This window comes from Micromonospora parva, assembly GCF_040649675.1.
GTDB lineage: Bacteria > Actinomycetota > Actinomycetes > Mycobacteriales > Micromonosporaceae > Micromonospora > Micromonospora parva.
This window is the reverse complement of the sequence record NZ_JBEZFX010000005.1, coordinates 115,344-227,706: the sequence shown is the minus strand read 5'-3', so window position 1 is coordinate 227,706 and position 112,363 is coordinate 115,344. Positions and strand designations below refer to the sequence as shown.

The 112,363-nt window shown below is 71.4% G+C and carries 110 protein-coding genes, 1 tRNA gene, 1 pseudogene and 1 riboswitch (2 of these 113 only partly in view); of the genes and pseudogenes, 68 read left to right on the top strand and 44 right to left on the bottom strand.

Annotated elements, in window-relative coordinates; translation table 11 throughout:
- Positions 1-1,095, top strand: the 3' end of a protein-coding gene (locus AB0C03_RS14830) for a glycoside hydrolase family 65 protein (protein WP_357637100.1). The gene continues 1,305 nt to the left of window position 1, outside the view; the window shows 1,095 of its 2,400 coding nt (coding positions 1,306-2,400); its start codon lies off the left edge, out of view; the stop codon is at positions 1,093-1,095.
- A 49-nt stretch (positions 1,096-1,144) separates the two neighbouring features.
- Here AB0C03_RS14830 and AB0C03_RS14825 read toward each other — a convergent pair whose 3' ends face one another.
- Positions 1,145-1,609, bottom strand: a complete 465-nt coding sequence (locus tag AB0C03_RS14825; RefSeq protein WP_357637097.1) for a DUF8243 domain-containing protein — start codon at positions 1,607-1,609, stop codon at positions 1,145-1,147.
- 182 nt (positions 1,610-1,791) lie between these two features.
- Between AB0C03_RS14825 and AB0C03_RS14820 the strand changes: the two genes are divergently transcribed.
- The 3 genes from AB0C03_RS14820 (at position 1,792) to AB0C03_RS14810 (ending at position 4,623) form a co-directional block, all read left to right on the top strand.
- The gene (locus AB0C03_RS14820) at positions 1,792-2,952 is read left to right on the top strand and encodes a low temperature requirement protein A (RefSeq protein ID WP_051708475.1); all 1,161 of its coding nucleotides are present in this window, start codon (positions 1,792-1,794) and stop codon (positions 2,950-2,952) included.
- Between the two features lie 27 nt (positions 2,953-2,979).
- Positions 2,980-3,873, top strand: coding sequence for a helix-turn-helix domain-containing GNAT family N-acetyltransferase (locus AB0C03_RS14815; protein ID WP_030332300.1), 894 nt, complete (start codon positions 2,980-2,982; stop codon positions 3,871-3,873).
- A 138-nt stretch (positions 3,874-4,011) separates the two neighbouring features.
- The gene (locus AB0C03_RS14810; protein WP_030332302.1) at positions 4,012-4,623 is read left to right on the top strand and encodes a dihydrofolate reductase family protein; all 612 of its coding nucleotides are present in this window, start codon (positions 4,012-4,014) and stop codon (positions 4,621-4,623) included.
- Between the two features lie 112 nt (positions 4,624-4,735).
- Here AB0C03_RS14810 and AB0C03_RS14805 read toward each other — a convergent pair whose 3' ends face one another.
- Both AB0C03_RS14805 and AB0C03_RS14800 read right to left on the bottom strand, forming a co-directional pair.
- Positions 4,736-6,643, bottom strand: coding sequence for an ABC transporter permease (locus AB0C03_RS14805; protein ID WP_245233626.1), 1,908 nt, complete (start codon positions 6,641-6,643; stop codon positions 4,736-4,738).
- 128 nt (positions 6,644-6,771) lie between these two features.
- Positions 6,772-8,202, bottom strand: coding sequence for an extracellular solute-binding protein (locus AB0C03_RS14800; protein ID WP_030332306.1), 1,431 nt, complete (start codon positions 8,200-8,202; stop codon positions 6,772-6,774).
- A 68-nt stretch (positions 8,203-8,270) separates the two neighbouring features.
- Here AB0C03_RS14800 and AB0C03_RS14795 point away from each other — a divergent pair, with 68 nt between their 5' ends.
- Positions 8,271-8,393 carry a hypothetical protein gene (locus tag AB0C03_RS14795; RefSeq protein WP_280940604.1) on the top strand — a complete coding sequence of 41 codons (123 nt, stop codon included), beginning with the start codon at positions 8,271-8,273 and terminating at the stop codon, positions 8,391-8,393.
- 263 nt (positions 8,394-8,656) lie between these two features.
- Here AB0C03_RS14795 and AB0C03_RS14790 read toward each other — a convergent pair whose 3' ends face one another.
- The 3 genes from AB0C03_RS14790 to AB0C03_RS14780 form a co-directional block, all read right to left on the bottom strand.
- Positions 8,657-9,427, bottom strand: a complete 771-nt coding sequence (locus tag AB0C03_RS14790; RefSeq protein ID WP_030332309.1) for an IclR family transcriptional regulator — start codon at positions 9,425-9,427, stop codon at positions 8,657-8,659.
- Positions 9,428-9,565: 138 nt separating this feature from the next.
- Positions 9,566-9,868 carry a hypothetical protein gene (locus AB0C03_RS14785; protein WP_030332311.1) on the bottom strand — a complete coding sequence of 101 codons (303 nt, stop codon included), beginning with the start codon at positions 9,866-9,868 and terminating at the stop codon, positions 9,566-9,568.
- A 24-nt stretch (positions 9,869-9,892) separates the two neighbouring features.
- Positions 9,893-10,630, bottom strand: coding sequence for an SDR family oxidoreductase (locus AB0C03_RS14780; RefSeq protein ID WP_030332313.1), 738 nt, complete (start codon positions 10,628-10,630; stop codon positions 9,893-9,895).
- Between the two features lie 237 nt (positions 10,631-10,867).
- Between AB0C03_RS14780 and AB0C03_RS14775 the strand changes: the two genes are divergently transcribed.
- A complete protein-coding gene (locus AB0C03_RS14775; RefSeq protein ID WP_051708477.1) occupies positions 10,868-11,755 on the top strand; it encodes a helix-turn-helix domain-containing protein in 888 nt (295 codons plus the stop codon).
- A gap of 77 nt (positions 11,756-11,832) precedes the next feature.
- A complete protein-coding gene (locus AB0C03_RS14770) occupies positions 11,833-12,735 on the top strand; it encodes a tetratricopeptide repeat protein (RefSeq protein ID WP_357637087.1) in 903 nt (300 codons plus the stop codon).
- Between the two features lie 182 nt (positions 12,736-12,917).
- Here AB0C03_RS14770 and AB0C03_RS14765 read toward each other — a convergent pair.
- Positions 12,918-12,992: transfer RNA gene (locus AB0C03_RS14765), tRNA-Lys, on the bottom strand.
- 233 nt (positions 12,993-13,225) lie between these two features.
- Between AB0C03_RS14765 and AB0C03_RS14760 the strand changes: the two are divergent.
- The 4 genes and pseudogenes from AB0C03_RS14760 to AB0C03_RS14745 all read left to right on the top strand — a co-directional run.
- Positions 13,226-13,579 (top strand): annotated as a pseudogene (locus AB0C03_RS14760) (PadR family transcriptional regulator); the annotation flags it as partial.
- A 64-nt stretch (positions 13,580-13,643) separates the two neighbouring features.
- Positions 13,644-14,693, top strand: coding sequence for a GlsB/YeaQ/YmgE family stress response membrane protein (locus tag AB0C03_RS14755; RefSeq protein ID WP_357637086.1), 1,050 nt, complete (start codon positions 13,644-13,646; stop codon positions 14,691-14,693).
- A 115-nt stretch (positions 14,694-14,808) separates the two neighbouring features.
- Entirely contained in the window at positions 14,809-15,111 is a 303-nt protein-coding gene (locus AB0C03_RS14750; RefSeq protein WP_210865027.1) for a hypothetical protein, read from the top strand.
- Positions 15,112-15,268: 157 nt separating this feature from the next.
- The gene (locus AB0C03_RS14745; protein WP_210858219.1) at positions 15,269-16,351 is read left to right on the top strand and encodes an NAD-dependent epimerase/dehydratase family protein; all 1,083 of its coding nucleotides are present in this window, start codon (positions 15,269-15,271) and stop codon (positions 16,349-16,351) included.
- A 172-nt stretch (positions 16,352-16,523) separates the two neighbouring features.
- On the opposite strand, the gene AB0C03_RS14740 is transcribed toward AB0C03_RS14745, so the two are convergent.
- From AB0C03_RS14740 to AB0C03_RS14705, 8 genes are all read right to left on the bottom strand, one after another.
- Complete coding sequence (locus AB0C03_RS14740; protein ID WP_210865063.1) at positions 16,524-17,708, bottom strand: hypothetical protein; 1,185 nt, start codon at positions 17,706-17,708, stop codon at positions 16,524-16,526.
- Between the two features lie 156 nt (positions 17,709-17,864).
- Positions 17,865-18,614 (bottom strand): ZIP family metal transporter, encoded by a 750-nt coding sequence (locus AB0C03_RS14735; RefSeq protein ID WP_210865025.1) that lies wholly within the window; start codon positions 18,612-18,614, stop codon positions 17,865-17,867.
- A gap of 42 nt (positions 18,615-18,656) precedes the next feature.
- The gene (locus AB0C03_RS14730; RefSeq protein ID WP_357637081.1) at positions 18,657-19,847 is read right to left on the bottom strand and encodes a GNAT family N-acetyltransferase; all 1,191 of its coding nucleotides are present in this window, start codon (positions 19,845-19,847) and stop codon (positions 18,657-18,659) included.
- A 68-nt stretch (positions 19,848-19,915) separates the two neighbouring features.
- Complete coding sequence (locus AB0C03_RS14725; protein ID WP_030332337.1) at positions 19,916-20,608, bottom strand: hypothetical protein; 693 nt, start codon at positions 20,606-20,608, stop codon at positions 19,916-19,918.
- Positions 20,605-21,450 (bottom strand): ABC transporter ATP-binding protein, encoded by an 846-nt coding sequence (locus AB0C03_RS14720; protein WP_051708479.1) that lies wholly within the window; start codon positions 21,448-21,450, stop codon positions 20,605-20,607. Before AB0C03_RS14720 ends, AB0C03_RS14725 begins: the two co-directional genes overlap by 4 nt.
- Positions 21,447-21,785: a PadR family transcriptional regulator gene (locus AB0C03_RS14715; RefSeq protein WP_030332341.1), complete on the bottom strand. Its 339-nt coding sequence runs from the start codon at positions 21,783-21,785 to the stop codon at positions 21,447-21,449. The genes AB0C03_RS14720 and AB0C03_RS14715 overlap by 4 nt, the downstream gene beginning before the upstream one ends.
- A gap of 103 nt (positions 21,786-21,888) precedes the next feature.
- Positions 21,889-22,608, bottom strand: a complete 720-nt coding sequence (locus AB0C03_RS14710; protein ID WP_030332349.1) for a PP2C family protein-serine/threonine phosphatase — start codon at positions 22,606-22,608, stop codon at positions 21,889-21,891.
- Positions 22,609-22,723: 115 nt separating this feature from the next.
- Positions 22,724-23,284 (bottom strand): XRE family transcriptional regulator, encoded by a 561-nt coding sequence (locus AB0C03_RS14705; RefSeq protein WP_245233627.1) that lies wholly within the window; start codon positions 23,282-23,284, stop codon positions 22,724-22,726.
- A gap of 56 nt (positions 23,285-23,340) precedes the next feature.
- Here AB0C03_RS14705 and AB0C03_RS14700 point away from each other — a divergent pair, with 56 nt between their 5' ends.
- Positions 23,341-24,627, top strand: coding sequence for a benzoate/H(+) symporter BenE family transporter (locus AB0C03_RS14700; protein WP_357637076.1), 1,287 nt, complete (start codon positions 23,341-23,343; stop codon positions 24,625-24,627).
- Here the strand turns inward: AB0C03_RS14700 and AB0C03_RS14695 are convergent.
- The 4 genes from AB0C03_RS14695 to AB0C03_RS14680 form a co-directional block, all read right to left on the bottom strand.
- On the bottom strand, positions 24,540-24,911 hold the full coding sequence (locus AB0C03_RS14695; protein ID WP_030332355.1) for a hypothetical protein: 372 nt from the start codon (positions 24,909-24,911) through the stop codon (positions 24,540-24,542). The genes AB0C03_RS14700 and AB0C03_RS14695 overlap by 88 nt on opposite strands.
- Positions 24,912-25,116: 205 nt before the next feature.
- On the bottom strand, positions 25,117-25,368 hold the full coding sequence (locus tag AB0C03_RS14690; RefSeq protein WP_030332357.1) for a hypothetical protein: 252 nt from the start codon (positions 25,366-25,368) through the stop codon (positions 25,117-25,119).
- Positions 25,369-25,450: 82 nt separating this feature from the next.
- Positions 25,451-25,909, bottom strand: coding sequence for a large conductance mechanosensitive channel protein MscL (gene mscL, locus AB0C03_RS14685; RefSeq protein ID WP_030332359.1), 459 nt, complete (start codon positions 25,907-25,909; stop codon positions 25,451-25,453).
- 39 nt (positions 25,910-25,948) lie between these two features.
- Positions 25,949-26,653 carry a FadR/GntR family transcriptional regulator gene (locus AB0C03_RS14680; protein WP_245233628.1) on the bottom strand — a complete coding sequence of 235 codons (705 nt, stop codon included), beginning with the start codon at positions 26,651-26,653 and terminating at the stop codon, positions 25,949-25,951.
- Positions 26,654-26,844: 191 nt separating this feature from the next.
- Here AB0C03_RS14680 and AB0C03_RS14675 point away from each other — a divergent pair, with 191 nt between their 5' ends.
- Positions 26,845-27,996, top strand: a complete 1,152-nt coding sequence (locus AB0C03_RS14675) for an MFS transporter (protein ID WP_245233630.1) — start codon at positions 26,845-26,847, stop codon at positions 27,994-27,996.
- A gap of 13 nt (positions 27,997-28,009) precedes the next feature.
- Here AB0C03_RS14675 and AB0C03_RS14670 read toward each other — a convergent pair whose 3' ends face one another.
- Positions 28,010-28,366, bottom strand: coding sequence for an STAS domain-containing protein (locus tag AB0C03_RS14670; protein ID WP_030332365.1), 357 nt, complete (start codon positions 28,364-28,366; stop codon positions 28,010-28,012).
- A gap of 163 nt (positions 28,367-28,529) precedes the next feature.
- On the opposite strand from AB0C03_RS14670, the gene AB0C03_RS14665 reads away from it, so the two are divergent.
- Genes AB0C03_RS14665 through AB0C03_RS14640 form a run of 6 tightly spaced genes read left to right on the top strand, consistent with a single transcriptional unit; the run spans position 28,530 to position 34,127 of the window.
- Positions 28,530-29,390 carry an STAS domain-containing protein gene (locus AB0C03_RS14665; RefSeq protein ID WP_030332366.1) on the top strand — a complete coding sequence of 287 codons (861 nt, stop codon included), beginning with the start codon at positions 28,530-28,532 and terminating at the stop codon, positions 29,388-29,390.
- Positions 29,390-29,800, top strand: a complete 411-nt coding sequence (locus tag AB0C03_RS14660; protein ID WP_030332368.1) for an STAS domain-containing protein — start codon at positions 29,390-29,392, stop codon at positions 29,798-29,800. Before AB0C03_RS14665 ends, AB0C03_RS14660 begins: the two co-directional genes overlap by 1 nt.
- Complete coding sequence (locus AB0C03_RS14655; RefSeq protein WP_357637069.1) at positions 29,797-30,216, top strand: anti-sigma regulatory factor; 420 nt, start codon at positions 29,797-29,799, stop codon at positions 30,214-30,216. Before AB0C03_RS14660 ends, AB0C03_RS14655 begins: the two co-directional genes overlap by 4 nt.
- A complete protein-coding gene (locus tag AB0C03_RS14650) occupies positions 30,213-31,226 on the top strand; it encodes a SpoIIE family protein phosphatase (protein WP_036411541.1) in 1,014 nt (337 codons plus the stop codon). Before AB0C03_RS14655 ends, AB0C03_RS14650 begins: the two co-directional genes overlap by 4 nt.
- Positions 31,223-32,584, top strand: coding sequence for a sensor histidine kinase (locus AB0C03_RS14645; protein WP_357637066.1), 1,362 nt, complete (start codon positions 31,223-31,225; stop codon positions 32,582-32,584). Before AB0C03_RS14650 ends, AB0C03_RS14645 begins: the two co-directional genes overlap by 4 nt.
- Before the next feature lie 4 nt (positions 32,585-32,588).
- A complete protein-coding gene (locus AB0C03_RS14640) occupies positions 32,589-34,127 on the top strand; it encodes a SpoIIE family protein phosphatase (RefSeq protein WP_210865022.1) in 1,539 nt (512 codons plus the stop codon).
- A 12-nt stretch (positions 34,128-34,139) separates the two neighbouring features.
- On the opposite strand, the gene AB0C03_RS14635 is transcribed toward AB0C03_RS14640, so the two are convergent.
- The gene (locus tag AB0C03_RS14635; RefSeq protein ID WP_357637063.1) at positions 34,140-34,982 is read right to left on the bottom strand and encodes a DUF6597 domain-containing transcriptional factor; all 843 of its coding nucleotides are present in this window, start codon (positions 34,980-34,982) and stop codon (positions 34,140-34,142) included.
- 31 nt (positions 34,983-35,013) lie between these two features.
- Between AB0C03_RS14635 and AB0C03_RS14630 the strand changes: the two genes are divergently transcribed.
- The 6 genes from AB0C03_RS14630 to AB0C03_RS14605 all read left to right on the top strand — a co-directional run bounded on the left by AB0C03_RS14630 (position 35,014) and on the right by AB0C03_RS14605 (position 41,229).
- Complete coding sequence (locus AB0C03_RS14630; RefSeq protein WP_357637060.1) at positions 35,014-35,598, top strand: TIGR03086 family metal-binding protein; 585 nt, start codon at positions 35,014-35,016, stop codon at positions 35,596-35,598.
- A 196-nt stretch (positions 35,599-35,794) separates the two neighbouring features.
- On the top strand, positions 35,795-36,331 hold the full coding sequence (locus AB0C03_RS14625) for a PadR family transcriptional regulator (RefSeq protein ID WP_357637057.1): 537 nt from the start codon (positions 35,795-35,797) through the stop codon (positions 36,329-36,331).
- Positions 36,328-37,029: an ABC transporter ATP-binding protein gene (locus AB0C03_RS14620; RefSeq protein WP_357637054.1), complete on the top strand. Its 702-nt coding sequence runs from the start codon at positions 36,328-36,330 to the stop codon at positions 37,027-37,029. The genes AB0C03_RS14625 and AB0C03_RS14620 overlap by 4 nt, the downstream gene beginning before the upstream one ends.
- Positions 37,026-38,558: an ABC transporter permease gene (locus AB0C03_RS14615; protein WP_030333999.1), complete on the top strand. Its 1,533-nt coding sequence runs from the start codon at positions 37,026-37,028 to the stop codon at positions 38,556-38,558. The genes AB0C03_RS14620 and AB0C03_RS14615 overlap by 4 nt, the downstream gene beginning before the upstream one ends.
- 113 nt (positions 38,559-38,671) lie before the next feature.
- Positions 38,672-39,109, top strand: coding sequence for a superantigen-like protein SSL4 (locus tag AB0C03_RS14610; RefSeq protein WP_210865018.1), 438 nt, complete (start codon positions 38,672-38,674; stop codon positions 39,107-39,109).
- Between the two features lie 2 nt (positions 39,110-39,111).
- Positions 39,112-41,229, top strand: coding sequence for a bifunctional polysaccharide deacetylase/glycosyltransferase family 2 protein (locus tag AB0C03_RS14605; RefSeq protein ID WP_030334003.1), 2,118 nt, complete (start codon positions 39,112-39,114; stop codon positions 41,227-41,229).
- A 14-nt stretch (positions 41,230-41,243) separates the two neighbouring features.
- Here AB0C03_RS14605 and AB0C03_RS14600 read toward each other — a convergent pair whose 3' ends face one another.
- Both AB0C03_RS14600 and AB0C03_RS14595 read right to left on the bottom strand, forming a co-directional pair.
- On the bottom strand, positions 41,244-41,399 hold the full coding sequence (locus AB0C03_RS14600; RefSeq protein WP_210865017.1) for a hypothetical protein: 156 nt from the start codon (positions 41,397-41,399) through the stop codon (positions 41,244-41,246).
- Positions 41,400-41,415: 16 nt separating this feature from the next.
- Complete coding sequence (locus AB0C03_RS14595; protein WP_030334005.1) at positions 41,416-43,512, bottom strand: S9 family peptidase; 2,097 nt, start codon at positions 43,510-43,512, stop codon at positions 41,416-41,418.
- Between the two features lie 96 nt (positions 43,513-43,608).
- Here AB0C03_RS14595 and AB0C03_RS14590 point away from each other — a divergent pair, with 96 nt between their 5' ends.
- The gene (locus AB0C03_RS14590; protein ID WP_357637049.1) at positions 43,609-44,967 is read left to right on the top strand and encodes an FAD-binding oxidoreductase; all 1,359 of its coding nucleotides are present in this window, start codon (positions 43,609-43,611) and stop codon (positions 44,965-44,967) included.
- Positions 44,968-45,020: 53 nt separating this feature from the next.
- On the opposite strand, the gene AB0C03_RS14585 is transcribed toward AB0C03_RS14590, so the two are convergent.
- Positions 45,021-47,093: a SpoIIE family protein phosphatase gene (locus tag AB0C03_RS14585; RefSeq protein WP_210865015.1), complete on the bottom strand. Its 2,073-nt coding sequence runs from the start codon at positions 47,091-47,093 to the stop codon at positions 45,021-45,023.
- 294 nt (positions 47,094-47,387) lie between these two features.
- Here AB0C03_RS14585 and AB0C03_RS14580 point away from each other — a divergent pair, with 294 nt between their 5' ends.
- Both AB0C03_RS14580 and AB0C03_RS14575 read left to right on the top strand, forming a co-directional pair.
- Positions 47,388-51,755, top strand: coding sequence for a HAMP domain-containing protein (locus tag AB0C03_RS14580; protein WP_030334010.1), 4,368 nt, complete (start codon positions 47,388-47,390; stop codon positions 51,753-51,755).
- A complete protein-coding gene (locus AB0C03_RS14575) occupies positions 51,752-52,306 on the top strand; it encodes a response regulator (RefSeq protein ID WP_030334012.1) in 555 nt (184 codons plus the stop codon). Before AB0C03_RS14580 ends, AB0C03_RS14575 begins: the two co-directional genes overlap by 4 nt.
- 13 nt (positions 52,307-52,319) lie before the next feature.
- On the opposite strand, the gene AB0C03_RS14570 is transcribed toward AB0C03_RS14575, so the two are convergent.
- The gene (locus AB0C03_RS14570) at positions 52,320-52,655 is read right to left on the bottom strand and encodes an STAS domain-containing protein (protein ID WP_007454492.1); all 336 of its coding nucleotides are present in this window, start codon (positions 52,653-52,655) and stop codon (positions 52,320-52,322) included.
- A gap of 178 nt (positions 52,656-52,833) precedes the next feature.
- On the opposite strand from AB0C03_RS14570, the gene hemL reads away from it, so the two are divergent.
- From hemL to ccsB, 6 genes are read left to right on the top strand one after another with little or no spacing between them, the layout of a single operon-like run.
- Positions 52,834-54,171, top strand: coding sequence for a glutamate-1-semialdehyde 2,1-aminomutase (gene hemL, locus AB0C03_RS14565; RefSeq protein ID WP_210865013.1), 1,338 nt, complete (start codon positions 52,834-52,836; stop codon positions 54,169-54,171).
- 6 nt (positions 54,172-54,177) lie between these two features.
- On the top strand, positions 54,178-54,825 hold the full coding sequence (locus AB0C03_RS14560; protein ID WP_030334015.1) for a histidine phosphatase family protein: 648 nt from the start codon (positions 54,178-54,180) through the stop codon (positions 54,823-54,825).
- A complete protein-coding gene (locus AB0C03_RS14555; protein WP_357637041.1) occupies positions 54,825-55,394 on the top strand; it encodes a TlpA family protein disulfide reductase in 570 nt (189 codons plus the stop codon). Before AB0C03_RS14560 ends, AB0C03_RS14555 begins: the two co-directional genes overlap by 1 nt.
- Positions 55,394-56,212: a cytochrome c biogenesis CcdA family protein gene (locus AB0C03_RS14550; RefSeq protein WP_357637038.1), complete on the top strand. Its 819-nt coding sequence runs from the start codon at positions 55,394-55,396 to the stop codon at positions 56,210-56,212. The genes AB0C03_RS14555 and AB0C03_RS14550 overlap by 1 nt, the downstream gene beginning before the upstream one ends.
- Complete coding sequence (resB, locus tag AB0C03_RS14545; protein WP_030334018.1) at positions 56,212-57,840, top strand: cytochrome c biogenesis protein ResB; 1,629 nt, start codon at positions 56,212-56,214, stop codon at positions 57,838-57,840. The genes AB0C03_RS14550 and resB overlap by 1 nt, the downstream gene beginning before the upstream one ends.
- Positions 57,840-58,811, top strand: coding sequence for a c-type cytochrome biogenesis protein CcsB (ccsB, locus tag AB0C03_RS14540; protein ID WP_030334019.1), 972 nt, complete (start codon positions 57,840-57,842; stop codon positions 58,809-58,811). Before resB ends, ccsB begins: the two co-directional genes overlap by 1 nt.
- A gap of 196 nt (positions 58,812-59,007) precedes the next feature.
- Here the strand turns inward: ccsB and AB0C03_RS14535 are convergent, their stop codons facing one another.
- Complete coding sequence (locus tag AB0C03_RS14535) at positions 59,008-59,208, bottom strand: hypothetical protein (protein WP_210865011.1); 201 nt, start codon at positions 59,206-59,208, stop codon at positions 59,008-59,010.
- 319 nt (positions 59,209-59,527) lie between these two features.
- Between AB0C03_RS14535 and AB0C03_RS14530 the strand changes: the two genes are divergently transcribed.
- Positions 59,528-60,334, top strand: a complete 807-nt coding sequence (locus AB0C03_RS14530) for a helix-turn-helix domain-containing protein (protein WP_210858403.1) — start codon at positions 59,528-59,530, stop codon at positions 60,332-60,334.
- Positions 60,331-60,513, top strand: a complete 183-nt coding sequence (locus AB0C03_RS14525; protein WP_210858412.1) for a DUF397 domain-containing protein — start codon at positions 60,331-60,333, stop codon at positions 60,511-60,513. The genes AB0C03_RS14530 and AB0C03_RS14525 overlap by 4 nt, the downstream gene beginning before the upstream one ends.
- Positions 60,514-60,639: 126 nt before the next feature.
- Here AB0C03_RS14525 and AB0C03_RS14520 read toward each other — a convergent pair whose 3' ends face one another.
- Positions 60,640-62,001, bottom strand: coding sequence for a COG1361 family protein (locus tag AB0C03_RS14520; protein ID WP_210865010.1), 1,362 nt, complete (start codon positions 61,999-62,001; stop codon positions 60,640-60,642).
- Between the two features lie 262 nt (positions 62,002-62,263).
- Complete coding sequence (locus AB0C03_RS14515) at positions 62,264-62,740, bottom strand: MarR family winged helix-turn-helix transcriptional regulator (RefSeq protein WP_030334029.1); 477 nt, start codon at positions 62,738-62,740, stop codon at positions 62,264-62,266.
- 82 nt (positions 62,741-62,822) lie between these two features.
- Here AB0C03_RS14515 and AB0C03_RS14510 point away from each other — a divergent pair, with 82 nt between their 5' ends.
- From AB0C03_RS14510 to mqnP, 3 genes are all read left to right on the top strand, one after another.
- Positions 62,823-63,395 (top strand): carboxymuconolactone decarboxylase family protein, encoded by a 573-nt coding sequence (locus AB0C03_RS14510; protein ID WP_030334031.1) that lies wholly within the window; start codon positions 62,823-62,825, stop codon positions 63,393-63,395.
- 177 nt (positions 63,396-63,572) lie between these two features.
- Entirely contained in the window at positions 63,573-65,033 is a 1,461-nt protein-coding gene (locus AB0C03_RS14505) for a menaquinone biosynthesis decarboxylase (protein WP_030334033.1), read from the top strand.
- Positions 65,033-65,944, top strand: coding sequence for a menaquinone biosynthesis prenyltransferase MqnP (gene mqnP, locus AB0C03_RS14500; RefSeq protein WP_030334038.1), 912 nt, complete (start codon positions 65,033-65,035; stop codon positions 65,942-65,944). The genes AB0C03_RS14505 and mqnP overlap by 1 nt, the downstream gene beginning before the upstream one ends.
- 54 nt (positions 65,945-65,998) lie before the next feature.
- On the opposite strand, the gene AB0C03_RS14495 is transcribed toward mqnP, so the two are convergent.
- Positions 65,999-66,982, bottom strand: a complete 984-nt coding sequence (locus AB0C03_RS14495) for a terpene synthase family protein (protein WP_030334039.1) — start codon at positions 66,980-66,982, stop codon at positions 65,999-66,001.
- Between the two features lie 152 nt (positions 66,983-67,134).
- On the opposite strand from AB0C03_RS14495, the gene AB0C03_RS14490 reads away from it, so the two are divergent.
- On the top strand, positions 67,135-67,764 hold the full coding sequence (locus AB0C03_RS14490) for a UbiX family flavin prenyltransferase (RefSeq protein WP_030334042.1): 630 nt from the start codon (positions 67,135-67,137) through the stop codon (positions 67,762-67,764).
- A gap of 118 nt (positions 67,765-67,882) precedes the next feature.
- On the opposite strand, the gene AB0C03_RS14485 is transcribed toward AB0C03_RS14490, so the two are convergent.
- On the bottom strand, positions 67,883-68,149 hold the full coding sequence (locus tag AB0C03_RS14485; RefSeq protein WP_007454516.1) for a BldC family transcriptional regulator: 267 nt from the start codon (positions 68,147-68,149) through the stop codon (positions 67,883-67,885).
- Positions 68,150-68,419: 270 nt separating this feature from the next.
- Here AB0C03_RS14485 and AB0C03_RS14480 point away from each other — a divergent pair, with 270 nt between their 5' ends.
- From AB0C03_RS14480 to cds1, 3 genes are read left to right on the top strand one after another with little or no spacing between them, the layout of a single operon-like run.
- On the top strand, positions 68,420-68,878 hold the full coding sequence (locus AB0C03_RS14480) for an Lrp/AsnC family transcriptional regulator (protein ID WP_030334044.1): 459 nt from the start codon (positions 68,420-68,422) through the stop codon (positions 68,876-68,878).
- A 50-nt stretch (positions 68,879-68,928) separates the two neighbouring features.
- On the top strand, positions 68,929-69,759 hold the full coding sequence (locus tag AB0C03_RS14475; protein ID WP_030334046.1) for an SDR family NAD(P)-dependent oxidoreductase: 831 nt from the start codon (positions 68,929-68,931) through the stop codon (positions 69,757-69,759).
- Between the two features lie 32 nt (positions 69,760-69,791).
- Complete coding sequence (gene cds1, locus AB0C03_RS14470) at positions 69,792-70,883, top strand: L-cysteine desulfhydrase Cds1 (RefSeq protein ID WP_030334047.1); 1,092 nt, start codon at positions 69,792-69,794, stop codon at positions 70,881-70,883.
- Positions 70,884-70,918: 35 nt separating this feature from the next.
- Here the strand turns inward: cds1 and AB0C03_RS14465 are convergent, their stop codons facing one another.
- The 4 genes from AB0C03_RS14465 to AB0C03_RS14450 all read right to left on the bottom strand — a co-directional run bounded on the left by AB0C03_RS14465 (position 70,919) and on the right by AB0C03_RS14450 (position 77,298).
- Positions 70,919-71,539, bottom strand: coding sequence for a putative glycolipid-binding domain-containing protein (locus AB0C03_RS14465; protein ID WP_036411914.1), 621 nt, complete (start codon positions 71,537-71,539; stop codon positions 70,919-70,921).
- 102 nt (positions 71,540-71,641) lie between these two features.
- Positions 71,642-73,696, bottom strand: coding sequence for a DEAD/DEAH box helicase (locus AB0C03_RS14460; protein ID WP_374224229.1), 2,055 nt, complete (start codon positions 73,694-73,696; stop codon positions 71,642-71,644).
- Between the two features lie 197 nt (positions 73,697-73,893).
- Entirely contained in the window at positions 73,894-75,618 is a 1,725-nt protein-coding gene (locus AB0C03_RS14455) for a hypothetical protein (protein WP_357637027.1), read from the bottom strand.
- Positions 75,619-75,732: 114 nt separating this feature from the next.
- Positions 75,733-77,298: a C40 family peptidase gene (locus AB0C03_RS14450; protein WP_357637024.1), complete on the bottom strand. Its 1,566-nt coding sequence runs from the start codon at positions 77,296-77,298 to the stop codon at positions 75,733-75,735.
- A gap of 239 nt (positions 77,299-77,537) precedes the next feature.
- Here AB0C03_RS14450 and mqnE point away from each other — a divergent pair, with 239 nt between their 5' ends.
- The 3 genes from mqnE to AB0C03_RS14435 all read left to right on the top strand — a co-directional run bounded on the left by mqnE (position 77,538) and on the right by AB0C03_RS14435 (position 79,532).
- Entirely contained in the window at positions 77,538-78,707 is a 1,170-nt protein-coding gene (gene mqnE / locus AB0C03_RS14445; protein ID WP_030334058.1) for an aminofutalosine synthase MqnE, read from the top strand.
- Positions 78,708-78,730: 23 nt separating this feature from the next.
- Entirely contained in the window at positions 78,731-79,168 is a 438-nt protein-coding gene (locus AB0C03_RS14440) for a hypothetical protein (RefSeq protein WP_357637019.1), read from the top strand.
- Between the two features lie 73 nt (positions 79,169-79,241).
- Positions 79,242-79,532 (top strand): DUF4229 domain-containing protein, encoded by a 291-nt coding sequence (locus tag AB0C03_RS14435; RefSeq protein WP_357637016.1) that lies wholly within the window; start codon positions 79,242-79,244, stop codon positions 79,530-79,532.
- Between the two features lie 87 nt (positions 79,533-79,619).
- Here AB0C03_RS14435 and AB0C03_RS14430 read toward each other — a convergent pair whose 3' ends face one another.
- Entirely contained in the window at positions 79,620-80,957 is a 1,338-nt protein-coding gene (locus AB0C03_RS14430; protein ID WP_357637014.1) for a C39 family peptidase, read from the bottom strand.
- A 210-nt stretch (positions 80,958-81,167) separates the two neighbouring features.
- On the opposite strand from AB0C03_RS14430, the gene AB0C03_RS14425 reads away from it, so the two are divergent.
- From AB0C03_RS14425 to AB0C03_RS14410, 4 genes are all read left to right on the top strand, one after another.
- Entirely contained in the window at positions 81,168-83,045 is a 1,878-nt protein-coding gene (locus AB0C03_RS14425; protein WP_210858375.1) for a M14 family metallopeptidase, read from the top strand.
- Positions 83,046-83,225: 180 nt separating this feature from the next.
- Positions 83,226-83,290: riboswitch (cobalamin riboswitch) on the top strand.
- 111 nt (positions 83,291-83,401) lie between these two features.
- Positions 83,402-84,331, top strand: coding sequence for an ABC transporter substrate-binding protein (locus tag AB0C03_RS14420; protein ID WP_030334066.1), 930 nt, complete (start codon positions 83,402-83,404; stop codon positions 84,329-84,331).
- A gap of 58 nt (positions 84,332-84,389) precedes the next feature.
- Positions 84,390-85,469: a FecCD family ABC transporter permease gene (locus AB0C03_RS14415; RefSeq protein WP_030334068.1), complete on the top strand. Its 1,080-nt coding sequence runs from the start codon at positions 84,390-84,392 to the stop codon at positions 85,467-85,469.
- Positions 85,466-86,269: an ABC transporter ATP-binding protein gene (locus AB0C03_RS14410; protein WP_357637010.1), complete on the top strand. Its 804-nt coding sequence runs from the start codon at positions 85,466-85,468 to the stop codon at positions 86,267-86,269. The genes AB0C03_RS14415 and AB0C03_RS14410 overlap by 4 nt, the downstream gene beginning before the upstream one ends.
- A gap of 161 nt (positions 86,270-86,430) precedes the next feature.
- On the opposite strand, the gene AB0C03_RS14405 is transcribed toward AB0C03_RS14410, so the two are convergent.
- From AB0C03_RS14405 to AB0C03_RS14385, 5 genes are all read right to left on the bottom strand, one after another.
- Complete coding sequence (locus AB0C03_RS14405) at positions 86,431-87,195, bottom strand: VOC family protein (RefSeq protein WP_357637007.1); 765 nt, start codon at positions 87,193-87,195, stop codon at positions 86,431-86,433.
- A gap of 94 nt (positions 87,196-87,289) precedes the next feature.
- The gene (locus AB0C03_RS14400) at positions 87,290-88,027 is read right to left on the bottom strand and encodes an ABC transporter permease (RefSeq protein WP_357637003.1); all 738 of its coding nucleotides are present in this window, start codon (positions 88,025-88,027) and stop codon (positions 87,290-87,292) included.
- 10 nt (positions 88,028-88,037) lie between these two features.
- A complete protein-coding gene (locus tag AB0C03_RS14395) occupies positions 88,038-88,979 on the bottom strand; it encodes an ABC transporter ATP-binding protein (protein WP_030334076.1) in 942 nt (313 codons plus the stop codon).
- Positions 88,976-89,287 (bottom strand): transcriptional regulator, encoded by a 312-nt coding sequence (locus tag AB0C03_RS14390; protein ID WP_030334078.1) that lies wholly within the window; start codon positions 89,285-89,287, stop codon positions 88,976-88,978. The genes AB0C03_RS14395 and AB0C03_RS14390 overlap by 4 nt, the downstream gene beginning before the upstream one ends.
- Entirely contained in the window at positions 89,284-89,928 is a 645-nt protein-coding gene (locus AB0C03_RS14385; RefSeq protein WP_030334081.1) for a hypothetical protein, read from the bottom strand. The genes AB0C03_RS14390 and AB0C03_RS14385 overlap by 4 nt, the downstream gene beginning before the upstream one ends.
- A gap of 202 nt (positions 89,929-90,130) precedes the next feature.
- On the opposite strand from AB0C03_RS14385, the gene AB0C03_RS14380 reads away from it, so the two are divergent.
- A complete protein-coding gene (locus tag AB0C03_RS14380) occupies positions 90,131-90,742 on the top strand; it encodes a hypothetical protein (RefSeq protein WP_210865001.1) in 612 nt (203 codons plus the stop codon).
- On the opposite strand, the gene AB0C03_RS14375 is transcribed toward AB0C03_RS14380, so the two are convergent.
- Positions 90,731-93,016, bottom strand: a complete 2,286-nt coding sequence (locus AB0C03_RS14375) for a HelD family protein (protein ID WP_357636997.1) — start codon at positions 93,014-93,016, stop codon at positions 90,731-90,733. The genes AB0C03_RS14380 and AB0C03_RS14375 overlap by 12 nt on opposite strands.
- 669 nt (positions 93,017-93,685) lie before the next feature.
- The gene (locus AB0C03_RS14370; RefSeq protein WP_357636994.1) at positions 93,686-94,936 is read right to left on the bottom strand and encodes an HNH endonuclease signature motif containing protein; all 1,251 of its coding nucleotides are present in this window, start codon (positions 94,934-94,936) and stop codon (positions 93,686-93,688) included.
- A gap of 184 nt (positions 94,937-95,120) precedes the next feature.
- Between AB0C03_RS14370 and AB0C03_RS14365 the strand changes: the two genes are divergently transcribed.
- The 3 genes from AB0C03_RS14365 to AB0C03_RS14355 are packed head-to-tail and all read left to right on the top strand — an operon-like array spanning position 95,121 to position 98,050.
- Positions 95,121-95,705, top strand: a complete 585-nt coding sequence (locus tag AB0C03_RS14365) for a winged helix-turn-helix domain-containing protein (protein ID WP_030334090.1) — start codon at positions 95,121-95,123, stop codon at positions 95,703-95,705.
- A gap of 42 nt (positions 95,706-95,747) precedes the next feature.
- Positions 95,748-97,247 (top strand): MFS transporter, encoded by a 1,500-nt coding sequence (locus AB0C03_RS14360; RefSeq protein WP_357636990.1) that lies wholly within the window; start codon positions 95,748-95,750, stop codon positions 97,245-97,247.
- Positions 97,199-98,050 carry a menaquinone biosynthetic enzyme MqnA/MqnD family protein gene (locus AB0C03_RS14355; RefSeq protein ID WP_030334095.1) on the top strand — a complete coding sequence of 284 codons (852 nt, stop codon included), beginning with the start codon at positions 97,199-97,201 and terminating at the stop codon, positions 98,048-98,050. Before AB0C03_RS14360 ends, AB0C03_RS14355 begins: the two co-directional genes overlap by 49 nt.
- 66 nt (positions 98,051-98,116) lie before the next feature.
- On the opposite strand, the gene AB0C03_RS14350 is transcribed toward AB0C03_RS14355, so the two are convergent.
- Positions 98,117-99,022, bottom strand: a complete 906-nt coding sequence (locus AB0C03_RS14350) for a serine hydrolase (RefSeq protein WP_374224232.1) — start codon at positions 99,020-99,022, stop codon at positions 98,117-98,119.
- Between the two features lie 50 nt (positions 99,023-99,072).
- Positions 99,073-100,062 (bottom strand): serine hydrolase, encoded by a 990-nt coding sequence (locus AB0C03_RS14345; RefSeq protein ID WP_210864998.1) that lies wholly within the window; start codon positions 100,060-100,062, stop codon positions 99,073-99,075.
- A gap of 372 nt (positions 100,063-100,434) precedes the next feature.
- On the opposite strand from AB0C03_RS14345, the gene paaA reads away from it, so the two are divergent.
- From paaA to AB0C03_RS14275, 14 genes are all read left to right on the top strand, one after another.
- Complete coding sequence (gene paaA, locus AB0C03_RS14340) at positions 100,435-101,508, top strand: 1,2-phenylacetyl-CoA epoxidase subunit PaaA (RefSeq protein WP_030334101.1); 1,074 nt, start codon at positions 100,435-100,437, stop codon at positions 101,506-101,508.
- Positions 101,505-101,816 (top strand): 1,2-phenylacetyl-CoA epoxidase subunit PaaB, encoded by a 312-nt coding sequence (paaB, locus tag AB0C03_RS14335; RefSeq protein WP_030334103.1) that lies wholly within the window; start codon positions 101,505-101,507, stop codon positions 101,814-101,816. Before paaA ends, paaB begins: the two co-directional genes overlap by 4 nt.
- Positions 101,817-101,853: 37 nt before the next feature.
- The gene (gene paaC / locus AB0C03_RS14330) at positions 101,854-102,579 is read left to right on the top strand and encodes a 1,2-phenylacetyl-CoA epoxidase subunit PaaC (RefSeq protein ID WP_030334105.1); all 726 of its coding nucleotides are present in this window, start codon (positions 101,854-101,856) and stop codon (positions 102,577-102,579) included.
- Positions 102,573-103,049 carry a 1,2-phenylacetyl-CoA epoxidase subunit PaaD gene (paaD, locus tag AB0C03_RS14325; RefSeq protein ID WP_357636980.1) on the top strand — a complete coding sequence of 159 codons (477 nt, stop codon included), beginning with the start codon at positions 102,573-102,575 and terminating at the stop codon, positions 103,047-103,049. The genes paaC and paaD overlap by 7 nt, the downstream gene beginning before the upstream one ends.
- A complete protein-coding gene (paaE, locus tag AB0C03_RS14320) occupies positions 103,046-104,155 on the top strand; it encodes a 1,2-phenylacetyl-CoA epoxidase subunit PaaE (protein WP_357636977.1) in 1,110 nt (369 codons plus the stop codon). The genes paaD and paaE overlap by 4 nt, the downstream gene beginning before the upstream one ends.
- A gap of 198 nt (positions 104,156-104,353) precedes the next feature.
- Positions 104,354-105,544 carry a cyclic dehypoxanthinyl futalosine synthase gene (gene mqnC, locus AB0C03_RS14315; protein ID WP_030334111.1) on the top strand — a complete coding sequence of 397 codons (1,191 nt, stop codon included), beginning with the start codon at positions 104,354-104,356 and terminating at the stop codon, positions 105,542-105,544.
- 374 nt (positions 105,545-105,918) lie between these two features.
- Positions 105,919-107,544, top strand: a complete 1,626-nt coding sequence (locus tag AB0C03_RS14310; RefSeq protein WP_435823372.1) for a hypothetical protein — start codon at positions 105,919-105,921, stop codon at positions 107,542-107,544.
- Between the two features lie 189 nt (positions 107,545-107,733).
- Positions 107,734-108,444, top strand: a complete 711-nt coding sequence (locus AB0C03_RS14305) for a demethylmenaquinone methyltransferase (protein ID WP_030334115.1) — start codon at positions 107,734-107,736, stop codon at positions 108,442-108,444.
- Positions 108,445-108,530: 86 nt separating this feature from the next.
- Positions 108,531-108,755 (top strand): hypothetical protein, encoded by a 225-nt coding sequence (locus tag AB0C03_RS14300; protein ID WP_030334118.1) that lies wholly within the window; start codon positions 108,531-108,533, stop codon positions 108,753-108,755.
- Between the two features lie 139 nt (positions 108,756-108,894).
- Positions 108,895-110,172 (top strand): geranylgeranyl reductase family protein, encoded by a 1,278-nt coding sequence (locus AB0C03_RS14295; protein ID WP_030334120.1) that lies wholly within the window; start codon positions 108,895-108,897, stop codon positions 110,170-110,172.
- A 191-nt stretch (positions 110,173-110,363) separates the two neighbouring features.
- Positions 110,364-110,729, top strand: a complete 366-nt coding sequence (locus AB0C03_RS14290) for an NADH-quinone oxidoreductase subunit A (protein WP_007454588.1) — start codon at positions 110,364-110,366, stop codon at positions 110,727-110,729.
- A gap of 14 nt (positions 110,730-110,743) precedes the next feature.
- A complete protein-coding gene (locus AB0C03_RS14285; RefSeq protein ID WP_030334123.1) occupies positions 110,744-111,421 on the top strand; it encodes a NuoB/complex I 20 kDa subunit family protein in 678 nt (225 codons plus the stop codon).
- Positions 111,418-112,155 carry an NADH-quinone oxidoreductase subunit C gene (locus AB0C03_RS14280; RefSeq protein ID WP_030334125.1) on the top strand — a complete coding sequence of 246 codons (738 nt, stop codon included), beginning with the start codon at positions 111,418-111,420 and terminating at the stop codon, positions 112,153-112,155. The genes AB0C03_RS14285 and AB0C03_RS14280 overlap by 4 nt, the downstream gene beginning before the upstream one ends.
- On the top strand, positions 112,152-112,363 hold the 5' portion of the coding sequence (locus tag AB0C03_RS14275; protein ID WP_030334127.1) for an NADH-quinone oxidoreductase subunit D. Its footprint extends 1,114 nt past the window's final position; the window shows 212 of its 1,326 coding nt (coding positions 1-212); the start codon lies at positions 112,152-112,154; its stop codon lies off the right edge, out of view. Before AB0C03_RS14280 ends, AB0C03_RS14275 begins: the two co-directional genes overlap by 4 nt.

The following is a 112,363-nucleotide window of genomic DNA, read 5'->3' as shown; positions in this document are numbered from 1 at the left end:
GGCACCGCCGGGCTGCACGTCAACGCCGACGTCGCCGACGCGGTGCTGCGCTACGTGGCGGCCACCGACGACCAGCGGTTCCTGGCCGAGGCGGGGCTGGAACTGCTGGTGGAGACCGCCCGGCTCTGGCACGGCTTCGGCCACTGGTCGGGCGACGGCGGCTTCCACCTGCACGGCGTGACCGGCCCGGACGAGTACGCCGCGCTCGTCGACGACAACGTCTTCACCAACCTGATGGCCAGGCGCAACCTGCGCGGCGCGGCGGACGCCGCCGAGCGGCATCCGGAGGTGGCCGGCCGGCTCGGCGTGGACCGCGACGAGGTGGCCGGCTGGCGGGCCGCCGCCGATGCGATGGCCATCCCGTACGACAGCGAGCGCGAGGTGCACCAGCAGGCCGCCGGCTTCACCGAGCAACCCGAGTGGGACTTCGCGAACACCGGCGACGACGACTACCCGCTGCTGCTGCACTTCCCGTACCTGGAGCTGTACCGCAAGCAGGTGGTCAAGCAGGCCGACCTGGTGCTGGCCATGCAGCTTCGCCCCGGTGAGTTCACCGCCGACGAGAAGGCGCGCAACCTGGCGTACTACCAGGCCCGCACGGTCCGCGACTCGTCGCTGTCGGCCGCCCCGCAGGCGGTGCTGGCCGCCGAGGTCGGGCACCTGGACCTGGCGTACGACCTGTTCGCCGAGTCGGTGCTGCAGGACCTGGCCGACCTGGGGGACAAGACCGCCGACGGGCTGCACCTGGCCTCGCTGGCCGGCGCGTGGCTGGCACTGGTGCAGGGCTTCGGTGGGTTGCGCGACGACCGCGAGGTGCTCTCCTTCGACCCCCGCCTGCCGCGCCGGATCGACCGGCTGGCGTTCAGCCTGCGCTGGCGCGGCCACCGGCTGCGGGTCACGTTGACTCCGACGGAGGCCCGCTACGAGCTGCCCGACGCCACCGGCGACGCCGAGATCGAGCTGTGGCACCACGGCGAGTCGCTGCGGGTCACCGGTGCCGAGCCGGTCACCCGGCCGATGCCGCCGGTGCCGGACCCGGGCCCGGAGCCGCCCTCCCCGCCCGGCCGCCGCCCCACGCGCCGCTCGGCCGACTGAACCGCCTCGCTGGTGTTGTCGCGCAATGGTCTCGGGTCCGTTGCTCGGCTCAGATCGGTGCGGGACCACCTGCCATCCGCTCGCGGACGGCCTCCAGGTCCTCGAAGGCGTACGCCCAGTTGTGGCACTTGAAGCTGCGCAGACCGTCGATCGCGGTGTGACAGTCGGAGCAGCGCACCCCGGCGATGGCGTCCGGGATCTCGGTGTTGACGTACTTGCGTTCGCCGAGGATGACCGTGGCGATCATGGTCTTGTCGTGCAGGCCGGAGAGGGCCGACGAGACGATGTCGTACCAGGTGATCCGCCGGCGGCACTTCGGGCAGTCGGGTTCGTCGCCGCTGACCCAGAGCGGGGCGCCGATGCTGCGTGCCGGCATGCCGAGCAGCTTCTCCAGCCGCCGGACGTCCGACTCGGGGGTGGTCCAACGGTGTCGGCCGGGCAGTGACGCGGGTGAGTCGTACACGGCGCGGAACAGGTCGTTGTCGACCTGCACGGTTTCGCGCTGAGCGGTCATCGGCTTCCCTCCTCGTTGAGTCGGTGCCCCCACCGTGGTCAGCGGTGACCATGGGCGCAGCCGGATCAACGACACGAGGGGTCAGCGGGTCGTCGCTACGCGGCTGACCGCTTTCGGCTCCGGTGCGCGGCCTCGGGTGGTACGACGGACGCAGGGGCCGTGCGCCAGCGGGAGGAGCGCCGATGGCGAGCAGACCCGAGCGGCTGCTGCGGGGCGGCGACTCGCCGCTGAGCGCCTCGTTCCTGGAGCTGTTCTTCGATCTGGCGTTCGTGCTGGTCCTCAGCCAGTTGGCCGCCCACCTGCTGCACGACCTCACAGTGGTCGGCGCGCTGCACACCGCCCTGCTGTTGACCGGAGTCTGGTGGATCTGGGTGCCCACCACCTGGTTCGCCGACTGGTACGACCCGCAGAGCCCGGCGGTGCGGTGGCTGCTGGTGGGCGCCGCGCTGGGCACCCTGCTGGCCGGGGTGGCGATCCCGCAGGCGTTGGACGGGCGGGGGCTGCTCTTCGCCGCCGCGTACGTCTCGGTGCACATTGCCCGTGGGGTGGTGACCGCTGTCGGGTTGCGCGGTCATCCGCGGCAGATTCGAACGCTGCGGATCCTGTGCTGGTTCAGCGTCTCGGCCGTACCGTGGCTCGCCGGTGGGTTGCTGCCGCAGTGGCGGGTGCCGTTGTGGCTGCTCGCCCTCGCTCTCGACCTCACCGGTCCGAGGCTCGGTTACCCCACACCCGGGATGGGCCGGACCACGCGGGAGGAGTTGCACCTGGCCGGTGAGCACTTCGCCGAGCGGTACCAGCAGATCATGATCATCGCGCTCGGCGAACTCGTCCTGGTCGCCGGCCTGTCGTACGCCGGCACCGATCTGCACTTCTCACAGACCGTCGCGTTTCTGCTGGTCTTCACCCTCGCCGTGCTGATCGGTCTGCTCTACGTCACGCCTGCCGGCCAGCGCCTCGGCCCGGCCATCGAGCGCGCCGATCCGGCCCGGCTCGGCGTGATCACCGGTTACCTGCACCTGGTGATGATCGCCGGGCTGGTGGTCACCGCCGTCGGCGCCGAACTGAGCATCGTCCACCCCCTACGGACCGGTGACACGACCGCTGTCGTGGTCATTCTGAGCGGCCCGACGCTGTTCCTCGTCGGGCGGATCCTCTTCTCGGCGACGATCCACCGGCGGCTCTCCTGGCCCCGGGTCGCCGCCCTGTTCGTGTTGGCCGGCGCGGCGGCCGTGCTGCGGCTGCCGCTGGTGGCGGTCAGCGCGGTCGCCGTCACTGTGGTGCTGGTGGTGGTCGTTCTGGATCACGCCGGCATCCGGTCCTACCGCCACCGATCTGGTGCGTAGGCAATAAGCCTGACTAAGGTCAGGTGTATGGACTCGGCTCTCATCGCCGCCGTACGGCGGTTCAACCGGACGGTCACCCAACGGGTGGGTGCGCTCGACGACGAGTACATGGCCCAGGGCCGTCCCCTGGGGCAGGCTCGACTGCTCTGGGAGATCGGCCCCGCCGGTGCCGAGGTCGCCGCGCTACGCACCCGGCTCGGCCTGGACTCCGGACACCTCAGTCGGCTCCTGCGCACCCTGGAGAACGACGGTCTCATCACCGTCGGTCCGGTCGACCGGACCGGCGGCGACGGCCGGGTACGTGTCGCCACGCTCACCGACGCCGGCCGGACCCAGTGGGCCGACCTCGATCAGCGCTCGGACGATCTCGCCGCCTCGATCCTCGAACCGCTCACCGAACACCGCCGGGAACGACTCGTCACCGCCATGGCCGAGGTGGAACGGCTGCTCGTCGGGTCGATGGTCGTCATCGAGCCGTGCCCGCCGGGCGACCCGCGGGCCCGTGCCTGCCTCCGGGCCTACGTCCGGGACATCGCCCGACGACTCGACGACGGGTTCGACCCCGCATTGAGCAAGCCGCTGCACGACGATGCGCTCGCCCCGCCCAACGGTGTGCTCCTGCTCGCCACCCTCAACGGCGAACCGATCGGCTGCGGCGGGGTGAAACTGCACCGGGGCGAGGCCGCCGAGATCAAACGCGTGTGGGTGGCGGACACCGTACGCGGCCTCGGCGTCGGGCGGCGGCTGCTGGGGGAGCTGGAACGGTACGCCGCCGAGCATGGCGCGACCGCCGTCCGGCTGGACACCAACCGCAACCTCACCGAGGCGATCGCCCTGTACCGGGCGACCGGTTACCGGGAGATCGAGGCGTACAACACCGAGCACTACGCCCACCACTGGTTCGAGAAGCGGTTGGCCTAGACCCGATCGAGTGGTCAGGATCGATCGCCACCTGATGGCACGGCACCGAAAATGACCTTGAAGACCGCCGCCTCGCTGGGCAGGCTGGTGGGTGCCGGAGCGAACAACAGCCCCCGGCACCCACGCGAGGAGTCGTTAGTGCGCAAGCTTGTGTATTACATCGCCACCACCCTGGACGGCTTCATCGCCGGCCCCGACGGCGCCGACCCCACCGGCCCCGGCGGTTTCTGGCCCGTTCCGGAGGACTACCTGCGCCATCTCGTCGCCGAGTACCCGGAGACCCTGCCCGGCCCGGCCCGACAGGCGTTCGGCATCACCGACGAGGGCAGCCGGTTCGACACCGTGCTGGAAGGACGCCACTCCTACGAGGTGGGGCTGAAGGCCGGCGTCACCGACGCGTACCCCCACCTGCGCCACCTGGTGTTCTCCCGCACGCTGGGCAGCAGCCCGGATCCGGCCGTCGAGGTCGTCGACCAGGACCCGATCGCCACGGTACGAGAGCTCAAGCGACACGACGGCAAGGACGTCTGGGTGATCGGCGGTGGTGCCCTGGCCGGTGCCCTGTATCCCGAGATCGATCAGCTGATCGTCAAACTCGCCCCGCTGACCATCGGCGCCGGCATCCCGCTGTTCGGCCGGGACGCCGTCTTCGCCCCACGTACCTGGCGGCTGACCGACCACACCGTCCTGGGCAGTGGCGCTCTCTTCCTGACCTACACCCGCACCGAGGCCGCAGACGAGCCCGCATGAGCGGTGGATGCGGTCCTACCGTCCGGGGCCCCGGCCGTAGCCAGGTTCGCGGGTAGGCAGTCCGGTCTGGCCGCTGCTGCCGGTCGCCGACGGCACCAGCGGCCAGAACGGATCAGCCCTTCACCGCCCCCGCGGTGAGTCCCTCGGTCAGGAAGCGCTGCCCGAGGGCGTACATGATCACCACGGGGATGCTGACGAGCAGTGACGCCGCCGCGAGTTGTCCCTGTGGCACGACGTCTCCAGCGATCATCGACTGCATCCCCACCGGGAGCGTCTTGTACTCGTCCTTCGTGATGAACACGAAGGCGAAGAGGAACTCGTTCCAGGCGTTGGTCAGGGTGAAGAGCGCGACAGCCAGCAGCCCCGGCTTGGCCAGCGGCAGCACCACCCGTCCGAACGCCTGGACGCGGCTGCAACCGTCGACAAGTGCGGCCTCCTCCAGCTCGATGGGGATCGACGAGAAGTACCCCACCAGCAGCCAGGTGGCGAACGGCAGGGTGAAGGTCGGGTACGTCACCACCAGCGACCACAACGAGTCGGTGAGTCGAGCGCCGATGAGCATCTGGTACAGCGGGATGAACAGCAGCGCGCCCGGCATCACGTAGGTGAGCAGCACCGTGACGGTGAAGCTCTGCGCCCCGCGGAACCGCAGCCGGGCCAGCGCGTAACCGGCCAGGGCGGCGCAGACCAGTGCCACAGCGGTGGACGCCGCCGACACCAGCAGAGTGTTGAGGTACCAGCGGCCGAACGGCTGGTTGGCGAAGAGGGCGCTGAACTGTTCCAGCGTCCACGGCGTCGGCCACAGGTCGTCGGTACGCATGACGACCTGGCCCTCGGACTTGAAGGCCGTGACGGCGATCCAGTACAGCGGGCCGAGCACGAAGAAGAGCAGACCGGCCAGCGCGACCCAGGACCCGACGCCCGACACCGCCGCCGACGACCGGCGGCCACCTCGCGACTGGAGGGTCGAGACGACCCGGCCGACCACCGCCGCGACCAGCAGAATCACCCCGAGGACCACCGCCGCCTTCCAGAAGATCTCCGGCGATGCCCAGAGCAGCAGACCGGTGACCAGCGCCGTGATGACCCACGGCAGGGCCCTGCGGGCTGGACCGGTCCACCGATGGGTTCCGATCCATCGTGCGGCCCGGCGTCGGCGGGGCAGTTTGATGTTGCTGTCCTGACGCAACAACCGGACCAGGACGAACACCAGCCCGCCGATGATCGGCAGCATGACGAGCGTGACCGCCGCCCCAGCGCCGTACTGGAGCTGGAGGATCGCCTTGGAGTAGGCGATCAGCACGTACGGCGCTGTCACGTCGCCCGGGCCACCCTGGGTCAGCAACCAGATGAGGTCGAAGTTGTTGAACGTCCAGATCGACGACAGGGTCACCGTCACGGTGATCACGTGGCGCAGTCCGGGCAGCGTCACGTTGGCGAACCGCTGCCAGGCCGAGGCCCCGTCGATGGTCGCCGCCTCGTAGAGGTCCGCCGGGATGGCCTTCAACCCGGCGAGGAAGCACACGGTGAAGAACGGCACGCCCTTCCAGACGTTGACCAGGATCACCGACGGCATGGCCAGCGACGGGTCGGACAGCCAACCCGCTGGCCAGCTGTCGACCAGGTGCGCGCTGGCCAGCAGCGGCCCGATCCCGGTGGCGGTGAGCAGCGTGTTGACGCTGCCGAAGATCGGGTCGAGCAGCGCGCGCCAGCTGAACGCCGTCACCACCGTCGGCACCACCCACGGCACCAGGAGCAGGCCGGCCAGCAGGGCCCGGCCACGGCGGCGATGGTGCAGCAGCAGGGCTGCGGCCAATCCCAGCACGACCTTGAAAACCTCGGCGTACGCGGTGAAGACGAACGAGTTCACCACGCCGGTGTGGAACTGGTCGTCGCCGACGAGCGCGAGGTAGTTGTCCAGGCCGACGAAGACGCTGTCCTGCCCGTGCCGTTCGGTGGTGCTGGTGATGATCGACCGGGCGATCGGCACGAGAACGAGCCCGCCGACCAGCACGGCCATCGGCGCCAGGAACAGGGCCGCGAGTCGCCAGTCGCGACCCAGCCGCCGCTGGACGGCCGTGAGGGAGCCAGGCCCCGACGGCGGTGATTTCCTCGCCGCCGTCGGGACCCGTGCAGGACGGACCGAGCTCACTGCGGCAGCCCCTGCTGGTTGAAGATCTGCACCATCTTCGCGTGGGCGGCCGTCACGGCCTGCGCCGGCGACGTGCCCTGCACGACCTGCTGCATCATGTCGGTCAGGACGTAGGCCGATCCGACCGCCTGCTGGCCCGCGCTGGCCTTCTGCGGGAAGGCCAGGCCGTTCTTCGTGTTCAGCGGCAGCTTCAACTCAGTGATCTTGCGCAGCATGGGGAAGGCCGGGTCGCCGCTGGTGAAGAACGGGTCGGCGTCCCAGACCTTCGCCCAGGCGGGCATCACCAGGCCGGGTGCTTCCTTCGCCACCCCGAGCAGCGCGGGCGCGCTGACCAGGTACTGCGCCAGGAGCTTGGCGAGCGCCGGGTTCTTGGCACCCTTGAAGACGACGAAGCCCTGCGACTGGCCGAGCAGCAGCGGATTGTCGGTCGCCGGGCCGATGCAGTCGGAGAACACGTGGGTGTTCGCGTGCACCGGGTTCTTCTTGGTCCTGGAGTCGGCGTAGACGCTGAACTGGTTGCGGGTGTAACCGAGGATCCCGGCGAGCCAGTTCTCGTTGTTGCTGGTGTCGGTCCAACTGGCGATCCCCGGCGGCAGCATCGGCTTGTACTTGGGGTTGGTGTAGATGTCGCCGAGGAAGGTCACCGCCTGCACCGTCTCGGGGGAGTTGAAGGTGACCTTCCGGCCGTCGTTGGCGGCGATCGACCCGCCGTAGGCGTTGATCAGCGCCTCGATCATGCCGTTGCCGTCGCCGGAGCGGTTGACCGTCATGCCCCAGCCGAACCGGCGTTTGGTCGGATCGGAGATCTCCAGGCACAGATCCCGCAGCTCCTCCCAGCTGTAGATGTCCTTCGGGGTGATGCCCTTGTCCTGCATCCAGTCCTTGCGCAGGAACGACCCGATCCCGATGAAGTGGTACGGGATCGCGAACCACTTGCCGTCGAAGACGCAGAAGTTCTTGGCCTCGGCGCAGGGCTCGCCGTACTTGGCGGTCAACGCCGTGACGACGTCCGTCACGTCCTCCAGGTCGCCCAGCGCCTGGAACTGCGCGACGAACCGCGAGTCGGTCATGAACGCCAGGTCACGGGCCACCCCGCCCTTGACCTCGGCGTCGATCTTGGCGACCACGTCACCGGCGTCAGCCTGGACGAGACTGTTCTCGATCTTCGTCCCGGTGGTGTCGGCGAACTTCTTGATCGAGCTGTCGAGCGCTTCGTTCGCCGCCGTCGAGTACAGCTTCTGCGACAGCATCCCCATCGAGGAACCCTTCATCGACGCCGCAGCGTCGATCAGTTCCTGCGGAACGTCCGGCTGCACCTTGCTGGGGGACTCGGAGGTGCCCCCGCACGCGGCCAGACCGGCCGCGCCGAGCACCCCCACCCCCATCCCCAGAAAGCCACGCCGGGACCACGCCAGGTTGTCGTTCATGGAATTCGCCTCCTCTGTCTCCCCGCACCACCGCACGCCGAAGGCGTGCCTGTGCTCCAGGTGTGCCTATGACGGCGACCACGGACGCGTCGCCCGCATCGATCAGTGCGCTCGCGTACCCGTTGTCGAAGTTGGTGGGGTTGCGGCGGCGGGTGTTGCCCCGCCGCCGCTCACCGTCGGGAGTCCGCTGACGCACGCGTCGTCGTGGCATCCGAGCGAGCCACGCGAGAGACTCCGCGCGCCGCTCGTCGGGTAGCGCGACGAGGTTGAGGCGATCGGCGACCGGGCCGAGAAAGCTGCGCTGACGTTGCAGTTCGGTCGGGCCACGAGACCACCACCGTTCGAGATTTCGAACTGAGTTCGAGATACCGGATCGAGTGGTCGCGACGCTAGAGCAGCGCCAAGACAGCTGTCAATGTTTCGATGTGATTTCGAACCGAAAACGGGAGGCCGACTACCGCGACTGCGCCCGGTAGCCCATGCGCGCCGACAGCGCGGCCGCGCCCTCACGAACCAGCCCCGTCCACTCCACGTGCGCCTGCGGCGTCCAGCGGATGATCGGCGCGGACAGGCTCATCGCGGCGATGGTGGCACCGGAATGGTCCCGGATCGCCGCGGCGACGCAGCGCATGGCGCTGTCAGACTCACCGATGTCGACAGCGACACTCTCCGCCCGGACCCGATCGAGGTGCTCGCGGAGCCGGTCCGGGTCGGTGATGCTCTCCGGCGTCATGCCCGGCAGCTCGCCCTTCGTCAGGACAGCGTCCAGGCTCTCCTCATCGAGGCTCGACAGCAGCACCTTGCCGACCGCCGTGCAGTGCGCCGGCAACCGGCGCCCCACCCCGGAAACCATCCGGACAGGGTGCGTGCTGTCGAACTTCACGAGATAAACGACATCGGGGCCGTCGAGCACCGCCACGTGAACCGCCTCGTGGCAGGCGGCAGCCACGTCCCGCACCACGCACTGCGCCTCCCGAACCAGATCAAGCCGACCCGCGAACGCCGCGCCGAGCTGAAACAGCGGCATGCCGAGCCGATACTGCACCGGCTGACCCGGTACGGAGATCAGGTACGAACGAGCCTCAAGCGTCACGAGCAGCTCGTGGACGGTGGTGCGGGGCAGGTCGAGCCGCTCCATCACCTGACGCGCCGACAGTTGCGGGCAGTCCAGGAACAGCTCGAGGACGTTGAGTGCGCGGTTGACCGCCGGTACCACACGGGGCATGTCGATAGTCCCTTCGCAGTGCCGAGCCCGTGTCAACGATCTCCACACGGGCCGGCACCTGAAGAGGATATCGACGTCAGCCCTCGACGCCAGGTCTCGGACGCGTCGTCCAGGAGGGGTGGTCCCGGCAGATCGGGATCAACTGATGCGCCGCAGCACCGGGACGATCCGGAAGTCGACAGTGGCGTGGTCGATGGTGGCGTGCACCGGGGAATCGGCCATTTCGGTCATGATCCCCGAGGCGCTGCGGCGGCCGTCCGCGGCGGAGTCCCACGCGACGATGTCGGTGATGGTGCCCTCGTCGTCCTGCACGATCCGACGCCACCGGAAGCCGGGCTGGCGCCGCAGGTAGTCGTTGATGTCCTCGTTGGCGTTGACGAAGTCGGCGCCGGTGAGGCCGGGGACGAGCCGGAACGTCGTCATCTCAAGCGCTTCGCTCATTGGTGCACTCCTCGTGATGCGCGGTCAGCCCTGCGCGGTCGACCGCATGATGATCTCGTTGACGTCGACGCTGCCCGGCTGGGCGATCGCGTGGGCGATCGCGTCGGCTACCGCCGAGGCCGGCATTCCCAGCTCTTCGGCCGCCGCCTGGACGGCAGCCCGCACCGCAGGGTCGCCACCCCGCTCGGCGAGTTCCGAGTGGGTGTAGCCGGGGCTCACCAGGGTCACCCGGATGTCCCGGCTCTCCTGGCGCAGTCCTTCGGTGAGTGCCCGGACCGCGTACTTGGTGGCGCAGTAGACCGCAGCCGTCGGGTCGACGCGGTAGGCGGCGGTGGAACCGATGTTGACGATGTGTCCCGTGCCCTGGGCGCGCATCAGCGGCAACGCGGCGGCGATGCCGTACAGGGTGCCGCGCAGGTTCACCTCGATCATCTGGTCCCACTCGTCGACCCGCAGCGCGTCGAGGGTGGACAGCGCCATCACGCCGGCGTTGTTCACCAGTACGTCGATGCGGCCGTGCCGTTCGTGGGCGCCCCCGACGAAGGAGAGCACGCTGTCTCGGCTCGTGACGTCCAGCTCATGGTGCTCGGCGGTGCCACCGGCGGCGCGCAGTTCGTCGACGAGCGCGGCGAGCCGGTCGACGCGTCGGGCACCGAGCACGACGTGATGGCCGTCGGCGGCCAGCCGGCGGGCGGTCGCCGCACCGATACCACTGCTCGAACCGGTAATGAGAACGATCTTCGAGCCGGGACTGTCTTCCACTGATCCTCCTGCTGCACGTCGGGCCCGCTGCCCGAGCGCCGCAGCTCAACAATCCGGCCGGTACGCGGGCCCTGGAAGGGCGAGGCTTCCGGGGTGCGCCACACCCCGGCACGGCGTACCTTTCATCCGCTTTAAGGGCTTTCTGTCCCGTGCGCTCTCCACCTGCGGATGGCGCAACCCGGCGGCGAAGTCACCAGGCGGCCGGAGACTCCGGCCCGAAGTCCTAGGCTGATCGACATGCCCGATGCAAACCGGCTCGGGGAATTCCTCCGGGCCAGCCGCGCGCGAGTCGACCCGAAAGAGGTCGGACTGCCCAGGGGCGGCGACCGCCGGGTACCCGGGCTGCGCCGCGAGGAACTCGCAGTCCTGGCCGGAGTGAGCGCCGACTACTACGCCCGCCTCGAACAAGGCCGGGAGCGCAACCCCTCCGCACAGCTGCTCGACGCCATTGGACGGGCCCTGCACCTCGACCCCGACGCGCGCCGCCATCTCTTCCGGCTCGCCGGGCTCCACCCCCGGCTCGGCCCGGACAACTCCCGGGACTCCGTGCACCCGGCGCTGCTGCGGCTGCTGGACGCCTTCCCCACCGCCGCCGCCTACGTGCTCGATCCCGCATTCGAGGTGCTGGCCACCAACAACGTGGCGGCCGCCCTGCTGTCCCCGTTCACCGGCCCGACCAACATGGTCCGGGTGCTGTTCCAGCATCCGCAGGCCCGCACCGTCTTCCCCGACTGGCCGTCCCTGACCGAGAACGTCGTACACGCCCTGCACCTCAACGCCGGCCGCTTCCCGGAAGACCCCCACATTCGGGCGCTCGTGGCCGACCTGCGACGGGACTCGCCGACGTTCCGCACCCTCTGGGAAGACCAGACCGTGCGGGGTCTGACCCGGATGTTCAAGGTCATAAACCACCCCGAGGCGGGGCGGGTCGAGCTGACCTACCAGACCTTCGACGTCCGCGACGCTCCCGGTCAACAACTGCTGGTCGGCACACCTGAACCGGACAGCGCCGAGGCTCTGGCCGCCCTGGCGGCAGCAGATCGGGTGATCGCGGCCCAGCCGGCGGCTGGAGGTCAGCCATCCCAGGCAGCCCCCGACCGCCCGGCCGACAGGCACGAGCCATGATGACCATGTAGGGGTCGGGCCGATCAGAGGCGCGTACCGCCTGCCAGGCTGATCAGGCGGGGATAGGGAGCAGCGGCATGGAACCGCAGTCCGGAAACGGCGACGATGCGGTCGCGCGTGCGCGCGAGCTGGTTCGGGCCGAGCAGTTCGGGCCCGCCATCGAACTGCTGCGCGAGCACCTGAACGCCCGCCCGGATGACGCCATTGCCTGGCGCCGCCTCGCCGGCGCCCTGATTGGACTCGGCGACCATGCCGCTGCGGTCGATGCGGCTGGTCGAGCAATCGACATCGACCCCGAGGATGTGGCTGCCTACCGCTACCGGGCGCTCGCTCTTCTCATGCTCAAGCGGGACCGGGAGTCGTATGCCGACGCGAAGCGCGCGGTGGAGCTTGCACCCGATGACCACGAGGCGCTGACCCTGCTCGCCCGGAACGTCGTCGAGGTTGATCGCGATGTAGCGCGGTTCAAGGAGCTCATCGATCGGGCGCTCACCGTGAATCCGGACAGTGCCCCTGCACGGCACCTGGCCAGGCAATATCGAAGGCTCCATCGCCGGAAGCTAGCCGTCGCGATGCACCTGGTGATCCTTCCGGCCGCGATCGTGTCGCTGGTTGGTTGGTTCGCGGTAGACACCGGCAGGTCGACGGCCGCTCGTTGGATGGTGTGGCCTTGCCTTGTCGCGCTGGCCGTCATCCTTGTCAGAGGCGTGTTCACGTGGTCGGCACGCGGCGTGCTCCCGATGCTCACACTGCCCCAGGTGTCGGCAGCGGCGAGCGCCGCCGGAATTGTCGCGGCAGGCGCGGGTTACGGCGCTACCCGAGGAGCCCCAACCGCAGCCGTCCTTGGCCTGACCGCTGTTGCGATATCGGGCGCCTTCGGGCTTCTCCTGCTCCGTCACGGCGCACGGCACAGCCGCCTGTCAGAAGAATCTACGACTGGCCGTAGATCGTCTAGCCGGGACACGTCACGCATGCCCTGAGATCGATCCGTCACGCAGGTCCCACCGGAGGAGGGCCGCCCGCGCCGCCTGGTCGGCAACCTTCTGCGGCCGGCGGACGGCAACTCGTTCGCACATCTCGGAAGCCAAGATCATGCCTGAGTTGTGCCCTGGCCGTGCCCGATGATCATCGGTTGGAGCTGTCGCAGCTCAGAGGCGCTGAATGGTGGGCCGCCAGGGACTCGAACCCTGAACCTATGGATTAAAAGTCCACAGCTCTGCCATTGAGCTAGCGGCCCGCGCGCTCAGGTTACCCGACCGTCCACGCCCCGGCTGATGTCCGCCCCCGGTCTGGCGCAGCGATGTTGATCTAAGCCCACGACGGTGTGGGCGTTGGACGATCGCCGTGATGGTGCACTGCGGTCCACCGAGCCGGCCAACTGGCGAAGTGGGTCGAGTCGGCTCGACATCTGCGGCGAACTTTCACACCGCTCTGTCACCGACATAGCTTCATCACCGATATATTGAGGCCATGGCCACACCCACGCCACTGCGGGAACCCACCTTCCTGATCCTCACCGCGCTCGCGCGGGAATCCATGCACGGCTACGGCATCATCAGCGACGTCGCGGCCCTCTCCGGCGGGCGGCTGGCGCTGCGGCCCGGCACCCTCTACGGCGCACTCGACCGCCTCACCGACGAAGGCCTGGTCGAGCGGGACCGCGAGGAGGTCGTCGAGGGACGGCTGCGCCGCTACTACCGGCTCACCGACGCGGGCCGGTCAGTGCTCACCGCCGAGACCGAACGACTGCGCCGCAACGTCGAGGCCGCCACCCAGCGGTTGGCTGTTCGACCTGCGGGCACCCGCACCGCTGGCGGCACCGCACGTGGCCCTCTCACCGTCCCCGGAACGGCCGCCCGCCCCATCCTCGACCGACCGGAGGCCCGGCATGAACCAGTCCCACCCTGCCCCGGAACAGGCCGGGTCGCCGCTGGAGTCCCGCTACCGGCGACTGCTGTGGGCCTACCCGGGTGACTACCAGGCCGAGCGGGGCGACGAGATCGTCGGGACGTACCTCGACACCGTCGAACCGGGGCGGCGCTGGCCGTCCCCACACGACGCCCTCGACCTGCTCGGCGCCGGAATTCGGGAGCGACTACGCGGGTACGGCGCACTTGGGCTGGCGGCCGCCTTCCCACTGGCCGCGACCGCCGCGCTGAGCACCCTCGTCGCGGTCGCCGCCTTCTTCCTCTTGCAGGTCGAGTTCGAAGACCCCCGCCTCGCCAGACTGGACCCGGTCGGCCCGTTCCAGACCCTCGGCGCTGTCATCTGGCTGGGCTGGCTGCTCGTCGGCCTCACCGCCACGGTGCTGCCCGGATCCTGGACCCGAACCGCCGCAGCCTGCGGTCTCCTGCTGACCGTCGCCGTGCCGCCCGTGGCCGCCCTCACCGGACAACCCCGACCGCCGATGTTCGTGCTGATCCCCGCCGTCGCGCTCGGCCTGGCCACGCTCGCACTGCCCGCCCATCCCGGCTGGGCCGCGCGTAGCCTGCCGCCGCTCACGGCCGGCGCTGTGGCGGCCGCGTCCGTGGCGTTCAGCGCCGCCGAGAACGGCGGCAACATGTTCACGTCGTACGGCTCGACGCCCGAACTGTTGGCGATGGCCGGGGGGTTGATGTTCGCACTGGTCCTGATCGTCGGGCTCGGCCGCGCCCTGCGAGCCGACGACGCCGGCCTCTGGGCGGCCCTGCTGCTCGCCACCCCGGCTGGCCTGTTCGGCGCCGACCAGCTCAGCCAAGGGATCTGGGGCAGTCGGGGAGGCGGACCGGGCGCGGCGGCCTACGCCACCACAACCGGGACGATCCTTCTTGTCGGTGCGGCACTGCTGGCGGCGGCCATCGCCGGCCAGTCCGCACGCCACCAGAGCGTACGTCGACAGGTGCTCGACAAGGCCTGCCCGACCTGCGGCCACCGTTCGACGGCGACGACTGGGACCTGACGTCGCCGGATCGGCGATGCGGCGCTTATCTGCACGGGGTCGGTGGCCGGGAGCGGATCAGGGCGACCTCGCCTGGTGGCGCATGGGTGTAGGCCGGCGGGGAACCACTACCGGCATGGGATCAAGCAGCGCGCCGGCCGTGGCAGCCTCCGGGGAGGAGGTCGGGCCCGATGGCGTACGCCAGCCGGGTGGGGAGGTGCACGCCTGGCTGCCTGGCCAGAACCAGACGGTCTGTGGCCTGGCGCTGAGCCGGACCCGGCTGCGGCGCTTCCCGCATGTGCGCTTCGACTACTCCGGCACTGACGTGCTGACCGAGGCGGACGCGGTGGGCTGGATCTGCCCACGCTGCCTGGCCGCCACCGCTGGCCGGCGGGGGAAGGAGAAGCACGGCTGGGTACGGCATTCCCCGCGGCCTTGATCGACTCGGGTTTCAGGAAATCGGGGTGTTCTGCACGCGGTGATGCCCCGACTTTCAGGAAGTCGAGTCGATCAAGGGAGCGGGGCGAGGGCCGTGCGCTGCGCGGGGCGCTGCGGGTGGGTGGTTGAGCTGCGGCTGGGCGGGTACGGGATCGGGCATGCGGATCGTGGTGGTGGGGGCTAGCGGCAACGTCGGTACGGCGCTGCTGCGGCGGCTGCGCCGGGAGCGGGGCGTGGAGCTGGCCGGGGTCGTACGACGGTTGCCCGGCCCGGACGCCGGTGAGCCGTACGACCAGGTGGAGTGGCACTCCTGCGACATCGGCGCGCCGAGCGCAACCGGTCAGCTCGCCGAGGTGTTCGCGGGTGCGGACGCGGTGGTGCACCTGGCCTGGCAGATCCAGCCCAGCCACGACCAGCGGGTGCTGCGCCGGACCAACGTCGAGGGCAGCCGGGCGGTGATCGACGCGGTGGTCGGGGCGCGCGTGCCGGCTCTGGTGTACGCCTCGTCGGTCGGCACCTACGCGCCCGGCCCGAAGGACCACCCGATCAGTGAGCGGTGGCCGGCGACCGGTGTGCCCGGCTCGTCGTACAGCGAGCACAAGGCCGAGGTGGAGGCGCTGCTGGACCAGGTCGAGCGCGATCACCCGACGCTGCGGGTGGTGCGCATGCGACCTGGGTTGATCTTCCAACGGGCGGCCGGTGCGGAGATCACGCGGTACTTCCTCGGCCCGCTGGCGCCGGTGCGGTTGTTGCGCTTCGGCCGGATTCCGCTGGTGCCGACGAACCGTCGGTTGCGAATGCAGGCGGTGCACGCCGATGACGTGGCCGACGCGTACGCCCGGGCGGTGTTGGGTGATGCGCGCGGCGCCTTCAACGTCGCCGCGGACCCGGTGCTCACTCCGGAGCTGGTGGCCCGGCACTTCCACGGTTGGACGGTGCCGGTCGCCGCGCCGGTGTTGCGCGCGGCGGCCGCGCTGACCTGGCGGGCGCGGCTGCAACCGGTCGACGCGGGCTGGGTGGAGCTGGGTCTGAACGCCCCGCTGATGTCCAGCGAGCGCGCGGAGACCGAGCTGGGCTGGCAGCCCAAGATCAGTGCGCTGACGGCGCTCAGGGAACTCTTCGCCGGCATGGCCGACGGCGACCACACGGCGAGCCCACCGATGTCCGGCGCCCGGGACCTGCCCGGCCGCCCCGCTGCCCTCCTGCACGCCCGCCCCCCAGGCCAGGGAAACCCCTACTAACCCCCACCCCACTGTGTTGATCAAGAGGTTTCGGTCAAAAAACGCCGCCCAGTTGACCGAAACCTCTTGATCACCGGCGCGGGGCAGTGCGCGGGCGGAGCGCGGGGCGCGGGCGCAGTGCGCGGCGCGGGGCGCGGGCGCAGTGCGCGGCGCGCCGGCAGGGGGTGGGGGGTCAGGAGAGGGTGGAGGCTGTCACTGTGGGGTTGCGGGCGCCCAGGAAGAAGATTCCGGGGAAGCCGCGGGTCTCGAACTTGGCGCTGGGGTTGCGGCGCAGCGTCGAGTTTTCGATCCTCATCGTGCCGGTGCGGTTGTTGCTCACGAAGAAGACCGCGCCGCCGCCCTCGTTGGCCTTGTTGTTCTCGATGATGGTGCCGGCGATCCGTACGGTGAACTCGTTGCCGTCGCAGTAGATCGCGCCGCCGCTGCCGCCGCCGGGCGTGCCGGACTTCGCCGGGTTGGCGCCGTTGCCGATCGCCTCGTTGTTCCTCAGCAGACTGTTCAGCACCACCCACGACACGCCGATGCTGCTCAGCGCCCCTCCGTTGGAGCAGGAACCGCCGTCGAAGGTGCTGCCCACCACGTACACCGGCTTGTTCTCGTACTGGCTCAGCACCCGCACGGCCGCGCCACCCAGGTCGGGGCCGGTACGGTCGCAGCGGTTGCGGACGAAGCGCGAGTTGACCACCTTCAGCCGCCCGCCGCGTACGAAGATCGCCCCACCGCCGCCGCCCTCGGCCTTCTCGCCCGTGGAGTTGCCGTCGGCGAAGGTCAGGTTCTGCACGGTGAGCTGCGGGTGATCCTGGTTCTGGCAGTGCGAGGTGGTGAAGCCCTGGGCCTGGTCGCAGGTGTTCATGTAGAGGATCCGGCGCTGCCCCTGGCCGCTCAACGTGACAGTGCCGCCGCCGTCCAGCACGACCTTCGGCCCGTTGGCGTTGCGGACCTTCGCGGTGGCGGTCATCTTGATGGTCACCGGGGCGGGTCCACAGTTGAACGTGATGACACCGCCGGCCGCCACCGCCTTCACCACCGCCGCCGAGGTGCAGCTCGCCGCGGTGCCGGTGCCGATGGTCCGGGTCGGCTTCGAGGTGTCCACCGCCCGGGCCTCGGCCGGCACGGTCGCCTTGCCGTTCGGGTTGCCGGCAGTGAGCACCTTGTTGGCGGGCTTCGGGCTCGCGCTGGCCCCGGGGCCTCCGAGGCCGTCCCGGGCCTGTGGCGCTGCGCTCTGACCCCCGGTCGGAGAAGCGGTCGGCGAAGCGGTCGAGCCGGCCTCGAAGGCGGGGGCCGGGTCGTCGGACGCGCAGCCGGGCAGGGTCGCGGTGGCGACACCGAGGACGAGGAGAGCGGCAAGCGACGTCATGCGCACCAGGTGATGCTAGGAGCCGCGACCGCGCCGTGACGAATCCGCCGAGCCGGCTTAATGCACTGCTAAACCACGCTCGCTGCCAAGCCGCGCCCGCCGCCCGCCGCCAAGCCGCGCCCGCCGCCGCGCCGGATGTGGCGCGGTGACCGGTGATCAGGTGTGGGAGAGGGCGAAGGCGGTCAGGAAGCCGGCGACCGTGATCAGACCGACCAGCAGGTGCGCGTTCTCGAACGCCTCGGGGACCATGGTGTCGGTGATCATGGCGAGGATCGCCCCGGCGGCCAACGCCGTGATGGCGGCCAGCACCTCCGGCGGCGCGCTGCCCAGCAGAGTGTTGCCGACCAGCGCGGCGACGCCACTGACCAGCGCGATCCCGGTCCAGAGCAGGAACACGTACCGTCGGGTGCGGCCGGCCTGCCGCATGCCGGCCGCGCTGGACAACCCCTCCGGAACGTTGCTGAGGAACACCGCCGCCACCGTGACCAGGCTGACCGCGCCACCGCTGAGCAGGCTGGCGCCGATCACCACCGATTCCGGTACGCCGTCGAGGAGCGCGCCGACCGCGATCGCCGACCCGGAGCCGGGCTGCTCACCCTCGGAGGGCTGTTGGTCGCCGGACCGCTTGCGGTGCCGCGCCCCGCGCCGGGCCAGCACCACGTTGGCGAGGGTGTAGGCAGCCGCGCCACCGGCCGCGCCGATCACCGTGGGCAGCAGTCCGCCCTGGTCGTGGGCGACCTCGATCAGCTCGTAGGAGACCGCGGAGAGCAGCACCCCCGCGCCGAACGCCATCACCGACGCGGTGAGCCGCTGTGGGACGCGGACGAACCAGCCGACCGCCGCCCCGATCAGCAGCGCCGACCCGGCCAGCAGTCCCCATCCGCCCGCCTGTAACCACTCTGGCATTCCGGGGACCGTACCCGGTGGGGTGCGGGCGGCAAACCGTGCTCAGAAGTCGGCGAAGAGGTACGGCACCCGGCGGGGGAACAGGCCGCGCAGCTCCACTGCGGCGTCCCCCGGCACCTCACCCAGACCGCGCAGCGGCAGCTCGGCCGGGTCCAGCACCCCGTACGCGAGGGCGGAGAGCCCGGCGGCGGTGAGCGTGGCGGTCGGCGCGCGGCCGGTGGTGTCGTCGACCAGCTCCAGCGCGCCGGTCGTGCCGTCGAGCAGGTGGGTGCCGGCCAGCCAGCGGTCCCCGGTCAGCTCGACCCGGACCCGGCCCGGGCCGGCGGGCAGCCCGCGCAACGCGTCAAGCGACAGCAGCCGGGCCATCGGCGCGGACGCGCCCGGCACGGCGGTGCGGGCCTCGACGTGCACGTCCAGGTCGGTCAGCCACAGCTCGGGCAGCTCGTCGGGCGGAACCTGAACGGTGACCCGTTCGATCTGGTCCACGTGCCGGGCGAAGAACTGCAGCAGCAGCGCCCGCGCGAGCGGATCGGAGACCAGCAGCTCGTTGCCGTGCAGCGTGCCGCCGTGTTCGTCGATCCGGTACGTCACCGCGCCGGTGACCTCCCCGGCCACCCGGGCGGTGAGCAGCCAGTACTCGTCACGGTCGCGCATCCCGACCGCCCGGTAGTCCGGGAAGATCGCGAAGCCGTGCCGTTCCCGGAGGTTGCGTTCGGTGAACGCCCGCCACGCCGGATAGCCGGCGGCGATGCGTTCCCAGCTCACCTCGCCGGGCAGGTCCACCCGGAGCAGCGAGCCCAGGTTGGCCGGGGCGAAGGTGACCCGGCGTGGCTTGGGTAACCCGACGTAGCCGAACCGGGCGTAGAAGCTGGGCCGGAACGGATAGAGCGCGCTGAGCGGATGACCCTCGTCGCGCATCTCGTCGAGGAGTTGGTGCAGCAACGTCCGGACGTGTCCCTGCCGGCGGGCCAACGGATGGGTCGCCACCCCGGCGACCCCGGCCATCGGCAGCACCACCCCGCGCAGGTTCTGCCGCATCGGAATGGCCGAGACGGCGGCCAACGTGGTGCCGTCCTCCTCGGTGATGAGCGTCCGGTTGCCCTGGTTGTAGGGCAGGTAGTCGCGGAACTCGGCCGTCCGGGCGGCACTCAGTGGCGAGGATTCGAAGGCGTACGCGGCCAGCGGGAAGCTGGTGGTGAGACGGTCGTCGTCGGTCACCCGGCGGATGGTCATTCGCCCATCTCAACCTGCCGCGCGGGTCGCAGCAACCGGATTGGCCCGATCCGCGCGACGTGCGGCGGTCACCCGACCGGCAGGTGCCGCAGGTGCCGGCGGCGGCGCAGGCGGACGCTGGCCACCGCGGCCACGCCAACCGCCAGCAGGGCGGTGACGACGAGCCCGTGCAGCAACCCCCGGGAGAGGTAGCCGTGGTCGGTGTTGTCGACGGTCCAGGTGGCGATCTCCCGGCTCGACCAGAACGGCGTCAACCTGGCCCCCGACCCGGCCGGGTCGATCAGCATCTGCACCGTCACCACGGTGAGCAGCAGCAGCGTGCCCTCCAACTCGCGGGGCAACAGCGCACCGATCAACATCCCGAACGGCGCGGCCACCGCGACGGAACAGAGCATCGCCGCCGCCAGGCCGCCGTACCGCAGGTCCGCGCCGTCGATCATCGGCAGCAGGAAGAACGGTACGGAGATGACCAGCCCCACCGTCCACAGGCCGAGCATCCGTCCGAGGTAGAGGTGGTGTGGACGGTAGCCGGCCAGCCGCAGCCTCGGCTCCAGCTCGCGGGCCGCGGTGGTGGCGAACAGCGCGGCGGTGCTCACCGCCCAGCCCACGCCGAGCAGCAGCGAGCGAACCGACTGCCCGAGGTAGGCGTCCCGCCGGATCAGGTAGAAGGTCAACGGCATCAACAACAACAGCAGGAGTACGCCCCGACGCCGCAGCAGCTCCCGCAGTGTCATCTCGGCGACGGTGACGAGCCGGTTCATGGGCGACCTCCCTGAATGCCGGGCGCGTGCCACCCGGTCTCCCGCGCCGGGGTCAGGTCGAGCACGATGTCCACCCGGTCGAGTTGGTTGAGCAGGTGGGTCACCACGACGATGGCGGTGCCGGTGTCGCGCAACCTGCTGAGCTGGTCCCAGAAGTTGACGTACGTGCCCTGGTCGAAGCCCTGGTACGGCTCGTCGAGCAGCAGCACGTCGGGCGCGCTGAGCGTGGACATGGTCAGGTTGAGCTTCTGCCGGGTGCCGCCGGACAGGTGGCGGGCCTGCACGTCCCCGCCCGCTTCCCAACCGAGTTGACGGGCAGCCGCCCGACCGGCGCGGCGGGCCGGGCCCCGGGCCACGCCCTGGCCGGCGCCGATGAGCACGAAGTGTTCGTCGGCGAGCAGGAAGTCGGCGGTGCCGCCGGACTGCGGGCAGTAGCCGAGTCGCCCGGAGACTGTCACCTCACCGGCGTCCGGTGACATCAGCCCGGCGCAGATCCGGAGGAAGGTGCTCTTGCCGCAGCCGTTCGCGCCGATGACGGCGGCGATCTGTCCGGCCCGGACGGTCAGTGTGGCGTCGCGCAGCACGCTCCGCCGTCCGTACCTCTTGGTGATGCCGGCGGCGTGCAGCCGGACCGGCCCGGGGCGCGGTCCGGGCGCGGTGCCGATGCTCTCCACGACGGCGCCCGCGTACTGCTGGGGTGGGCCGAAGACGACCCAGGGGTCGCCGCCTCCCTCGCGCAGGTGTGTGGCGGCCTCGGCGACCACGTGCCGCGCGGCGTCCGCCGCGACCCGCCGCTGGTGCAGCTCGGCCGTGAGCGTACGCAGCCAATCGTCGGCGTTCACCGGCTGACCCCCTTCGTGACGATGTCGTTCACCGGCCGGACGAAGGTGAGCCAGGCGCTGCCGCCGGCGCGGAGCGCCGCGTACCCGTCGTCGGTGAGCCGGTAGTACTTGCGGGCCGGCCCGGCGTTGCCCTCCCGCCACTGCGCGGTCACCAGGCCGGTCTTCTGCAGGCGCAGCAGCACGGGATAGAGCGTGCCGCCCTGGATCGGCCCGACGCCCGCCGTGTCGAGCGCCTGGGCGAGCTGGTAGCCGTAGGACTCGCCTTCGGACAGCAGGGCCAGGACGCAGATGTCGAGCACCCCCCGCAACCACTGCCCGCGCCGGTCGGAATCCACTCGATGGACAGTAGCGACGCAAGCTAGATGGCACAACCATCTACTGTCGGCGACGGCACCCGGACGGCCGGCCCGGAGCCGGCCGCCGAGTGAGTCGTACGGGTCAGCGGGTGACGACGTCCGAGACCACGACCGTGACGTTGTCCGGTGCCCCGGCATGGTGGGCCAGCTTCACCAACTGCTCACCGCACTGCTGACGGTCGGCGTACATGCCCAGGGCCGCCGCGATGGCCTCGTCCTCGACGTAGTCGGAGAGCCCGTCGCTGCACAGCAGCAGCCGGTCACCGGGGACCACTGTGAGCACACCGACAGCGGGCGGGGTGTCGGCGCCCTGCACGGCCCGGGTCACCAGGGACCGCTGCGGGTGGTGGCGGGCCTGCTCGGGCGAGAGGGTGCCCTGATCGACCAGCGCCTGCACGAACGTGTCGTCCCGGGTGAGCTGGGTCAGCTCCCCGTCGCGCAGCAGGTAACAGCGGGAGTCGCCCACCTGGGCCAGCACCAGCGTCTCCCCGGCCAGCAGCGCCGCGGTGAGCGTCGTCCCCATGCCGTCCCGGCTCGGGTCGACGGTGATCGCGGCGTGGATGCGCTGGTTGGCGGTGCTGACCACGGCACGCAGGGCGTCGGCGGCGCCGTCGGGGTCGGTCGGCGGAGCCAGCTCGTCCAGGATCCGGATCACGATCTCGCTCGCCACCTCGCCCGCAGGCAGCCCGCCCATGCCGTCGGCGACGGCGATCAGGCGGTCACCGGCGAGGGCGGAGTCCTCGTTGTTGGTGCGCACCAAGCCGATGTCGTTGAGGATGACCGAGCGGAGGATCAGCGTCATGGGGTCAAGCTTGCCAAGAACAACCCGCATTCGTCTCTACGCCTCCTACCTAGGTCGAGAAATGATTGCGATTTTCGTCGGCGGCCCCGACGGTGCGTGACCGGTCGGCCCGTTCTCAGCGGCGCGGATAGCGCAGGAGCAGGCTGGCGGCGACCTCCTCGTCACCCACCGCCGCGTAGCTGTGCGGCACGTCCGACACCCAGCGGAGGTGACCACCGGCCGGGGCGGTCAGCGGTGCGTCGGCCGGCCCGGCGCGCAGCACCCCGGCGAAGACAGTGACGTGCTCGGTGACCCCCGCCGGGTGGGCGGGGGAGAGCTGCCCGGGGCCGGGCGCCACCCGCATCCGGTACAGCTCGTAGGTCGCGTCGGTGTCGGTGAACACCTCCAGCAGGGTGGCGGTGACGGCGGAGCCGTGCACTGTCGGCCCGGCGGCCGGCTCCGCCAGCACGGCCGTCAGCGGTACGCCGAGCTGCGCGGTGACCGCCCAGAGCGTCTCCAGGGTGGGGTTGCGGGTGCCGTTCTCCAGGCCGGAGAGGGTGGCCTTTCCGACACCGGCGAGCCGGGCGAGTGTGGACAGTGAGATCCCCCGCTCCTCGCGCAAAGCACGGACCCGGCGTCCGACGACGGCGGGATCCACGTCGAGGCCCGGACGCGGGGCTGGTGGTGGGTGTGACACCCGGCTATCGTGCTACACGCTGCCGTTCCGTAAACGGAACAGTCGGGAGGGTTGGAGTGGCGGGACCCGTACAACCGGTGCTGGCCGGGGTGGTGACCGCGCTGGTGGGCTTCGCCAGCTCGTTCACCGTCGTGCTGGCCGGGCTCCGAGCGGCTGGCGCGTCGGACGCGCAGGCCGCCTCCGGCCTGCTCGCGCTCTGCGTGGCGAGCGGCCTCGCCGCCGCCTGGCTGGGCTGGCGGTACCGGATACCGATGAGCGCCGCCTGGTCCACTCCGGGCGCGGCGTTGCTGGTAGCGACCGGGCCGCCACCGGGCGGATGGCGGGTGGCGGTGGGCGCGTTCCTCGTCTCCGGCGTGCTGATCGTCGCCGCCGGACTGTTCCCGCCACTCGGTCGGGCGGTGGCCGCCATCCCCAAGCCGGTGGCCGGCGCGATGCTCGCCGGGGTGCTGCTGCCGCTGTGCACAGCCCCGGTCCGCGCGCTTGTCGAGCTGCCGGTGGTGGCCGGGCCGGTAGTGGTCGCCTGGCTGCTGCTGCACCGGTTCGCCCGCCGCTGGGCGGTGCCCGGTGCGCTGGTGGTGGCGGTGGCGGCGATCGCGCTCACCGCACCGCCGGCCGGCCTGACCGGTGCCGCGCTGATCCCGTCGGTCACCCTGACCGCGCCGGCCTGGAACGCGTCCGCACTGGTCGGGGTGGCCCTGCCGCTGTTCCTGGTCACCATGGCCGCGCAGAACGTACCCGGCGTGGCCGTGCTGGTCGGCTACGGCTACCGGCCGCCGTTCGGCGCCGCGCTACGTACCACCGGCCTGGCCAGCCTGCTCGCCGCCCCGGCCGGCGGGCACGCGGTGAACCTCGCGGCGATCACCGCCGCGCTCGCCGCCGGCCCCGACGCGCACCCCGACCCGGAGCGCCGGTGGATCGCCTCGGTCACGGCCGGCGCTGGACTGGCAGTGCTCGGCCTGGGCGCCGGGGTGGCCACCACGCTTGTCGCTGTCGCCCCACCGATCCTCATCGAGGCGGTCGCCGGGCTGGCGCTGCTGGGCGCCCTCGCCACCGCGCTCGCCTCGGCGGTGACCGACCCGGCGACCCGCGAGGCCGCCGTTGTCACCTTCGTGGTGACCGCGTCCGGGGTGACGCTGATCGGCGTGGGCGGCGCGTTCTGGGGCCTGGTCGCGGGCTGCCTGATGCTGCTGCTCTTCCACCGCCGCCCAGCCGCCCCGTCAGCCGAGGCCACCCCCGCCGAGCCGGGGCCGTCGGGTTACTCCTCGGATGGCAGGTCGGCCACGCCGACGGCCAGGAGGACCCGGCCGTCGGCCACCGAGCCGATCCGGTCGGCCGGTACGTAGACCGCGCCGGTGCGGGTCAGCTCGGTCGAGACCTTCAGGTAGCCGCTGTGCAGCAGCCGCGCCGCCAGATCGGCCGGCACGTCCGGCTCCTCGACCGCGGTCGCCTCGATCAGCTCGTCCAGGCTGCTGCCCGGGTCGGCGGTCGGTGTCTGGACGGTCACCGCGTTCGGGTCGCCCCGCTGGACGAGGTCCACGGTTCCGACCTCGGTGCCGGCTGAGTCGACCACCGGCATCCCGGTGGTGATCCGTGAGATGGTCGCCTGCTGCGCGTCCTGCTGGTCCATCCCGCTGCGGTTCCCAGGGCGTCGCGCCGCTAAACGCCGCCGTGCCGGAGGTGATAGCTGCGGAGGCGGCAGATACGCAGGTGATGGGCCTGAAGAGCGTGATGCCTCTGAGGCATCACCATGCCTCAGAGGCATCACCGTCGAAAGCAATACCGCCTCCACGGCCCGCGCAAGGTGGCGGGCGACGGGCCGCCACGCAGCCCGTTCAGGTGTTCGGGAGGGTCCAGCCGCCGGGCGGTCGGGGAGACAGCTCGCGCCAGGTGTCCGGCCCGTCGAGCAGTGCCCGGACGGTGTCCTCGGCCTCGTCCGCACTGCCGTACTCGTAGAAACGGGAGATGCCCTCGGCGCCACCGGCGCGCTGCTCGACATGCCATCGGTCGGCGTCCACCCGCAGGAAGACGTCCCGCCGGGCCAGTCGCCCCCACTTCCCGTTCCACCAGTGCTTTCGCTGCTCCATGGCGGGACTCTATCGAACACACGTACGAGAAGGTGCGGCCCCTGCGGGAATCCCACAGGGGCCGATGTGCATCCGTTCGGCGTCAGCGCTGCGTCGGCGGCTCGGGACGGCGGCCCAGCACGTCGTCCAGCGCCCCGCGCTGCTGGCCGGGAGTGGTGTGACCGGCGGAGACCAGGGCGTCCCGGATCTCGGTGAGCAGCTTGACCTCCTCGCTCGGCGCCGAGGGCGGCGGCTCCTCGCCCCGCTGCCGCCGCTCGGCCAGCTTGTTCATCGGGAACACCACGAAGAAGTAGAGCACTGCGGCAGTGAGCAGGAACGTGATCAGGGCGTTGATGAACGCCGCCCAGTCGAAGACCTGACCGTTGAGTGTCCACTTCCCGGCCGAGAGGCTGGTGCCCCCGCCGATTGCCTTGATCAGTGGTTCAAGGAACGACTTGGTGAGCTGGGTGACCACGCCCGTGAAAGCAGCACCGATGACGATGCCGACCGCCAGGTCGACGACGTTGCCGCGCATGATGAAGTCTTTGAAACCCTTGAGCATCCGTACTCCCGAGGTGTCCGCTTTTCTGTCGGGCACAACCTATGCCCGTACGGCGGGTTCCAGAAAAGCGCCGGCTTCGAGCGCCGCCCGGCCGGGGTCGCCGGCCCGGATCGCCTCGACCAGTCGGGTGTGGTCGACGTAGCGCTCGGGGGTGAGCGCCCCACCCATGGCCTGGGCGACGGTGCTGCGCAGGGCGGTGCCCACCGAGGCGTACAGCTCGGCGAGCATGGCGTTGTGCGCGGCGGCGACCACCGCCGTGTGCAGCGCCGCGTCGGCCTCGACGAACGCGTCGACCTGGCCACCGTGCCAGGCGGCCTCGCGCTGGGCGAGCGCGCCGTCGAGCGCCGCCAGGTCCTCGGGGGTACGCCTCAGCGCGGCGAGCCGGGCGGCCTCCACCTCGAAGGCGCGGCGTACCTCGACGACCTCGGTCATCCGGTCGCCGCCGAGCCGGCGGGCGACCACGGGTGCCAGTTCGTCGGTGGACACCACGTAGGTGCCGGAGCCCTGCCGGCATTCGAGCACCCCGGCGTGCACCAGGGCGCGGACCGCCTCGCGGACCGTGTTGCGCCCGACACCCAGCGCGGCGACCAGTTGTGGCTCGGTGGGAATGCGCGCGCCGACGGGCCACTCGCCGCCGAGGATCCGCGCGCGGAGTTGCTCGGTGGTCTGCCGGACCCGATGGCCGCGGGGCGGCACGGGCGGCTGGTCGCGGGGCGGCGCGGGCGGCGCGGAGGGGAATTCCACAGACGGTGGCACTGGTTACATCACCGGTCCCAAATTCATCCCATGATTGTAGGTTAGCGGTCATGACCCCGCCACCAACCGCCGCTCCGGCGCTGCCCGCCCCCGCCACCGCCGACCCCCGCCCGAGCCGGGACCCCGGCGCCGGCCGGCGCACGCACCCGGCGACCGGTGGCGCGCTGGTGCTGGTCGGGATGCTGCTGGTAGCGCTCAACCTGCGGGCTGTGGTGACGAGCCTCGGCGCGCTGCTCGACGAGGTCCGCGACGGGCTGGGCCTCTCCGGCGCCACCGCCGGCCTGGTCACCACCCTGCCCACCATCGCGTTCGCCGGCCTCGGCGCGCTCACCCCGTGGCTGGTCCGCCGGGTGGCACCGGCCCGGGTGCTGGTGGTGGCCATGCTCGCCCTCGCCGTCGGCCAGGTGCTCCGGGTCGCCACCGACTCGGCCTTGATCTTCGTGCTCACCAGCGCGCTGGCGCTGTCCGGCATCGCGGTCGCCAACATCCTGCTGCCGATGCTCGTCAAGCAGCACTTCCCGCACCGCACCGGCCTGGTCACCGGGGCGTACACGATGGCGTTGACGGTGGGCACCACGGTGGCCGCCGCCTCCGCGGTGCCGATCGCGCACGCCTTCGGGTCGTGGCGGGCCGGGCTCGGCGTCTGGGCCGCGATGGCCGCGGTGGCCGTACTCCCGTGGGTGCCGCTGGCGCTGCGGACCCGCGCCGCGGCGCGGCGGGCGACCCCGACGGCGGCCGTCGCCGCACCCACCCGGGTCCGGCCGGCGCGGACCCGGCTCGGCTGGGCGATGGCCGTCTACTTCGGGGCGCAGTCGCTCAGCGGGTACGCGATCATGGGCTGGCTGGCCCAACTGTTCCGCGACGCCGGTTACCAGCCGGAGTCGGCGGGGCTGCTGCTCGCCGGGGTGACCGCGCTCGGCGTGCCGATCGCGCTGCTGATGCCCACCCTGGCCGGCCGGTTGGGCAGCCTGCGTCCGCTGGTGCTCGGGCTGACCACCGCGTCGACGCTGGCCTACCTGGGGTTGGCGCTCGCACCGCACGGTGCCGCGCTGCTCTGGGTCGCCCTGCTGGCGATCGGTCAGGGCGCGTTCCCGATGATCCTCACCGCCATCGGCCTGCGCGCCCGCACCGCCGAGGGCACCGTCGCGCTCTCCGCGTTCGCGCAGAGCACCGGCTACGTGATCGCCGCCCTCGGCCCGCTGATGGTCGGCATCCTTTACGAGGCCACCGGTGGTTGGACCGCGCCGATCGGGTTCCTGCTGGGCGCCCTCGCCGTGCAGACGGCGGCGGGCATGGCGATCGCTCGTCCCCGTTACGTCGAGGACGAGTGACGAGCCGCAGCGGTCAGGAGGACGCCGGCGTCGGTTCGCCGGCGACTGCCTCATCCACCGTCGGGTAGGTGTGCAGCACCTCGACCAGACCGCTCACCTCAAGGATGCGCAGCACACCCCGCTGCGGGGCGGCCAGCCGGACCACGCCGCCAGCCTCGTCGCAGCTGTTCTTCGCCCGGACGAAGACCGACAGACCGGTCGAGTCGCAGAACGAGACGTCCGCCAGGTCGAACACCAGCCGGTTGCGGCCCTTGTCGAGCAGATCGGTGATCTGGTCCTGCAGCTGCGGTGCGGTGGCCATGTCCAGCTCGCCAGCGACCGCCACGACGACCACGTCGCCGCGTTGTTCCGTGTGCACCGTCAACGACATTCGCCAGACCTCCTGTTATCGGGGGAACGGTATCCCACGACCACCCTCGGAGGTAGAACGGGAGCCGTGATCCGGTGGTCATCGTCATTCCGTTGCTACGGGGCAAGTAGTTGGTCAGGCCCCGGTGATAGAGTCCGCCCGGTCCAGGTCAAGGGGGTTCGAAATGGCGTTGAGCACCGAAGAAAGTGGTCGGCTCGCCGCGCTGCTGAGCGAGCAGGACGAACGGGTCACGACTCGGTGGACCGAGATTGTCACCAGTTCGTTGCGGGGCCGGCTGAGCCAGGCCGAGCTGCGCCGGCAGGTCCAGGACCTGCACCGTGCCATCGTCGCCACCGGCGACCAGGGCATCATCGACCTGTCCGCCGACAGCGCCGCCGAACTGCGCGCCGCGCTCTCCGAGCTGTCCCGGGGTCGGGCCCGGCAGGGCTTCTCCGCCAGCGAGACCACGATCAGCATCTTCGCGCTCAAGGACGTGCTGGCCGAGCTGGTGCAGGAGGCCGGCGGCCCGACCGCGCTACCGGACTACGTCGCCTTCTCGAAGCTTGTCGACGAGATGGGCCTGTTCACCTTCGAGAGCTTCGTCCGTACCCGGGAGAGCCTGATCGCCGACCAGGCCGAGCAGCTGCTCGAACTCTCCACGCCGGTGGTCAAGCTCTGGGAGGGCGTCGTCGCCGTGCCGCTGGTCGGCACCCTGGACTCGGCCCGCGCCCAGGTCGTCATGGAGCGGCTGCTGCAGACCCTGGTCGACACCAGCTCGCCGTACGCGATCATCGACATCACCGGCGTGCCGGCGGTGGACACCCAGGTCGCCCAGCACATCCTGAAGACCGTGGTGGCCGCACGGCTGATGGGCGCCGACTGCATCATCTCCGGCATCCGCCCGCAGATCGCGCAGACCATCGTGGCGCTCGGCATCGAGTTCGGGGACATCGCCACCAAGGCGAGCCTCGCCGACGCGCTGCGCCACGTGCTGCGGCTCAACGGGGTGGAAACCGCCCGCCGGCAGCCACGCAGGGACGCCTGATGGAACGGGTGCCGATCCTCAAGATCGGGGACATCCTGCTGGTCTCCATCCAGCTCGACATGTCCGACCAGACGGCGGTGCAGCTCCAGGAGGACCTCGCCGAGCGGATCGTCGCCACCGGCTGCCACGGCGTCATCATCGACATCACCGCGCTGGACATCGTCGACTCCTTCGTCGGGCGGATGCTCTCCACCATCGCGTCGATCTCCAAGGTGCTCGACGCGGAGACGGTGGTGGTCGGGATGCGCCCCGCCGTCGCCATCACCCTTGTCGAACTGGGGCTGTCGCTGAACGGCATCCGTACCGCGCTGAACGTCGAACGCGGCATGGAGCTGATCGCGGCGGCCCACGCCGAAGAGCTCGACTACCAGCTCGACGACGAACCGGACGCCGAGACGGCCACGCCGTGACCGCGGGCATCGACCTGGGCCAGCCACAGGCGCAGTCGGTTCGCAGCGATGAGGACGTGGTGCGCGTTCGGCAACTGGTCCGCGCCGTGGCGGTGGCCAGCAGGTTGTCCCTCGTCGACCAGACCAAGCTGGTCACCGCGGCGAGCGAACTGGCCCGCAACACCCTGGTGTACGGCGGCGGCGGTTCGGTCGAGGTGACGGTCGTGGACAACGGCCGACGCAAAGGTGTGCAGATCGTGTTCGCCGACTCCGGGCCGGGCATCGCCGACCTCGACCTGGCCATGACCGACGGCTACACCAGCGGCGGCGGCCTCGGCCTCGGGCTCAGCGGGTCGCGCCGCCTGGTCGACGAGTTCCAGATCGAGACGTCAGCGGAAACCGGCACGCGGATCACGGTCACCAAGTGGTCCAGGTGAACGCCGACGCGGTCACCGACAGTGGCATCTGGTTCCGGGTGGAGGCCAGCAGCGCGGCGAGCGCCGTCCGACGCGCCGCCGAGCGCCTCGGCGCGCAGGTGGAGATAGGTGCGGCGCGCATCGCCGACCTGGCCATCGTCGCGGCCGAGCTGACCAGCAACCTGGTCAAGCACGCCGACGAGGGTGTCCTGCTGCTGCGGCCGGTACGCCGCGCCGGGCAGGCCGGGGTGGAGTTGGTGGCCATCGACTCCGGGCCCGGCATGGCCGACCTGACCGTCTCGTCGCGGGACGGGCACTCCACCACCGGCACCCTCGGCATCGGTCTGGGTGCCATCGTCCGGCAGGCCAGCTGGTTCGACGGATACTCGCTATCCGGCCGGGGGACCGTCCTCGCCGTGCAGGTCTGGCCGGCCGAGGCGGCGCGGCCGTCCTGGGCCGGTGCTCTGACCCGACCGCTGACCGGCGAGACGGTCAGCGGCGACGGCTACGCCGTCCGGGTCGCCGACGGGCGGCACCAGGTGCTGGTCAGCGACGGGCTGGGGCACGGCCCGCTGGCCGGTGCCGCCACCGAGGCGGCGCTGGCCGCGTTCCGCGACGCCCCCGCCGGCCCGCCGGCGGTGGTGGTCGGTCACCTGCACCGCAGCATGTCGCACACCCGCGGCGCGGCCCTCGCGGTCGCGGAGCTGGTGCCGACGGCCGGTGTGCTGCACTACGCCGGCCTGGGCAACATCTCCGGCGTGATCGTCGAGGGAGGCGGCCAGCGCCGGGGGCTGGTGTCGCTGCCCGGCATCGCCGGCCACCAACGACCGGCCATCCGGGAGTACGACTACCCGTTCGGCCCCGGTGCCCGGCTGGTGATGCACAGCGACGGGGTGGTCGACCGGTGGCGGATGTCCGACTACCCGGGCCTGGCGGAGAGATCCCCACTGGTCATGGCGGCGACCCTGCTACGGGACGCCGGGGTGCGCCGCGACGACGCCTGCGTACTGGTAGCGAGGTCGTGGGCATGACCGAGGGATCGGCCGCGCTGCCGCTGCTGCAGATGGCGCTGCGGGTCGAGCAGGACATCTTCGTGATCCGCCAGCGGGGCCGCGAGGTGGCCATGGTGGTCGGCCTGGAACACCAGGACCAGGTCCGGATCGCCACCGCACTGAGCGAGGTCGCCCGGGACCTGCTGCGGACGACAGCGGGAGCGGACGTCTCCTTCCACGTCGACGCGGGTGCCGACGGCCGGTTCCACCTGCGCGCCGACCTGGCCCCGATGTCCCCGTTGCCGGACGGCCGCTACCAGCCGCAGTCCGGCGCGGTGTCCCGACTGGTTGACACACTGAGCGTGTCGACCGTCGAGGGGGTTACGGTCGTGAGGATGTCCCGACGAGTCCCGGCCAGCGCGCCGACGCCGACCCCGGAGCGGCTCGCCGAGTTCCGCGCCGAACTCGGCCGCACCGCGCCGGCCAGCGCGCTGGACGAGCTCACCACCCAGAACGGTCAGCTCATCGCCGCACTCGACGAGGTGCGCAGTCAGCGCGACGAGTTGGCGGTGCTGAACGAGGAACTGGCCGAGACCAACCGTGGTGTGCTGGCGCTCTACAACCAGCTCACCGAGGAGCTGGAGGAGACCAACCGCGGCGTCGTCGCCCTCTACGCCGAGCTGGACGAGAAGTCGGCCCAGCTCCGCGCGGCGAGTGAGTCGAAGAGCCGGTTCCTGGCCAACGTGAGCCACGAGCTGCGCGCCCCGGTCACCGCGATCATCGGCCTGGGGCGGCTGCTCACCGACTCCGCCTCCGACCCGCTCACCGACGAGCAGGGCCGCCAGGTCGAGCTGATCCGCTCGTCGGCGGCCGATCTGCTCAACCTGGTCAACGAACTCCTCGACCTGGCCAAGGCGGAATCCGGCCGGATCGAGCCCGACGTGGTCGAGGTCGACCTGCGCCCGGTCTTCGGTCAACTGCGCGGCACCCTGCGCGCCCTGGCCACCCGTCCGAACGTGGAGCTGGTGGTGGAGGAGCCGCGCGGGCCGGCAGTGCTGCGCACCGACGAGGTGCTGCTCGGCCAGGTGCTGCGCAACCTGCTGCACAACGGGTTGAAGTTCACCGAACGCGGCGAGGTGCGGCTGCGGGCCAGCCAACACGGCGACCGCTGGCAGTTCGAGGTCACCGACACCGGGCCGGGCATCGCTCCCGAGCTGCACGACCGGATCTTCGAGGAGTTCTACCAGGTGCCCGGAGCCACCCGGGTCGGCGGCACCGGCCTCGGCCTGCCGTACGCCCGGCGGCTGGTGACGCTGCTGGGCGGGACGCTGGAGCTGACCAGCGCGCCGGGCGAGGGCAGCACGTTCACCGTCTCCCTGCCCACCGGCGGGGCGTGACGACATGGACGGCGGGCCGACAACCATCCTGGTGGTCGACGACAGTCGTACCAAGCGTTACCTGCTGGTCAGCTGGCTGACCCGGGCCGGGTTCACGGTGCTGGAGGCCGAGAACGGCGCCGAGGCGTTGGCCCGGGTCGAGGTGGACCGGATCGACCTGGTGGTTCTCGACGTCCGGTTGCCCGACCTGAGCGGCTACGAGGTCTGCGAACAGATCAAGGCGCGGCACCCGGCGATGCCCGTGATCCACGTGTCGGCGCACGCCGTGGACGTGGCCGACCGCGCCCAGGGGCTGACCCGGGGCGCTGACGCGTACCTGACCGAGCCGATCGAGCCCGAGGAGCTGATCGCCACCACCCGGGCGGTGCTGCGTTACTACCAGGCCCGGCAGCGGGCCGAACTGCTCGCCGAGCGGTTGCTCGGGTTGGCCGACACGACCGTCGCCGTGCACGCCGCGCCGACCTTCGCGCGCCTGCTGGAGGCCGCCGCCGAGGGCGCCGCCCAGATCTTCAAGAGCCCGGCGGCGGTGATCGCCGAGACCTTCGACGGTGACTGCCTCGCGGGCGTCTGCGCCGGCCCCGGCGCGGTGGCCGCCGTGGTGCCGTGGGTCGTCGACGACACCGGGGTGCCGACCGGCGCCACGGTCCGGGTGGAGGCCCCCGCGAACTGGGGGCTTGTCGACTGGCCGGCGGACGACACGGTGACGATCGCCGCCGCCCGACTGCGCGAGGACCGTGCCCCGCTGTACGTGGTGGTCCCGACCGCCACCCAGACCGCGCGGACCCCGGTGCTCAAGCAGTTGGCTCAGGCGGTGGCGGCGGCCGTGGAGGCGCAGCGCTCGTTCGACGAGGAGCACCGGATCGCCGTCACCCTCCAACGCAGCCTGCTCCCGCGTGGGCTGCCCACAGTGGCCGGGCTGGACCTCGCGGTGCGCTACGAGCCGGCCAGCGCGCAGACCGAGGTGGGTGGCGACTTCTACGAGCTGGTGATGCTCGACGGGCACCTGCTGCTGGCGATCGGGGACGTCGCCGGCCACTCGCTGCACGCGGCGACGGTCATGGCCGAGCTGCGGCACGCGGTGCGGGCGTACGCGGTCGAGGGCCACCAGCCCGGCGAGATCCTGCACCGGGTCAACGAGCTGATGCGGACACTGCTGCCGAACGAGCTGGCGACGCTCTGCGTACTGCTGCTGCACCCGCCGACCGGGCGGGTCCGGCTGGCCAGCGCCGGGCACCTTCCGCCGCTGATGGTGATGGACGGCAAGGTCGAGTTCGTGCAGCACTCGGCGCCGCTGCTCGGCGTTCGCGCCCCCCGCCCGGCCGACCTGGAGTTCGTGCTGCCGGCCGGGGCCACGCTGGTCTTCTACACCGACGGGCTGATCGAACGACGGGACGCCACCATCGACGAGGGGCTGGCCGCGCTGGCCGGGGTCGCCGCGACCGTCGACGGTGACCTGGACCAGTTCTGCGCTCGACTGCTGGTGGAACTGGCCCCGCCGGAGATCCAGGACGACGTCGCCGTGGTCGTTCTGCGTCGCCGCTGACGTCCGGTTTGCTCAGCGCACCGAGCGGGCGTACGCGGCGGGGGACACCCCGGCCACTGCGGTGAAGTCGCGGACCAGGTGGGCCTGGTCGCTGTAGCCGAGGTCGGCGGCGAGGTCAGCCCAGCTCAGCGGAGCGCCGGCGGCCTGTTCGACCGCCTCCTGGAGCCGGTAGCGGCGGATCACCCACTTCGGCCCGACCCCCACGTACTCCATGAAGAGCCGTTGCAACCGGCGGACCGGAACGTCGTGCCGGGTGGCGAGGTCGTCGACGCGCAGCACGGTCCGGTCGGTGCGGATCGCCTCGGCCAGCCGGACGGCCTCCTCGGCCATCGGGTCCGGCTCGGGCTGCCAGCCGGTGAGGAGGGTGTCCAGTGCCCGGCAGCGCTCATCGTCGTTGGCTGTCGAGAGGGCTGGCCCCGAGGGCGCGAACATCGGGAAATCCGGGTGGGTCAGCCGGCCGGCGGGCAGCGGCACCCGACGGCCGGTCAGCTCACTGATCGGGCGACGCCAGAACGGGTGGAACCCGCCGGGGCGGAACTGCACCCCGGACACCCGGCCGGTGCCGCTGAGCGTGATCCGGAACAGGTCGCGGCCCACCCCGGCCACCTCGCCGGCCTCGGGCCCGTGTGCGTGGTTGTCGCCGTCGCCGTCGTCACGTCGGAACACCACGTTCACCGCCGGGTGTGGCACGACCCGCTGCTCGAACGGTGTGCTCAACGACCAGTCGATCAACCAGTAGTGCTCGACCCACTGGCGCAGCGACTCCGTCGGCAGGTGCCGACGGAAGCGCACCTCGCGCAGCAGCCGCCCGGGGTCCAGGATTCCCCGGCTGTCGCCACGCGGTCGCTGTCGCATTTGTTCAAGACCACCCTCATACGCTGGCCCTATGTCCACTCAGACTAGCGATCTGCTGGCCGCTGCCGCTCCGGCAACCATCGGCGTGGTACGCGGCATCTCCGACGACCAGCTCGACCTGCCCACGCCCTGCCAGGACTATCTGGTCCGTGATCTGCTCAACCACCTCTTCCAGGTGGTGATCAACTTTCAGGACCTGGCCGAGAAGCGGCAGGTGGAGTGGGCCGAGAAGCCCGACCACCTGGCCGACGGCTGGCGCGACCGCTTCGAGGTCGAGACCGGCCGGCTGATCGCCGCCTGGTCGAAGCCATCCACACTGGAGGGTGTGTCACCGGGCATGGGCATGCCGCAGTCCGTCGTCGGCGGCATGGCTCTGCTGGACCTGATCGTGCACGGCTGGGACCTCGCTGTCGCCACCGGCCAGCCGTACCACCCGGCCCCGGAGGCGGTGGCCGAGCTGCACGCGCTGGTGGAGCAGTTGGGCCCCACCGCCCGCAAGATGGGCGTCTTCGCCGACCCGGTCCCGCCCGCCACCCCCACCGAGACACCCACCTCGGACCTGGCCCACCTCCTGACCCAGACCGGCCGAACCCCCGCCTGGCCCCAAACCCCCTAACCCCACCCCCGCCCCTGCCCACCCTCACCCCCCACCTCTTGTCCTGGTTGATCAAGAAGTTTGCGTCAGATTTCGTCGATGGGATGACGCAAACTTCTTGATCAACTCAGATGGGGGCGGGGTAGGAGGGGGAGGGGTGGGGGCAGGGTGGGTGGGGTTGTTGACTTGGGTATTCGCTGGGTGAATAGTGGGCGGGGTGTCGACGCCGCATGTTCTGCTCGGGTTGCTCGCTGGGGGCAGTCGGCACGGGTATGAGCTGAAGCGTGCGCACGACGAGCGGCTGCCGCGCGCTCGGCCGCTGGCCTTCGGGCAGGTCTACGCCACTCTCGGCCGGCTGGAACGCGACGGGCTGGTGGCCGCCGCCGGGCAGGACCGCGTGGCCGGGCCGGACCGCACCGCGTACGCGTTGACCGACCAGGGGCGGGACGCGCTGGACCAGTGGCTGTCCACAGTGGAACCGCCGATGCCGTACGTGGCCAGCACGCTCTTCGCCAAGGTCGTGGTGGCGCTGCTGGTCGCCGACGTCGACCGGGCCCGCTCCTACCTGGTCGCCCAGCGGGCCGCGCACACCGCACGCCTGCGGGAACTGACAGCGGTCAAGACCGACCCGACCGCCACCCTCAGCGATGTGATCGCGGCCGATTTCGCGATCGCCCACCTCGACGCGGATCTGGGGTGGTTGCACGCCACCCTGGGCCGGGTCGCCGACTGGCACCGGGAGGTGCATCCGTGACGCAACTCCAGGCTCGCGGCGTGGTTCGGGCGTACGGTCCGACGCCCGCGCTGCGCGGCGTGACGCTCGACGTGGCCGAGGGCGAGATCGTCGCCGTGACCGGGCCGAGTGGCTGCGGCAAGTCGACCCTGCTGCACTGCCTGGCGGGGATCCTCCGGCCGGACGCCGGTGAGGTCAGCTGGCGCGGGCACCGCATCGACACCTGGTCGGAGGCGGCCCGGTCCCGGCTGCGGCGTACCGAGTTCGGGGTGCTGTTCCAGTTCGGCCAGCTGGTGGCCGAACTGACCGCGGCGGAGAACGTCTCCCTGCCGCTGCTTCTCGCCGGCACGGGGCGGCGAGAGGCGCGGGTGGCGGCACTCACCTGGCTGGAACGGTTCGGGGTGGCCGAGTTGGCCGACGTCCGGCCGGGTGAGATGTCCGGCGGTCAGCAGCAGCGGTGCGCCACGGCGCGGGCGTTGGTGACCGAACCGCGGGTGCTCTTCGCCGACGAGCCGACCGGAGCGCTGGACACGCTCACCGGTGAACAGGTCCTCACCCAACTGGTCCGGCTCGCCCGTGAGCAGCACACCTCCGTCGTGCTCGTCACCCACGAGCCGCGGATCGCCGCGTACGCCGATCGGGAGATCGTGCTGCGCGACGGCCTGGTGGACCACACCGGCCTGGGGCTCGACGTGCCGCTGGCCGGCGGCGCGCGGTGAGACCGGCGACGCTGGTCCGGCTCGCCCTCGCCGGCACCCGCACCGACACCGCCCGGGTGGTGCTCACGGCGCTCAGCGCCCTGCTGGCGACACTGGCCGGGCTCGCGGCGCTCACCGTGTTGGCCATCCCCACGCCCACCGCGACGGAGGAGAACCCGAACAGGTGGTCGGAGCAGTACCACAACGCGCTGCTGGTGGAGCCCGGGTTGCGTGGCGGTACGGCGTTCGCGCTGCTGATGCTGATGCTCCCGGTGCTGGCGCTGGCCGGTCAGTGCGCCCGGCTCGGCGCGCCGGCACGGGACCGCCGGTTGGCCGGGCTCCGGTTGGCCGGCGCCACTCCCGGGCAGGTCACCCGGTTGGTGGTGCTGGAGACCGGCGTGGCCGCTCTGTTCGGCACGCTCACCGGGCTGGGTGTCTACCTGGTGGGTCGCGATCTGCTGCACCGCCCGGACGCGCGAGGTCAACTGGCCCTGCCCACCGATGTGCTGCCGTCACCCGGCGCGCTGGCCGGGGTGGTGCTCGGTCTGCCGGTCGTCGCGGCGTTGGCCACCGCGGTGATGCTGCGTACGGTCACCACCAGCCCGCTCGGGGTGAGCCGGAAGGCCCCCCGCGAGCGCGGCCCGCGACCGTGGGCCGGCGTTCTGATCGTGCTTGGTGTGCTCTCGTTCGCGGCGATCCAGCCGGTGGGGGAACGGTTCGACGACAACGAGGAGTTGGTGACCTGGCTGATGCCGCTGATGTTCGCGGCGAGTGGGATCGCGGCGATGGTCGGCGTGGTGATCGGCACCGGCTGGATCTCGTACAACTGCGGGTTGTTGCTGCGCCGGCACGCCCGCCGTCCCGCGGCCCTGCTCGCGGCCGGTCGGCTGATGGCCGACCCGTGGGCGGGCAGCCGCACGTTCGCCGCGCTGCTCGCCGCCGTGATCTTCGGCGGGGGTGCGGCCGCCCAGCGCGCCTACTTCGCCACCAAGGACCAGCTCGAGCGGGAGCAGAGTCGACTCGCCGGGATTGACGGTGGCGACAACCCCTTCTATCTGTCCACCATGGATCTCGTCGACGGCGCGGTGGCCGTGGCCATTCTGATCGCGACGGGTGGGCTGATCGTCGCGCTGGTCGAGGGGATCGTCGCCCGCCGACGTGCCTACGCCGCGCTGGTGGCCACCGGGGTGCCCCGCGCCGTGCTGAGCCGTTCGGTGGCCTGGCAGGCGCTGACCCCGGCGGTGCCGGCGATCCTGCTCGCGCTCACCGTGGGCACGCTGCTCGGTCGAGGGCTCATCGCGAAGGTGTCGACGGGCGGCTCATCGGCGGAGATCTGCGAGGCCACGGCCGCGCTGTGCGACGACCCGGCCACCCGAGAGCAGTACACCCGGATCGTGTACACCCCCGGGATCGAGCGAGCCGTTCCCGTACCCCTGGAGCACCTGGCCTGGCTCGGTGCCGGCACGCTGGCCGCGGTGCTGGTGACGGTCGGTGTCGGTCTGCTCTTCCTGCGCACCAGCACGGCGTTGGACGAGCTGCGTACGGCCTGAGTCGATGTAACACAGCAGGTGGCGGCGTCGCTGTGTGCACCGGAGGCCCGGACGATCGGGTTTCCGGTGTCGGACCCGACGGTCCCGGCACGGTGACCATGGGAGTTCGCCAGATGCACAACCAACCGGGCACCGCCCCGCCGGTGTTCGTCGACGGCACCGGGCGTCGTCGGCGGCTGACCGTCATCGCTGGCACCGCCATGGGCCTTGGCCTGCTCACCAGCCTGGCCCTGATCGTCGCGGGGCTCTTCCTGGACACCTCGGTGCCGCTGCCCGGCTGGTCGGACGACTCCCGGGGGACGCGCCCGGTGGAGGCCGGCGTCGACGAGATCAACCAGCCCCGGGTGGCCACCTCGCCGTCGCCGTCGCCGTTGACCCGGACGTCGGCGCCGCTGCCGCGCGTCACCCGGACCGCCGGCGACCGAAGCCCCACCCCTGCCGGTACGACCGCCGACGTCACCGGTGCGCCGTCGGCCACCGACCGACCGGGTCGCGGCGACGAGCACCGCAACACCGCCAAGCCGAGCAGGTCGCCCGGTAAGCCGCAGTGACGATGGCGAAACACGTGGCCCGGCGTGACCCCCGGGCACACTGGCTGCTTCTCCTGCTCGGGCTGCTCCTGCTGCTCGCGGCGCTCACCGTCAACGGTCTGGTGAGTGGCCTCGCCGGTGGTTCGGGAAACGCCACCGCGCGGCCCGCGCCGGACGTCCCGGCCGCCGTCGGCTCGGGCGGGCCGGTGCTGCGGCTGGACCGCGCCGAACCGGTCAGTCGGGCGCTGCCGGACCGCACCATCGCGCTGACCTTCGACGACGGGCCGGACCCGCGGTGGACGCCGCAGGTTCTCGACGTGCTGCGCCGGCACGGCGCGCACGCCACCTTCTTCGTGGTGGGTGCCCGGGTCAACGAGCACCCCGAACTGGTCCGGCGGATCCTCGCCGAGGGGCACGAGATCGGGTCGCACACGTTCACCCACGCCAACCTCGCCGACGTGTCGCCGTGGCGTCGCGACCTCGAACTGTCGCTGACCCGTAAGGCGGTCGCGTCGGCCGCCGGCCGGGAGGTGACCCTGTTCCGGCCGCCGTTCTCCTCGGTGCCGACGGCGCTGACCGGGTCCGAGTACGCCGCGTTGCGGGCCGCCGCCGGTGCCGGGCACGTCGCGGTGCTCACCGACCTGGACACCAAGGACTGGCAGCGCCCCGGAGCCGACCGGATCGTGCGGGCGGCCACCCCGAAGCAGGGCCGGGGAGCGGTGGTGCTGATGCACGACGGCGGCGGTGACCGGGCGCAGACCCTCGCCGCGCTGGACCGGCTGCTGCCCGCGCTGGGCGAGCAGGGCTACCGGTTCACCACCGTCTCCGCCGGCATCGACGCCTCGCCGTCGATGGTGCCGGCCGGCGTTGGTGCCCGGCTGAGCGGCACCGCGCTGCGCTGGACCCAGACCGGTGCCCGCTGGGCGGCCGACGTGATGAACGTGCTGCTCGCCACCGCCCTCGTACTGGGGATCGCACGTCTCGTGGTGCAGGTGGTCTGTGCCCAGCGGCACGTGCGCCGGGTCCGCCGTCCGCGGCGGGACCGACCGGAGGTGCGGGCACCCGTCTCGGTGATCGTGCCCGCGTACAACGAGGCGGCGAACATCGCCGCCACGGTCCGGTCGCTGATGGCCAGCGCGTACCCGGCGCTGGAGGTGATCGTCGTCGACGACGGGTCGGACGACGGGACCGCCGACATCGTCGAGCGGATGCGACTGCGCGGGGTACGGGTGATCCGGCAGGCCAACGCCGGCAAGCCGGCGGCGCTGAACACCGGCATCCGGGCCGCCCGGGCGAACCTGCTGGTGTTGGTGGACGGGGACACCGTCTTCCAGCCGGACACCGTGTACCGACTGGTGCAGGGTTTCGCCGACCCGTCGGTGGGCGCGATCAGCGGCAACACCAAGGTCGCCAACCGGCGTCGGCTGCTCGGCCGGTGGCAGCACCTGGAGTACGTGATCGGCTTCAACCTCGACCGACGGATGTACGACGTGCTGGAGTGCATGCCGACCATTCCCGGTGCGATCGGTGCGTTCCGCCGCGAGGTGCTGCTGCGGGTGGGTGGGGTGCCGTCGGACACGCTGGCCGAGGACACCGACCTGACCATGAAGGTGCTGCGGGCCGGCTGGCGGGTCGTCTACGAGGAGTCGGCCATCGCCTGGACCGAGGCCCCGTCGTCGTTGCGTCAACTCTGGCGACAGCGCTACCGCTGGTGCTACGGCACGATGCAGGCGATGTGGAAGCACCGGCACGCGCTGCGCGAGTCGGGTGCCGGCGGCAAGTTGGGCCGACGCGGCCTGCCGTACCTCACGGTGTTCCAGATCGTGTTGCCGCTCACCGCTCCGGCGGTCGACGTGTTCGCCGTGTACGGCCTGCTCTTCCTGCCCTGGTCGACCCTCGCCCTGGCCTGGGCGGGGTTGCTGCTGCTCCAGGCGGCCACCGCCGGGTACGCGCTGCGGCTGGACCGGGAGCGGTACGGGCCGCTGTGGGCGCTGCCGTTCCAGCAACTGGTCTACCGGCAGCTCATGTACCTGGTGGTGGTGCAGTCGGTGGTCACCGCACTGATCGGCAACCGGTTGCGCTGGCAGCGGATGGTGCGTACCGGCGAGGCGGCGGCGCTGGTTGGTGCCGGCCGCGGCTGAAGCCGCGTCGGCGGTCAGGTCGGGTTGTGGAAGAGCCCGGCCGACCAGGAGATCAGCAGGCCCACGGCGGCGGAGCAGCAGCAGACGAGCAGGGCGGCGGCGACCACGGCGAGGATCATCCACGCGGAGGTGCGCCGGGGCGTCGACCCCGGCTCGTCCTCGTCGGTCATCGCCGCCGCCCCGTCGTCAGGCGCGACCGAGGCGGTCCAGGATCCAGGCGTTGATGAACGCCTCCTCACGCCAGGAGTCGTAGCGACCGCTCGGGCCGCCGTGCCCGGCACCCATCTCGGTCTTCAGCAGGTAGTCGCCGCCCGGGGCGACCGCCCGCAGCCGGGCGATCCACTTCGCCGGCTCGGAGTAGAGCACCCGGGTGTCGTTGAGGCTGGTCACCGCGAGGATCGCGGGATAGTCCACGGCGGTGACGTTCTCGTACGGCGTGTAGGACTTCATGTACGCGTACACCTCGGGGTCGTCGAGGGGATTGCCCCACTCCTCCCACTCGGTGACTGTCAGCGGCAGCGACGGGTCGAGGATCGAGGTGAGCGCGTCCACGAACGGCACCTGCGCCACGATCCCGGTGAACGCGTCCGGCGCGAGGTTGGCCACCGCACCCATCAGCAGGCCACCGGCCGAGGCGCCCCGGGCGACCAGTCGGTCGCTGGCCGTCCAGCCGGCCTTGACCAGGTGCCGGGCGCACGCCACGAAGTCGGTGAAGGTGTTCTTCTTGGCCAGCAGCTTGCCCTGGTCGTACCACCGTCGGCCCAGCTCACCGCCGCCCCTGATGTGCGCCACCGCGAAGACCACGCCCCGGTCCAACAGGGACAGCCGGGCCACCGAGAACCACGGGTCCATGCTGGCCTCGTACGAGCCGTAGCCGTACAGCTCGCAGGGCGCCGAGCCGTCCCGGGGGGTGCCGACCCGGCAGACCAGCGAGATCGGCACCCGGGTGCCGTCGTCGGCGAGCGCCCAGTCGCGGTGCTGCTCGTACTCGGCCGGGTCGTACGGTCGCCCGTCCGGCCCGGGCAGCACCGGCTTCTGCTTGAGCAGCACCATCTGCCGGGTGACCAGGTCGTAGTCGTACACCGAGTCGGGGGTGATCAGGGAGGAGTAGCGCAGCCGGACCCGACCGGTGCGGTACTCGGGGTTGGCGTCCAACCCGACGCTGTACAGCGGCTCGGGGAAGTCGATGTCGTACCCGTCGTCGCTGCCCACCGGCAGCACCCGCAGCCCGGTGAGCCCGTCGGTGCGCAGTGACACCACCAGGTGGTTGGCGAAGGCGTCCACGGCCTCCAGCCGGGTGCCGGGGGTGTGTTCGATCAGCGGCACCCAGTCGCCCGGTACGTCCGCCGAGGTGAACGCCAGTGCGAAGTCCTCAGCGTTGTCGTTGTGCAGGATCAGGAAGCGGTGCCCGTGGTGCTCCACCGTGTATTCGACGCCCTGCCGGCGGGGCGCGATCACGGCGGGCGCGCCGGTCGGGTTGCCGGCGGGGATCACCAGGACCTCGCTGGTGATCTTGCTGTGCACGTCGATGAGGATGAACTTCTCCGACCGGGTGAGCTCCACGCCCACCCAGAACCGCTCGTCGTCCTCCTGGTGGACCACCACGTCGTCGGCGGCGGGGGAGCCGATGGTGTGCCGCCAGACCCGGTTCGGTCGCCAGGCGTCGTCCACCGTCACGTAGAACAGCACCGAGGCGTCGGTCGACCAGGCGGTGCCGTAGAACGTGTCCGGCACCTCGTCGGGCAGCAGCTCACCGGTGGTCAGGTCCTTCACCCGCAGGGTGAACCGTTCGTCGCCGGAGAAGTCGGTGGAGTAGGCCAGCCAGCGACCGTCCGGGCTGACGTCGAACGCGCCGAGCGAGAAGAAGTCGTGCCCCTCGGCCAGCAGGTTTCCGTCGAGCAGCACCTCCTCGCCGTCGAGTGGGGCGCCGTCCACGCTGACCGGCGGGTCGGTCTCACCGTCGCGGACCGCCCGTCGGCACTGCACTCCGTACTGCTGCCCCTCGACCGTCCGGGTGTAGTACCAGTGACCGCCCTTGCGGGTCGGCACGGACAGGTCGGTCTCCTGGGTGCGTCGGCGAGTCTCCTCGAACAGGTCGGCGCGCAGGTCGGCCAGGTGTGCCGTCCGCGCGTCGGTGTACTCGTTCTCGGCGGTCAGGTAGGCGATCGTCTCCGGGTCGTCCTTTGCGGCGAGCCAGGCGTACTCGTCGACGACGGTGTCGCCGTGGTGGGTGCGCTCGCTGGGCACCCGCTTCGCCGCGGGCGGGGCAGTCTCGGTGGTCACGGCGGCCACGTTACCGGCCGGCAGCGGCAGTGCGCCGGACCAGCGGCATCCCGATAGCCGCTACCACTGCATTCGAACACATGTACGATGGCCGCCATGGCGGCAGCAGCGAGTTCCCTCGACCGGTCCGGAGCCCTTGAGATCACCCGACGGTTGGCGGCGATCTGCGGCCCGCCCTTCTCCCGACTGGCCGGGCCCGCCGACGAGGTGGCGGGGCGACCGGCACGCTGGGTGGCCGTTCCCGGCGGCCCGCACGCCGCCGCCGAGGTGCTGCGGCTGGCCGCCAGACACGATCTGACGGTGGTGCCCCGAGGCGCGGGCACGAAGATCGACTGGGGTGCCACGCCCGTTCAGGTCGACATCCTGCTCGACACCGGCCGGCTCGCCGGCATCGGTCACGAGCCGGTCGAGTCGCTGGTCACCGACGTGGGGGCCGGCACTCCACTGCGGGCGGTGCAGGCCACCCTGGAGCGCACCGGGCAACGGCTCGCGATGGACGCCCCGTCACCCGGCGCGACTCTGGGTGGCGTGCTCGCCGCCGGCGAGGCCGGTCCGCTCCGGCACCGCCACGGCAGTCCCTGCGACCAACTGCTCGGTGTGCGCTACCTCGCCGCCGACGGCGAGCTGATCAGCATCGGTGGCGGCGCGCCCGGTCTCGACCTGGCCCACCTGCTCTGCGGCTCCCAGGGCGCGCTCGGTGTGCTGGTCTCGGCGAGCCTGCGGGTGCAGCCGCTGCCGGCCAGCAGGCTCTGGGTGTCCCGCCCGGTGTGGACGCCGTTGGAGGTGCACGACCTGGTCCGGACGATCCTCGCCGCCCGACTGGAGCCGTCGGCCATCGAACTGGATCTGCCCGGGGGCACCCCCCGCCCGCGTACGCCGTACCCGCCCGGTCACCCGGCGGCCACCGCCCGGGAGCGCCACCCGTCGATGTCCGGCCGGGCCGGTGCCCCGTCCCGGGCCGGCAGCCTGGTGGTGCTGCTGGAGGGCGGCCCCGCCGACGTCACCGAGCGGGCCGAGCGGCTGGTCGGCCTGTTGCACGGCGAGGCCACCATCGCCCACTCGGCGCCGACGTGGTGGCGCCGCTATCCGTTCGCGCCCGGTGACACGGCACTGCGCCTGGAGGTGCCGATCGGCGATCTGCACGCCGCCGTGTACGCGCTCCGCGACGCGGCCGGCACGCCCGTCCCGGTGCGCGGGTCCGCCGGGCTGGGCATGGTGCACGCGGCACTGCCCGGGGCGCTGGCACCCGACCGGGTGGCGTCCATCCTGGCCGCCGTCCGCGGGGTGCTGCTGGCCCGGCAGGGTCGCTGCGTGGTGATCTCCGCTCCGGCGGCGGTCCGCCAGGCGGTCGACCTCTGGGGTGAGCTGGCCGGCCTGGCCCAGTTGCGCGCCGCGAAGCGTCACCTGGATCCGGAGCACCGACTCGCCCCCGGCCGGCTCCCCGGCGGCCTGTGAGGTCGGGGCAGGGCATCGGAGCTGCGACCCGAGACCCGGAGACGGCGCGACGGTCAGGTCGCGTCGTTGCGCAGCACCAGGACGGCGATGTCGTCCCGGGGCGGCTCCACCGAGAAGTTGATCGCCGCGGCGCGCAACCGGGCGGCCACCACGTCGGCCGAGTAACCGGCCAGCGGCGCGGCGGCGTCCCGCAGCCGGTCGGTGCCGAACAGCTCCCGGCCGCGCCGCCGCTCGGTGACCCCGTCGGTGTAGAAGATCAGTGAATCGCCCGGGGCGAGCGTGATCTCCGCCGTCGGCGAGGTGATCGTGTCGAGCAGGCCGAGCGCGGTGCCGCCGGTGCCGACGAACTCAGCGCCGCCCGTCCCGGCCAGCAGCACCGGCCGGTCGTGCCCGGCGAGGTGCAGCGACACCGCCAACTGGTCGCCCTGGCCCGGCCCGACCGCCGCCAGCGCCAACGTGCAGTAACGGCCGCCACCGCGCTCGACAAGCGTGTCGTTGAGCCGGGCCAGCGCCTCCGGCAACGGTTTGCCGTCGCCGACCAGCACCCTGATCACGTCGCGGACCAGCCCGGTCACCGCGGCGGCCTGGACACCCTTGCCCGAGACATCACCGATCACCACCAGCCAGCGTCCGTCCGGCAGCGGCACCACGTCGTAGAAGTCGCCCCCCACCTCGGCGTCGTCGCCGGTCGGGACGTACTCGGCGGCGAACCCGATCCCGTCCACCACCGGCAGCACCGGGGGCAGCAGCGACTGCTGCAGCGTCTGCGCCACGCGACGGCGCTCGGCGTGGATCCGGGCGTTCTCGATGGCCAGCGCGGCCCGCCGGGCCACGTCCTCCAACACGGCCACCTCGTCCGGGTCGTGCCGGTGCCGCTGGTGCCGCCCCACCGCCAGGGTGCCGAGCCGCTGCCCGCGGGCGATCAGCGGGACCGCGAAACCCTCCATCGGCCCGCCCAGCGGGATCTGCGCCGCGCTGCGGGACGCCTCGCGCAGGCGGGCCTGGACCGAGTCCGGCCCGGTCTCGGCCAGCACCTTGTGCAACTGCGGCAGCATCGACTCGTCGGCGTGGCTGGCCGCCGCCAACCGCAGCCGACCCCACTCGTCGGTGGTGTGCACCGCGCACCACTGACCGAGTCGCGGCACCACCAACTGCGGCACCAGCGCCATGGTCAGGTCGACGTCCAACGACTGGGCCAGCAGTTCACTCGCCTCGGCCAGGAACGTCAGCCACACCTGCCGGCGGATGTCGGCCCGGCGCAGCCGGTCGTTCTCCAGGTGCAGCGACAGCCGCTCGGCGGTGAGCACCGCCAACGGTTGGGCGTACGCCGACGGCGCCGCGTCCAGCTCCAACTCGCCGGCGTACGGGCGGTGCACCGTCAGCGGCACCCGGAGCAGCTCACTGCCGGGGCGGGGCGGCCGACCGAAGCGGGCCAGCACCTGACTGCCCTGCCCGTCGCCCCGGTCCAGTCGGATCGTGCCGCCGGCCGCGCCCACCATCTCGGCGACCCGGCTCAGCAGGCTGGTGGCGAAGTCGGGCAGCGGGTCGTCCCCGTACAGGTCGGGGGCGGTCTGCATGAGTTCGCTCATCGCGCTGGCGCTCGGCGCGGACGGGTCGGCGCCCGTCGGTGGGCCGGCGCTGGCCGGTGTCGACTCGCCGACGGTGCCCGCGGCGGGCGGGTCGACGCCGGGGCGGTCCAGCCGGAACCAGACGCCCTTCCCGGTGGGCAGGTACGTGGTGCCCCAGCGGCTGGCGAAGTGGTCGACGAGCAGCAGACCCCGACCGCGCACGGAGACCTCGTTGATCTCGGTGGCGTCGTTGCGGTCGCCGACTGTCAGCTCGTCGCCCGAGCCGGGGGCGAAGTCGGAGACGGTGACGGTCAGCCCGACCTCGTCGGCGACGACCTCGATGTCCAGCTCGGTGCCGGCGTGTTCGACGGCGTTGGTGGTCAGCTCGGTGGTGAGCAGCAGTGCCTCGTTGGCCAGCTCGTCCAGGTGTGACTCGGTCAACACCGAGCGGACCACGGCGCGGGCGGCGGCCGGCGTACGGCGGTCGGCGGGCAGCCGGACACGCCGGACGGCCCCGTCCCGGGCCCCGGCCGTCGCGGGCCCCGCCTCGGCTGACACCCCCGTATCCTCCACCGTTCCCCTGCCGGGTGCCAAGCGGATCATCAATCGGGACTGTCGCGTCGGTCAGTCCCACCTGCGGCGGGGCACGCCGCTGACGCGTCGAAAGGGCCGGCGCGGGCGCCGGGCGAGGTTTGCGGCGCGCCGTGCCGGCTCGGCGCCGATCGGGCGGCTCGGCGGGGCGATCGATGTGATCTGGCGGGTCGCGCACCCTGGCACCACGGCGTGCGCGGGCACAATATGGGGTGCCGGCGTGTCCGCACGGACCGGCGCCCCCAAGTTGAGCGAGGAATGATGACCACGGCGAAGCAGTCGTTCGCGGATCCGTCCGCGCCCGACCACGAGGCGCTCCTCGGCGAGTTGACCGAGGCCCTGCGACGGATCGGTCGCGGCGACCTGAAGGTCCGGCTTCCCCGCCGCGCCGGCAAGGCGGGCGAGGTGGCGGACGCCTTCAACGAGGTGGTCTCGCTCCAGGAACGGCAGTACCTGGACCTGCGGCGGATCAGCCGGATCGTCGGCCGCGACGGCCGGCTCACCGAGCGGCTCGACGACGAGGGGCTGGACGGCTCCTGGGCGGAGGGGCAGCGGGCGATCAACTCGCTGATCGACGACCTGGGTCGACCCACCACCGAGATCGCCCGGGTGATCGTGGCGGTGGCCGACGGTGACCTGTCCCAGCACATGGCGTTGGAGATCGACGGTCGGCCGCTGCGCGGTGAGTACCTGCGCATCGGGCGCACCGTGAACACGATGGTGGACCAGTTGTCGTCGTTCGCCGACGAGGTGACCCGGGTGGCCCGTGAGGTGGGCACCGAGGGCAAGCTGGGCGGCCAGGCCGACGTGCGGGGCGTCGCCGGCACCTGGAAGGACCTCACCGACTCGGTGAACACCATGGCGTCGAACCTGACCGGCCAGGTGCGGTCGATCTCGCAGGTGGCGACGGCGGTGGCGAAGGGTGACCTGTCGCAGAAGATCACTGTCGGCGCGCGGGGTGAGGTCGCCGAGCTGGCCGCCACGATGAACTACCTCACCGACACCCTGCGGCTCTTCGCCGAGCAGGTGACCCGGGTGGCCCGTGAGGTGGGCACCGAGGGCAAGTTGGGTGGCCAGGCCGAGGTGCCGAACGTGGCGGGCACCTGGAAGGACCTGACCGACAGCGTCAACTCGATGGCGTCGAACCTGACCGCCCAGGTCCGTAACATCGCGCAGGTCTCCACCGCGGTGGCGCGCGGAGACCTGTCGCAGAAGATCACCGTGGCGGCGCAGGGCGAGATCCTGGAGCTGAAGGACACCGTCAACACGATGGTGGACCAGTTGTCGTCGTTCGCCGACGAGGTGACCCGGGTCGCGCGTGAGGTGGGCATCGAGGGCAAGCTGGGCGGCCAGGCCCAGGTACGCGGCGTCTCCGGCACCTGGCGTGACCTCACCGAGAACGTCAACCAGCTGGCCGGCAACCTGACCAGCCAGGTCCGCAACATCTCCCAGGTCTCCACGGCCGTGGCCAAGGGTGACCTGTCGCAGAAGATCACGGTGGACGCCCAGGGCGAGATCCTGGAGCTGAAGAACACCGTCAACACGATGGTCGACCAGTTGTCGTCGTTCGCCGACGAGGTGACCCGGGTCGCGCGTGAGGTGGGCACCGAGGGCAACCTGGGTGGTCAGGCGCAGGTGAAGGGCGTCTCCGGCACCTGGCGGGACCTGACTGACAACGTCAACTCGATGGCGTCGAACCTGACCAGCCAGGTCCGCAACATCGCGTCGGTGACCACCGCCGTGGCGAAGGGTGACCTGTCGCAGAAGATCACGGTGGACGCGCGGGGCGAGATCCTGGAGCTGAAGTCGACTGTCAACACGATGGTGGATCAGTTGTCGTCGTTCGCCGACGAGGTGACCCGGGTTGCCCGTGAGGTGGGCACCGAGGGCAAGCTGGGCGGCCAGGCGCAGGTACGCGGGGTCGCCGGCACCTGGCGGGATCTGACCGACAACGTCAACTCGATGGCGTCGAACCTGACCGCCCAGGTGCGCAACATCGCGCAGGTCTCCACGGCGGTGGCGAAGGGTGACCTGTCGCAGAAGATCACGGTGGACGCGCGGGGCGAGATCCTGGAGCTGAAGTCGACTGTCAACACGATGGTGGATCAGTTGTCGTCGTTCGCCGACGAGGTGACCCGGGTCGCCCGTGAGGTGGGCACCGAGGGCAAGCTCGGTGGTCAGGCGCAGGTGAAGGGGGTTTCCGGCACCTGGCGGGACCTGACCGACAACGTCAACTCGATGGCGTCGAACCTGACCAGCCAGGTCCGCAACATCGCGTCGGTGACCACCGCCGTGGCGAAGGGTGACCTGTCGCAGAAGATCACGGTGGACGCCCAGGGCGAGATCCTGGAGCTGAAGTCGACCGTCAACACCATGGTCGACCAGCTGTCGTCGTTCGCCGACGAGGTGACCCGGGTTGCCCGCGAGGTCGGTATCGAGGGCAAGCTCGGCGGGCAGGCCCAGGTGAAGGGGGTTTCCGGCACCTGGCGGGACCTCACCGAGAACGTCAACCAGCTCGCCTCGACGCTGACCACGCAGTTGCGCGCCATCGCCCAGGTGTCCACGTCGGTGACCCGCGGCGACCTGACCCAGCGGATCGCGGTCAAGGCGCAGGGCGAGGTCGCCGAGCTGAAGGACAACATCAACCAGATGATCGTCACCCTCCGGGAGACGACCAAGAAGAATGCCGAGCAGGGCTGGCTGGACTCCAACCTCGCCCGGATCGGCGGCCTGTTGCAGGGCCAGCGCGACCTCGGTGAGGTCTGCCGCATGATCATGACGGAGGTGACCCCGCTGGTCGACGCCCAGCTCGGTGCCTTCTTCCTGGCCGACGACGCCGACGGCAGCATGCGGCTGCGGCTGACCTCCTCGTACGGGTACGTGGCGCGCGGGCACGACGTCACCTTCGGGCCGGGTGAAGGGCTGGTCGGTCAGACGGCGCTCTCCCGTCGCACCATCCGGGTCAGCGCCTCCCCGAACAGCCGGCTCACCCTGCGCTCCGGGCTGGCCGAAACACCCCCGTCCGACCTGGTGGTGCTGCCCGTCCTGTTCGAGGGTGAGCTGCTCGGGGTGATCGAGTTCGCCAGCGTGTCGGCCTTCTCCGAGCTGCACCTGTCGTTCCTGGAGCGGCTGGTGCTCACCATCGGCATCGCTGTCAACACCATCCAGGCCAACCGGCGTACGGAGGAACTGCTGGCCCAGTCGCAGCGGCTGGCGCACGAGATGCAGGAGCAGTCGGCGGAGTTGCAGCGCACCAACGCCGAGCTGGAGGAGAAGGCCACGCTGCTGTCCGAGCAGAAGGGCAACATCGAGACGAAGAACCGGGAGATCGAGCTGGCCCGGCTGGGCCTGGAGGAGAAGGCGCAGCAGCTGACCCGGGCGTCGGCGTACAAGTCGGAGTTCCTGGCCAACATGAGCCACGAGCTGCGGACCCCGCTGAACTCGTTGCTGCTGTTGGCCCGTCTGCTGGCCGAGAACTCGGAGCAGAACCTCAGCCCGAAGCAGATCGAGTTCGCCCGGACCATCCACGGGTCCGGCTCCGACCTGCTCCGTCTGATCGACGACATCCTCGACCTGTCGAAGATCGAGGCGGGTCGGATGGACGTCGAGCCGACCGAGATCCGCTTCACCGAGCTGCGCGGCTACGTCGAGCAGGCGTTCGCGCCGCAGGCCGAGGAGAAGAACCTGGACTTCCAGGTACGGGTGAGCAAGGATCTGCCGCCGGCGTTGGTGACCGACCCGCAGCGGTTGCAGCAGATCCTGCGCAACCTGCTCTCCAACGCGGTGAAGTTCACCGACAACGGTGCGGTGACGCTGCGGATCGCCCCGGCCGCGGAGAACGCGGTCTTCGACGTCCCGGCGCTGACGAACGCCCAGCAGGTGATCGCGTTCACCGTGATCGACACCGGGATCGGCATCTCCGACGACAAGTTGTCGATCATCTTCGAGGCGTTCCAGCAGGCCGACGGCACGACAAGTCGCCGGTACGGCGGCACCGGCCTGGGTCTGTCGATCAGCCGCGATCTGGCCCGACTGATCGGCGGCACCATCACCGTCTCGTCCGCGCCCGGTCAGGGGTCGACGTTCACCCTGTTCGTGCCGCAGGTGCTGGCCCCGGACGCCGTGGTCGCGCCGCAGACCCCGTCCCCGCAGCGGGCCGGCCTGCCGTCGTCGCTGCTGATGCCGCCGCTGGAGCTGTTGCCGGATCGGCCGGAGGCACCGGCCACCCGGCAACTGGACGGCGCCACCGTGCTGATCGTTGACGACGACGTCCGCAACGTCTTCGCCCTGACCAGTGCGTTGGAGCTGCACGGGATGACCGTGCTGTACTCGGACAACGGGGCGGACGGTGTCCGCCTGCTGGCCGAGCACCCGGAGGTGGACATCGTGCTGATGGACGCCATGATGCCTGACCAGGACGGTTACGAGACCACCCGTCAGATTCGCCGCAACCACCGGTTCGCGGACCTTCCGGTGGTCTTCCTGACCGCGAAGGCGATGCCGGGCGACCGTGAGTCGGCGCTCGCTGCCGGGGGCAGCGACTACATCACCAAGCCGGTCGACCTGGACGACCTGATCGAGCTGATGTCGTCCTGGATCAACGGCAGCCGCACCGAGGAGACTTCGTGACCCAGATGGCCAAAGCGCTGCTCGTGGACGACCGGCGGCAGAATCTGACGGCCCTGGAGGCGATCCTCCAGGGGCTGCCGGTCCAGTCCGTGGCGGTGGAGAGCGGCGAGGCGGCGCTCAAGCAGCTGCTGGTGGACGACTTCGCGGTCATCCTGTTGGACGCGCAGATGCCGGACATGGACGGCTTCGAGACGGCGAGCCACATCAAGCGCCGCGAACGGACCCGACACGTGCCGATCATCTTCCTCACCGCCGCCGACCGGGACGCCCAGCTCGCTCTGCGGGGTTACCAGGTGGGTGCGGTGGACTATCTCACCAAGCCGTTCGACCCGTGGGTGCTGCGGGCCAAGGTGTCGGTCTTCGTCGAGCTGTGGGTGAAGACCCGGCAGCTGGCCACCCAGTCGGACCTGGTCCGGGAGCGCGACACGCAGTGGCGGCGGCTCACCGACGCCGTCGACGAGGCGACGGCCCTGCTCCGCTCGGACGACCCGGAGGTCCGCGACCGGGCGGTGCGGCTGCTCGAACAGGCCCGCTGGGGCAACACCGCCTGAGGCGGCGGGCGACTCAGCCGGTGGGCTGGTCGTTGCGGATCATCAGGGCGCTGCGCAGGCCGGTGATGTCCAGTACGCGGATCAGGAAGTCGCCCACGTGGGTCAGCATCAGCAGGCTCTGCGCGTGGCTGGCCTTGCGGCTGAGCACGACGAGGGTGCCCAGACCCTGCGAGTCGCAGAAGGTGACACCACCGAGATCGAGCACGATCCGCGGGGGTGGGTCGGCCAGCACCTCGTTGACGACGGTGGAGAGCTGCGCCGCCGTGAGCATGTCGATCTCACCGGCCAGGCGCAGCACTGCTTCGTCGCCCGTCCGGTGTAGCGTGATGGACAGTTCGGCACGATCCACCCGATCAGCCTAGCGCGATCCGACCGACCTGGCCTGTCGAGGCCGTGAGCATGGTCGTCGAGGCCACGAGGGTCCCCTTCTCGGCGCTGCCGAGGGGCGCGGGTCATGGGTGAGCCGGGTAACCCGACAACGGGGTGGCTGCTGGTGGGCCGTCTGGCGCTGTCACAATGACCGCATCGTGACCGACATCTTTCCCGCCGGACCAGGCCGCTACCCAGCCGACGCGCCGGCCTCCGAGGCCCTGTTCGACCGCGCCCGCGCCATCGTGCCGGGCGGGGTCAACTCCCCTGTGCGCGCCTTCCAGGCGGTTGGCGGCACCCCCCGCTTCATGGTCCGTGGTGAGGGCCCGTGGCTGTACGACGCCGACGGTCGCCGCTACGTCGATCTGGTCTGCTCGTGGGGTCCGCTGATCCTCGGGCACGCCCACCCGGAGGTGGTGGAAGCCGTCCAGGCCGCCGCGGCCCGGGGCACCAGCTTCGGCACGCCCACTCCCGGTGAGGTGGAGTTGGCGGCCGAGATCGTCGCCCGCACCCCGGTCGAGCAGGTCCGTCTGGTCAACTCCGGCACCGAGGCGACCATGTCGGCGATCCGGCTGGCGCGCGGCTTCACCGGCCGCTCGAAGATCGTCAAGTTCGCCGGCTGCTACCACGGTCACGTCGACGCCCTGCTCGCCGCCGCCGGCTCCGGCGTGGCCACGCTGGGCCTGCCCGACTCGCCCGGCGTGACCGGCGCGGCGGCCAGCGAGACGATCGTGCTGCCGTACAACGACATCCGGGCCGTCGAGGAGGCGTTCGCCGCCGAGGGCCAGCACATCGCCGCGGTGATCACCGAGGCCGCCGCCGGCAACATGGGCGTGGTGGCCCCCCGCGACGGCTTCAACCAGCAGCTCGCCCGGATCGCGCACGCCCACGGCGCCCTGCTCGTGGTGGACGAGGTGATGACGGGGTTCCGGGTCTCCCGCGCCGGGTGGCACGGCCTCGACGCGTCCGACGCCGACCTGTGGACGTACGGCAAGGTCATGGGTGGTGGCCTGCCGGCCGCGGCGTTCGGCGGGCGGGCGGACATCATGGCGCGGCTCGCGCCGGCCGGCCCGGTCTACCAGGCCGGCACCCTGTCCGGTAACCCGTTGGCCTGCGCCGCCGGTCTGGCCACCCTGCGGCTCGCCGACGACGCGCTGTACCAGCGCCTCGACGAGACGGCGACCGTCGTGGGCAAGCTGGCGTCCGACGCGTTGGCCGCCGCCGGGGTCGCGCACCGCCTGTCGTACGCGGGCAGCATGTTCTCGATCTTCTTCACCGACGCCGACGTGGTCGACTACGACAGCGCGCGCACCCAGCAGGTGCCGGCGTTCAAGGCGTTCTTCCACGCGATGCTCGCCGCCGGGGTCTACCTGCCGCCCAGCGCGTTCGAATCGTGGTTCGTGTCGGCGGCGATCGACGACGCCGCTCTGGAGCACATCGCCGACGCGCTGCCGACGGCGGCGAACGCGGCGGCAGCGGCCGGTCACGGGGGGTAGTCAACGGTGAGTAAGACGGTGGTTCACGTGCTCCGGCACGGCGAGGTGCACAACCCCGACCAGATCCTCTACGGCCGGCTGCCCGGTTTCCGCCTCTCCGAGCTGGGCGTGCAGATGGCCAAGGCCGCCGCGCAGGGCCTGGCCGAGCGGGAGATCGTGCACGTGGTGGCCAGCCCGCTGGAACGCGCCCAGCAGACCGCCGAGCCGATCGCCGCCCAGTTCGGGCTGCCGGTCGGGGTGGACGAGCGGCTGATCGAGAGCGCCAACTGGTTCGAGGGCAAGAAGGTCTCCCCGGGTGACGGGTCGTTCCGCGACCCGCGTAACTGGTGGGTGTTGCGCGACCCGGTGACCCCGTCCTGGGGTGAGGCGTACCGGGTGATCGCCGAGCGGATGTTCGCCGCCGTGCACGCCGCCCGGGTCGCCGCCGAGGGCCGCGAGGCGGTGCTGGTGTCGCACCAGCTCCCGATCTGGACGCTGCGCCGTTACGTCGAGCGCAAGCGGCTCTGGCACGACCCGCGTAAGCGGCAGTGCGGGCTGGCGAGTCTCACCTCGTTCCACTTCGACGGCGCGAAGGTGGTGGGCATCGGCTACAGCGAGCCGGCCGCGCACCTGATCGCTCTCTCCGCGACCGCCCGGACGGCCAAGGGGGCCTGATGAACGCCCGGAGGTGGACCGCGGGTCTGCTCGCCAGCGTCGCCGCGGTGGCGCTGGTCGGCTGCACGTCGTCGAAGGCGCAGGAGAAGACCTGCACCACCACCACCGACGAGATCTTCGAGTGCGCACCGGACCAGCGCTCCGCGCCCCCGAAGCTCGCCGGTGAGCTGCTTCTCGGTGGCAGCTATGACGTCAGCGACGCTCGCGGGCAGGTGGTGGTGGTCAACTTCTGGGGTTCCTGGTGCGCGCCGTGCCGCGCCGAGGCCGACGACCTGGAAGCCGTCTACCAGGCCACCAAGGGTTCCGGGGTGGACTTCCTCGGCGTCAACGTCCAGGACTCGCGGGACAAGGCCAAGGCGTTCGAGAAGGGGCGGGTCACCTACCCGAGCCTCTTCGACCCGTCCAGCCGGTTGGCGCTCGACCTGGACATCCCGCCGAACACCGTCCCGGCGACGGTGGTGCTCGACCGGGACGGCCGGATCGCCGCGGTGATCCGGGCCGCCGTCAAGCAGGAGGGCCTGCAACCGATCGTCGAACGGATCGCCGCCGAGAAGCCGGCGCCGAACTGATGGGCGAGACGTTCCGGCAACTCGCGCTGGACGGGCCGCTGCTGCTCGCCATGGCCGCGGCGGCGCTCGCCGGTCTGGTCAGCTTCCTGTCCCCGTGTGTGCTTCCGCTCGTCCCCGGCTACCTGTCGTACGTGACCGGCCTGGCCGGTGCCGACCTGGAGGGCCGCCGACCGGCGGCGGACCCGGCGCCGACCGGCGGGGGTGTCGCCGTCAAGGAACGGGTCGCGCGGGTCGGCGCGGTCAAGGGCCGGGTGCTCGCCGGGACGCTGCTGTTCATCGCCGGCTTCACCGTCGTCTTCGTCGCCACCGCGATCCTGTTCGCCGGCATCGGCCGGGTCTTCTTCGAGTACGAGCGGCAGCTGGAGATCCTCGTCGGCGCGCTGATCATCGTGCTCGGCCTGGGCTACCTCGGGATGATCCCGGCGCTGCAACGCGAGTTCCGGATCTCCCGGCTGCCGTCGGCCGGCCTGCTCGGCGCACCGGTCTTCGGTGCGGTCTTCGCGCTGAGCTGGGTGCCCTGCACCGGCCCCACCCTCGGCGCGGTGATGGGCATGGCCGCCACCAGCGGGCAGAGCGACCGCGCGGTGGTGCTCGCCGTGGCGTACTGCCTCGGGTTGGGGATACCGTTCATCGTCTTCGGGCTGGGCTTCGAACGTCTGCTCGGGGTCTTCCGCGCCGTCCGGCGCAACAGCCGCTGGGTCACCCGGGTCGGCGGCGCCCTGCTCATCCTGATCGGCCTGGCCCTGGTCACCGGCGGATGGCAGAGCTTCGTGATCTGGTTGCAGACCACCGTCGGGGTGGGCGAGGTGAGCATCTGATGACGGTCGTCGACGACCGACCGGAGACCGTGGCGCCCGCGCCGCGCCGCCGGCCGAACCGGCTGCTGGCCCTGCTGCGCAACTCGTGGCGGCAGCTGACCAGCATGCGTACGGCCCTGATCCTGCTCTTCCTGCTCGCGATCGCCGCCATCCCCGGCTCGGTGCTGCCGCAGCGCGGGATCAGCCCGGAGAAGGTCAACCAGTACTTCGTCGACCACCCCGACTGGGCTCCCCGGCTGAACCGGATCGGCGCGTTCGAGGTCTTCGGCTCGGTCTGGTTCTCCGCGATCTACCTGCTGCTGTTCACCTCCCTGATCGGCTGCATCACGCCCCGCCTGCGGGACCACATCCGCGCCCTGCGGTCCCGGCCGCCGGCCGCGCCGAAGCGGATGGCCCGGCTGCCGCAGCACACAGTGCTGCCCGCCCCGCCCGGTGGCACGGCGGCGATCGCCGAGGTGCTGCGCAAGCGCCGCTGGCGCGTCGAGGTGCGCGGCGACGAGGTCTCCGCCGAGAAGGGCTACCTCAAGGAGACCGGCAACCTGCTGTTCCACACCTCGCTGATCGCGGTGCTGATCGGCGTGGCGCTGGGCTCCTGGTACGGCTGGAGCGGCAACCGGCTGCTGGTGGCCGGCGCGGACAACGCGTTCTGCAACACCCGCCAGCAGTACGCCGAGGCGAAGCTCGGCCCCCGGGTGGACAGCGCCGACCTGCCCCGCTTCTGTCTGCGGCTGGACGACTTCCAGGCCCGCTTCCTGGACAGCGGTCAGCCGGAGTTCTTCAACGCCACGGTGACGGTTGACGGCCCGGACGAGCCGACCCGCAGCGCCGACTTCTCGGTGAACTCGCCGCTGCGGTTGAACGACGCGAACGTCTACCTGCTCGGCCACGGGTACGCCCCGGTGATCCGCTACACCGACCGGTTCGGCAACAGCCAGATCAGTGACGAGCCGTTCCTGACCACCGGTGACATGGGCCTGACCAGCGAAGGGTTGGCCGCCTTCCCGGACGCCAACGTCGACCCGGCGACCGGCCAGCGGGCACCGGACCAGCAGATGGCGTTCACCGGCATCTACCTGCCTACGGCACCCGAGCAGGCGCCGTTCGTCCGCTCGCAGTACCCGACCGAGCGCAACCCGGCGCTGAACCTGGTCGCCTACCGGGGCAACCTCGGCCTGGACGCCGGCATCCCCGGCTCGGTCTACGAACTCGATCAGCGGCAGGTGCGGACCGGGAAGGTCAAGGAGGTCGGCACCAAACTGCTCCGCAAGGGCGAGAAGTGGACGCTGGACGACGGCACGACAGTCGAGTTCCTGGGCACCGAGCGGTACGTCACCCTCTCCATCCGGCACGACCCCGGTTCGACGATGCTGCTGGTCAGCTGCGGTGTCCTGCTGGTCGGGCTGATGGGTTCGCTGTTCGGCAAGCGCCGCCGGGTGTTCTTCCGGGTGGTGCCGGCCGACCCCGGGGAAGGATCTCCGACGAGCGGTAGTAGCTTGGTGGAGGTCGGCGGGTTGCCGCGTACCGACTATCCGGGGTTCGCCGACGAGTTCACCCAGCTCATCGCTGCGGTCAAGGGTGATGCTGACCCAGCGGCCGAACGGGCCGGCGTGCGAGAAGGAGCCGAGTGATGTCCGCACTCTCCGACAATCTGGTGACCTTCGCGATCCTGGCCTACCTGGTCGCGATGATCGGCCATGCCGTCGAGTACGCGCTGGGCAACGCCCGTACCCGGGTCGCCACGGCGGCTCCGGTGCGCGAGTTGGTCGGTGCCGGCGGTGGTGTCCTCCCGACGCCGCCCGCGCCGGTCCCGTCGTCGCCCCCGGCCGACCGTTCCGCCCGGCAGGCCCGGCTCGCGGGCCTGGTCGGGGTGGGTGCCACCGCTGTCGCCGCCGCGCTGCACCTGGCCGCGCTGGTCACCCGGGGGCTCGCCGCCGACCGGATGCCCTGGGGCAACATGTACGAGTTCGTGCTCACGGTGACGTTCATCGGGGTCGCCGCCTGGCTGGTGGTGCTCTGGAAGCGGCCGTCGCTGCGCAAGCTCGGGCTCTTCCTCACCCTGGTGATGGTGCTGCTGGTCGCCACCGCCGAGCTGGTGCTGTACGTGCCGATCGTGCCGCTGGTGCCGGCGCTGAACTCGTACTGGTTCGTCATCCACGTCTCGACGATCGTCTTCGCGTCCGGCATCTTCCTGTTCGGTGTGGTGCCGGCGGTCGGTTTCCTGATGCGCAGCGGGTACGAGCAGGGCAAGCGGAGCTTCCCGTACACCCTGGCCAAGCGGCTGCCCGGCGCGGCCGGCCTGGAGCGGCTGACCTTCACGCTGCACGCCTTCGCGTTTCCGATCTTCACCTTCGCGGTGATCGCCGGGGCCATCTGGGCCGAGGCGGCCTGGGGCCGGCCGTGGGGTTGGGACCCGAAGGAGACCTGGGCGTTCATCTCCTGGGTGGTGTACGCCGGCTACCTGCACGCCCGCGCCACGCCCAGCGTGAAGCGCAACGTGGCCACCTGGATCGCGGTGCTCGGCTTCCTCACCGTGCTGATGAACCTCTTCGGCGTGAACATCTTCTTCACCGGCCTGCACTCCTACGGCGGGCTTGACTGACAGCCGCAACGCGGTGCGGGCCGGTCACGGAACATCCGTGACCGGCCCGCGTCGTTCCACCGGCCCCGCTCGCGGTCGCCGGACCCGGTTCCGGTCGCCGGTCCCGCCCACGGTCGCCGGTCCCGGTCCCGGTCGCCGGGGTCAGGTCGCGTTGCTCGGGTGGTCGGCCATCCGGGGCCTTGTCGGGACCGCGCGTCTACCGGGTGGGTAGCGAGGCCCGGATGGTCCGCTCGACCTGGATCGTCACCTGGTAGGACACCTCGGGTAGGTCGGCCAGCTCGATCCGCTCGCCGCGCAACGCCAGTTGGGCGTGCAGCTCCCGGGCGATGGCGTCGCGAAGCTCGACCTGGAGGGGCGAGAACCCGTCCGGGTCGCCGACGACGTACGCATCCGACATGGATCCACTCTGCTCCCGCGTCCCGCCGTTCGGCCAGGCACGGTGAGATGTCCCCGCCGGTCTTGACGGATGTCCAGCCCCCCGGTCGCCGTTGATCCACTCGACTTTCATGAGGTCGGGGCGTCCTGCCGCCGGGGATACCGCACTTTCCTGAAGCCCGAGTGGATCACGCGATGGCCGCCGTCGAGCCCCGGACTGCCGTCGAGCCAGGCGGTCGTCACCCCGATATGAGTGTCAGGGGATGACGCAGTGTTGAGGGATCGCTACCGTGCGCAGGTGGGTCCGGTTACCCAACGTTCGCGGCGGAAGGTGGGACGCAGTGACCTCAGTGGTGTCCACGGCGGCGCTGATCCGGGAGCAGCTTCGACGGTCCCGGCTCGCGGCTGGGCTGACTCAGGAGGAGTACGGCAAACGGGCGCACTACTCGCCGTCGATGGTGTCGGCGGTCGAGCTGGGGCAGGCGGCGCCCAACGAGGCGTACCTGACCCGGGCCGACGAGGTGCTCGACACCGGCGGCCTGCTGGTCTCGCTGCGCGAGCTGGGCCGGCGCGACGGCGAACCGGTCTGGTTCCGCCCCTGGCTGGAGGTCGAACGGGTCGCCACCCAGCTGCGCTGCTTCGAGGCGACGATGATTCCCGGGCTGTTGCAGACCGCCGACTACGCCCGGGCGGTGTTCCGGCTCGACCTGGGCCTCACCGCCGATCGCATCGAGGAGTTGGTGGCGGCCCGGTTGGAGCGGCAGACGATCCTCGACCGGGAGCACCCGCCGCAGCTCACCGCCGTGATTGACGAGGCGGCGCTCCAGCGTTTCGCGGAGGGCTGCGCCGGGGTGCTGGCCGGGCAGCTCCGACACCTGGTGGCGTGCGCCCGCCGTCCGCACATCAGGGTGCACGTGCTGCCGCAGGGGGTGGGGCTGCACGCGGGTCTCTTCGGGCCGTTCATCCTCGGCCGCACCGCCGACGGCAGCTGGCTCGGCTTCCTCGACAATCAGACCGGTGGCACTGCCGTGGACGACATCAACGAGGTGGCGACCCTACTCGGAAGGTGGGAGAGTCTGCGCAGTGACGCGCTGCCCCGGCAGCAGTCGATCGACCTGCTCGAGGAGATCGTGAAGCCATGGATCTGACCGGAGCCCGTTGGCACAAGTCCACCCGGAGCGGCAACAACAGTGGCGCATGTGTCGAGGTCGCCGACAACCTGCCCGGCCGGGTGCACGTCCGCGATTCCAAGGACCGCGACGGCGGCCTGCTGACCTTCACCCCGGCCGCGTGGCGGGCCTTCGTCGAGCTGGCCCGCACCCACTGACCATCCGCCGGATCCTCGTGACCGCCGTACCCGCCGACCGTCCGCCGGGTCATCACTGACCTGCCTACGCGATGCGGGCCGGTCACGGATCATCCGTGACCGGCCCGCGTCGTTCTGGTGCGGTGCTCAGCTCACCGTCACGGGGGCGACGTCGTTGTTCGGGTTGTCGTCCACCCGGGGGTAGCGCTGGAACGGCTCAACCTTGCCGGGGGCCCCGGAGAGGGTGTCGATCCGCAGGTCGAACCCGACCTTGTGAGTCGTGCCGGCCGGGAAGACCGACCCCGGTCCGTTGCAGTACCAGGTTGCCGGGACGGTCTCGGGCTCTTCCTCGTCGCCGTTCAGCCAGCAGTCGGACGGGGCGGCGAGCACGGTGACCCCGGCGGGCGGGACGAAGAGGAAGGCCCCGACGCCCTCGCCGGAGAGGCTGCCGTCCGGCACGCCCGGACCCTTGTTGCGCAGGCCCACGGTGACCCGCACGGTGTCACCGACGGCTCCGGTGACGGCCGCGCCCTTCGCGACGATGTCGAAGGCGCCGTGCACGCCCCGCAGGTAGGTCTGGCCTTCGGCCCGGGTCGCCTCGGCCGGCAGCACGTCGAGCGGTGCACCCACCGCCCGTAGCCGTAGCGCCTGGTCGGCGTCGCGGCTCCGGAGCTTCACTCCACTGGGGAGCGGGCCGGCGCTGGCCAGCGGTTGCACGGCCTGGGTGATCCGCTTGCTGCCGAGGGTCGCCGGGCCGACAGTGGTGGCGAACCCGTCCCGCAGCTCGTGCCGCTGGCCGGGCGCGAACGTGCCGCGCACGGTGCAGACGACCACGGTGGCGAGCACCTGGTTGGTGCCGTACCGGCAGTTGCGGTAGCTGGCCGGCACCAGGCCCACCGGGAAGCGCATGGTGAGCCGCAGGTCCACGGCCGGCTGGTCGCCGGCGTTGACCACGGCCACCGGGACGGGAAGGGTGTCGCCCACCTGCACGCCGGTCACGGTCTCGTCGACCAGGTCGAGCAGGTTGGGCCCGGATCGCACGGTGACGGTCGCCTGCTGGGTGTACGCCTCGGTCTGCTCGCCGAGCGGCGTGTAGTCGAGGGTGCCGCTCGCGCCGTCGAGGGCGCCGGGCGCGGGCCGGAACACCACCGGCACGGTGCCGGTGAGCGTGCCGAACTCGTCGACGGCCGTCGGCGGCATCGGGCAGGTCACCGAGGTGCCCTCGGTGACGCAGAAGTCGGGGAAGGCGGCGGTGGCCACGCCCGCCAGGCCGGTCAGGTCGATGGTCACCCGGGGCTGGCTGGCCCCGGTGCTGGTCAGGGTCAGCGGCATTGTGCGGCCGGGAGCGTCGGGGCCGCCGACGGTGACGTCATCAAGCCATCCGCTGACCCAGCCGGGGTCGTCCTCGGCCGCAGCCGGGCCAGCCGCCACACCGACTGCTGCGGTGCCGACGAGCAGCGCTGTCACGCCACGCAGAAGCCGACCACGGGCAACGCGCACAGATCTCATTGATCTCCTTGCTGAGGGGTGAGCCGATCGGAAGACGTCAGGTCTGCAACACCCCGGACCCGACCGGCATCCATGATCTTAGGGATCGCCTGTGACAGTTTCTGATCGGCCGAGCGGGTCGTGATCTCCGTCGAAACAGGACATGGTCGGGTGCCCGCGGCACCCGGTCAGCAACACCGCAACGGCCCCTCCACCTGGGCGGAGGCCTCCGGTCAGTTCGCCCGCCCACCGTTGGCGGGCAGCCCCGCACGGCAGCGGGCGATCAGCCGCCGAACCAGCCGGGCACGTCGAGCCGGAACCAGTTGGCCGCGGCCATCGTGGTGAGGTCGTCCTCCATCGCGGTGACCCGTTGAGGGCCGAGGGTGTCGGCCCACTGTGCCCGCAGCCGGTCGAAGATCTCGGCCGAGCGGCGTAGCCCGTCGGCGCCGCGCGGCGTCACCCGCACCAGTCGGCGTCGGGCGTCGGCGGGGTCGTCGGCCCGCTCCAGGTATCCCACGGCGACCAGCCGGTCGACGGTCTTGCCCGCCGCCTGTTTGGAGATGCCCAGCCGTTGGCCCAACTCGGTGGCGGTGGTGCCGTCCGCACCGACGGCCTGGAGCACGAACCCGTGCAGCGGTCGTAGCTCCGGATGCCCCTCCCGGGCCAGTTCGGCGTGCAGGTCGTCGATCAGCGTCCGGAAGCCGGCCAGCAGCAACAGCGGTAGCGCGAAGCCGGGCCGCGCGGGATCAGGGGTTGCCATGTTCGACAACCACGTTTACTATTTCGTCAACCACGTTGACTATCGTACCGTCCCCGAACCAAGCCCTGGAAAGCAGGTAACCATGTCCGTCTTCACCGCCCACACCGCTGAGACCGCCCCCGCCGCCGCCCGCCGGTCCATCGAGGGAGTAAGCGGCCGGTTCGGCTGGCTGCCCACCCCGGTGGCACTGATGGCCGATTCGCCACAGTTGCTCACCGGCTTCCTCGCCGCCAGCGCGGGCTTCGAGCAGACCGACCTCGCCCCGCTGGACCGGGAGGTGGTCATCCTGACGGTCTCCACCAGTCACGAATGCCACTTCTGCGTCGCCCTGCACACCGGCAAGCTCACCCAGCTCGGCGCGACTCCCGAGCTGATCGCCGCGCTGCGGGCCGGCTCGGTGCTGCCCGAGCCGCGCCTGGAGGCGCTGCGCCGGTTCACGCTGGCCGTGCTCGACCACCGGGGCGCGGTGCCCGACCACGAGCTGGACGACTTCCTGACCGCCGGATACCAGCCCCGGCACGCGCTGGACGTGGTGCTCGGCGTCGGCGCGTACACCATGTCCACCTTCGCCAACCGACTCACCCGGGCACCGCTCGACCCGCCGCTGGCCGCCCACGCCTGGGCGCCGGCAGCCCGCACATGCGCCGGGTCTTGATCCACTCAGCTTTCAGAAAGTCGGCCTATCTCCAGGCGCAGGACACCCCGACTTCCTGCAAGCCGAGTGGATCTAGGCACGCCGCGCCGTCCGCACCGGGCTCGCCGTGGCGGCCATCGCGCGCGTCACAGCACCCGGCTTGGGCCGGGTGGGAGCCGGTGCGGGAGACTGGGCGACATGGCGGCTCGTGGCTTCCCGTACACCGATCTCAAGGACTTCATCGCGGCGCTGGAGCGCGCGGGGGAGTTGCGCCGGATCGACGTCCCGGTTGATCCGACCCTGGAGATCAGCGAGGTGGTCACCCGCACGGTGCGGGCCGGCGGCCCGGCGCTGCTCTTCGAGCGTCCGACCCGGGGCGAGATGCCGGTGGCGATCAACCTCTTCGGCACCGAGAAGCGGATGGCGATGGCGCTCGGCGTCGACACGCTGGACGAGATCGGTGCCCGGATCGGCGCGATGATCAAGCCGGAGTTGCCGGTTGGCTGGTCCGGCATCCGCGAGGGCCTCGGCAAGGTCATGCAGCTCAAGTCGTTGCCGCCGCGCAAGGTGAAGACCGCGCCCTGCCAGGAGGTCGTCTACCGGGGCGACGATGTCGACCTCAACCGACTGCCGGGGTTGCAGGTCTGGCCGGACGACGGCGGGATCTTCCACAACTACGGGCTGACCCACACCAAGCACCCGGAGACCGGCAAGCGCAACCTGGGCCTCTACCGGCTCCAGCAGCACGGCCGCAACACCCTGGGCATGCACTGGCAGATCCACAAGGACTCGACGGCACACCACGCGGTCGCCGAGCGGCTCGGGCAGCGCCTGCCGGTCGCGGTCGCGATCGGCTGCGACCCGGTCGTCTCGTACGCGGCCAGCGCGCCTCTGCCCAGTGACATCGACGAGTACCTGTTCGCTGGGTTCCTGCGCGGCGAGCGGGTGGAGATGGTCGACTGCCTCACCGTGCCGTTGCAGGTGCCGGCGCACGCGCAGATCGTGCTGGAGGGCTACCTGGAGCCCGGTGAGCGGCTGCCCGAGGGGCCGTTCGGCGACCACACCGGCTTCTACACGCCGGTCGAGCCGTTCCCCGTGCTGCACATCGAGGCGATGACCATGCAGCGGAAGCCGGTCTACCACTCGATCGTCACCTCGAAGCCGCCGCAGGAGGACCACGGCCTCGGCAAGGCCACCGAGCGGATCTTCCAGCCGCTGCTCAAGCTGATGATCCCGGACATCGTCGACTACGACCTGCCGGCCGCCGGCGTCTTCCACAACTGCGCGATCGTCTCCATCCGCAAGCGCTACCCGAAGCACGCGCAGAAGGTGATGAACGCGATCTGGGGCGCGCACCTGATGTCGTTGACCAAGCTGATCGTGATCGTCGACGAGGACTGCGACGTGCACGACTACAACGAGGTCGCCTTCCGGGCCTTCGGCAACGTCGACTACGCCCGCGACCTGTTGCTCACCGAGGGTCCGGTGGACCACCTCGACCACTCGTCGTACCAGCAGTTCTGGGGCGGCAAGGCTGGCGTCGACGCGACCCGCAAGCTGCCCACCGAGGGCTACACCCGTGGTTGGCCCGAGGAGATGAGCATGGCGCCCGAGGTCACGGCCCTGGTCGACAAGCGCTGGAAGGAGTACGGGATCTGATGGCCGTCCTCGACGCACCGGCGGCGAAGCCGGGCCGGACCAAGTCCTTCCTGAAGCTCGTCGCCGTCGAGCACTCCGTGTTCGCGCTGCCGTTCGCGTTCCTCTCCGCGCTGACCGCCATGCAGATCAACGGCGGGCGGGTACGGTGGCTCGACCTGCTGCTGATCACCGTGGCGATGGTCGGGGCGCGGACGTTCGCGATGGCCGCCAACCGGATCCTCGACCGCAAGATCGACGCGCGGAACCCGCGTACCGCCGGACGGGAACTGGTCACCGGAGCGGTGAGCGTGCGGACGGCCTGGACCGGCGCGGCCGTCGCACTGGTGGTCTTCCTCGTCGCTGCCGCCCTGCTCAACCCGCTCTGCCTGGTGCTCGCGCCGCTCGCCGTGGTGCCGCTGGTCGTCTACCCGTACGCCAAGCGGTTCACCAACTGGCCGCACGCCATCCTCGGGATCGCCCAGGCGGTCGGCCCGGTCGGCGCCTGGCTGGCGGTCACCGGCACCCTGGACGGCTCCGGGCCGGCCTGGCTGCTCGGCGCGGCCGTGGGCCTGTGGATCGGCGGCTTCGACCTGATCTACGCCTGCCAGGACTCGGAGATCGACCGGGAGATCGGCGTGCACAGCGTGCCCGCCCGCTACGGTCGGCGTTTCGCGCTGCACGCCTCCACGGTCGCGCACGTGGTGACGTTCGCGCTGTTCATCTGGTTCGGCGCGTTGATCGGCCTCGGCTGGCTCTGGTGGATCGGGCTGGCGTTGACAGCTGTGGCGTTCGGTTACCAGCACCTGGTGGTCACCCCGACCGACCTCAGCAAGGTCAACCGGGCGTTCTTCACCGCCAACGGGTTCGTCGGCATCGCGCTGTTCCTCTTCGCCCTGCTCGACCTGGTGATCCGGCTCGGCCTGCGGCCCTGAGGTCGGGTGATCCGGCCCGGCCGATGGGTCTGGGGCTGGGTGATCCGGCCCGGCCTACGGCTCCGGGGCTGGTGGTGCGGCGCTGACGGGGTAGCGGGCGCTCTCGAAGGTCCAGTCGATGGTCCCGCGCACGGCGTACGCGACCCCGTCGAGATGGTCGGCGACCGCCCTGTCCAACGCCGGACCGAACGACGGCACCGCGGCGCGCAGCGCGACGAAACGTCGCATCGCCTCCCGCCAGTGCTCGGCCGCGCGTTCGACCGCCTCCGCCTCCGGCAGGTCGAGCTCGGCCTGCAGGGCGAGGACCAGATTGTGCCCGCCGGCGGTCGTCCGGTCCCGGTCCAGCGAGGCCAGGTCGTTGTACCAGGAGAGCAGGTCGTTGCCGGTGCGGGCGATCTGACGCAGCAGCGGGTGGTGGTAGACCGGGTCGGGCAACGGTCGGCCGCTGACGAACTCCACGAGCGGGTACGACACCTCCGCCGCCGACGTCGCCCGACGCAGCTCGACGTACTCGTCGACGCTCGGGCGGCGGCCGGTCTCCTTGTTGACCGCCTCCTGCCAGGTGCCGTCGAGGTGTCGGGCCACCGCGTCGGCGAAGCGCAGCCGCCACCGGGCCGGCATCCGGCGGCGCGGCTCCCGCCACGCCAGCACCAGCAGTCGCCGCAGCGGCCCGCTCAGCCCGGTCTGCCGCAGCCGGGCGCCGTCGTGCAGCAGTGCCAGGGTGCCGTTGCGCAACGCCCGGATCTGCTCCGGAGTCAACCGGTTCGGCCCGTCGCAGGCGTCGTCGACCAGGAAGAACCAGGTGAACAGCGCGGTCAGCACCCGCAGGTCGGCTTCGGTCGCCCCGGGGTAGAGCCGCCCGGCGTACCGGGCGAAGGCCCCCCGGGACAGCCGGCGCAGCGCGGCGTCGTCCAGTGGCAGGCCAAGCTCGGGCAGCAGATCGAGCAGCCAGCCCTGCACCCGGTCGGCGTGTGCGGGCAGCTGGGACGGGATCGGACATTCGGCACGCAGCGCCCGGAGGATCTCGCCGGTCGTCACCGATGCCTCCTCTACGAGATGGTTCCGGTGCGAATCGCCAGCCGCAGCATGTCAGGTCGGCGGGAGGCACAGGTGCCCCGCCCGACATGTCGGACCGTACCGACCCCGGGGGTGCCCACCGGCGGACCAGCCGGACCAGGCAGGCTGGGGGTATGCGGGAACCATGGGTGGTCGGGGTCTCCGGTGCCTCCGGTACGCCGTACGCGGCGGCCGTCATCGGCGGGCTGCTCGACGCGGGCGAGCCGGTGGACCTGATCGTGTCCCGGGCGGCACGACTCACAGTGCTCGACGAGACCGGCCGGCCCTTCCGTGACGGGCACTGGGCCGAGGACCTCGCCGCCTGGCTCGGCCGGGACCTGACCTCTGCGGATGTCCGGCACTGGCCGGCCGGTGACCTGGCCGCCGGGCCGAGCAGCGGCTCCTACCGGGTACGCGGGATGGCCGTCGTCCCGGCCAGCACGGCGGCCTGCGCGGGCGTCGCGATCGGGCTCTCCAAGGACCTGTTGCAGCGCGCCGCCGAGGTCAACCTCAAGGAACGCCGACCCGTGGTGCTGGTGCCCCGGGAGACACCAGTGACCCGCAGTCATCTGGAACACCTCATCGCGCTGCACGACGCGGGCGCTGTGGTGCTGCCGGCCAGCCCCGGCTTCTACGGTGCCGGCGCGGCGGCCAGCGCGCAGCAACTGGTCGACTTCGTGGCCGGCAAGGTGCTGGACGCCCTCGGCGTCCCACACACCCTGTTCCGGCGGTGGTCCGGCCAGCTCGGCGCAGCGCGAAGCTGAGCCGCCGCTCGTGCCGAACAGTGCTGCTCAGGACGAGCAGCGTTGCCGCACGACGGTCGACCGAAGTGGGACGCGGACCGGACTGGTGTCCGGTCCGCGTGGCGTTGTCCGCACCAGTTCAGTACATGCCGGCGTTGGCCGGACCCGGCCCCGTGGAAGCGGCCGGCCCCACATTGCGTGGCTTTCCGACCTCATCCACCTCGTCCAGCATGCCCTCCCCCTCAAGCAGGGCCCGCACCTCGGATTCCCGAAACCGGCGATGCCCGCCTGGAGTCCGGATGCTTCCTATCCGGCCGGCCGCCGCCCATCTCGTCACAGTTTTCGGGTCTACCCGAAACAGCGCGGCGACCTCACCCGGTGTCAGCAGGCGATCTCCAGTGTCCACAGCCCCCTCCTCGCGTCGACGAAGCCCCCGGCTGAACACACTGCCCCCGGCTGGTGCGTAGCCCAGAGCCGTCATGAGGGACGTATGGCAATTACAGCACCAGGGACATGGCCTGTCCGCCCAAACGCGAAAAATGCACTGAGTGGGGAGTTAGTAATGTTACTGGTGCTACCTCTGCCCTGACCGCCGGTTTTTGAACAGTGACTCACCGCTCAGTCCAACGGGTGCCGAAGGCCGCACGTTACGTGGCAACGGTTAGGGTCACTCTCTGTGGATGCCATCGACCTGAGCCTCGTCGACCTGCTGCGCGGCAACGCGCGCCTCTCGTACGCCGAGCTGGCCCGACAGGTGGGCCTCTCCGCCCCGGCCGTGCACGAACGGGTCGGCAAACTGGAGAGCAGCGGGGTTGTTCGGGGCTACCGCGCGGACGTGGCCCCGGAGTCGATCGGGCTGGGTGTCACCGCGCTGATCGGCATCGTCGAGGACTCCGGTGCCGACACCGACGACATGCTCGAGTCGCTGCGGGTGCTGCCCGAGATCGAGTCCTGCTACTTCATGGCCGGCGTGGAGTCGTTCCTGCTCAAGGCGCGGGTCGGCACGATCGCCGAACTGGAGCAGTTGATCGTGCGGTTGAACCGGACACCGGGGGTCGCCTCCACCCGTACCGCCATCGCGCTCTCCACGAAGTGGGAGAACCGCCCGCAGCCGGTCGGCCCGACCGCGACCTGACCATCCCGTACCCCTGGTGTCGCCCGGTCGACCGGCGGTAGCGTGCGCCGATGACCCCTCCGGCGCGTCCCGTGGCCGTGGTGACCGGCGCCGCCGGGGGCCTGGGCCGCGCCATCGCCACCGCGCTGCACGCCGACGGCTGGTCGGTGCTGCTCACCGACCTCGACCCGGCGGCGGTGCGGGCCGCCGCGGCACCGCTCGGCGGCTGGTCGGCAGCCCTGGACGTCCGGGACGAGGACGCCTGCCGCGCCATCGCCGCGAACGCGGCGAGCCGGGGTGACCTCGCACTCTGGGTGAACAACGCCGGAATCCTGGTCACCGGGGCGTCGTGGGAGCACGACGCCCCGACTCGCCGCCGAGTGCTCGACGTGAACGCCCACGGCGCCATGAACGGCACCCTCGCCGCGCTGACCGTGATGCGCGCGCAGGGCCACGGGCACGTGCTCAACGTCGTCTCGCTGGCCGGGCTGATCGCCGCGCCCGGCGAGACGGTGTACGCGGCCAGCAAGCACGCACTGCTGGCGTTCAGCCTCGGCACCCTGTCCGACCTGCGGATGGCCGGCTACCGGCGGGTGCACGTCTCCTGCCTCTGCCCGGACGGCATCTGGACCCCGATGCTGCACGACCGGCTGGACGACCCGGGGGCGGTGGCCTCGTTCACCGGGTCGATGCTGACCGCGCAGCGGGTGGCGGCCCGGGTGGTCCGGCTGGCCCGCCGACCACGCCCGGTGGTCAGCCTGCCCCGCTGGCGGGGTGCGCAGGTGCGTCTGTTGGACGCGCTGCCCAGGTTGGCCGTCACACTGACCCCACTGGTCCGCGCCGCGGGCCGCGCAGGTCAGCGCCGCCAACGCCGCCGGTCGGCATCGCCGGACCGGCGCTGACCACCCCTGGTCAGCTTGCTACGTTTCCGAGCGTGACTCATCTCGACAGGTGCGACGAATCCAGCCGGACCTGGGTGACCGAGGCGATCGCCACCGTCGAGGCGGACGCGAACCGCTCGGCCGACACCCACCTGCTGCCGTTCCCGCTGCCCCGCGAATGGGGGATCGACCTCTATCTGAAGGACGAGTCGTCACACCCCACCGGCTCCCTGAAGCACCGGCTGGCCCGCTCGTTGTTCCTGTACGGGCTCTGCAACGGCTGGATCGGGCCGCGCACCACGATCGTCGAAGCGTCGTCGGGTTCCACTGCGGTCTCCGAGGCGTACTTCGCCCGGATGCTGGGCCTGCCGTTCATCGCGGTGATGCCCGCCTCCACCTCACCGGAGAAGATCGCGCAGATCGAGTTCCAGGGCGGCCGGTGCCACCTGGTGGACGACCCGGCGAGTGTGGTGGTCGAGGCCCGGTGGCTCGCCGAGGACTCCGGCGGGCACTTCATGGACCAGTTCACCTACGCCGAGCGGGCGACCGACTGGCGGGGCAACAACAACATCGCCGAGTCGATCTACGCGCAGCTGGAGCTGGAGCGGCACCCGATCCCCGCCTGGGTGGTGGTGGGTGCCGGCACCGGGGGCACCAGCGCGACAATCGGCCGGTACGCCCGGTACCGCCGGCTCGCCACCAAGCTCTGCGTGGTCGACCCGGAGAACTCGGCGTTCTACCCGGCCTGGCTGGCCGCCGACTGGTCGGTACGGACCGGGAAGGGCTCCCGCATCGAGGGGATCGGCCGGCCCACCGTGGAGGCGTCGTTCCTGCCCTCGGTGGTGGACCGGATGGTCCAGGTGCCGGACGCGGCGTCGCTGGCCGCGATGCGCGCCGGATCGGCGCTGCTGGGCCGTCGGGTGGGCGGCTCCACCGGCACCAACCTGTGGGGCGCGTTCGGCCTGATCGCCGCGATGCTCGCCGAGGGTCGGACCGGTTCGGTGGTCACCCTGATCTGCGACCCCGGCGACCGGTACGCCGACACGTACTACGCCGACGACTGGGTGAGCGCCCAGGGCCTCGACCTGACCCCGCACCTGGCCACGATCGACCGCTTCCTGGCCACCGGAGTCTGGCCCGGCTGAACCGCCAAGCGGGCCGTGGCCGGGCTCGGTGTCGGTCAGCGGGGGTCGATCCGTTCGGCCAGCCCGGGGTAGCGCACCACATAGCCGCTGTCGTCCAGATCGATGTCGGCGGTGAAGGTGCCGCTGGCGAAGCGCATCCGCCCCGGCCCGAGCCCGGTGTAGATCTGCTCGGCCGGCACCACCTCCAGGCCGGGCAGCAGCACCCAGGCGACGGTGATCCGGTGGGCCACGTCGGCGGGCTCGGCCGCCATCCTGAGCCGGTGATACGGCAGGGCGTTGAACAGCGGCGAGCCGCTCAGGTCGACGTCGAGCGCGTCGGCCAGTCGGTCCGGGTCGTCGGTGCCGGGCAGCCCGGCCCGGGGATGACCGGCCACGACGAGGGCCGCGTCCAGGTCGCCCTGCTCGGCGGTGGTGACCCGCCACCGGCCCACGGCCCGCTCCAGCGTCACCCGGCGCAGCCAGCCGGGACCCTCGGCCTCGACCTCGACCCGCGCGGTGGCCCAGTCCGGCGTGGTGGTCAGCTGGTAGCGGGCGGTCCACGGGACCGGGTCCACGGCGAGCAGCGTGCCCCTGGCCGCCAACCCGTGGCCGTCGTCGAGCAGGACCTGCTCGCTGCCGGCGGTGTCCGTCCGGGACCAGAAGATTGACTTCGGCATGGTCGGCATGAGCCGGACGTTACGCGACCCGGTCGGCATCGGCAGGGCATGCGCGAACGCCGCCGCGAAGCCTGGGCTTCGCGACGGCGTTCGGTGGATCAATCAGTGGGTACGCGCTGGCGGTCGCCCGCCGAAACCGCGCCGGTCGTCGCGCGGCCGGTCATCGCGCTGCCGGTCGTCACGGGGCCGGTCGTCGCGGACCCGGCTCTCCGGGCGGAAACCACCGCGAGCGTCCCGGTCGCCGAAGCGCCGCTCACCCTGCGGCCGGTCGCCGAAGCGCCGCTCGCCGGTCGGCCGATCGCCCCGACCGTCCCGGTCACCGAACTGCGGCCGGTCCCCGAACCGACGCTCGCCCTGCGGCCGGTCGCCGTACCCCCGGGTGTCCCGATCGGCGTAACGCCGCTCGCCCTGCGGGCGGTCGCCGTAGCCACGGTCGCCCTGCGGGCGGTCGCCCTGGGCCCGGTCGCCGAAGCGACGCTCGCCGGTGGGCCGGTCGCCGAAGCGTCGGTCACCCTGCGGGCGGTCGCCGTAGCCACGGTCACCCTGCGGGCGGTCGCCGAAGCGGCGCTCGCTGGTGGGCCGGTCGCCGTAGCGGCGGTCGCCCTGCGGCCGGTCGCCGTAGCCCCGGTCGCCCTGCGGGCGGTCGCCCTGGGCCCGGTCGCCGAAGCGGCGCTCGCCGGTGGGCCGGTCGCCGAAGCGCCGGTCGCCCTGCGGGCGGTCGCCGTAGCGACGCTCGCCGCCTGAGCGGTCACCGAACCGACGCGGGCCGCCGGCCCGGTCGTCGAACCGGCGCGAGCCGCCGGAGCGGTCGCCGTAGCCCCGGGGCTCCGCCTCGACGCGGACCGGGACGCCACTGGGCTCGCGGGCGCCGACCAGCTCGGCCAACGCCGCGTCACCGACCCGGACCCGGGTCTCGGCCGGCGCGACGCCGGCCTTCTCCATCATCGCCAGGGTGGTACGGCGCTGCTTCGGCAGCACCAACGTGGCGACCGCACCAGACTCGCCGGCCCGGGCGGTACGACCCGCACGGTGCAGGTAGTCCTTCGGGTCCTTCGGCGGGTCGACGTGCAGCACCAGGGTGACTCCGTCGACGTGGATGCCCCGCGCCGCCACGTCCGTGGCGACCAGCACGTTCATCCGGCCCTCGCGGAACTCGGCAAGCGTCTTGGTGCGCATCCGCTGGGTCTTGCCGCCGTGCAGCCCACCGGCGCGTACGCCGACGGCCGCGAGCTGCTCGACCAGCCGGTCCACCCCGAGCTGGGTACGGGCGAAGACCATCGTCCGGCCGTCCCGGGCGGCGATCGAGGCCGCCACCGGGAACTTCTCGTGCGGCGGGATCAACAGCATGTGGTGGTCCATGGTGGACACCGAGGCGGTGGACGGCGCGGTGGAGTGGGTGACCGGGTCGGTCATGAACCGCTTGACCAACGCGTCGACGTCACCGTCCAGGGTGGCCGAGAAGAGCAGCCGCTGACCGTTCGCCGGCGTCTTCGCCAGCAGCTCGGTCACCTCGGGCAGGAAGCCCATGTCGGCCATCTGGTCGGCCTCGTCGAGCACCGTGACCTCGACGTCGTCGAGCTGGCAGATGCCCCGCTCGATGAGGTCGCCGAGCCGCCCCGGGGTGGCCACGATGATCTCCACACCGCGACGCAGCGCGTCGATCTGACGGTCGTACGGAACGCCGCCGACGGCGGTCTTGAGGAAGATGCCGACGGCCTTGCCCAGCGGCACCAGAGCGTCGTTGACCTGCATGGCCAGCTCTCGGGTGGGCACCAGCACCAGGGCGCGCGGGCGCATCGGCCGGGCCCGGTTGCGGTCGGCCAGCCGAGCGATCATCGGCAGGCCGAAGGCGAGCGTCTTGCCGGAACCGGTCTGCCCCCGACCCAGCACGTCGCGGCCGGCGAGCGCGTCCGGAAGGGTGGCCCGCTGGATCTCGAACGGGCTGGTGATGCCCTGCTGCGCCAGTGCGCGGACCAGCGGGTCGGGCAGGCCGAGGGTAGTGAAACTGATCGGGTCGGCGGTCTCCGTCGGCACGGGCTCGGCCTGCGGGGTGGCGGCCTCGCCCGGAGCGACGTCGAGCTGCTCCCGTGCGGTGTCGGCCGCCGGGACTGAGTTGAAAACGGACGTAACGGTGCTGGGGTCAGCAGAGGTGGTCAACAAAAACCTTTCGAGCGGGGCGCATCTTCGCGATGGCCTGCCGCGGCTGTGCCGCCGGATCGCCCGCAAGATCGCCCAGGGGCGCACACCACGCGCGCCGGGTCAGTGATCTCATCCAGTGTACGGCGGTCCGGCGAAGCCGCCAGCCGGTTGTCCGACCGTAGTGGGCGGACTCACCATCGCTGGCGCTCGCTGGCTCACCCGTTGAGCACGCTGCCCACCAGACCGTCCAGGGCGTCGCCGGCGAGCAGGACGACCGCGACGCTGATCGCCACCAGCAGCCCCAGAGCGGCGGCCAGGACGATCATCACCCGGGCGTTGCTGGACCGTTCGGTCGGCGTGTCGGACCAGCCCTGGGCCAGGATGTGCCCGGTCAACGAGCCGGAGGTCTCCACCGCGTTGGCGGGTATCGCGACAGTGGTGAATCCGGCCCCCTCGCCGTTGCCGTAGACGGTGCCGGCCAGGTCGGAGCCGCCGTCGTGCCGCACACCACGGGTGCCGGCCGTAACCCGTCCGGCGGAACCGGCCGGAGGGCCGCTCGGCGGCGCGGTCGTCCGGGAGTTCATGGTGCTGTTCCGGGTCGACGACGGAGCCCCGGTGGTCGACGGCGGCCAGCTCGGCAGCGCTGGCGCGGGAACCACCGGCGGTGCGGAGGCGGCTGGCGGGGCCCATCCGCCGGCGGACATCGGGCGGGTCGCCCCACCGGTGGGTGACCACCCGGATGGCGGTGCGGAGACCGACGCGGTGGCCCGTACGCCGGGCGTGTCGGTCATCGCCGGTGGCGGCGGAAACGGCGGTGCCGGCATCGGGCCGGGCGGGGCTGGCGGTGCCGGCACCGGCGGACCGGGTGGCGGCAGCGGCGGGCTCGGGACGGGCGGCGACGGCGGGCCGGGAATGGGCGGCACCGGCGAGGGCGGCGGGATGGGCGGGCCCGGAACGGGCGGAACCGGACCGGGCGGCGGCGTTGGGCGGGGGTTCGGCGTCGGCGTCGGCCCGGGCGGGTACGGACCCGGGGCCGGTGCGGGCTCCGGCTCGGGTGGCGGCGGCTGCGTCGGCCCGGGGCCGGGTGGGGCGGGCTCCGGCTCCGGAGTCGAGGGCGTCGGGGCCGGCTCCGGCTCGGTGCCCACCGGCGCGGACCGGTAGACGCCGGGCGTGCTCTCCCGAGGATCCGGGCTGCCCAGGGTGCCGGCCGTGCCCCGGCTGCCGCTCGGAACCGTGGCGCTGGCCCGGGCGGGCGCGGGGGAGCCGTGCCGCTGACCCGGCAATGACACGTCGGCCGAGCCGGCCGGGCTGGCCGAGCCGGTCGCCCGGTAGGTGGTCGCCGTGCTCGGAGCACTGGCCGGCATGTCGGCCCGGCGCGCCGTGGCGGTCACGACGCTGGCGCGGGCGCGTACCGGTGCGGTGGCCTGAGCAGGGGGCGCGTCGACCACTGCCGGCTCCCCGGCGTCGGTCCCGCTGCTGTCCGTGGCGGCGTCGGTCCCGCCGCTGTCCACGGCGGCGTCCGTTCCGCCGGGGGCGGCACCGGCGGGTACCTCGGCGGCGGGCGCATCGTCATCGGCGTCGGTCGAGGCGTCCGCGACCGGTGCCGTGCTGCTGTCGGCAGACTCGGCGCCACTGGCGATTGAGCTGATGTCGCTGTCGGCCGCCTCGGCATCACTGTCAGCGGAGCGGTCGGCCGGGCTGGCGGCGGTCACCGGGTCGACGGTGTCGGCCGGGCTGGCGTCGCTGTCAGCGGAGCCGGTGCCTGCCGGGCCGGCGTCGCTGTCAGCGGAGCCGGCGTCGGCCGGGCTGGCGTCGCTGTCTGCCGGGCTGGTGCCTGCCGGGCTGGCGGCGGTCACCGGGTCGGCGGTGTCCGGCCCTGGTGGGTCGGCCTGGTCGACCACGGGGTCGACAGTCTCCGCCGGATCTTTCTGCTCGGCCATTTCCGCCCTCCGCGCCATGCTCGCACCCGGACCCGTGACGTCGGGTCGGATGTGCCTGGTTGTCACGGTGCCACAGATCTCCCCGAGCGGACAGCCGGAGCGGGTCGTGGCGGATCAGCCCGCGTCGCTGGGGGTGGCCGTCGCGCTGCGGGTGCCGGTCGCGCTCGTGCTGGCCTTCGGCGTGGTCGTCGGAGACGCGCTGTTCGGTGCGCTGGGCGGTGCCGGCGGCAGGGTCGTCGGAGTGTTGCTCGGGGTGTTCGACGGCTTCGGCGTGGTGCTGCCGGTCGGCGTGGGCGTCGGGGTGGTCGTCAAGGTCGGCGTCGGGGTCGGCTTGGTGGTCTTCGTCGGCGTCGGCGTGGGCGTCGGCTTGGTGGTCTTCGTCGGCGTGGGCGTGGGCTTCGGCGGCGTCGGCTTCGGGGGCGAGACGGGCGGGGTCGTGACGGGCGGGGTCGGATTGGTCACGGCCGGTGCCGGCACCGCGCCGATCACCCGGGTGGCGGCGTACAGCCGGGACCAACGGACGACCGAGATCTTGACGACGTCGCCGGTGGTGGGTGCCTGCACCATCTTGCCGTTGCCGATGTACATGCCGACGTGGTGGATCGTCGTCCAGCTGCTGCCCGAGGCGAAGAAGAGCAGGTCGCCGGGGAGCAGCGCGCTCTGCGGAACCGTGCGTCCCCGGGTGGCCGCGTACTGGTCGCGGGAGACCCGGGGCAGGTCGAAGTAGTCGGCACCGGGGGAGCGGTACGCCGCCCACATCAGGCCGGAGCAGTCGAACTGGTTCGGCCCCTCCTCGGACCACTTGTACGGGTCGCCGAGCTGGGCGAGCGCGTACCGGACCGCGGCCAGTGCCCGGGGGTGCGCGGCCATGCCGCTGATGCTCTGGTTGGAGACGTAGCCGGCGCCGATCTGCTGCTCGGTGGCTTCCTGCTGGCGTTCGATCTCGATCAGCGCGGCGGCGTTGTCCTTGCGCAGCTTGAGCAGGCTCGCCTCGGCGGCGCGCAGCGCCGTCTCGCCAGTGGTGAACTCCAGCTCGGCGGCGGCGAGCAGGTCCTTGGCCTCGCTGTGCTTCTGGTACGCGGCCTGCTCACCGGCGCGGGCCCGGGACAGCTCCCCGGCCACCCCGGTGGTGCCGCCGTCGACCTTCTCGCCACGGGTGATCGCCTGCAGGCGGCTCAGCCCACGGATGTCCTGGGCGAGGTCGCCCGGCGGGAGCGCGGCGGCCTGCTTGATGGCCTCGGCGGCGGCGGTGTCGGCGGTCTGCTGGGCCCGCAGCAGGGCGTCCTGTGCGGTCGCCAGCGCCTTGCCGGCCGCGTCGAGCTGGGCCTGCGCGTCGACGCGTTTCTGTCGGCTGACCAGCAACGCCTCGCCGAGCGTGCCGACCTGAACCTCGCCGGCGGCGATCGCGGTGGCCAGCGGGCCGCTGCCGATGTTGACCACCGGCGGGACGGGCACGCCGGCGACCGGTGCGCCGCCGGGCAACTGGAGCGAGCCGGTGACCGCCGGGCGGGAGCCGGTGTCCGGCACGGTGGTCGGCACGCCGGGCTCCGCGTACGCGGGGGTGGCCAGCACCGCTGCGGCGATGGCACCGAGCAGGGCGGCCCAGAGCTTCGGACGCAGGACCGGCGAGATCACCGGGCTCCGTCGTCGCTGCCGTCGCCCGCGCCCGCTGTAGACCATGCCGCTCCCCGTCCAACCGCTCGTCGTCGCGCTCGGTGGGCGCGACCGCCGGGACGGTACCAGTGTGTGTGTTCCGCCCCACCTTGTTACTACCGCACCTCGCCACTCATGTCGATGCGTTGTCGGGTTACGGGAGGCTGAGAGTCTGGTGAAGTGGGTCGCTGCCGCCGACCGTGCCGCCGGGCCCGTCGGCGTCGCGACGTACGCTCGATCCGGACCGCAGGTGGAAGGGACGTGCCATGGACGCCGGACTCAAGCGTGAGCTCGAAGCGAAGGTGTACGCCGGTGAGCGGCTGACCCGGGAGGACGGGGTCGCCCTCTACGAGAGCGACGACCTGACCTGGCTGGGGCGGCTGGCGCACCACAAGCGCACCGAGCTGAACGGCGACCGGGTGATGTTCAACGTCAACCGGCACCTCAACCTGACCAACGTCTGTTCGGCGTCGTGTGCGTACTGCTCGTTCCAGCGCAAGCCGGGCGAGAAGGACGCGTACACGATGCGCATCGACGAGGCGGTCCGCAAGGCCAAGGAGATGGAGGACGAGCAGCTCACCGAGCTGCACATCGTCAACGGTCTGCACCCCACGTTGCCCTGGCGTTACTACCCGAAGGTGCTGCGTGAGCTGAAGGCGGCGCTGCCGACCGTCAAGCTCAAGTGCTTCACGGCGACCGAGGTGCAGTGGTTCGAGAAGATCAGCGGCCTGAGCGCCGACGAGATCCTCGACGAGCTGATGGACGCCGGCCTGGAGTCGCTGACCGGTGGTGGCGCGGAGATCTTCGACTGGGAGGTCCGCCAGCACATCGTCGACCACGCCTGCCACTGGGAAGACTGGTCGCGGATCCACGCCCTGGCGCACAGCAAGGGCATGAAGACCCCGGCGACGATGCTGTACGGCCACATCGAGGAGCCCCGCCACCGCGTCGACCACGTGCTGCGGCTGCGCGAGTTGCAGGACGAGACCGGCGGGTTCGCGGTCTTCATCCCGCTGCGCTACCAGCACGACTTCGTCGACTCGGCGGACGGCAAGATCCGTAACCGGATCCAGGCCCGCACCACGATGGCCTCGCCGGCCGAGTCGCTGAAGACGTTCGCCGTCTCCCGGCTGCTCTTCGACAACGTGCCGCACCTGAAGAACTTCTGGGTGATGCACGGGCTGTCGGTGGCTCAGCTGTCGTTGAACTTCGGCGTGGACGACCTGGACGGTTCCGTCGTCGAATACAAGATCACTCACGACGCCGACTCGTACGGCACCCCGAACACCATGCACCGCGACGACCTGCTGCACCTGATCTGGGACGCCGGCTTCCAGCCGGTCGAGCGGGACACCCGCTACAACGTGGTCCGGGAGTACGACAAGGCCCCGTCGCTGGCCGAGCGGCGCGCCGAGCCGCAGCAGGTCTGGGCCTGAGTCGCCACGTACCCTCGCAGTCGATGACCGAGCAACGAGGATCTGAGCAGCAGGGCGGCTTTCCCCGCCGGGACGACCAGGGCCGCATCAGTACCCTGGGCGACCTGCTCGGGGTGTGCCTGGCCGGCCTGGTCATCGGCGTGCTCGCGTTGGTGCTGTTCGACTGGGCGTTCGCCTCGATCGGCGCCGGCGACTTCGGGCACACCAACGGCTGGCTGGCGGTGATCCTGCCGGCCTGGCTGTTCTGGGACGACTTCCGGGCCTGGGAGTTCGGCGCGGCCAGAGTGGCGGCAGCGGTGGTCGCGGCTGCCGTCGGGGTGTTCGCCGGGCTCCTGGTCGCCGGTCTGGGCTCCGGATTGCCGCCGCTGCTGTCCGGCGCGTTGGCGGCGGGGGCGTTCACAGTGGCGTACGCGGCCATCTGGTTCCCGGGCGTCCGCTGGCTGGCCCGGCGGACCGGCTGAGCACTACCGCCCGCCGGGCGGCTCGAACCTTCCGCCGGCAGTGGCGGGCGACGGAGAGAACGGAGTGGTGCAGGTGAGCGCCGCGCTCAAGTACACGCTGGGCCGGATCGGGCTGTTCGTCGCCGTGCTGGCGGGCCTCTGGCTGATCGACATGAACGTGTTCCTGAAGCTGATGCTGGCGTTGGTGTTCTCCGCCGCGCTCTCCTTCTTCCTGCTGCGCGGTTGGCGGGACGAGATGGCCGGGGAGATCGCCGAAGCGGCCGAGCGCCGCAAGGTGGAGAAGGAACGCCTCCGCTCCGCCCTGGCCGGCGAAAACCCCCCAAACCCCAATCCCACCGACCCGCCCACCGACTCCCCGCGTTGATCATGAGGTTAGCGGCTACGACACACCGAGTGGCGGCCGCTAACCTCATGATCAACTCCGAAGAGGCGGGTGGCGGGAGGGGTGGGCCTACCAGTTGGTGGAGCCGGGGACCTTGGGCCAGGGCTTTGCGGTGGGCTTGATCAGGTAGGCGATGCCGCCGGAGCCGCCGGAGACGCCGCCGCTGGCGTTGGTGCGCTTGGTCCGCAGCCAGATCTGCTCGAACTGCGCCCGCTTGTAGACGTTGCGCACCACGTCGTTGCTGGACGAGGCGGGGTCGTTGACGATGACGTCGCCGTCGGCGGTGAAGCCGACCACCACGAACAGGTGCCCGGAGGTGCCGTAGTTGGCGCCGTCCAGTTCGCTGGCGAGGAAGGACTGGCTGGTCACCACGGGGATGCCGGCGGCGATGAAACGCTCCAGCTCGTCCAGCGAGTGCAGCCGGGTCACCCGACCCTCCAGCCCGGGGAAGCTGGCCGCGTACGCGGTGTTGAACGGCCAGTTGCCCGCGCCGTCGTACGCGTAGTCGTAGGTCATCCGCGCGGCGTGGTTGACCGTCGGATCGGGGTAGGTGGGGTCGACCCAGGAGGTGTCGGCCGCCGACGGTCCGCGGCCCCAGTACTCGACCACCATCTCGGTCGAGGTGGGCGAGCACCACGCCTCGCCGCCGCCGTCGTACTCGGGGTAGTGCCCGCTGTGCACGTTCTGCGAGTAGCGCGGCACCGGCAGTTCGACGCCCCAGGCGATGTGCCCGGCGCTCGGCGGCACTGTGAACCGGTCCGGCACTGTCGAGCTCATCGCGCCCAGCATCCGGACCACCGGCGCGGCGCTCTGCCCGGGCGCGCGGTAGAGGGTCAGTTTGAGCTGGTACGACCGCAGCAGCACCCCGGCCGCGGCGTCGTCGATGCTGAACGTGTCGGTCCAGATCGTCGACCAGGGGTCGCCCTGTCGGTTGACGGTGGTCCGCTTGATGTCGGTGTCGCCGGACGCCCAGCGGCCCAGCACGTACCACGGGGTCTGGTCGCCGCTGGTGTAGTTGCCCTGCATCTCCACCTGGATCCAGGTGCCGGCCGGGGTTTCCGCGTTCCAGGAGGCGATCAGTTCGGTGGCGTCGAACCCGATCCGGGTCACCGGTGAGGTCCAGGTGCCGTACTCCCAGGTGCGGGTGGCGCCGGTGTGCGGGTCCGCGTACTCGATGGTGCCGGCGGGGCGGGCCAGGGTGACGCCCGCGCGGGCGCCGGGCACGACGCGGGTGCCGGCCCGGCTGCCCCGGTGCCAGTCGGCGGGCCCGGACCAGTCCTGGTAGGTGATCTGCTCGTCGTGGGCGGGGGTGGGCGGGTGTGCCGCCATCGCGGGCGCGGTGGTGGCGAGCAGGGTGAGCGTGGTGACGCCGGCGAGGGCGGCCGCGCGCAGGCGGGATCTGGCCATGGGTGCTCCGCGGTGTCGAGGGGGCATCGTCGCTGGTCAGTTTTCCGCTTGGAGGGAAGTTTCGCCAGACGTTGATAGGTGGAAAATCATTGCCGCCGTGATGATCCTCCTGGGATGCATAAGGCAGCGATCGATATTGATATGACCATGTGACAGGTGGTGAAGTGTCCTTCACCCAGCGGGATCTCCCGCCCTTCGAGGAGGTAGTCCATGGCCCTCCGCACGCCCATCCCCTTCCGCCGTGTCCTGGTGCTCGCTGTCGTCACCGGGCTGGGCATCGTCACCGTCGCCGCCGGCCCGGTCGCCGCCCGACCGGCACCGGACCGCACCGCAGAGTCGGCCGCCGCCAGCTACCGGGTCCTCGGGCCCCGGACCCTCGCCGACCGCAACGCGGTGGCCCGCACCGGAGCCGCCATCGACTACTCCGAACACGGCGTGCTGCACATCTCGGCCACCGCGAGCGAGGCCGCCGCGATCGGCAAGCTCGGCTTCCGGCTCGAACCGCTCGCCCCGCCGCCGAACGCGGAGCGCGGCGCCGGCGAGATCGGCACCCTGGCCTTCCCGCCGGCCGACTCCAACTACCACGACTACGCGGAGCTGACCGCCGTCGTGAACCAGGTGGTCGCCGACCATCCAGCGATCGCTCGCAAGATCAGCATCGGTTCGTCGTACGAGGGCCGCGACCTGATGGCGGTGAAGATCTCCGACAACGTCGGCACCGACGAGAACGAGCCGGAGATCCTGTTCAACTCCCAACAGCACGCCCGTGAGCACCTGACCGTCGAGATGGCGATCTATCTGCTCAACCTCTTCACCGACAGCTACGGCAGCGACTCCCGGATCACCAACATCGTCAACGGCCGGGAGATCTGGATCGTGCCCACCGTCAACCCGGACGGCAGCGAGTACGACATCGCCACCGGGTCGTACCGGTCCTGGCGCAAGAACCGCCAGCCCAACAGCGGCTCGTCCAACGTGGGCACCGACCTGAACCGCAACTGGGGCTACAACTGGGGTTGCTGCGGTGGCTCGTCCGGCTCCACCTCGTCGGAGACCTACCGGGGGCCGTCGGCGTTCTCCGCACCCGAGACGCAGGCGCTGCGCAACTTCGTCAACAGCCGGGTGGTCGGCGGCGTGCAGCAGATCAAGGCCAACATCGACTTCCACACGTACTCGCAGCTGGTGCTCTGGCCGTACGGCTACACCACCGCCAACACCGCGACCGGGATGAACGCGGACCAGTACAACACCTTCGCCACCATCGGCCAGCAGATGGCGGCCACCAACAACTACACCCCGGAACAGTCCAGCGACCTCTACATCACCGACGGCGACAGCCTCGACTGGATGTGGGCCACCCACAACATCTGGGCGTACACCTTCGAGATGTACCCGGGCTCCGCCAGCGGCGGCGGCTTCTACCCGCCCGACGAGGTGATCCCCGCACAGACCTCGCGCAACCGGGAGGCGGTGCTGATCCTCAGCGAGTACGCCGACTGCCCGTACCGGGCCATCGGCAAGCAGGCGCAGTACTGCGGCGGTGGTGGCGGCACCACTGTCTGGTCGGACACCTTCGAGACCGCCACCGGCTGGACCATCAACCCGTCCGGCACCGACACCGCCACGGCTGGCGCGTTCGAGCGGGGTGCCGCCCAGGCGACCACGTCCTCCGGGGCCAAGCAGCTCACCCCGTACGCCGGCTCCAACGATCTGGTCACCGGCCGGCTGGCCGGCTCGGCGGCCGGTGACTACGACGTCGACGGCGGCGTGACCAGCGCCCGGTCGCCGGCGGTGACCCTGCCGTCGTCCGGCACGCTGACCCTGTCGCTCGCCTGGTACCTGGCGCACGGCTCGAACGCCTCGTCGGCGGACTACCTGCGGGTGAGCGTGGTGCACAACGGCGGAACGACAGCGCTGCTCACCCAGGCCGGCGCGGCCAGCAACCGCAACGGAAGCTGGGCGGTCGCGAACCTCAACCTCACCCCGTACGCCGGCCAGTCGGTCCGCATCCTCGTCGAAGCGGCTGACGCCTCCGGAGCGAGTCTGGTCGAGGCGGCTGTGGACAACGTCACCATCACGTCCTCCTGATCGGGTGGGGCCCCGTCCCGCCCCCCGGCGGGGCCCCACCACCCGCTCCCGATCCTCCTGATCCGGGACATACCCCTCACCCTGCGGCGGTCCAACCGATCGTCGCGCGCCGATCGATCCTTGATCGATCCGGCACGTCCCGGCGGTGCGCTACCGTCTTACCGACCAGCCCGCAGCGAAGCCGGTGCGAAACCGGCGCTGTCCCGCAACTGTGATGCCCCACCGACCGGTGGGGACGAGCCAGGTCGCCTGCGGACCGGTCGCGATACGCGCTCTCGAGGAAGGGCGCCTCGTGGGCGGGCGTACGAAAGTCCCTGTCGGCGAAGCACCACACTCCTCGACCGACAGGAGGCCCCATGAACAGACGTACCCCTCGGCTCTTCGCGGCGACCCTCGCGGTCGCCGCGCTCACCCTCGGCGCCTGCGCCGAGAAGGCCGACGACACACCGAGCACCGGCACCGCGGCCGCCGCCTACCCGGTGACGGTCGGGGCGCTCACCCTCGACAAGCGGCCCGAGAAGATCGTCGTGCTGTCGCCCACCGCCACCGAGATGCTCTTCGCGATCGGTGCCGGCCCGCAGGTGACCGCCGTCGACGACCAGTCGAACTACCCGGCCGACGCGCCCAAGACCGACCTCTCCGCGTTCCAGCCGAACGCCGAGGCGATCGCCGGTAAGAACCCCGACCTGGTGGTGCTCTCCGACGACCGCAACAAGATCGTCGACCAGCTCGGCAAGCTCAAGATCCCGGTGTACCAGACCCCGGCCGCGACCACGCTCGACGACTCGTACCGGCAGATCACCGAGCTGGGCACGCTGACCGGGCACGCCGACCAGGCCACCGACGTGGTCACCCGGATGAAGGACGACATCACCAAGCTGGTCAAGGACCTGCCGCAGCGCGCCGAGAAGCTCACCTACTTCCACGAGCTGGGCCCGGAGCTGTACAGCGCCACCAGCAAGACCTTCATCGGCTCGCTCTACAGCCAGGTCGGCCTGACCAACATCGCCGACCCGGCCGACGCGGACGGCAAGAACTTCGGCTACCCCCAGCTGTCCCAGGAGTTCGTCGTCAAGGCCGACCCGGACTTCGTCTTCCTGGCCGACGCCAAGTGCTGCCAGCAGAACGCCGACACGGTCAAGGCGCGCAGCGGCTGGGCCGGCCTCACCGCGGTCAAGAACAACCAGGTCGTGGCCCTGGACGACGACATCGCCTCGCGCTGGGGCCCGCGGGTCGTGGACCTGCTCCGGGTGATCGTCGACGCGGTCGCCAAGGTGCCCGCGTGACAGTCGTCAGTCGGTGACCGGGCCACTGCCCGCGCCCCGGCCGGCCGGGGCGCTCGCGGTGGCCCGGCCCTCCGGGCCGCTGCCCGTCGCCCGGCCGGCCGGGCTGCGCAAGCGTTGGCTGGTCGCGGGGTTGTTCGCGGTGCTCGTCGCGCTCGTCGCCGGGGTGTCGCTCGGCCCGGTGAGCCTGCCCCCGGGCAGCGTCGCCGCCGAGCTGCTCAACCTCGTTCCCGGGGTGCACCTCGACAGCGGGCTGACCGAGCGGGAGATCGCGATCGTCACCGAGCTGCGCCTGCCCCGAGTGGTGCTGGGTCTGCTCGTCGGCGGCCTGCTCGCCCTCGCCGGTGGTTGCTACCAGGGTGTGTTCCGCAACCCGCTGGCCGACCCGTACCTGCTCGGGGTGGCCGCCGGCGCGGGCCTGGCGGTCACCGCGGCGATCGCGCTCGGCGGCGGCGGCCGGCAGGGCACGCTCTCCGGGCTGCCGATGACCATTCCGTTGGCCGCGTTCGCCGGTTCCCTGCTCGCCGTCACGATGACCTACGTGCTCGGTGCGGCCGGCGGGCGACGCGGGTCACCGGCGATGCTGATCCTGGCCGGGGTGGCGGTCTCCGCGTTCCTCTCCGCCGGGCAGACGTACCTGCTGCAACGAAACGCGGACAGCATCCAGCCGGTCTACTCCTGGCTGCTCGGCCGGCTGGCCACCGCCGGCTGGCACGACGTGCTCCTGGTGCTGCCGTACGCCGCGCTGACCACAGTGGTGGTGCTGCTGCACCGCCGCGAGCTGGACGTCCTCGCAGTCGGCGACGACGAGGCGCGCAGTCTCGGCCTGCACCCGCAACGCACCCGCTACCTGTTGATCGCCGCCGCCTCGCTGGGCACCGCGGCGGCGGTCTCCGCGACCGGGCTGATCGGCTTCGTCGGCATCATCGTGCCGCACACCGTCCGACTGCTCGCCGGCTCCAGCTACCGGGTGATCCTGCCGATGTCACTGCTGTTCGGCGGCGCGTTCCTGGCGCTGACCGACGTGGTGGCCCGGACCGCCGCCGCTCCGTCCGAGGTGCCGATCGGTGTGGTGACCGCCCTGCTGGGCGGCCCGTTCTTCGTCCTCGTGCTGCGGACCGCCCGGCGGGTGCTCACGTGAGCCGCGAGCCCACCGCCGGTGCGCCGGCCGTCGAGGTGCGCGGGCTGCACGTCGACCTCGGTGGCACGCCGATCCTGACCGGCGTCGACCTCACCGTCACCGCCGGCGAGTGGGTCACCGTGATCGGCCCGAACGGCGCCGGCAAGTCGACACTGTTGCGCGCCGTCGGCGGCCTGCTCTCCGCGCCGGGAGCGATCACCCTCTTCGGTACGCCGAGTGCCGCGCTGCGCCGTCGGGACCGGGCCCGGGTGGTGGCCACGGTGGCCCAGTCCCCGGTGGTGCCGTCGGGCATGTCGGTGCTGGACTACGTGCTGCTCGGCCGCACCCCGTACATCCCGACCCTGGGCCGGGAGTCGACCGCCGACGTCGACGCCGTGCACGAGGTGCTGGGGCGGTTGGACCTCACCGGCTTCCACCATCGCGAACTGGCCACCCTCTCCGGCGGCGAACGGCAGCGGGTGTTCCTCGCCCGGGCGCTCGCCCAGGGCGCGACGCTGCTGCTGCTCGACGAACCGACCAGCGCGCTCGACATCGGGCACCAGCAGGACGTGCTCGAAGTCGTCGACCAGCTGCGCCGCGAGCATGGCCTGACCGTCCTGGCCACGATGCACGACCTCTCCCTGGCCGGTGAGTACGCCGACCGGATGGTGATGCTCGCCGGCGGTCGGGTGGTGGCCGCCGGGGCCCCGTCCGAGGTGCTGACCGAGGAACTGCTCGCCGCCCACTACCGGGCCAGCGTCCGGGTGGTGCCCGGTGCGCACGGCCCCCTGGTGGTGCCCGTCCGTCCCACCCGCCGGTAGCCGCCCGGCTGCGGCCCTCGGTGCCGAATAGCACCGCAAGATCGTGCTCGAACCTGGAAAGAGTGGTATCCGAGCGTCAGAACACCACGACATCCAGGTTCGAGCACGATCTTGGCGGGAGGCGCCGTCGTCGGCGCGCTGGCGAACAGTTCCGCGCGGGGTCAGGGGCCCAGGTCGATGACGGAGAAGAGGGCCCCCTGGGGGTCGCGCAGGGCGGCGAACCGGCCCGCCGGGATGTCCCGGGGCGGGACCAGGATCGTTCCGCCCAGCTCGGCGGCGCGGGCCGCGGCGGCGTCCGCGTCGGCCACCGCGAAGTACACCGTCCAGTACGCGGGCAGGTCGGCCGGGAAGTCGTCGGCCAGCGGCGGCATCATCCCGGCGACGATCTGCGTCCCCAGCCGCCACCCGGTGTACGTCATGTCGCCCACCGCCTGGTCGTCCGGCTGCCAACCGAACACCAGCTCGTAGAAGACCTTCGCGCCCTCGGGGTCGGGGGTGACCAGCTCGTTCCAGCTCATCGCGCCCGGCACGTTGAACACCTCGGCACCGGCCATGGTCAGCGGCTGCCAGACGCTGAACGTGGCACCGGCCGGATCGGCGAAGACCGCCATCCAGCCCCTGTCGAAGACCTCGAACGGTGGGACGACGACCTGCCCGCCGGCCCGTTCGACCCGGCCGGCGACCAGCTCCGCGTCGTCGGTGGCGAGGTACGTCGACCAGATCGGAACCTGGTCCGGGATCGCGGGCGGGCCCACGCCGGCCACCGGCCTGCCGTTGAGCAGGAAGACCGTGTAGCCGCCCGCCTCAGGCTCCGGGGTGACCTGGCCGGTCCAACCGAACAGCTCCGGGTAGAACCGCCGGGCGTCGGTCAGGTCCGGGGTGGCCAGGTCGGCCCAGCAGGGCGTACCCGGCGGGACGGTGCTCACGTCAAGACCCCTCTCGGCCGGGGCGGCCACGGCGGCCCCCTGTCGGAATCCTGGCACCGTCCCGCCGCGCCCCGGGGAGGAAACGGACGAATCTTTAGCTGAACCGGCGACCCTCGTCCCGTCGGTACGCCCAGCCGGCGAGCGCGGCGAGCAGCACCACCCAGACCCCCAGCATGATCAGCGTCAGTGGTTCGACGCGGTAGTCGCCGACCGCCGCCCACATCAACTCGGCAGCGCCCCGGGTGGGCAGGTACGGCGCGATCGTCTCGATGAACCCGGGCGCGTCGCCGGGCGCGGAGAGCAGGCCGCCGCCGAACGCCAGCGGCAGGAAGAGCACCTGTGCGACAACGATCGCCGCCTTGCTGGGCAGCGAGTAGCCGATGGCGAGCCCCATCAACGTGAACGGCACCGAGATCACGGCCACGGTGCCGAGAGCCAGCAGGAACGCCGCCGGGGTGAGCTGGGCCGCGGTCAGCGTCGCGCCGATCACCACGACCGGGATCAGCGAGAGGTAGGTGAGCGCCAGGCCGGCCAGCACCCGACCGGCGAACCGTGGCGCCGGCCCGGCCGGCAGGGTCCGGGTGTACGGATTCCAGGGCTGGTCGCGGTCCTCGGCGACACCGACGCCGTACTGGAAGATGTTGGCGCTCATCACCGAGAAGGTGACCATCGACGCGGTGGCGTAGGTGGCGCCCACCGCATCGTCACCGGCGAACGGCACCACGAAGAAGATCATGGCGGCGGCCGGGAAGAAGGCGCTGCCGAAGACTGCCACCGGAATCCGGATGATCTCCAGAAGTTGGTAGCGGGCGTGGACCAGGGCGAGCTGCACTGTCGCCTCCTCAGACGGTGGTGGGTCGGCCGCCGGCAGCGGCGGTGATGGGTCGGCCGGTGCTGGTCGGCGCGTCCCCGCTGGGCGTGTCGCCGGTGGTGATGGCGAGGAACGCCTCCTCCAGTGACGTCGGCCGTACCTCCAGGTCGGTGAACGGAACCCGGGCCGTGACCAGCGCTCGGACCAGCTCGTCGGCGTCGGTGGTGAGCAGGTGCAGCCGACCGTCGACCCGTTCGGTGCGAACCACCCCGGGCAGGTCGGGCAGGTCGTCGGCGACCAGGCTGACCCGACGTACGCCCACGATGCCGCGCACCGCGTCCACCGTGTCGTCGGCGAGCACCCGGCCCTGCCCGATGACCACCACCCGGTGCGCGAGCGCCTCCACCTCCTCCAGGTAGTGGCTGCTCAACAGCACGGTGCCACCGTCGGCGTGGAAGGCCCGGATCGCGTCCCACAGGGTGTGCCGGGCGGCCACGTCCAGGCCGGTGGTCGGTTCGTCGAGCAGCACCAACCGCGGCCGGCCGACGAACGCCAACGCCACCGCCAACCGGCGGCGCTGCCCACCGGAGAGCCCACCGGTCTGTCGTCGGGCGAGGTCGCCCAAACCGAACTGGTCGAGCAGTTCACCGCGGGGCACCGGGTCGGGGTAGTGCGCGGAGACGAAGTCGACGACCTCGCCGACGCGCAGCGTGCCGGGCAGGCCGGTCTCCTGCGGGGTGACTCCGATCTGCCGTCGGCTGGCCGGGTCGCGGGGGTCGCGGCCGTTCAGTTCGACCCGTCCCGAGCTGGGGCGGCGCAGGCCCACCAGCAGGTTGATCAGGGTGCTCTTGCCGGCGCCGTTCGGCCCGAGCAGGCCGACCAGCTCACCGGCCCGGACTTCCAGGTCGACGCGATCGAGGGCGAGGACGTCGCCGTACCGGCGGCTGGCCTGTTCGGCGCGGGCGAGGGTCATGGCTGCTCCTTCGACGAGGTGGGGTCGAGCAGGGCGCGGATGGTTTCGGTGTACTCCTCGAACGCCAGCCGGCCGCGTCGGCTGAGCCCGACCAGGGTCGCCGGGGTGCGTCCACGGTGGGTCTTGCTGATCTCCACGTAGCCGGCCTCCTCGAGCTTGCGCAGGTGCACCGAGAGGTTGCCGGCGGTCATCGCGAGCAGCTCCTGCAGGCGGGGGAAAGCGATCTTGTCGCCGACGTTGAGAGTCGAGAGGCTGGCGACCACCCGCAGTCGGGCCTGCGCGTGGATGACCGGATCCAGCTCGGTCACGGCTGCTGTCGCTGTTGCTGTCGCCGCCGGGCGATCGCGCCGGCCACCAGCATTCCGCCGCCGCCGGCCACCGCAACGATGAGCGGGTGCCAGCCCGGCCCGGCGAACGCCCCGACCAGGTTGATCACGCTGATCCAGACGCCCAGCCGGAACAGGTCCTGGTCCAGCCAGACCGCCCCGCCGGCCATGTGCAGCGCGCCGGTCAGCCCGACGGCGGTCGCCGACCAGAGCAGTGCCGCCAGGTCGTGTGGCAGGTGCTCGGAGATCCGGCCGAGCCCCGCGTAGATGCTCACCGATCCGAGGGCCCACGCGTAGCCGTACCACTTCCCACGCCGGGCGGAGTCGCCGCTCACCTGGCCGTAGGCCCGCACGCTGACCACCGCCTGGATCGTTCCGGCGGCCGCGAGCAGCACGAAGAGGACGGTCAGCGGCAGCCAGCTCGGCAGGTCGACAAGCGCACGGTCGCCGGGGGCGAACCGCAGGAAGAACAGCCCGAAGCCAACCAGCCAGGCGACACCCCACGGCCAGTAGAGCAGGCGGGCATCGGGATCGAGCCGGCGTGCCGTCGCCGACCGTTGGTCCTGGATCAGCCGCAGCGCCGCTGCGGCGTCGGTGGGTGGTGAATCATCGTCTAGGTCCACGCAAACTACTTTACGGCACAAAGTCGAGGCCGGATGTCCCCATCACGACAGATGGGGACTTCGGTCGCGGCGAGCAGTGCCTATGGTGAGGAGTCGCGGCGACAGGCTGATCCGTCGCACAGGCCACAGGGGAGGGTCCGTGGCAAGCCCGAGCGTTGAGCCGGACACTGCGGCGGACATCGTCGAGCACGAGGGGGCCCTGGTGACTGACGACGAAAGTCAGGCGCGGTACGCCGAGGGGTTCAGCCGACTGCTACCGGCCGACGAGCGGGTGCGCGCGGTGGCCAAGGTCCGAGCGGGCGGTGGGCTGACCCCGGCTCCGCCGGCACTGCCGTCGGCGCCACCCGCCGCTGGTCGGCCGAGTTTTCTGGGTGTCCTGCTCACCGTGCTCTCACCGAACATCACCTTCGGTCGGGCGGACAGCGCCGTCGACTGGCTCTTCTTCGGTGTCGGAGGTCGAGGCCAACCCGACTCCCGGGCATCCGAGCTGCACCATGCAGTGACCGTGGCGACGAAGGGCTTCGGCATCCGTCACCTCGTGCTGGGGGTCACCGACCAACGGCTGCTGCTCGGTGCGACAGCATCCGTCGGCCTGCTCTCCCGCTCGTCGGCGGACGAACGGGCGCAGGCCGACATCGAACTGCTCGGGTCGGTGCCGCGCACCTCCGTCACCGCCCGGTTCGGCAGGTACCGGTTGAACTGGAAGCGGCTGCGGCTCGACTTCGCCGACGGGTCGTGGCTGTCGTTCCACGTGCCGATGGCCGAATCCGGCCGCCCGCTGCGGGAGATCGCGGCGGTCCTGTCAGCCGGCTGACCCGCCGACGAGCGGGGCGGGCAGCGGCGCAACGTGCAGCACCGCCAGCCGGGACACCGCCCGGGTGAGCACCACGTACAACCGGTGCAGCCCGCGTGGCTCGGCCGCGACGATCGCCGCCGGCTCGACCACCACCACATGGTCGTACTCAAGGCCCTTGACCAGTGTCGCCGGCACCACCGTGACCCGCTCCGCGGCCGCCACATCGTCGGCGGTCGCGGTCTCGACACCCGCCTCGGCCAGCGCCGCGCGCAGGCCGTCGACAGCGTCGTCCGCGGCGATCACACCGACCGAGCCGTCGTGCGTGAGCGCCGCCCGCACCTCGGCCACCGTCGCCGACGTCAGGTCGGTCACCGTACGCACGTCCAGGCCGCCGTCGCGGCGCAGCGACTCGGCCGGCGGTACGTCCACAGCGAGCGCCGGGAGCAGCAGGTTCGCGAACGCGACCACCGCCGCGGGCACCCGGAAGCCGACGGTCAACGGCACCACCACCGCGTCCGGCTTGCCCAGATGGGCAAGGGACTCCCGCCAGTCCGTCGCCGCCCACGGCGCGGTGCCCTGAGCGAGGTCACCCAGGAGCGTGACCGAGCCGTGCTCGCTGCGCCGAGCGATGGCCCGGCACTGCATCGGGGAGAGGTCCTGCGCCTCATCCACCACCACGTGCCCGAACCCGGAGAGCCGTTCCAGCAGCCCGGTCGCCTCGTCGATCAACACCGCGTCGGCGGCGGTCCAACGGGTCGCCTTCGGGGTGCGGGCCGGCTTGGCCCAGACGAGCTGCGCCTGCTCGGCGTCGCTGAGCAGCCCGTCCGCCGCGGCGGCGAGCCGCGCCGGGTCGGCGAACAGGCCGTGCACCAGCCCTTCCGGGGTGAGCGCCGGCCAGACCGCGTCCAGGAAGTCGAGCACCGGCCGGCAGCGGCTCATCCGGCGCAGCCAGGCATCGCTGGGCGACTCCGCCCGCCGCGCCTCGGCCTGCCGTTGCAGCAGGCTCACCACCCGTGCCTGAACGCGTTCCCGACCAGTGCCGTACGGCAGCCCCTCCCGGCGGGTCTCCTCGACGATCCGGTGCAACGGCTCCAGCCCGATCCGCCAGCGGAACGAACCGTCCGACACCGTGATCGACTCGGTCGGGGTGCCGATCTGCGCCTGCACCGCGCGCCGCAGCACGTCGGCCATCCGTACGTCGTGTTTGAGCGCGGCCACCGCCGGCGCCTCGACCGCCCGGACCGGCACCCGGGAGATCAACTCCTCCACCGTGGCCTGCTCGACCTCGACCTCACCGAGCGCCGGCAGCACCGCCGCGATGTACGACAGGAACGCCCGGTTCGGCCCGACGATCAACACACCCGCCCGCCGCAACCGCTCCCGGTGCAGATAGAGCAGGTACGCGGCCCGGTGCAGACCCACCGCCGTCTTTCCGGTGCCCGGCGCGCCCTGCACACAGATCGAGTCGGCGAGGTCGGCCCGCACCAGCTCGTCCTGCTCCGGCTGGATCGTGGCCACGATGTCCCGCATCGGCCCGACGCGCGGACGCTCGATCTCGGCGGTGAGGATCCGACTGGTCGTACCAAACTCTTCGCCCCGATCCAGCCGCTCATCCTCGAAGCTGGTCAGGACGCCGTTGCTGAACCCGAACCGTCGCCGGACCGCCACCCCCTGTGGATCGCGCACACTGGCCCGGTAGAACGAGCGGGAGACCGGTGCCCGCCAGTCCAGCACCAGCGGCTCGCCGCGCTCGTCGGTGACATGCCGCCGCCCCACGTGATAGCGCCGCCCCTCATGATCACCGCTGGTGTCGGGTGCGGTCGGGTCGCTCGTGGTCGGGCTGCCGGTGGCAGTGCTGTCCGTGGGCCGGTCGTGGGTGGCCGCGCTGGTTGGGGTCGTGCTGGTTGGGGCCGTGCTGGTTGGGGCCGTGCTGGTTGGGGCAGCGCTGGTTGGCGCCGGGCTGGTCGTTGCCGGGCTGGTCGTTGCCGCGCTGGTCGGAGTCCCGCTGGTTGGGGTCGCGTCGGTTGGGGCCTCGGCGAAGTCGAGGCGGCCGAAGAAGAGTGGTGTGGTCGGGTCGTCGGCCAGCTCGGCGACCCGGCGAGCGAGGGTGCGACCGAGGGTCTCGGCCGCGTAGGCGTCGCCGGCCACCTGGTCACCGGTGGCGAAGAGAGACTCGGCCCTCGCCCGCATCCGAGCCAACGCCGCCCGCGAGGTGGACAGGTGTGCGCGTTCGGCGGCCAGGTCCGCGTCGAGGTCGGTGTCAGGCTGGGTGTCGAGGTCAAGTGCGGGCATGCTGACGTCCCATCGTTCACATCTGCTGCGCGCTCGCGTGTCCGGGGGCGGATGGCCGGCCGCCCGGCGCGACGACGCCCGTTCCGGTGCAGCTCACCTCGGCCGTCAAGCGGCCTGCAACCCTACGCTCCCCAGCCCGCCGCAGCCAGCGAATTACCGACGCGACCACCCATCCGAGACGGCGTGTTGCAGCGCCGGACGTCGCCGAAGTGACGCGTTGACGGGTAGCACCGCATCGAGATGGACGTGATGCCGAGGTCGGATGCCGACTGATCATCAGGTCCCGCGCCGTGCGCCCCCGCCCTGTCCCGCGTCGCGCCTCGCGCTGCGCGCTGTACTCGCGCCTCGCGCTGCGCGCCGTGCTCTCGCACACCGCGACCGCCGTGGGTGCCGTGATCGACTCGGTTTTCATGAAGTCGCGGTGTCCAAGCCGGTGCGACGCCCCGACTTTCAGGAAACCGAGTCGATCAACAGGAGACGTGGCTTGGGCGGCGGGGACTGGCGGATCGTCGTGGCCGCTGGCCGCTGGCCGCTGGCCGCTGGCCGTGGGTCGCGGGCCGTGGGTCTCGGGCCGTGGGTCACGGGCCGTGGGTCACGGGTCGCTGGCCGCTTGCCGCGGTTCGCGGTTCCTGGTCGCGGTCATGGGCGGCGTGGGCGTGCTCGGCAGCGTCAGCAGCGCAGGTGGTAGTGGTTGCGACGTGGGGTGTGCAGCGGGTCGAGCCAATTGGGCGGGAGGAAGTCAGGGCGACCGTCCGCCGCGATACGGACCGTCCAATCGCCGCGGTGGATGAGCCGGTGGTGGTAGCCGCAGAGCAGCACGGCATTGCCCAGCGCCGTCACCCCACCGTCGGCCCAGTGTCGGATGTGGTGGCCGTCGCACCACCTCGGCGGCCGATCACAACCAGGAAAGGCGCAACCGCCGTCCCGTAGGACCAGCGCGCGCCGTAGCGGGCCGGTGAAGAGCCGGCGCTGGCGACCGACGTCCAGGACCTGACTGTTGCCGTCGAGCACAGCCGGCAGCACGCCAGCGTCGCAGGCCAGGCGGCGGACAGCGCCGGGCGTGAGGCGTGTGCCGGTCTCCAGTGTTCCGGCGCGTACGCCGTTGACCAGCTCGTTCAGCGACACTGTCACCACCAGCTGAGGACGGTCGCCGCCGTTGTCGGGCAGCTGGCCCGTGCGGAGCGCCAGTCGGCAGATCTCGCCCAACGCGTCGGCGCGGCGCTGACCAGGACTGCGGTCGTCGTGCTCACCGGCTGGGGCGCAGAGCGGATCGATCGCCTCGCGGAGCAGGCTCGCGGTTTCGGTGTCGAGGTTGCCGCTGAGGCGTACCTGCCCGTTCTGTTGCTCGGAGAGCGTGACGTGCCGGCGGGCCTCGGCCCGCTCGGTGGCCCGCTCCAGAGCCTTGAGCTCAGCCTCGTCGGCCAGCTCCGGGGCGACGTGCGTGAGGACGCGTTCGCCGAGCTGGCCGAGGCTTGTGGGATCGAAACGGTCAGCCCAGGTGACCAGCAGTTGAGTGGCCTTGTCGGCCACTTCGGGACCGGCCTCGACCGGGAGGGCGGCGATCGTCTCGGCCACCACCCGCCCCTGCTCGACGGTGATGGCACCGCTGAGCAGCGCGTCGCGCACCGCTGGCGGGGCGGCGTCGATGGTGGCGGCGAGTTGGACCAGTTGGCGCGCGCTGCGACCGGAGAGCCGGAGCCGATCGCGCAGCCAGACTGCCGTGGATGGGGCACCCTGAGTGACCGCCAGCCCGCGGCCGTCCAACTCGCGGACCAGACCGAGCTGGACGGTTGCCAGCCGCTGCGACAGCACCTGGGCCGCGTCGAGAGAAGCAAGCAACTCGTCATCGGAGAGCCCCCAGAGCGTGGTCTCGGCGCAGTCGTCAACCGCGCCGCCCACCTGCTCCAACACCTCCAACACGCAGTCAGAATAGAACTGGTGTACGACACTTCCGGGTCGGTGTCGATCAATGAGGGGAACCAAGCGATCCACGCCGCGCGTGCCGTCGAATCCGCCTGCTCACTAGCAAAGGACAGACGCCATGTGACCCGAGCGGGACGTGGTGGTGATGGCAGGTTGGAAGGTCTGCCGGGATCATGGGCCTATGACCGAGGCCCGCTCCGATTCGCGCCGGATGACGATCAGCGACCCGCAGGTGATGCGGGCGATGGCCCATCCGGCGCGGATCGCGATCATGGAGTACCTGAACAGCCGCGAGGCCGGCGGGACCGCCACCGAGTGTGCCGAGATCGTCGGGCTGTCGCCGAGCGCCACCAGTTACCACCTGCGGGCGCTGGCGAAGTTCGGGCTGGTCGAGCAGGCGCCGAGTCGGGGGGACGCGCGTGAGCGGTTGTGGCGCGTGCCGAGTGGGAGTGTGCTGGTCGAGGCGGGCCGTGATGCCGGGCCCGAGGCGCGGGCGGCCGAGCAGGCGCTGGTGGAGGCGCATGCGGTCCGGGCCATGGAGCGGACCCGGGACTGGTTGCGGCGCGCCGGGGACGAGCCCGCCGAGTGGTACGACACGGCGCTGTTCACCGACACGCTGGTGCTGCTCACCGCTGAGGAGTTGGCCGAGTTGAACGAGGCGGTGCTGGCACTGCTCCGGCCGTACCACCCGCGACGGCGGCAGGGTGAGCCGCCGCCGGGGGCGCGCACTGTCGCTGTGCAGTACCGGACGGTGCCGCTGGCATAGGCGGGGTTGCATGAATCAGTTGTGAAGGATTATTTTCGAAGTATGTCCTTCGCAATTGATGAGTCGCGCTGGTCGGACGTCTGGCTCGCCGCCGCCGCCCGGGGCACCACCATCTGCGGCGACTTCCTCGCGGCGACCGCGCTGGCACTGGCCCTGCAGGGTGCCGGTGCCGGTGGACTGGCCGTGTCGGGGCTGCTGCTGGCCGCCACCCTGCCGCTGGTGGTGCTCGCTCCGCTCGCGGGGCGACTCGCCGACCGGATGGACAGCCGCACCCTGCTGGTGACAGTCGGTTTGGGGCAGGCCGGCGTCTGCGCGCTCCTCGCCGTCGTCGAGCAACCGGCACTGGTGGTCGGGCTCGTCGCACTGCTGGCCTGCGGGCTCGCGGTGACCCAACCCTGCCTCGCGGCGCTGCTGCCGGCGATGGTCCGCCCGGCCGACCTGCCGCGCGCCAGCGCGATCAGTCAGACCGCCGTCTCGCTTGGTGCGCTCGGCGGCCCGGTGCTGGCCGGTCTACTGGTGGGACAGTTCGGCACCCGCGTACCGCTGCTTCTCGATGCCGCGACCTACCTGGCGTTGGTGGTCGCGGGCCTGCTGCTGCGGACCCGACGCGGCGGCCGGCGGTCCGCCGCCAGCCAGACCGCCGCCAGCCAGACCGCCGCCGCCGCGAGCAGCGAGGCCGCCGCCGGGGGCAGCCAGGCCGCCTCGGGCGGCGTGACAACCCCGGGGGGTACGGAGATCGGCTGGCAGCTGCGCCGCGACCCGCTGATGCTCGTGATGGTGGTGAGCACCGCCGTGGTGATCGCGGCGATCGGCGGCATCAACGTGATCGAGGTCTTCTTCATCCGGGAGACCCTGGAGGGCTCGGCGACCACGTACGGCCTGGTCAGCGCCGCATGGATGGCCGGCATGCTGCCGGGGACCTGGCTCGCCGTACGACTCGCTCGGCGGCTCGACCACGACGGCGCGTTGGTACGCGGGGTGCTGGCCACCCTGGCCGTGTGCAGTTTGATGGTGTTGCTCGCGGCGACGGTGCCGGCGGCGGGTGTGTTGGTGCCGCTCTGGCTGGTGGGAGGCGCGGCCAACGGTGGCGACAACGTCTTCGCCAACCTGCTCACCGCTCGGCGGGTGCCGGAGGCGATGCGCGCCCGGGCGTACGCCAGCTACGGCGCGGCGGTGCAGGGTGGCTCGATGGCGGGCTTCCTGATCGGCGGGGCGTTGCTCGCCGTCGTTCCGCCCCGACCGCTGATCGCCGGCGCCGGGGTGCTCGGGTTGTTGGTGGTGCTGGGTTTCGTGCCGGTCGTGACCCGGGCGGTAAGACGGTCGTCGCTGACCGACGCCCCGGCAGACGGTCGACGAGCGGCCGACGCGCCGGCAGGCGGTCGACAAGCGGCCAACGCCCCAGAAGGCGGCCGAGCTGCCCGGTCAAGTGCGGGGTTGGCCACTTCGGGCCGGCCCGCCGAGCCGGCGCCCGCCGCCGGGGATACGGTCGGGCCATGGCTGAGCGCATCGCACGCCCGCGAGTCGGGCACATCCAGTTCCTGAACTGCCTGCCGATCTACTGGGGTCTGATGCGCTCCGGTGCCCTGCTCGACGTGGACCTGCACAAGGACTCGCCGGACCGGTTGAGTGCGGCGCTGGTCGCCGGCGACCTCGACATCGGCCCGATCACGCTGCTGGAGTACCTGAAGCACGCCGACGAGCTGCTGCTCCTCCCGGACCTGGCGGTCGGCAGCGACGGTCCGGTGCTGTCGGTCAACATGGTCTCCACCCGACCCCTCGACGAGTTGGACGGCGCCCGGGTGGCGCTCGGCTCGACCTCGCGGACCGGGGTGATGACGGCGCAACTGCTGCTCGCCGAGCAGTACAACGTGCGGCCCGAGTACTTCCGGTGCCCGCCGGACCTGACCCAGATGCTGCTGGAGGCCGACGCGGCCGTGCTGATCGGGGACGTGGCGCTGCGGGCGTACTACGAGGCGCCGCAGAAGGGCCTCACTGTCACCGACCTCGGGCAGGCGTGGCGGGACTGGACCGGGCTGCCGATGGTCTTCGCCGTCTGGGCGGTCCGCCGTGACTTCGCCGCCGCCCACCCGGGCCTGGTCAAGGAGGTGCACGAGGCTTTCCTGCGCTCCCGGGACCTCTGCCTGGCGGAGCTGGACCAGGTGGCCGAGGCGGCGGCGCGCTGGGAGACGTTCGACGCGCAGACGCTCGCCACGTACTTCCGGACCCTCGACTTCTCCCTCGGCGATCGGCAGGTCGCCGGGCTGCGCGAGTGGGCCCGACGGGCCGCCGCGATCGGGGAGGCCCCGGCGCTGCCGGAGGGCGGTCCGGAGTTCTTCGCCGGCTGACCCCTGCCGACGGCGCACCAACGGCCCGGGTCGGCAGCGGCCCGGGCCGGCGTCAGCGTGGACGGCTCAGGTGCCGGTGCGGAGCAGCGCCTCGGTGATCTTCTCGCAGTTCTTCATGCCGTAGTCGTAGCCCATGTTGATCGGGTACTTGACCATCACGCCCATCGTCCAGGTGTCGCCGATGGCCAGGCAGTTGATGTGCATCTCCTGCTCCCTGGTCCGGTCGATCCACCCGTTCTTGATGGCGATCTTCTTCTGCTCGGCGGCCGGGAAGGCCTTGCGGATACCGAAGTCGCCGCCGCCACGAACCAGTTTCATCTCGTTGAGCAGCCACTTGGTCCACTTCGGCCCGGCGGCGGTGCCGGTGGCGATGCAGTTGCCCATCCGGGCGGTGTCCCGGGGTGAGAGCGCCGTCCGGCTCCAGCCCTTGTCGGGGGCGACGCTGCTGTCGGTCAGCTCGCACATGGAGATCAGGCGCTTGATCGAGGCGTCTCGGCCGACCAGGTTGTAGAACTGCTCGGCCCGGGTGTTGTCGCTGTCCCGGATGATCCGGGTCGCGTCGGCGAGCTTCGCGTCGCTCGGGGTCTGGCCGGCGTCGGCCGCGCGGCGCAGGTAGTCCGCGACGATCCACGCCTTGATCATGGAGGCGGTCGTGCTGGTCTCGTCCATGTTCTTCGAACCGATGATTTTTCCGGTTCGCCGGTCCAGGACGCTCCAGGCGTACCAGCCCTCGATGTCGAGGTCGAGATTCTTGGCCGCGAAGGGTAGCGGCTCCAGCGACGGGCTGGGGCTCGGTGACGGCGCGGACGGCTGGCGGGCACTGCGGTCGGTGCCGGAGCCGGTGGGCCGGTCGCTGGTGCCAGCGTCGCCCCACTTGGCGGCGGCGGACGACTCGAACGGCGACCCGGGCAGCAACCGCAGCGACACCAGCACCAGGCCGATGAGGATGACCGCGATGGCGATCAGCCGCATCGGGGAGGCGTCGCCCTCGCCACGCCGGTCTCCCCGACGGGTGCCGGCCATCAGAGCTTCCCGACCGGCTGCTGCGGCACCTTGAGCGCGGCACCCGGCTGCGGGGTGACCAGTTGGGTGGCCACGCTGGCGCAGACCTTCGCGCCGTAGTCCAGGCCGGTCCTGATCGGGTAGCGCAGCATCACCGCCAGGCTCCACTTGCTGGTGACGGCGAGGCAGTTGACGTGCCAGTTGCCGTCGCCGTAGATCGGGGTCCAACCGTTCTTGATGCTGACCGGGCCCTGCGAGGTGATCGACTTGGGTAGACCGTCGATGATCCCCCAGCGGCCGCCACCGGAGTCGGGCTTCTGGTCCTTGGCCGCGGTGGTGCCCGTGACCTTGCTCATCTGGTCCAGCACCCACTTCGTCCACTTCGGGCCGGCGGCCTTGCCGTCGGCGATGCAGTCGCCGAGTCGGACCGCGTCGCGGGGAGACATCCGGGTGTAGCTCCAGAAGCCGGTGTACGGCTTGGTGTTGCCGCGCTTGGTGTCGGTCAGCCCGCAGATCTTGATCGCCCGCTGGATCACCGCGTCCGGAACGCTGCTCGACGAGGCCTTGTAGGACCCGCCGGCAGCCCGGTGGACCGCGTTGGCGGCCTTGTCGTTGCTGTCGACGATGGCGAGTCGGGACGCCTCCTTCAACGATGCCGACGGCTCCTTGTCACCGAGCTGTCGCAGGTAGTCGGAGACGATCCACGCCTTGATCATCGATTCGGTGGAGCTGGTCGCGGCCATGTTCGACGACCCGGAGATCTTGCCCGTCTTGCGGTCCATCAGGGCCCAGGAGAAGAAGTCACCCTTGAAGCTCACCGACACCGGACCGGCCGCCAGGGTGGGCGGCGGCGGTGGCGCGGGTGCGGGCGCGGCGACGCTCGACGTGCCGCCACCGCCGCCTCCGCCGCTGTCGTCGCTGGCAAGTCGGGCGTACGCGGTGGGGACCAGCAGGACGCCGCCGAGCACGACTGCCGTGATGGCGAGCACCAGGGTCACGCGAGATCGCATGAGTGGGTGAACTCCAGGTGTCAGGGCCGGGGGGACCGGCTTGTCGTCGGGACGAATCGGGTGCGATCGCCGAGGCCGGGGGAGGTGGCCTCGGTAAAGATGTCGATGCGCGGCAGCCGATCGGTTGTCCGGCAGAAGTCTACGTCCGGACCGGCCGGCCGCCAGGTTTCGACACTAGGCAACCTGCGATAAAGGCGAGTTATGGGGCCGGTATGAGGTTTTTGCAGGGGTTCACCTTTGTTTCGTGGCCCAAGTCACGGCGATGGAATGCCGCCCAGGTCGCGCAAAGCAGTCATTCGACTACGGATGGGATGCGCGGATTCCTGTTACACCCCCTGGTGCAACGAGGCGCAAGCTGTAACACTTAGCCTCATGTATGGCAACGACTTCTCCGCCCCGAACAGCGCCCCGGACGAGGCGCCCGGCGGTCTGCTGGGCGAGGTCGAGGCCGCCGAGGCGGAGCTGCGGGCAGCGGCGGCGCGCGGGCGGCGGGGCGGGCCCGCGCCGGACGAGGACCTGGCGGCGTACTTCGCCGAGGTCGTCGACGCCGAGCAGAAGATCGAACCCCGCGACTGGATGCCCGACGCGTACCGGCGGACGCTGATCCGGCAGATCGCCCAGCACGCCCACTCCGAGATCATCGGCATGCAGCCAGAGGGCAACTGGATCAGTCGGGCGCCGTCACTCAAGCGCAAGGCGATCCTGCTGGCCAAGGTGCAGGACGAGGCGGGTCACGGCCTCTACCTCTACGCCGCCGCCGAGACCCTCGGCATCAGCCGCGACGAACTGGTCCAGCTGCTGCTCGACGGCCGCCAGAAGTACAGCTCGATCTTCAACTACCCCACCCTCAGCTGGGCCGACGTCGGCGCCATCGGGTGGTTGGTGGACGGTGCGGCGATCGTCAACCAGGTGCCGCTGTGCCGCTGCTCCTACGGCCCGTACGCCCGCGCGATGATCCGGGTCTGCAAGGAGGAGTCGTTCCACCAGCGGCAGGGCTACGAGATCCTGCACACCCTGGCGCACGGCACCCCCGAGCAGCACGCCATGGCGCAGGACGCGGTGGACCGATGGTGGTACCCGTCGCTCGCCATGTTCGGCCCGCCGGACGGCGACTCCACCCACTCCACCCAGTCGATGGCCTGGAAGATCAAGCGCTTCTCGAACGACGACCTGCGTCAACGCTTCGTCGACATGTGCGTCCAGCAGGCCGAGATCCTCGGGGTCCGCATCCCCGACGACGACCTGCGCTGGAACGACGAGCGGCAGGCGTACGACTACACCCAGCCGGACTATGACGAGCTGATGCGGGTGATCTCCGGCGACGGGCCGTGCAACCGCGAGCGGATGGCCCACCGCCGCGCCGCGCACGCCGACGGCAGCTGGGTACGCGAGGCCGCCGCGGCGTACGCCGCGAAGCGGACGAACAAGGAGAAGGTGGCCGCGTGAGCGAGCGTGCCGAGCAATCCGGCGTGACAGGTCATTCGCCTCTGTGGGAGGTCTTCGTGCGGGCCCGGCGCGGACTGTCGCACACCCACGTCGGCAGCCTGCACGCCCCCGACGCCGAGCTTGCCCTGCGCAACGCCCGCGATCTCTACACCCGCCGTCAGGAGGGCGTGTCGATCTGGGTGGTGCCGGCCGGCGCGATCACCGCGTCCAGCCCGGACGAGAAGGACGCCTTCTTCGACCCGGCCGCCGACAAGGTCTACCGCCACCCCACCTTCTACGAGGTGCCGGACGGGGTGGCTCACCTGTGAGCGAGCGAACCAGTCAGCTCAGCAGCGGGGTGACGGCGTGAACGGGCCCTTCGACTTCACCCTCGCCCTCGCCGACGACGCGTTGATCGCGGCCCAGCGGCTGGCCGAGTGGACCACCCGTGCCCCGGAGATGGAAGAGGACATCGCGCTGGCCAACATCGCCCTCGACCAGCTCGGCGCGGCGCGCCTGCTGCTGTCGTACGCGGGCGAGTTGGAGGGCGCCGGGCGCGACGAGGACGCGCTGGCGTACCTGCGTGACGACCGCCAGTTCCGCAACGTTCTCCTGGTCGAGCTGCCCAACGGCGACTTCGCGGTGACGATGGCGAAGCTGTTCTTCCTGGCGGCGTACCAACTGCCGCTGTACACGGCGCTGGCCGGCTGTGCTGACGAGCGGTTGGCGGCGATCGGCGGGAAGGCGCGCAAGGAGTCGGCGTACCACCTGGACCACGGCGCGCTGTGGGTGAAGCGGCTCGGTGACGGCACCGAGGAGTCGCACCGTCGGATGCAGGCGGCCGTCGACCACGTGTGGCCGTACACCCACGAGCTGTTCGCCGCGGACCCGGCGGCGCCGGTCGACCCAGCCACCCTGCGGCCGGCGTTCGACGAGGTCGTCGGCCCGGTGTTGGCCGAGGCGACGCTCACCCGGCCGGGCAGTGCCTGGGCCCCGGCCGGCGGGCGGGCCGGTGTGCACAGCGAGCACCTGGCCTACCTGCTCGCCGAGATGCAGGTGCTGCACCGCGCCCACCCGGGAGCGAAATGGTGAACCCCAGGGCGGCGGCCGCGTCGGTGGTGGACCCGGAGATCCGGGTCATCACCATCGACGAGCTGGGCATCCTGCGCGCGGTCGAGGAGGATCCGGCCAGTGGCCGGGTCACCGTCACCATCACCCCGACCTACACCGGCTGCCCGGCGATGGACGTGATCCGGGCCGACATCCGCCGCGCGCTTGCCGCCGCCGGCCACCCGGACGCCGAGGTCCGGACCGTCTACAGCCCACCGTGGAGCACCGACTGGATCTCCGAGGGCGGGCGGGCCAAGCTCGCTGCCGCCGGGATCGCCCCGCCCGCCCCGGTGCCCGCCGCCGGCGTCGTGTCGCTGACCCTCGCGGTCCGCTGCCCGCGGTGCGGCTCGCCGGAGACCGAGCAGGTCAGCCGGTTCGGCTCCACCGCGTGCAAGGCGCTGTGGCGGTGCCGTTCCTGCTCCGAACCCTTCGACCACCTGAAGGCGCTGTGACTGTCACCATCACCCGCCCGGTTCGCCGTCGGCCGGTCTTCCACCCGTTGTCCGTCGCCGCCGTCGACCGGCTCACCGACGATTCCGTGGCGGTGACCTTCGCCGTACCCGAGGAACTGCGGGAGACCTTCGCGTTCCGCGCGGGCCAGCACCTCACCGTGCGGCGGGTGACCGACGACGGCGAGGACGTGCGCCGGTCGTACTCGATCTGCTCCACCCCCGACGACCTGGCCCGGCGCGGCCGGTTGCGGATCGGGGTGCGGGAGATCCCCGGCGGCGCCTTCTCCGCGTTCGCCTGCGGGGCGCTGCGCGGTGGCGACACCGTCGAGGTGCTGCCGCCGCTGGGCACCTTCACCACGGCGTTCGCACCGGACCGCGCCCGGCACTACGGCGCGGTCGTCGCCGGCTCCGGCATCACCCCGGTGCTCGCGCTGGTCGCGACCGCCCTGGCCGTCGAGCCGGCCAGCACCTTCACACTGGTGTACGGCAACCGCACGGCGAACACCGTGATGTTCGCCGAGGAGCTGGCCGACCTGAAGGACCGCCACCCGACCCGGCTGCACCTGGTGCATGTCCTCTCCCGGGAGCAGGGCGAGTCGCCGCTGCTGTCCGGTCGGATCGACGCCGAGCGGCTGAGCCGGTTGCTGGACACCATCGTGCCGGGCGACGTCATCGAGGAGTGGTTCCTCTGCGGCCCGTACGGCATGGTGGTCGACGTCCGGGACGTGCTGACCGCACGCGGTCTGCCCGAGTCGGCGGTGCACACCGAGCTGTTCCACGTCGACGCGCCGCCGGAGCCGGTGCGCCGGCCCGTCGACCAGGCGGGTGCCGGGGCCGAGGTCACCATCGTGCTGGACGGCCGCTCGTCGAGCTTCACCATGGGTCGCGAGGAACGGGTGCTGGACGCCGCGCTGAAGGTGCGCGGCGAGCTGCCGTACGCCTGCAAGGGTGGCGTCTGCTCCACCTGCAAGGCGAAGGTCGTCGACGGCGCGGTCACGATGGCCCGCAACTATGCGCTGGAGCCCGACGAGCTGGCCGCCGGCTACGTCCTGACCTGCCAGTCCAGCCCTACCACCGACAAGCTCACGATCGACTACGACGCCTGATCGCCTCTCGCCCGCGTCGATCTTGCAGTTTCGGTCGTCGATATGCGTGGAATGCCCCGTGTGTCGCAACAGTACCCGCAAGATCGCGGTGAGGGTGTGGCGGTGACCCGGTTCAGTGCCGGCCTGGCCCGTGCGGAGCGAATCACAGCCTTAAGCACCCCTCAGGGAAGGGGCGCGTCGTCGGCGTAGGCTCGGGGTGTGACGGTGAGCCGGGAGATCGACGACATCCTGCAGCGCGGCGCGGACGGCGGGCGGATCACGCCCGAGGAGGCCCTGCTGCTCTACACCGAGGCGCCCTTCCACGCGTTGGGTGAGGCGGCGGACGCGGTGCGCCGGCGGCGCTACCCGGACAACGTCGTCACGTACCTGATCGACCGCAACATCAACTACACGAACGTCTGCGTGACGGCGTGCAAGTTCTGCGCCTTCTACCGCGCGCCCAAGCACCAGGAAGGGTGGACCCACCCGACCGAGGAGATCCTGCGCCGGTGCGGCGAGGCGGTCGAGCTGGGCGCGACCCAGGTGATGCTCCAGGGCGGGCACCACCCCGACTACGGCGTGGAGTACTACGAGGAGCTGTTCTCCTCGGTCAAGCAGGCGTACCCGAACCTGGTCATCCACTCGATCGGCCCCAGCGAGATCCTGCACATGGCCAAGGTGTCCGGGGTGAGCCTGGACGAGGCCATCGCCCGGATCAAGACCGCCGGTCTGGACTCGATCGCCGGCGCCGGCGCGGAGATGCTGCCCGAGCGGCCCCGCAAGGCCATCGCCCCCCTCAAGGAGTCGGGCGAGCGCTGGCTGGAGGTCATGGAGTTGGCCCACCGGCAGGGCATCGAGTCGACCGCCACCATGATGATGGGCACCGGCGAGACGCACGCCGAGCGGATCGAGCACCTGCGCATGATCCGGGACGTGCAGGACCGCACCCGCGGTTTCCGGTCCTTCATCCCGTGGACGTACCAGCCGGAGAACAACCACCTCAAGGGCCGCACCCAGGCGACCACCGTGGAATACCTGCGCCTCGTCGCGGTGGCCCGACTGTTCTTCGAGACCGTCCCGCACCTGCAGGCGTCCTGGCTGACCACCGGCAAGGACGTCGGGCAGCTCTCCCTGCACATGGGCGTGGACGACCTCGGCTCGATCATGCTGGAGGAGAACGTGATCTCCTCCGCTGGTGCGCGGCACCGCTCCAACCTGCACGAGCTGATCGGCATGATCCGCTCGGCGGACCGGATCCCCGCACAGCGCGACACCCTCTACAACCGGCTCGCCGTGCACCACACGCCGGCCGACGACCCGACCGACGAGCGGGTGGTCTCGCACTTCTCCTCGATCGCGCTGCCCGGCGGTGGTGCGGGAAAGTCCCTACCCCTGGTGGACGTCAGCTGACGGTCGGCAGGTGGCCGTTCGGCTGATCGACGCTCATGCTCCCGCCGAATCGCCCCGGCGGTACGGGTGGTCCCCGCCGCCGCAGCGTCAGCCTGTCCGGTCCGGGTCTGGTGGAGATGATCGTCGGCGGCTAGCGTCCCGGCTCATATCTGGCACCACCGTCGACGTACGGGGCTGTCCTCCATCGGCCCGCTGCGGGTCGTTCATATAACGCACGGCAGTACGGGCGGGATGGGTGACCATCCCGCCCGCACTGTCTGCCCAGCTCGGGCCGGACGGATGAAATCGGGTCCGCCTGCTGGCGTGGGAGATCGGCCTCCGATAGCGTCCGCTCGTTCCGCAACCATTCTTTCTTCCCTACCCCCGGGGGACTGATGACAGCGTTCCACCGCTCGACGCTGGTGCGCGCCAGTGTCGTGGCGCTGATCGCGGCCGGTGGTATCGCCGCCGTTGCCGCCCCGGTGCTGGCGGCCGAGCAGGCCGATCTGGCCCTGGTGCCGCTCAGCTACAACCTGGCCAAGGGCGTGACGGAGGCCAAGAGCAAGCCGTTCAAGTTCACTGTCGACAACACCCGGAGCAAGGAAGACGCCAAGGGTGTCAGTTACACGGTGGACACCAGCAAGCTGACGATGAACAAGGTTCGGGTCGTGGTGCCCGACGGTTGCCGGGTGAACGGCAAGAAGTTCACCTGCCGCCTTGGTGACCTGGCCGCCGGCACCAGCGAGGACTTCGGCATCCCGATCTTCTCCACCGGCGGTAAGGGCGCTGCCGGCACCCTGGTGGTCACCATCCGGTCGGCGACCGAGGACCCCAACAAGGAAGACAACAAGGTCGAGCACGACATCACCGTCACCGAGCCCGGGTACGACCTCACCAGCTGGGTGCAGGACGTCAACGCGAACGTCGTGGTGAACGGTGTCAACGGTGACGACCCCGACCTTCGTCCGGTGCGGCCGGGCGAGACGGTGCCGGTCGACTGGGCGGTCTACAACGACGGCAGTCGCAAGGCCACCGGCCTCGCCTACGTGCTCACCCTCCCGGCGGGCGTCACCTTCGACACGCTGCCGGACACCTGCACCACGCAGACGTTCGGTGTCGCTCAGGCGCTCTGTCAGGACGACGGCGCGGTGATCCGGCCCGGTGACTACTACACGGCGGACATCAAGGTGACCGTCGGTAAGGACGTCACCGAGCCGGTGCTGCGGGTCGGCGAGCTGGTGGCGCACGGTCTGGACGTGGCAGCCGGCAGGCCCGAGGAGCAGCCGCGGCGGGCCAGCACCGCACAGCGGAAGACCTTCACCGAGGTCGACGAGGGCGACAACCAGGCGGTCTTCGACGTCTTCGTCGACCTGGCCGTGGACCCGACGCCGACGCCCACGCCCACTGTCACTCCGACGGGGTCGCCCACTCCGACGCCGACGGTCACCCCGACCGGCTCGCCGACCCCGACACCGACCGTCACGCCGACGGAGACCCCGACGCCAACGGAGACTCCGACTCCGACGGAGACGCCGACCCCGACGGAGACCCCGACCCCGACGGAGACCCCGACCCCGACTCCTACCGAGACGCCGACTCCGACGGAGACGCCGACCCCAACGGAGACGCCGACTCCGACGGAGACGCCGACCCCGACGGAGACTCCGACTCCGACGGAGACGACGACCCCGACCCCGACCCCGACCCCGACTGACACTCCGACGGTCACGCCGACGCCGACCGCGACGGCCACGCCGACCCAGACGCCGAGCGCGACTGTCACTCCGACGCCGGGCTCGAGCGGTACGACGACGCCGGGCGCGACCGTCTCGCCGGGTGCCGGTGGCGGCTCCACCGGTGGCGGCTCGGGAGGTGGTGGCCTGCCGGTGACCGGTGTGCAGGTCGGCCTGATCGGCGGCATCGGCGCGATCATCCTGCTCGTGGGTGGAGCGCTGCTGGTGCTCACCCGTCGCCGCAAGGTGGTGGTGGTCTCGCCGGCCGACGAGAAGTCGACCGACTGACACCGGGCCGCTGGCGACGGCGCGCGGACGAGGCGCGACAGCGACGGCGGTACGCGTCCTGACTGAGGCGTCAGGGACGCAGGCACGACGCGAGGGCGGGGTGGGCGACCACCCCGCCCTTTCGCGTCAGTGGTGCGTGCCACGCCACCCAGCGAGTGTCGATTGGCGGGCGGCTGGCAGAGTGGAGGGGTGAGCCGTACCCCGCAGGGCCAGCGCGCCAGTCTGGACAAGCAGCCGCACGAGGTCGCCGCGATGTTCGACGGCGTGGCAGAGCGTTACGACCTGACCAACACCGTGATCTCGCTGGGGCAGGACCGCTCCTGGCGTCGGGCCACCCGGGCGGCGCTCGGGTTGCGGCCGGGCGAGCGGGTGTTGGACGTGGGCGCGGGCACCGGCGTCTCGACGCGTGAGCTGGCCCAGTCCGGGGCGTACGCGGTCGGGGTGGACCTGTCGCTGGGCATGCTGCACACCGGCAAGCGGGCCCGGCCCGAGGTGCCGCTGTTGGCGGGGGACGCGCTGCGCCTGCCGTTCGCCGACGCGAGCTTCGACGCGGTGACGATCTCCTTCGCGCTGCGCAACGTCAACGACACCGACGCGGCGCTGCGTGAGCTGGCCCGGGTGACCCGGCCGGGTGGCCGGTTGGTGGTCTGCGAGTTCAGCACCCCGGTCAACCCGGTCTTCCGGACGGTCTACCTGTCGTACCTGATGCGGTCGTTGCCGGCGGTGGCTCGTACGGTGTCGAGCAACCCCGAGGCGTACGTGTATCTCGCCGAGTCGGTCCGGGCCTGGCCGGCGCAGTCCGCGCTGGCCGGGCGGGTGGCCGCGGCCGGGTGGGGGCGGGTGGCGTGGCGCAACCTGACCGGTGGCGTGGTGGCCCTGCACCGGGGGATCCGCCAGTAGCGGCGGACCCCTCCAGCGGGCGCGGACATTATTCAGGTTCCGCTAATATCAGGCTTTAGTCCACTTTGCCCCGTACGCTCGACCGCATGACCGGAGCAGACCCGGCGGACCCGGTGGCCGCCACCGACGACGACGCGGCCGAACTCATCGCCCAGTTGCGCGAGCTGGCCGGGGCCGACCCGGTCGAGGTCCGGCAGGTGGTCGCCGAGGTGCTGGCCGCGCTGGACCGCGCGGCGGGCGGGGCGCTCCGCGAGCATCTGCCGGAGACGATCCGGGTCGACGCGGGCCTGGACGCCTCCAGCCCGGCCTGACACCTGACCGCTGTGGACGGTCATGGGGTGTCACATCGGCGAGTTAGGTACCCCTGATCCTGCGCTGGTATGACGCCGGTCATACACTCGTCCCGTCTGGCTTGTGAAGCATTTCACGAGCATGCGGGAGGAGGCGCGAATGACCGCGGTGGAACACGACGCCGACGTCATTGTCGTGGGCGCCGGTCCCGGTGGATCAGCGACTGCGTACCACCTGGCCCGGCACGGCGTACGGGTGCTGTTGTTGGAGAAGACCGAGTTCCCACGGGAGAAGGTCTGCGGCGACGGGTTGACCCCGCGCGCGGTGCGCCAACTCATCCGGATGGGTGTGGACACCTCGCCTGAGGCGGGCTGGCTGCACAACCGCGGCCTGCGGGTCATCGGCGGTGGGGTGCGCCTGGAACTGGACTGGCCGGAGCTGGCCAGCTTCCCCAACTACGGTCTGGTGCGCACGCGACTGGACTTCGACGACCTGCTCGCCCAGCGGGCGGTGGCGGCCGGCGCGAAGCTGCGGACCAGCGTCAACGTGTTGGGCCCCGTGCTCGACGACGATGGTCGCGTCACCGGCGTCGAGGCGGAGGTCGGGCCGGGCAAGGAGCCCACCACCTTCCGCGCCCCGCTGGTCGTCGCGGCCGACGGTGTCTCCGGCCGGTTCCCGCTCGCGCTCGGGTTGGCCAAGCGGGAGGACCGGCCGATCGGTGTGGCCGTCCGCCGCTACTACCGTTCGCCGGCCAAGCACGAGGACAACTACCTGGAGTCCTGGCTCGAGCTGCGCAGCAAGGACAGCGGCGACAACCTGCTGCCCGGGTACGGCTGGATCTTCGGCCTCGGTGACGGGCGGGTCAACGTCGGCCTCGGCGTGCTCAACTCGTCCTCGGCGTTCGGCAAGACCAACTATCGCCGGCTGCTCACCGACTGGCTCGCCAACACCCCGGAAGACTGGGGGATGACCGACGAGGCCAACGCCGACGGCCCGATCCTGGGCGCCGCGCTGCCGATGGGCTTCAACCGGGTGCCGCACTACACGCGCGGCGTGCTGCTGGTCGGCGACTCGGGCGGCATGGTCAACCCGTTCAACGGTGAGGGCATCGCGTACGCCATGGAGTCCGGCGAGTTGGCCGCGGAGGTCGTGGTCCAGGCCCTCGCCCGGCCGGCCGGCCCGGAGCGGGAGCGCGCGCTGCTGGCGTACCCGAACGAGCTGAAGGCCCGACTCGGCGGCTACTACCGGTTGGGCGGCATCTTCGTGAAACTGATCGGCCGCCCCGAGATCATGCGGATCGCCACCAAACACGGCATGCCGCATCCGACGCTGATGCGTTTCGTGCTCAAGTTGTTGGCCAACCTGACCGACCCGCGCGGCGGGGACGCGATGGACCGGGTCATCAACGCGATGACGAAAGCCGCTCCCGCCGTGTAGCGCGAGGAGTGGCCCTGCGGGTCCAGCGGTCATCGACGACAGCCGGAACTGTATACGTAGGACGGCATCGGTGCTGGTCACGGCCCCGGCGCCGACAAAGATCGACCCCCGCCGACTGCCACTGCGAGGGACGTGAATAGTGTGATTTTCGTCAAGCACCGAGGGCAGGGAAGGACGAGCAGGAGAAAACGATGTCGCTCTCGCCTTACGCACCGATCATCGGGCTGTTCGCCCTCGCCGCGGCGTTCTCGCTGTTTTCCGTCGGCGCCGCCCGCTTCGCCGGTCCCCGGCGCTACAACAAGGCCAAACTCGAGGCTTACGAGTGCGGCATCGAGCCCAGCCCGCAGCCGGTCGGCGGCGGGCGGTTCCCGATCAAGTTCTACCTGACGGCGATGCTCTTCATCGTCTTCGACATCGAGATCATCTTCCTCTACCCCTGGGCGGTCTCGTTCGACGCTCTGCCGATCTTCGGCTTCGTGGAGATGGTCCTGTTCATCGTCGCGGTCTTCGTTGCGTACGCCTACGTGTGGCGGCGCGGCGGCCTGGACTGGGACTGAGGAAGGAACGTCAGATGGGCATCGAGGAGAAGCTTCCCGCCGGCGTCCTGCTCACCTCGGTGGAGAAGCTGGTCAACTGGTCTCGGAAGTCGTCCGTGTGGGGCGCCACCTTCGGCCTGGCCTGCTGCGCCATCGAGATGATGGCCGCCGGTGGTCCGCACTACGACATGGGCCGCTGGGGCATGGAGGTCTTCCGGGCGTCGCCCCGGCAGGCCGACCTGATGATCGTGGCCGGCCGGGTGAGCCAGAAGATGGCCCCGGTGCTGCGCCAGATCTACGACCAGATGGCCGAGCCGCGCTGGGTGCTCTCGATGGGCGTCTGTGCCAGCAGCGGCGGCATGTTCAACAACTACGCGATCGTGCAGGGCGTCGACCACGTGGTGCCGGTCGACATGTACCTCCCCGGCTGCCCGCCCCGGCCGGAGATGCTCATCGACGCGATCCTCAAGCTCCGCGAAAAGATCATGTACGAGCCACTGGGCCCGAACGGTCGCAAGATGCTGGCCGCGCGCCAGGAGCGCGGCGACGTTCCGGTGGTGCCCTACGGCTCGATGCCGTCCTCGTACCGCAACGACAAGGCCCGGCGCGCCGAGTGGACCCGGGCGGTCCGCGAGGGGCGCGAGGAGCAGCTGCGCATCGAGAACTGGATGAACGCTCAGAACCACCTCCACCCGCAGGCAGGCCCGAAATGACGTCACCCACGGACAAGCCAAACGACGGCGGCGTACCGCTGCCGGTGGTGCCGGCCGGCGCCACCAGTGGCGCCCCCGCCGAGTTCCCGCCGGCCAGCCCGGCCGGTCGCGGGATGTTCGGCAACCAGGGCACCGGCGACGTGTCCGGTTACGGCGGCCTGGTCCGCCAGCGCCAGCCCATCGAGGAGGCGTCCCGGCCGTACGGGGGCTACTTCGACGAGGTCCGCGACGCGCTGGAGGAGGCGTACCCGGCCTTCAACGACGCCATCGAGAAGGTCGTCGTCGACCGGGGTGAGCTGACCCTGCACGTACGCCCGGAGCGGATCGCCGAGGTCTGCCAGGTGATGCGCGACGACCTGGCGCTGCGGTTCGAGCTCTGCTCCTCGGTGTCCGGCGCGGACTACCTGGGCGCCGACGAGCGTCGCCTGCACGTGGTCTACCTGCTCACCTCGATGACGTACCGGCGGCGGGTCCGGCTGGAGGCCGCCGTCTCCGTCGAGGCCCCGCACCTGCCCAGCGTGACCGCCGTCTACCCGACCGCGGACTGGCAGGAGCGGGAGGCGTACGACATGTTCGGCATCGTCTTCGACGGCCACCCCAGCCTGACCCGGATCCTCATGCCGGACGACTGGGAGGGGCACCCGCAGCGCAAGGACTACCCGCTCGGCGGCATCCCCGTCGAGTACAAGGGCGCGGAGATCCAGCCGCCGAACGAGCGGAGGTCGTACCAGTGACGACGTCGAACTACGCCAGCGAGCGTGAGACCGACGAGGGTCGGGTCTTCACCGTCACCGGTGGGGACTGGGACACGATCGTCTCGGGCACCGACCCGATCAACGACGAGCGCATCGTGGTCAACATGGGTCCGCAGCACCCGTCCACGCACGGGGTGCTGCGGCTGATCCTGGAGCTGGAGGGCGAGACGGTCCGCGAGGCCCGTTC

Excerpts from the sequence above, each read along its gene's own strand:
- AB0C03_RS14825 (WP_357637097.1), bottom strand. The coding sequence starts at position 1,609 with ATGACCGCTCAGCGCGAAACCGTGCAGGTCGACAACGACCTGTTCCGC.
- AB0C03_RS14820 (WP_051708475.1), top strand. The coding sequence starts at position 1,792 with ATGGCGAGCAGACCCGAGCGGCTGCTGCGGGGCGGCGACTCGCCGCTG.
- AB0C03_RS14815 (WP_030332300.1), top strand. The coding sequence starts at position 2,980 with ATGGACTCGGCTCTCATCGCCGCCGTACGGCGGTTCAACCGGACGGTC.
- AB0C03_RS14805 (WP_245233626.1), bottom strand. The coding sequence starts at position 6,643 with ATGGCCGTGCTGGTCGGCGGGCTCGTTCTCGTGCCGATCGCCCGGTCG.
- AB0C03_RS14800 (WP_030332306.1), bottom strand. The coding sequence starts at position 8,202 with ATGAACGACAACCTGGCGTGGTCCCGGCGTGGCTTTCTGGGGATGGGG.
- AB0C03_RS14795 (WP_280940604.1), top strand. The coding sequence starts at position 8,271 with ATGACGGCGACCACGGACGCGTCGCCCGCATCGATCAGTGCGCTCGCG.
- AB0C03_RS14790 (WP_030332309.1), bottom strand. The coding sequence starts at position 9,427 with ATGCCCCGTGTGGTACCGGCGGTCAACCGCGCACTCAACGTCCTCGAG.
- AB0C03_RS14785 (WP_030332311.1), bottom strand. The coding sequence starts at position 9,868 with ATGAGCGAAGCGCTTGAGATGACGACGTTCCGGCTCGTCCCCGGCCTC.
- AB0C03_RS14775 (WP_051708477.1), top strand. The coding sequence starts at position 10,868 with ATGCCCGATGCAAACCGGCTCGGGGAATTCCTCCGGGCCAGCCGCGCG.
- AB0C03_RS14770 (WP_357637087.1), top strand. The coding sequence starts at position 11,833 with ATGGAACCGCAGTCCGGAAACGGCGACGATGCGGTCGCGCGTGCGCGC.
- AB0C03_RS14755 (WP_357637086.1), top strand. The coding sequence starts at position 13,644 with ATGAACCAGTCCCACCCTGCCCCGGAACAGGCCGGGTCGCCGCTGGAG.
- AB0C03_RS14750 (WP_210865027.1), top strand. The coding sequence starts at position 14,809 with ATGGGATCAAGCAGCGCGCCGGCCGTGGCAGCCTCCGGGGAGGAGGTC.
- AB0C03_RS14745 (WP_210858219.1), top strand. The coding sequence starts at position 15,269 with ATGCGGATCGTGGTGGTGGGGGCTAGCGGCAACGTCGGTACGGCGCTG.
- AB0C03_RS14740 (WP_210865063.1), bottom strand. The coding sequence starts at position 17,708 with ATGACGTCGCTTGCCGCTCTCCTCGTCCTCGGTGTCGCCACCGCGACC.
- AB0C03_RS14735 (WP_210865025.1), bottom strand. The coding sequence starts at position 18,614 with ATGCCAGAGTGGTTACAGGCGGGCGGATGGGGACTGCTGGCCGGGTCG.
- AB0C03_RS14730 (WP_357637081.1), bottom strand. The coding sequence starts at position 19,847 with ATGACCATCCGCCGGGTGACCGACGACGACCGTCTCACCACCAGCTTC.
- AB0C03_RS14725 (WP_030332337.1), bottom strand. The coding sequence starts at position 20,608 with ATGAACCGGCTCGTCACCGTCGCCGAGATGACACTGCGGGAGCTGCTG.
- AB0C03_RS14710 (WP_030332349.1), bottom strand. The coding sequence starts at position 22,608 with ATGACGCTGATCCTCCGCTCGGTCATCCTCAACGACATCGGCTTGGTG.
- AB0C03_RS14695 (WP_030332355.1), bottom strand. The coding sequence starts at position 24,911 with ATGGACCAGCAGGACGCGCAGCAGGCGACCATCTCACGGATCACCACC.
- AB0C03_RS14690 (WP_030332357.1), bottom strand. The coding sequence starts at position 25,368 with ATGGAGCAGCGAAAGCACTGGTGGAACGGGAAGTGGGGGCGACTGGCC.
- mscL (WP_030332359.1), bottom strand. The coding sequence starts at position 25,909 with ATGCTCAAGGGTTTCAAAGACTTCATCATGCGCGGCAACGTCGTCGAC.
- AB0C03_RS14675 (WP_245233630.1), top strand. The coding sequence starts at position 26,845 with ATGCTGCTGGTAGCGCTCAACCTGCGGGCTGTGGTGACGAGCCTCGGC.
- AB0C03_RS14670 (WP_030332365.1), bottom strand. The coding sequence starts at position 28,366 with ATGTCGTTGACGGTGCACACGGAACAACGCGGCGACGTGGTCGTCGTG.
- AB0C03_RS14665 (WP_030332366.1), top strand. The coding sequence starts at position 28,530 with ATGGCGTTGAGCACCGAAGAAAGTGGTCGGCTCGCCGCGCTGCTGAGC.
- AB0C03_RS14660 (WP_030332368.1), top strand. The coding sequence starts at position 29,390 with ATGGAACGGGTGCCGATCCTCAAGATCGGGGACATCCTGCTGGTCTCC.
- AB0C03_RS14645 (WP_357637066.1), top strand. The coding sequence starts at position 31,223 with ATGACCGAGGGATCGGCCGCGCTGCCGCTGCTGCAGATGGCGCTGCGG.
- AB0C03_RS14640 (WP_210865022.1), top strand. The coding sequence starts at position 32,589 with ATGGACGGCGGGCCGACAACCATCCTGGTGGTCGACGACAGTCGTACC.
- AB0C03_RS14635 (WP_357637063.1), bottom strand. The coding sequence starts at position 34,982 with ATGCGACAGCGACCGCGTGGCGACAGCCGGGGAATCCTGGACCCCGGG.
- AB0C03_RS14630 (WP_357637060.1), top strand. The coding sequence starts at position 35,014 with ATGTCCACTCAGACTAGCGATCTGCTGGCCGCTGCCGCTCCGGCAACC.
- AB0C03_RS14610 (WP_210865018.1), top strand. The coding sequence starts at position 38,672 with ATGCACAACCAACCGGGCACCGCCCCGCCGGTGTTCGTCGACGGCACC.
- AB0C03_RS14605 (WP_030334003.1), top strand. The coding sequence starts at position 39,112 with ATGGCGAAACACGTGGCCCGGCGTGACCCCCGGGCACACTGGCTGCTT.
- AB0C03_RS14600 (WP_210865017.1), bottom strand. The coding sequence starts at position 41,399 with ATGACCGACGAGGACGAGCCGGGGTCGACGCCCCGGCGCACCTCCGCG.
- AB0C03_RS14590 (WP_357637049.1), top strand. The coding sequence starts at position 43,609 with ATGGCGGCAGCAGCGAGTTCCCTCGACCGGTCCGGAGCCCTTGAGATC.
- AB0C03_RS14580 (WP_030334010.1), top strand. The coding sequence starts at position 47,388 with ATGACCACGGCGAAGCAGTCGTTCGCGGATCCGTCCGCGCCCGACCAC.
- AB0C03_RS14555 (WP_357637041.1), top strand. The coding sequence starts at position 54,825 with ATGAACGCCCGGAGGTGGACCGCGGGTCTGCTCGCCAGCGTCGCCGCG.
- AB0C03_RS14550 (WP_357637038.1), top strand. The coding sequence starts at position 55,394 with ATGGGCGAGACGTTCCGGCAACTCGCGCTGGACGGGCCGCTGCTGCTC.
- resB (WP_030334018.1), top strand. The coding sequence starts at position 56,212 with ATGACGGTCGTCGACGACCGACCGGAGACCGTGGCGCCCGCGCCGCGC.
- ccsB (WP_030334019.1), top strand. The coding sequence starts at position 57,840 with ATGTCCGCACTCTCCGACAATCTGGTGACCTTCGCGATCCTGGCCTAC.
- AB0C03_RS14535 (WP_210865011.1), bottom strand. The coding sequence starts at position 59,208 with ATGTCGGATGCGTACGTCGTCGGCGACCCGGACGGGTTCTCGCCCCTC.
- AB0C03_RS14520 (WP_210865010.1), bottom strand. The coding sequence starts at position 62,001 with ATGAGATCTGTGCGCGTTGCCCGTGGTCGGCTTCTGCGTGGCGTGACA.
- AB0C03_RS14515 (WP_030334029.1), bottom strand. The coding sequence starts at position 62,740 with ATGGCAACCCCTGATCCCGCGCGGCCCGGCTTCGCGCTACCGCTGTTG.
- AB0C03_RS14510 (WP_030334031.1), top strand. The coding sequence starts at position 62,823 with ATGTCCGTCTTCACCGCCCACACCGCTGAGACCGCCCCCGCCGCCGCC.
- AB0C03_RS14505 (WP_030334033.1), top strand. The coding sequence starts at position 63,573 with ATGGCGGCTCGTGGCTTCCCGTACACCGATCTCAAGGACTTCATCGCG.
- mqnP (WP_030334038.1), top strand. The coding sequence starts at position 65,033 with ATGGCCGTCCTCGACGCACCGGCGGCGAAGCCGGGCCGGACCAAGTCC.
- AB0C03_RS14490 (WP_030334042.1), top strand. The coding sequence starts at position 67,135 with ATGCGGGAACCATGGGTGGTCGGGGTCTCCGGTGCCTCCGGTACGCCG.
- AB0C03_RS14475 (WP_030334046.1), top strand. The coding sequence starts at position 68,929 with ATGACCCCTCCGGCGCGTCCCGTGGCCGTGGTGACCGGCGCCGCCGGG.
- AB0C03_RS14465 (WP_036411914.1), bottom strand. The coding sequence starts at position 71,539 with ATGCCGAAGTCAATCTTCTGGTCCCGGACGGACACCGCCGGCAGCGAG.
- AB0C03_RS14455 (WP_357637027.1), bottom strand. The coding sequence starts at position 75,618 with ATGGCCGAGCAGAAAGATCCGGCGGAGACTGTCGACCCCGTGGTCGAC.
- AB0C03_RS14450 (WP_357637024.1), bottom strand. The coding sequence starts at position 77,298 with ATGGTCTACAGCGGGCGCGGGCGACGGCAGCGACGACGGAGCCCGGTG.
- mqnE (WP_030334058.1), top strand. The coding sequence starts at position 77,538 with ATGGACGCCGGACTCAAGCGTGAGCTCGAAGCGAAGGTGTACGCCGGT.
- AB0C03_RS14440 (WP_357637019.1), top strand. The coding sequence starts at position 78,731 with ATGACCGAGCAACGAGGATCTGAGCAGCAGGGCGGCTTTCCCCGCCGG.
- AB0C03_RS14430 (WP_357637014.1), bottom strand. The coding sequence starts at position 80,957 with ATGGCCAGATCCCGCCTGCGCGCGGCCGCCCTCGCCGGCGTCACCACG.
- AB0C03_RS14425 (WP_210858375.1), top strand. The coding sequence starts at position 81,168 with ATGGCCCTCCGCACGCCCATCCCCTTCCGCCGTGTCCTGGTGCTCGCT.
- AB0C03_RS14420 (WP_030334066.1), top strand. The coding sequence starts at position 83,402 with ATGAACAGACGTACCCCTCGGCTCTTCGCGGCGACCCTCGCGGTCGCC.
- AB0C03_RS14395 (WP_030334076.1), bottom strand. The coding sequence starts at position 88,979 with ATGACCCTCGCCCGCGCCGAACAGGCCAGCCGCCGGTACGGCGACGTC.
- AB0C03_RS14375 (WP_357636997.1), bottom strand. The coding sequence starts at position 93,016 with ATGCCCGCACTTGACCTCGACACCCAGCCTGACACCGACCTCGACGCG.
- AB0C03_RS14365 (WP_030334090.1), top strand. The coding sequence starts at position 95,121 with ATGACCGAGGCCCGCTCCGATTCGCGCCGGATGACGATCAGCGACCCG.
- AB0C03_RS14360 (WP_357636990.1), top strand. The coding sequence starts at position 95,748 with ATGTCCTTCGCAATTGATGAGTCGCGCTGGTCGGACGTCTGGCTCGCC.
- AB0C03_RS14355 (WP_030334095.1), top strand. The coding sequence starts at position 97,199 with ATGGCTGAGCGCATCGCACGCCCGCGAGTCGGGCACATCCAGTTCCTG.
- AB0C03_RS14350 (WP_374224232.1), bottom strand. The coding sequence starts at position 99,022 with ATGCGGCTGATCGCCATCGCGGTCATCCTCATCGGCCTGGTGCTGGTG.
- AB0C03_RS14345 (WP_210864998.1), bottom strand. The coding sequence starts at position 100,062 with ATGCGATCTCGCGTGACCCTGGTGCTCGCCATCACGGCAGTCGTGCTC.
- paaA (WP_030334101.1), top strand. The coding sequence starts at position 100,435 with ATGTATGGCAACGACTTCTCCGCCCCGAACAGCGCCCCGGACGAGGCG.
- paaD (WP_357636980.1), top strand. The coding sequence starts at position 102,573 with ATGGTGAACCCCAGGGCGGCGGCCGCGTCGGTGGTGGACCCGGAGATC.
- AB0C03_RS14310 (WP_435823372.1), top strand. The coding sequence starts at position 105,919 with ATGACAGCGTTCCACCGCTCGACGCTGGTGCGCGCCAGTGTCGTGGCG.
- AB0C03_RS14300 (WP_030334118.1), top strand. The coding sequence starts at position 108,531 with ATGACCGGAGCAGACCCGGCGGACCCGGTGGCCGCCACCGACGACGAC.
- AB0C03_RS14295 (WP_030334120.1), top strand. The coding sequence starts at position 108,895 with ATGACCGCGGTGGAACACGACGCCGACGTCATTGTCGTGGGCGCCGGT.
- AB0C03_RS14290 (WP_007454588.1), top strand. The coding sequence starts at position 110,364 with ATGTCGCTCTCGCCTTACGCACCGATCATCGGGCTGTTCGCCCTCGCC.
- AB0C03_RS14285 (WP_030334123.1), top strand. The coding sequence starts at position 110,744 with ATGGGCATCGAGGAGAAGCTTCCCGCCGGCGTCCTGCTCACCTCGGTG.
- AB0C03_RS14280 (WP_030334125.1), top strand. The coding sequence starts at position 111,418 with ATGACGTCACCCACGGACAAGCCAAACGACGGCGGCGTACCGCTGCCG.